Annotated in this window: 102 protein-coding genes (2 of these 102 running past the window's edge); 49 read left to right on the top strand and 53 right to left on the bottom strand. The window is 66.9% G+C overall.

Annotated features, from left to right (window positions below; genetic code table 11):
* Positions 1-2,103, bottom strand: partial view of a heavy metal translocating P-type ATPase gene (locus OOZ63_RS06795; protein WP_266004666.1) — the 5' portion only. 258 nt of this gene lie to the left of the window's left edge; the window shows 2,103 of its 2,361 coding nt (coding positions 1-2,103); its start codon is at positions 2,101-2,103; its stop codon lies beyond the left edge, outside the window.
* A 116-nt stretch (positions 2,104-2,219) separates the two neighbouring features.
* Between OOZ63_RS06795 and OOZ63_RS06790 the strand changes: the two genes are divergently transcribed.
* Together OOZ63_RS06790 and OOZ63_RS06785 are read left to right on the top strand one after the other, a co-directional pair.
* Positions 2,220-2,423 (top strand): heavy-metal-associated domain-containing protein, encoded by a 204-nt coding sequence (locus OOZ63_RS06790; RefSeq protein ID WP_266004665.1) that lies wholly within the window; start codon positions 2,220-2,222, stop codon positions 2,421-2,423.
* A gap of 61 nt (positions 2,424-2,484) precedes the next feature.
* Positions 2,485-3,783: an HD-GYP domain-containing protein gene (locus OOZ63_RS06785; protein WP_266004664.1), complete on the top strand. Its 1,299-nt coding sequence runs from the start codon at positions 2,485-2,487 to the stop codon at positions 3,781-3,783.
* A 355-nt stretch (positions 3,784-4,138) separates the two neighbouring features.
* Here OOZ63_RS06785 and OOZ63_RS06780 read toward each other — a convergent pair whose 3' ends face one another.
* The 6 genes from OOZ63_RS06780 to OOZ63_RS06755 all read right to left on the bottom strand — a co-directional run bounded on the left by OOZ63_RS06780 (position 4,139) and on the right by OOZ63_RS06755 (position 12,387).
* Entirely contained in the window at positions 4,139-6,262 is a 2,124-nt protein-coding gene (locus OOZ63_RS06780; RefSeq protein WP_266004663.1) for a xanthine dehydrogenase family protein molybdopterin-binding subunit, read from the bottom strand.
* Positions 6,263-6,264: 2 nt separating this feature from the next.
* On the bottom strand, positions 6,265-6,732 hold the full coding sequence (locus OOZ63_RS06775; RefSeq protein WP_266004662.1) for a (2Fe-2S)-binding protein: 468 nt from the start codon (positions 6,730-6,732) through the stop codon (positions 6,265-6,267).
* A gap of 82 nt (positions 6,733-6,814) precedes the next feature.
* Positions 6,815-9,538 (bottom strand): CHASE2 domain-containing protein, encoded by a 2,724-nt coding sequence (locus tag OOZ63_RS06770; RefSeq protein WP_266004661.1) that lies wholly within the window; start codon positions 9,536-9,538, stop codon positions 6,815-6,817.
* 28 nt (positions 9,539-9,566) lie between these two features.
* A complete protein-coding gene (locus OOZ63_RS06765; protein ID WP_266004660.1) occupies positions 9,567-11,189 on the bottom strand; it encodes a FecR family protein in 1,623 nt (540 codons plus the stop codon).
* Between the two features lie 65 nt (positions 11,190-11,254).
* Positions 11,255-11,629 (bottom strand): hypothetical protein, encoded by a 375-nt coding sequence (locus OOZ63_RS06760; RefSeq protein ID WP_266004659.1) that lies wholly within the window; start codon positions 11,627-11,629, stop codon positions 11,255-11,257.
* A gap of 56 nt (positions 11,630-11,685) precedes the next feature.
* Positions 11,686-12,387: a TetR/AcrR family transcriptional regulator gene (locus tag OOZ63_RS06755; RefSeq protein ID WP_266004658.1), complete on the bottom strand. Its 702-nt coding sequence runs from the start codon at positions 12,385-12,387 to the stop codon at positions 11,686-11,688.
* Between the two features lie 161 nt (positions 12,388-12,548).
* On the opposite strand from OOZ63_RS06755, the gene OOZ63_RS06750 reads away from it, so the two are divergent.
* From OOZ63_RS06750 to OOZ63_RS06685, 14 genes are all read left to right on the top strand, one after another.
* Positions 12,549-14,156 (top strand): carboxyl transferase domain-containing protein, encoded by a 1,608-nt coding sequence (locus OOZ63_RS06750; RefSeq protein WP_266004657.1) that lies wholly within the window; start codon positions 12,549-12,551, stop codon positions 14,154-14,156.
* Between the two features lie 39 nt (positions 14,157-14,195).
* Positions 14,196-14,462 carry a type II toxin-antitoxin system VapB family antitoxin gene (locus OOZ63_RS06745; RefSeq protein ID WP_266004656.1) on the top strand — a complete coding sequence of 89 codons (267 nt, stop codon included), beginning with the start codon at positions 14,196-14,198 and terminating at the stop codon, positions 14,460-14,462.
* Complete coding sequence (locus OOZ63_RS06740; protein ID WP_266004655.1) at positions 14,449-14,850, top strand: PIN domain-containing protein; 402 nt, start codon at positions 14,449-14,451, stop codon at positions 14,848-14,850. Before OOZ63_RS06745 ends, OOZ63_RS06740 begins: the two co-directional genes overlap by 14 nt.
* Positions 14,838-15,383: a GNAT family N-acetyltransferase gene (locus OOZ63_RS06735; protein WP_266004654.1), complete on the top strand. Its 546-nt coding sequence runs from the start codon at positions 14,838-14,840 to the stop codon at positions 15,381-15,383. Before OOZ63_RS06740 ends, OOZ63_RS06735 begins: the two co-directional genes overlap by 13 nt.
* The gene (locus OOZ63_RS06730) at positions 15,380-16,165 is read left to right on the top strand and encodes an enoyl-CoA hydratase/isomerase family protein (protein ID WP_266004653.1); all 786 of its coding nucleotides are present in this window, start codon (positions 15,380-15,382) and stop codon (positions 16,163-16,165) included. The genes OOZ63_RS06735 and OOZ63_RS06730 overlap by 4 nt, the downstream gene beginning before the upstream one ends.
* A gap of 5 nt (positions 16,166-16,170) precedes the next feature.
* Complete coding sequence (gene bioA, locus OOZ63_RS06725; RefSeq protein ID WP_266004652.1) at positions 16,171-17,481, top strand: adenosylmethionine--8-amino-7-oxononanoate transaminase; 1,311 nt, start codon at positions 16,171-16,173, stop codon at positions 17,479-17,481.
* Positions 17,471-18,679 carry an 8-amino-7-oxononanoate synthase gene (gene bioF / locus OOZ63_RS06720; protein ID WP_266004651.1) on the top strand — a complete coding sequence of 403 codons (1,209 nt, stop codon included), beginning with the start codon at positions 17,471-17,473 and terminating at the stop codon, positions 18,677-18,679. Before bioA ends, bioF begins: the two co-directional genes overlap by 11 nt.
* Positions 18,676-19,350: a dethiobiotin synthase gene (bioD, locus tag OOZ63_RS06715; protein WP_266004650.1), complete on the top strand. Its 675-nt coding sequence runs from the start codon at positions 18,676-18,678 to the stop codon at positions 19,348-19,350. Before bioF ends, bioD begins: the two co-directional genes overlap by 4 nt.
* Positions 19,347-20,387: a biotin synthase BioB gene (bioB, locus tag OOZ63_RS06710; protein ID WP_266004649.1), complete on the top strand. Its 1,041-nt coding sequence runs from the start codon at positions 19,347-19,349 to the stop codon at positions 20,385-20,387. The genes bioD and bioB overlap by 4 nt, the downstream gene beginning before the upstream one ends.
* A gap of 34 nt (positions 20,388-20,421) precedes the next feature.
* The gene (locus tag OOZ63_RS06705) at positions 20,422-22,413 is read left to right on the top strand and encodes an acetyl/propionyl/methylcrotonyl-CoA carboxylase subunit alpha (RefSeq protein WP_266004648.1); all 1,992 of its coding nucleotides are present in this window, start codon (positions 20,422-20,424) and stop codon (positions 22,411-22,413) included.
* Between the two features lie 5 nt (positions 22,414-22,418).
* Positions 22,419-23,327 carry a hydroxymethylglutaryl-CoA lyase gene (locus OOZ63_RS06700; RefSeq protein ID WP_266004647.1) on the top strand — a complete coding sequence of 303 codons (909 nt, stop codon included), beginning with the start codon at positions 22,419-22,421 and terminating at the stop codon, positions 23,325-23,327.
* Positions 23,328-23,398: 71 nt separating this feature from the next.
* Positions 23,399-24,421: an alcohol dehydrogenase AdhP gene (adhP, locus tag OOZ63_RS06695; RefSeq protein WP_266004646.1), complete on the top strand. Its 1,023-nt coding sequence runs from the start codon at positions 23,399-23,401 to the stop codon at positions 24,419-24,421.
* A gap of 187 nt (positions 24,422-24,608) precedes the next feature.
* On the top strand, positions 24,609-26,132 hold the full coding sequence (locus tag OOZ63_RS06690; RefSeq protein ID WP_266004645.1) for a hypothetical protein: 1,524 nt from the start codon (positions 24,609-24,611) through the stop codon (positions 26,130-26,132).
* Between the two features lie 210 nt (positions 26,133-26,342).
* Complete coding sequence (locus OOZ63_RS06685; protein WP_266004644.1) at positions 26,343-27,461, top strand: hypothetical protein; 1,119 nt, start codon at positions 26,343-26,345, stop codon at positions 27,459-27,461.
* Positions 27,462-27,490: 29 nt separating this feature from the next.
* Here OOZ63_RS06685 and OOZ63_RS06680 read toward each other — a convergent pair whose 3' ends face one another.
* Entirely contained in the window at positions 27,491-28,153 is a 663-nt protein-coding gene (locus OOZ63_RS06680; protein WP_266004643.1) for a dienelactone hydrolase family protein, read from the bottom strand.
* A gap of 305 nt (positions 28,154-28,458) precedes the next feature.
* On the opposite strand from OOZ63_RS06680, the gene OOZ63_RS06675 reads away from it, so the two are divergent.
* Positions 28,459-29,937, top strand: a complete 1,479-nt coding sequence (locus OOZ63_RS06675; protein ID WP_266004642.1) for a hypothetical protein — start codon at positions 28,459-28,461, stop codon at positions 29,935-29,937.
* Positions 29,938-29,967: 30 nt separating this feature from the next.
* The gene (locus OOZ63_RS06670; RefSeq protein WP_266004641.1) at positions 29,968-30,936 is read left to right on the top strand and encodes a hypothetical protein; all 969 of its coding nucleotides are present in this window, start codon (positions 29,968-29,970) and stop codon (positions 30,934-30,936) included.
* A gap of 3 nt (positions 30,937-30,939) precedes the next feature.
* Here the strand turns inward: OOZ63_RS06670 and OOZ63_RS06665 are convergent, their stop codons facing one another.
* Both OOZ63_RS06665 and OOZ63_RS06660 read right to left on the bottom strand, forming a co-directional pair.
* A complete protein-coding gene (locus OOZ63_RS06665) occupies positions 30,940-32,310 on the bottom strand; it encodes an ATP-binding protein (RefSeq protein ID WP_266004640.1) in 1,371 nt (456 codons plus the stop codon).
* Complete coding sequence (locus OOZ63_RS06660) at positions 32,307-32,984, bottom strand: response regulator transcription factor (RefSeq protein ID WP_266004639.1); 678 nt, start codon at positions 32,982-32,984, stop codon at positions 32,307-32,309. Before OOZ63_RS06660 ends, OOZ63_RS06665 begins: the two co-directional genes overlap by 4 nt.
* Before the next feature lie 194 nt (positions 32,985-33,178).
* On the opposite strand from OOZ63_RS06660, the gene OOZ63_RS06655 reads away from it, so the two are divergent.
* Complete coding sequence (locus OOZ63_RS06655; protein ID WP_266004638.1) at positions 33,179-33,946, top strand: MipA/OmpV family protein; 768 nt, start codon at positions 33,179-33,181, stop codon at positions 33,944-33,946.
* 35 nt (positions 33,947-33,981) lie between these two features.
* Entirely contained in the window at positions 33,982-34,668 is a 687-nt protein-coding gene (locus OOZ63_RS06650) for a haloacid dehalogenase type II (protein WP_266004637.1), read from the top strand.
* On the opposite strand, the gene OOZ63_RS06645 is transcribed toward OOZ63_RS06650, so the two are convergent.
* Positions 34,669-35,886: a 6-phosphofructokinase gene (locus OOZ63_RS06645; RefSeq protein WP_266004636.1), complete on the bottom strand. Its 1,218-nt coding sequence runs from the start codon at positions 35,884-35,886 to the stop codon at positions 34,669-34,671.
* Positions 35,887-36,079: 193 nt separating this feature from the next.
* Here OOZ63_RS06645 and OOZ63_RS06640 point away from each other — a divergent pair, with 193 nt between their 5' ends.
* The 3 genes from OOZ63_RS06640 (at position 36,080) to OOZ63_RS06630 (ending at position 39,210) form a co-directional block, all read left to right on the top strand.
* A complete protein-coding gene (locus OOZ63_RS06640; protein WP_266004635.1) occupies positions 36,080-37,624 on the top strand; it encodes a methyl-accepting chemotaxis protein in 1,545 nt (514 codons plus the stop codon).
* A 102-nt stretch (positions 37,625-37,726) separates the two neighbouring features.
* Positions 37,727-38,848 (top strand): alanine dehydrogenase, encoded by a 1,122-nt coding sequence (ald, locus tag OOZ63_RS06635; RefSeq protein WP_266004634.1) that lies wholly within the window; start codon positions 37,727-37,729, stop codon positions 38,846-38,848.
* A gap of 50 nt (positions 38,849-38,898) precedes the next feature.
* The gene (locus OOZ63_RS06630; RefSeq protein ID WP_137941369.1) at positions 38,899-39,210 is read left to right on the top strand and encodes a DUF883 family protein; all 312 of its coding nucleotides are present in this window, start codon (positions 38,899-38,901) and stop codon (positions 39,208-39,210) included.
* Here the strand turns inward: OOZ63_RS06630 and OOZ63_RS06625 are convergent.
* Positions 39,197-41,470 (bottom strand): EAL domain-containing protein, encoded by a 2,274-nt coding sequence (locus OOZ63_RS06625; protein WP_266004633.1) that lies wholly within the window; start codon positions 41,468-41,470, stop codon positions 39,197-39,199. The genes OOZ63_RS06630 and OOZ63_RS06625 overlap by 14 nt on opposite strands.
* A 209-nt stretch (positions 41,471-41,679) precedes the next feature.
* Here OOZ63_RS06625 and OOZ63_RS06620 point away from each other — a divergent pair, with 209 nt between their 5' ends.
* Positions 41,680-42,078, top strand: coding sequence for a phage holin family protein (locus OOZ63_RS06620; protein ID WP_266004632.1), 399 nt, complete (start codon positions 41,680-41,682; stop codon positions 42,076-42,078).
* Positions 42,078-42,395 (top strand): YqjK family protein, encoded by a 318-nt coding sequence (locus tag OOZ63_RS06615; RefSeq protein WP_266004631.1) that lies wholly within the window; start codon positions 42,078-42,080, stop codon positions 42,393-42,395. Before OOZ63_RS06620 ends, OOZ63_RS06615 begins: the two co-directional genes overlap by 1 nt.
* Positions 42,396-42,397: 2 nt before the next feature.
* On the opposite strand, the gene OOZ63_RS06610 is transcribed toward OOZ63_RS06615, so the two are convergent.
* Both OOZ63_RS06610 and OOZ63_RS06605 read right to left on the bottom strand, forming a co-directional pair.
* The gene (locus OOZ63_RS06610) at positions 42,398-44,731 is read right to left on the bottom strand and encodes a YgiQ family radical SAM protein (RefSeq protein ID WP_266004630.1); all 2,334 of its coding nucleotides are present in this window, start codon (positions 44,729-44,731) and stop codon (positions 42,398-42,400) included.
* Between the two features lie 91 nt (positions 44,732-44,822).
* The gene (locus OOZ63_RS06605; RefSeq protein ID WP_266004629.1) at positions 44,823-45,533 is read right to left on the bottom strand and encodes a TetR family transcriptional regulator; all 711 of its coding nucleotides are present in this window, start codon (positions 45,531-45,533) and stop codon (positions 44,823-44,825) included.
* Positions 45,534-45,686: 153 nt separating this feature from the next.
* Here OOZ63_RS06605 and OOZ63_RS06600 point away from each other — a divergent pair, with 153 nt between their 5' ends.
* From OOZ63_RS06600 to OOZ63_RS06590, 3 genes are read left to right on the top strand one after another with little or no spacing between them, the layout of a single operon-like run.
* Positions 45,687-46,916 (top strand): efflux RND transporter periplasmic adaptor subunit, encoded by a 1,230-nt coding sequence (locus OOZ63_RS06600; RefSeq protein ID WP_416234702.1) that lies wholly within the window; start codon positions 45,687-45,689, stop codon positions 46,914-46,916.
* A gap of 18 nt (positions 46,917-46,934) precedes the next feature.
* Entirely contained in the window at positions 46,935-50,099 is a 3,165-nt protein-coding gene (locus tag OOZ63_RS06595) for an efflux RND transporter permease subunit (protein WP_266004628.1), read from the top strand.
* A gap of 1 nt (position 50,100) precedes the next feature.
* Entirely contained in the window at positions 50,101-51,486 is a 1,386-nt protein-coding gene (locus OOZ63_RS06590) for an efflux transporter outer membrane subunit (RefSeq protein WP_266004627.1), read from the top strand.
* A gap of 70 nt (positions 51,487-51,556) precedes the next feature.
* On the opposite strand, the gene OOZ63_RS06585 is transcribed toward OOZ63_RS06590, so the two are convergent.
* The 7 genes from OOZ63_RS06585 to OOZ63_RS06555 form a co-directional block, all read right to left on the bottom strand.
* Positions 51,557-51,784: a hypothetical protein gene (locus OOZ63_RS06585; RefSeq protein WP_266004626.1), complete on the bottom strand. Its 228-nt coding sequence runs from the start codon at positions 51,782-51,784 to the stop codon at positions 51,557-51,559.
* 293 nt (positions 51,785-52,077) lie between these two features.
* On the bottom strand, positions 52,078-52,284 hold the full coding sequence (locus tag OOZ63_RS06580; protein ID WP_137941637.1) for a cold-shock protein: 207 nt from the start codon (positions 52,282-52,284) through the stop codon (positions 52,078-52,080).
* Positions 52,285-52,500: 216 nt separating this feature from the next.
* Positions 52,501-54,729 (bottom strand): molybdopterin-dependent oxidoreductase, encoded by a 2,229-nt coding sequence (locus tag OOZ63_RS06575; protein WP_266004625.1) that lies wholly within the window; start codon positions 54,727-54,729, stop codon positions 52,501-52,503.
* A 187-nt stretch (positions 54,730-54,916) separates the two neighbouring features.
* Positions 54,917-55,462 (bottom strand): protein tyrosine phosphatase family protein, encoded by a 546-nt coding sequence (locus OOZ63_RS06570; protein ID WP_266004624.1) that lies wholly within the window; start codon positions 55,460-55,462, stop codon positions 54,917-54,919.
* A 103-nt stretch (positions 55,463-55,565) separates the two neighbouring features.
* Entirely contained in the window at positions 55,566-56,330 is a 765-nt protein-coding gene (locus tag OOZ63_RS06565) for a LytR/AlgR family response regulator transcription factor (protein ID WP_266004623.1), read from the bottom strand.
* Complete coding sequence (locus OOZ63_RS06560; RefSeq protein WP_266004622.1) at positions 56,327-57,448, bottom strand: histidine kinase; 1,122 nt, start codon at positions 57,446-57,448, stop codon at positions 56,327-56,329. The genes OOZ63_RS06565 and OOZ63_RS06560 overlap by 4 nt, the downstream gene beginning before the upstream one ends.
* Positions 57,445-58,566: a sensor histidine kinase gene (locus OOZ63_RS06555; RefSeq protein WP_266004621.1), complete on the bottom strand. Its 1,122-nt coding sequence runs from the start codon at positions 58,564-58,566 to the stop codon at positions 57,445-57,447. The genes OOZ63_RS06560 and OOZ63_RS06555 overlap by 4 nt, the downstream gene beginning before the upstream one ends.
* A 146-nt stretch (positions 58,567-58,712) precedes the next feature.
* On the opposite strand from OOZ63_RS06555, the gene OOZ63_RS06550 reads away from it, so the two are divergent.
* Positions 58,713-59,561, top strand: a complete 849-nt coding sequence (locus OOZ63_RS06550) for an alpha/beta fold hydrolase (RefSeq protein WP_266004620.1) — start codon at positions 58,713-58,715, stop codon at positions 59,559-59,561.
* 3 nt (positions 59,562-59,564) lie between these two features.
* Here the strand turns inward: OOZ63_RS06550 and OOZ63_RS06545 are convergent, their stop codons facing one another.
* The 4 genes from OOZ63_RS06545 to OOZ63_RS06530 form a co-directional block, all read right to left on the bottom strand.
* The gene (locus OOZ63_RS06545) at positions 59,565-60,797 is read right to left on the bottom strand and encodes a glycerophosphodiester phosphodiesterase (RefSeq protein WP_266004619.1); all 1,233 of its coding nucleotides are present in this window, start codon (positions 60,795-60,797) and stop codon (positions 59,565-59,567) included.
* Positions 60,798-60,917: 120 nt separating this feature from the next.
* Positions 60,918-61,280: a PilZ domain-containing protein gene (locus OOZ63_RS06540; protein ID WP_266004725.1), complete on the bottom strand. Its 363-nt coding sequence runs from the start codon at positions 61,278-61,280 to the stop codon at positions 60,918-60,920.
* 45 nt (positions 61,281-61,325) lie between these two features.
* Complete coding sequence (locus OOZ63_RS06535; RefSeq protein WP_266004618.1) at positions 61,326-61,769, bottom strand: hypothetical protein; 444 nt, start codon at positions 61,767-61,769, stop codon at positions 61,326-61,328.
* A gap of 151 nt (positions 61,770-61,920) precedes the next feature.
* A complete protein-coding gene (locus OOZ63_RS06530; protein ID WP_266004617.1) occupies positions 61,921-62,952 on the bottom strand; it encodes an MBL fold metallo-hydrolase in 1,032 nt (343 codons plus the stop codon).
* A 144-nt stretch (positions 62,953-63,096) separates the two neighbouring features.
* Between OOZ63_RS06530 and OOZ63_RS06525 the strand changes: the two genes are divergently transcribed.
* The 4 genes from OOZ63_RS06525 to OOZ63_RS06510 all read left to right on the top strand — a co-directional run bounded on the left by OOZ63_RS06525 (position 63,097) and on the right by OOZ63_RS06510 (position 66,571).
* The gene (locus OOZ63_RS06525; RefSeq protein WP_416234698.1) at positions 63,097-63,738 is read left to right on the top strand and encodes a TetR/AcrR family transcriptional regulator; all 642 of its coding nucleotides are present in this window, start codon (positions 63,097-63,099) and stop codon (positions 63,736-63,738) included.
* Complete coding sequence (locus OOZ63_RS06520; RefSeq protein WP_266004615.1) at positions 63,738-64,319, top strand: DUF1134 domain-containing protein; 582 nt, start codon at positions 63,738-63,740, stop codon at positions 64,317-64,319. Before OOZ63_RS06525 ends, OOZ63_RS06520 begins: the two co-directional genes overlap by 1 nt.
* Before the next feature lie 149 nt (positions 64,320-64,468).
* Entirely contained in the window at positions 64,469-65,965 is a 1,497-nt protein-coding gene (locus OOZ63_RS06515) for a PhoX family protein (RefSeq protein WP_266004614.1), read from the top strand.
* Between the two features lie 30 nt (positions 65,966-65,995).
* Entirely contained in the window at positions 65,996-66,571 is a 576-nt protein-coding gene (locus OOZ63_RS06510; RefSeq protein ID WP_266004613.1) for a PEP-CTERM sorting domain-containing protein, read from the top strand.
* A 7-nt stretch (positions 66,572-66,578) separates the two neighbouring features.
* Here the strand turns inward: OOZ63_RS06510 and OOZ63_RS06505 are convergent, their stop codons facing one another.
* Entirely contained in the window at positions 66,579-67,352 is a 774-nt protein-coding gene (locus tag OOZ63_RS06505) for a GGDEF domain-containing protein (RefSeq protein WP_266004612.1), read from the bottom strand.
* Positions 67,353-67,560: 208 nt separating this feature from the next.
* On the opposite strand from OOZ63_RS06505, the gene OOZ63_RS06500 reads away from it, so the two are divergent.
* Complete coding sequence (locus tag OOZ63_RS06500) at positions 67,561-67,995, top strand: globin family protein (RefSeq protein WP_266004611.1); 435 nt, start codon at positions 67,561-67,563, stop codon at positions 67,993-67,995.
* Here the strand turns inward: OOZ63_RS06500 and OOZ63_RS06495 are convergent.
* Entirely contained in the window at positions 67,985-73,315 is a 5,331-nt protein-coding gene (locus OOZ63_RS06495) for a diguanylate cyclase (RefSeq protein WP_266004610.1), read from the bottom strand. The genes OOZ63_RS06500 and OOZ63_RS06495 overlap by 11 nt on opposite strands.
* 159 nt (positions 73,316-73,474) lie before the next feature.
* Between OOZ63_RS06495 and OOZ63_RS06490 the strand changes: the two genes are divergently transcribed.
* Entirely contained in the window at positions 73,475-74,638 is a 1,164-nt protein-coding gene (locus OOZ63_RS06490; protein WP_266004608.1) for an esterase/lipase family protein, read from the top strand.
* 6 nt (positions 74,639-74,644) lie between these two features.
* On the opposite strand, the gene OOZ63_RS06485 is transcribed toward OOZ63_RS06490, so the two are convergent.
* From OOZ63_RS06485 to OOZ63_RS06450, 8 genes are all read right to left on the bottom strand, one after another.
* A complete protein-coding gene (locus OOZ63_RS06485) occupies positions 74,645-75,646 on the bottom strand; it encodes an aldo/keto reductase (RefSeq protein WP_266004607.1) in 1,002 nt (333 codons plus the stop codon).
* Positions 75,647-75,662: 16 nt separating this feature from the next.
* Positions 75,663-76,043, bottom strand: coding sequence for a hypothetical protein (locus OOZ63_RS06480; protein WP_266004606.1), 381 nt, complete (start codon positions 76,041-76,043; stop codon positions 75,663-75,665).
* Between the two features lie 7 nt (positions 76,044-76,050).
* On the bottom strand, positions 76,051-77,106 hold the full coding sequence (locus tag OOZ63_RS06475; protein ID WP_266004605.1) for a DMT family transporter: 1,056 nt from the start codon (positions 77,104-77,106) through the stop codon (positions 76,051-76,053).
* Positions 77,107-77,165: 59 nt separating this feature from the next.
* Positions 77,166-78,521 carry a chromate efflux transporter gene (gene chrA, locus OOZ63_RS06470; RefSeq protein WP_266004604.1) on the bottom strand — a complete coding sequence of 452 codons (1,356 nt, stop codon included), beginning with the start codon at positions 78,519-78,521 and terminating at the stop codon, positions 77,166-77,168.
* Positions 78,522-78,587: 66 nt separating this feature from the next.
* The gene (locus tag OOZ63_RS06465; RefSeq protein ID WP_416234697.1) at positions 78,588-80,597 is read right to left on the bottom strand and encodes an amidohydrolase; all 2,010 of its coding nucleotides are present in this window, start codon (positions 80,595-80,597) and stop codon (positions 78,588-78,590) included.
* A gap of 136 nt (positions 80,598-80,733) precedes the next feature.
* Positions 80,734-81,360 (bottom strand): flavin reductase family protein, encoded by a 627-nt coding sequence (locus OOZ63_RS06460; RefSeq protein ID WP_266004603.1) that lies wholly within the window; start codon positions 81,358-81,360, stop codon positions 80,734-80,736.
* 11 nt (positions 81,361-81,371) lie between these two features.
* Complete coding sequence (locus tag OOZ63_RS06455) at positions 81,372-82,076, bottom strand: GntR family transcriptional regulator (protein ID WP_266004602.1); 705 nt, start codon at positions 82,074-82,076, stop codon at positions 81,372-81,374.
* Between the two features lie 37 nt (positions 82,077-82,113).
* Positions 82,114-83,013 carry a polysaccharide deacetylase family protein gene (locus tag OOZ63_RS06450; protein WP_266004601.1) on the bottom strand — a complete coding sequence of 300 codons (900 nt, stop codon included), beginning with the start codon at positions 83,011-83,013 and terminating at the stop codon, positions 82,114-82,116.
* Between the two features lie 176 nt (positions 83,014-83,189).
* Here OOZ63_RS06450 and OOZ63_RS06445 point away from each other — a divergent pair, with 176 nt between their 5' ends.
* From OOZ63_RS06445 to OOZ63_RS06420, 6 genes are all read left to right on the top strand, one after another.
* Positions 83,190-84,368, top strand: a complete 1,179-nt coding sequence (locus OOZ63_RS06445) for an ABC transporter substrate-binding protein (protein WP_266004600.1) — start codon at positions 83,190-83,192, stop codon at positions 84,366-84,368.
* Position 84,369: 1 nt separating this feature from the next.
* A complete protein-coding gene (locus OOZ63_RS06440) occupies positions 84,370-85,248 on the top strand; it encodes a branched-chain amino acid ABC transporter permease (RefSeq protein ID WP_266004599.1) in 879 nt (292 codons plus the stop codon).
* On the top strand, positions 85,245-87,719 hold the full coding sequence (locus OOZ63_RS06435) for an ATP-binding cassette domain-containing protein (RefSeq protein WP_266004598.1): 2,475 nt from the start codon (positions 85,245-85,247) through the stop codon (positions 87,717-87,719). The genes OOZ63_RS06440 and OOZ63_RS06435 overlap by 4 nt, the downstream gene beginning before the upstream one ends.
* A gap of 72 nt (positions 87,720-87,791) precedes the next feature.
* Complete coding sequence (locus OOZ63_RS06430; protein ID WP_266004597.1) at positions 87,792-88,604, top strand: class I SAM-dependent methyltransferase; 813 nt, start codon at positions 87,792-87,794, stop codon at positions 88,602-88,604.
* 144 nt (positions 88,605-88,748) lie between these two features.
* Positions 88,749-89,567, top strand: a complete 819-nt coding sequence (locus tag OOZ63_RS06425; RefSeq protein ID WP_266004596.1) for a UbiA family prenyltransferase — start codon at positions 88,749-88,751, stop codon at positions 89,565-89,567.
* 32 nt (positions 89,568-89,599) lie between these two features.
* A complete protein-coding gene (locus tag OOZ63_RS06420) occupies positions 89,600-90,442 on the top strand; it encodes a Rossmann-like and DUF2520 domain-containing protein (RefSeq protein ID WP_266004595.1) in 843 nt (280 codons plus the stop codon).
* 12 nt (positions 90,443-90,454) lie between these two features.
* Here the strand turns inward: OOZ63_RS06420 and OOZ63_RS06415 are convergent, their stop codons facing one another.
* The 3 genes from OOZ63_RS06415 to OOZ63_RS06405 all read right to left on the bottom strand — a co-directional run bounded on the left by OOZ63_RS06415 (position 90,455) and on the right by OOZ63_RS06405 (position 93,763).
* Positions 90,455-92,416, bottom strand: coding sequence for a C1 family peptidase (locus tag OOZ63_RS06415; RefSeq protein ID WP_266004594.1), 1,962 nt, complete (start codon positions 92,414-92,416; stop codon positions 90,455-90,457).
* A 65-nt stretch (positions 92,417-92,481) separates the two neighbouring features.
* Complete coding sequence (locus OOZ63_RS06410) at positions 92,482-93,516, bottom strand: patatin-like phospholipase family protein (RefSeq protein ID WP_266004593.1); 1,035 nt, start codon at positions 93,514-93,516, stop codon at positions 92,482-92,484.
* Positions 93,517-93,535: 19 nt separating this feature from the next.
* Positions 93,536-93,763 carry a hypothetical protein gene (locus OOZ63_RS06405; protein ID WP_266004592.1) on the bottom strand — a complete coding sequence of 76 codons (228 nt, stop codon included), beginning with the start codon at positions 93,761-93,763 and terminating at the stop codon, positions 93,536-93,538.
* A gap of 65 nt (positions 93,764-93,828) precedes the next feature.
* On the opposite strand from OOZ63_RS06405, the gene OOZ63_RS06400 reads away from it, so the two are divergent.
* Complete coding sequence (locus OOZ63_RS06400) at positions 93,829-94,512, top strand: HPP family protein (protein WP_266004591.1); 684 nt, start codon at positions 93,829-93,831, stop codon at positions 94,510-94,512.
* A 174-nt stretch (positions 94,513-94,686) separates the two neighbouring features.
* Positions 94,687-94,947, top strand: coding sequence for a translation initiation factor IF-1 (gene infA, locus OOZ63_RS06395; RefSeq protein ID WP_137941425.1), 261 nt, complete (start codon positions 94,687-94,689; stop codon positions 94,945-94,947).
* Positions 94,948-94,981: 34 nt separating this feature from the next.
* Here infA and OOZ63_RS06390 read toward each other — a convergent pair whose 3' ends face one another.
* Both OOZ63_RS06390 and OOZ63_RS06385 read right to left on the bottom strand, forming a co-directional pair.
* Positions 94,982-95,539: a protein phosphatase CheZ gene (locus OOZ63_RS06390; RefSeq protein ID WP_266004590.1), complete on the bottom strand. Its 558-nt coding sequence runs from the start codon at positions 95,537-95,539 to the stop codon at positions 94,982-94,984.
* 100 nt (positions 95,540-95,639) lie between these two features.
* On the bottom strand, positions 95,640-96,491 hold the full coding sequence (locus tag OOZ63_RS06385; RefSeq protein ID WP_266004589.1) for a zinc-dependent peptidase: 852 nt from the start codon (positions 96,489-96,491) through the stop codon (positions 95,640-95,642).
* Between the two features lie 113 nt (positions 96,492-96,604).
* On the opposite strand from OOZ63_RS06385, the gene OOZ63_RS06380 reads away from it, so the two are divergent.
* The gene (locus OOZ63_RS06380; RefSeq protein WP_266004588.1) at positions 96,605-97,771 is read left to right on the top strand and encodes a YbfB/YjiJ family MFS transporter; all 1,167 of its coding nucleotides are present in this window, start codon (positions 96,605-96,607) and stop codon (positions 97,769-97,771) included.
* A gap of 9 nt (positions 97,772-97,780) precedes the next feature.
* Here the strand turns inward: OOZ63_RS06380 and OOZ63_RS06375 are convergent, their stop codons facing one another.
* A complete protein-coding gene (locus OOZ63_RS06375) occupies positions 97,781-98,200 on the bottom strand; it encodes a hypothetical protein (protein ID WP_266004587.1) in 420 nt (139 codons plus the stop codon).
* A 189-nt stretch (positions 98,201-98,389) separates the two neighbouring features.
* On the opposite strand from OOZ63_RS06375, the gene OOZ63_RS06370 reads away from it, so the two are divergent.
* Together OOZ63_RS06370 and OOZ63_RS06365 are read left to right on the top strand one after the other, a co-directional pair.
* Positions 98,390-99,187, top strand: a complete 798-nt coding sequence (locus tag OOZ63_RS06370) for a lectin (RefSeq protein WP_266004585.1) — start codon at positions 98,390-98,392, stop codon at positions 99,185-99,187.
* Between the two features lie 14 nt (positions 99,188-99,201).
* A complete protein-coding gene (locus OOZ63_RS06365) occupies positions 99,202-99,573 on the top strand; it encodes an EF-hand domain-containing protein (protein ID WP_266004584.1) in 372 nt (123 codons plus the stop codon).
* On the opposite strand, the gene OOZ63_RS06360 is transcribed toward OOZ63_RS06365, so the two are convergent.
* The 3 genes from OOZ63_RS06360 to ylqF all read right to left on the bottom strand — a co-directional run bounded on the left by OOZ63_RS06360 (position 99,570) and on the right by ylqF (position 101,387).
* Positions 99,570-99,788, bottom strand: coding sequence for a hypothetical protein (locus OOZ63_RS06360; RefSeq protein WP_266004583.1), 219 nt, complete (start codon positions 99,786-99,788; stop codon positions 99,570-99,572). The two genes, OOZ63_RS06365 and OOZ63_RS06360, sit on opposite strands and share 4 nt — an antisense overlap.
* 91 nt (positions 99,789-99,879) lie before the next feature.
* Entirely contained in the window at positions 99,880-100,350 is a 471-nt protein-coding gene (locus OOZ63_RS06355) for a MerR family transcriptional regulator (RefSeq protein WP_266004582.1), read from the bottom strand.
* A gap of 89 nt (positions 100,351-100,439) precedes the next feature.
* A complete protein-coding gene (gene ylqF, locus OOZ63_RS06350; RefSeq protein ID WP_266004581.1) occupies positions 100,440-101,387 on the bottom strand; it encodes a ribosome biogenesis GTPase YlqF in 948 nt (315 codons plus the stop codon).
* Between the two features lie 191 nt (positions 101,388-101,578).
* Here ylqF and OOZ63_RS06345 point away from each other — a divergent pair, with 191 nt between their 5' ends.
* The gene (locus OOZ63_RS06345; protein ID WP_266004579.1) at positions 101,579-101,881 is read left to right on the top strand and encodes a flagellar basal body rod protein; all 303 of its coding nucleotides are present in this window, start codon (positions 101,579-101,581) and stop codon (positions 101,879-101,881) included.
* Positions 101,882-101,960: 79 nt separating this feature from the next.
* Positions 101,961-102,734 carry a ferredoxin--NADP reductase gene (locus OOZ63_RS06340; protein ID WP_266004578.1) on the top strand — a complete coding sequence of 258 codons (774 nt, stop codon included), beginning with the start codon at positions 101,961-101,963 and terminating at the stop codon, positions 102,732-102,734.
* Positions 102,735-102,761: 27 nt separating this feature from the next.
* Here the strand turns inward: OOZ63_RS06340 and OOZ63_RS06335 are convergent, their stop codons facing one another.
* The 9 genes from OOZ63_RS06335 to OOZ63_RS06295 all read right to left on the bottom strand — a co-directional run bounded on the left by OOZ63_RS06335 (position 102,762) and on the right by OOZ63_RS06295 (position 110,630).
* Positions 102,762-104,000 carry an HD-GYP domain-containing protein gene (locus tag OOZ63_RS06335; RefSeq protein ID WP_323055725.1) on the bottom strand — a complete coding sequence of 413 codons (1,239 nt, stop codon included), beginning with the start codon at positions 103,998-104,000 and terminating at the stop codon, positions 102,762-102,764.
* A gap of 93 nt (positions 104,001-104,093) precedes the next feature.
* Positions 104,094-104,432: a copper-binding protein gene (locus tag OOZ63_RS06330; RefSeq protein ID WP_266004577.1), complete on the bottom strand. Its 339-nt coding sequence runs from the start codon at positions 104,430-104,432 to the stop codon at positions 104,094-104,096.
* Positions 104,433-104,452: 20 nt separating this feature from the next.
* A complete protein-coding gene (locus tag OOZ63_RS06325; protein ID WP_266004576.1) occupies positions 104,453-104,920 on the bottom strand; it encodes a DUF411 domain-containing protein in 468 nt (155 codons plus the stop codon).
* Positions 104,917-105,426, bottom strand: a complete 510-nt coding sequence (locus tag OOZ63_RS06320; RefSeq protein ID WP_266004574.1) for a cupredoxin domain-containing protein — start codon at positions 105,424-105,426, stop codon at positions 104,917-104,919. Before OOZ63_RS06320 ends, OOZ63_RS06325 begins: the two co-directional genes overlap by 4 nt.
* Before the next feature lie 12 nt (positions 105,427-105,438).
* Entirely contained in the window at positions 105,439-106,818 is a 1,380-nt protein-coding gene (locus OOZ63_RS06315; RefSeq protein ID WP_266004572.1) for a multicopper oxidase family protein, read from the bottom strand.
* 13 nt (positions 106,819-106,831) lie between these two features.
* Entirely contained in the window at positions 106,832-108,241 is a 1,410-nt protein-coding gene (locus OOZ63_RS06310) for a TolC family protein (protein ID WP_266004571.1), read from the bottom strand.
* Between the two features lie 10 nt (positions 108,242-108,251).
* Positions 108,252-108,515 carry a hypothetical protein gene (locus OOZ63_RS06305; protein ID WP_266004570.1) on the bottom strand — a complete coding sequence of 88 codons (264 nt, stop codon included), beginning with the start codon at positions 108,513-108,515 and terminating at the stop codon, positions 108,252-108,254.
* Positions 108,516-108,586: 71 nt separating this feature from the next.
* A complete protein-coding gene (locus tag OOZ63_RS06300; RefSeq protein WP_266004569.1) occupies positions 108,587-108,973 on the bottom strand; it encodes a hypothetical protein in 387 nt (128 codons plus the stop codon).
* Between the two features lie 37 nt (positions 108,974-109,010).
* Positions 109,011-110,630: a PAS domain-containing methyl-accepting chemotaxis protein gene (locus tag OOZ63_RS06295; protein ID WP_266004568.1), complete on the bottom strand. Its 1,620-nt coding sequence runs from the start codon at positions 110,628-110,630 to the stop codon at positions 109,011-109,013.
* A 195-nt stretch (positions 110,631-110,825) separates the two neighbouring features.
* On the opposite strand from OOZ63_RS06295, the gene OOZ63_RS06290 reads away from it, so the two are divergent.
* Positions 110,826-111,475, top strand: partial view of a BCCT family transporter gene (locus tag OOZ63_RS06290; protein ID WP_266004567.1) — the 5' portion only. 871 nt of this gene lie beyond the right edge of the window; only the first 650 of its 1,521 coding nucleotides appear in the window; the start codon lies at positions 110,826-110,828; its stop codon lies beyond the right edge, outside the window.

Genomic DNA, 111,475 nt, shown 5'->3' with positions numbered 1-111,475 from the left:
AACCTCGGTACCAGTGGCCATCGCCATGCCGACATCGGCTGCCGCCAGCGCCGGCGCATCGTTGATGCCGTCACCGACCATTGCGACATGCCGGCCATCGACCTTCAGTTGCGCGATGATGCGGGCCTTGTCCTCGGGCAGCAGCTCGGCGCGCACCTCGTCAATGCCCAGGGTCTTGGCCACCGCCTTGGCGCTGCCGGCGTTGTCGCCACTGAGCAGCAGGGTTCGTATGCCCAGCGCCTGCAGGCGCTGCACGGCGATGGCTGCCTGGGGCTTCAATGCATCGCCGAAGGCTAGCAGGCCGATCAGTCGCGGTTGCTCGCCGATCATCGCCAGCCAGGACACGGTGCGGCCCTCGGCCTGCAAGGCGGCGGCACGGGCCTGCTGCGGGCGCAGGTCTACGCCCAGCTCCTGCATCCAGCGCCCGCTGCCTAAGGCCAGGTCTTGCTGCTCGACGCGCGCCTGGACACCGCGCCCGGCGACCGCGCGCAGGTTTTCACTGGCGGGCAGAGCAAGGTCTTGCGCCGCAACCCTCACCGCGTGCGCCAGCGGGTGCTCGCTGCCCGCCTGCAGCGCAGCGGCCAGGCGCAGCAGCTCCGGCGCTCCCTCGGCCGCGATCAGCTGCGGCCGGCCCTCGGTCAGGGTGCCGGTCTTGTCCAGCGCCACCAGCTGCAGCCGGTGCGCCTGTTCCAGCGCCTGCGCGTCCTTGATCAGGATGCCGTGGGTGGCGGCGACACCGGTGCCTGCCATGATGGCGGCCGGTGTGGCCAATCCCAGCGCGCAGGGGCAGGCGATCACCAGCACCGCGACCGCATTGAGCCAGGCCTGTTCCCAGTCGCCGATAACGAGTCCCCAGCCCAGCAGTGTGATCAGCGCGATCACCAGCACCACAGGTACAAAGATCGCGCTGACCTGGTCGACCAGGCGCTGGATAGGCGCCTTGTGGCCTTGCGCGTCTTCGACCATGCGTGCAATGCGGGCCAACGTCGATTCGGCGCCCAGTGCGGTGCAGCGCAGGCGTAGCAGGCCCTCGCCGTTGACGCTGCCGCCGGTCAGCCGCGCGCCGGGCTGCTTGGAGACCGGCAGGCTTTCGCCGGTGATCAGCGATTCGTCGACCTGGCTGCGGCCCTCCAGCAGCTCGCCGTCGACTGGGATGCGCTCACCCGGCCGCACGATCAGCTCGTCGCCCAGGCTCAGTGCGGCCAGCGGCAACTCTTGCTCGCGGTCATCTCGAATGACGCGGGCAGTCTGTGGCTGCAGCGCCTGCAGTGCGCGGATTGCCGCCGTGGTCTGGCGCTTGGCGCGCGCTTCCAGCCACTTCCCCAGGAGCACCAAGGTGATCACCACGGAGGAGGACTCAAAATACAGCGCATGGGCCGAGGCGCCGTCCAGCAGCTGATACAGGCTCAGGCCGAATGCCGCGCTTGTGCCCAGCGCCACCAGCAGGTCCATATTGCCGCTGCCGGCCCGTGCGGCGGCCCAACCGGCCTTGTAGAAGCGCGCACCCAGCCAGAACTGCACCGGTGCGCTCAGCAGCAGTTGCAGCCAGCCATCCAGCATCCAGTGCCGGCCCACCAGCATGCCCAGCATCGGCACGACCAGCGGGGCGGAGAGCAGCGCCGCGATCAGCACTGGCCAGCCGCTTTGCGCCCAGGCCGGCCGTACCTCGCCCGCGGCATCCTCTTTCAACGCCGCGCTGTAGCCGGCCTTGGCGACGGCCTGCAGCAGCGCATCGGTCGACTGGCCGGTCAGCAGGCGCACGCTGGCGGTCTCGGTGGCTAGGTTGACCTCGGCGCTCAGTACGCCTGGCTGCTTGCGCAAGGCCTTCTCGACCCGCCCGACGCAGGAGGCGCAGGTCATGCCGCTGATCGCCAAGGTCAAATCTTGTGCCCGCAGACCGTAGCCGGCCTTCTCGATGGCCGTGCGCAGCGCGTCCAACCTGGCTGGGCCGGCGACGGTCGCGGCCTCGCTGGCCAGGTTGACGTCAGCCTTGCTGACGCCTGCAACCGCGCGCAGGGCTTTCTCGACACGGCCGACGCAGGATGCGCAGGTCATGCCGCTGATGGGCAGAGTGGTGATGGGAGGGGTGGTGATGGTGTTCATGAGGGCAGTCTGGAGCTTGCCATTATGGGAAGGTCAAGCTCCCAATCGGTGTTGACCTTGCCACGATGGCAGACTTTATGCTGCCAACATCCCTCATCCACAGGAGCACAAGCACCATGTACCAATTCCATCTGCCCGATATGACTTGCGGCCATTGCGTCGCCACAGTCACCGAAACCGTCAAGGCGCTGGATGCCGCAGCGACGCTGGACTTTGAACGCGAGGCCCGGCGTGTGCGCATCAGTAGCGAGCTGGGCCGCGAGGTGCTGGTCCGGGCGCTCAGCGAAGCGGGCTACACGCCGGCCACCGAAGCCGGCTAAGGCCCTGGACTTTGGCGGCCGGTCGCCGCCACAATCGGCCAGGACCATCAGGGAGCGGCTCATGGACAGCGCGACCGTCAACCCGCACTACCTCGACCATGTGATGGTTAGCGCTGGCCGCGGTGCTGTTGAGGCCAGCGAGGATATCGTCAGCGGCAGCGGCCAGAAGCTGCTGGCTAAGGGCGCGAAGCTGGACGAGGCGACGCGTGAGCGTCTACTTCAGCACAAGCTGGCGAAGCCGCTGGAGGACTGCCTGCTGGTTGAGGGAGGCTTGGCGTCGGATCGCTTTGGCCCTGTCGCTGCGGCCCTGCTGGACGACTACCCGCTGCTGCTCGCCTTGTGCGGTGGTGAGCCGGCGGTGCCGCTGGCGCTGACCCGGTTGCGCCTGAGTGCCCCGCTGCAATCGCTTCTGAGCGTTTATGCCGACTGCGGCGCAGATCGGCTGCGCCATGCGGTGGGCGTGGCCCTGATGGCGCGGGCGCTGGCGCGGCGTCTACTCGGTGGCGATATCGAGGCTCAGCGCCGGCTCGCGCTGGCCGGCCTGGTGCACGATGTGGGCGATCTCTATATCGACCCCATCTACCTGCGCAGCGACACGCCGCTGCAGGCTGAGCAGTGGAAGCACATCGTCACCCATCCGCTGGTCGGCCAGCGGGTGTTGCACCGCATGGACGGCGCGGGGCCGGCGCTGGCGGAGCTCGTGCTTAGCCACCACGAGCGGCTCGATGGTTTTGGTTACCCGCGCGGGTTGGCCGGCGAACAGTTCGGCATCGAGGCCCAGGTCTTGGCGGCGGCCGAGTGGCTGATGGGCTTGCTGGAGAGCGGGTCCAGCATAGTGGCCCATGCCAGCGTGGCGACGCGCCTGATCCCGGGCGAGTTCGGCCCGGCACTGCTGGAGACCTTGCGCGCCGCCGGCCGAGCCAGCGATGCCAGCGGTCATCTGGCCGATGAGCATCGCAGCCTTGAGGCGGCCTTGCCGCAGGCGCTGCGTGTGTCGGAGCTGCTGCAGCGCTTTCGCGAGATCCGGCCGCAGCTGCGCGAGCGGCTGAGCGAGGGCTCGTCCGAGCTACGCAGCATGCTGGCCCTGTGCGGGCAACGCATCGACCAGCTGCAGCAGTCCTTCAGCAGTGCGGGCCTGGACCTGCACGGGCCCGAGCATGTGCTGCGCCTGCTGGCGCGCAGCGATCCCGAGGTGCAGCAGGAGGTGCTGGCCCTGGTGCGCGAATTCGCCTGGCGCTTGCGCGAGCTGGAGCGTGCCTCGCTGATGCGGGCCGGTCTGATGGGCCCCGAGGATCTGACCTTGGTGCAGGCCTTGATCGAGGCGGTGCGCGGCGCGGCGCTGCAGCCCGCCGAAACCTGAAGCCCTGGCTCAAGACCTGCGCGAGCGCGCGCCGCCGGAGCCAAGCTGGCGCAGCTGCAGCGCGGGTTCGCCGGCATAGGCCACACCGCCCGAGGCATAAGGCCGCAGTAGCAGCTCTCTGCGCCACTGCTGCTGACCCGCCCATCCGGCGCCATGCCTCGCCCCGAACCCTGCAGGCAGGCCTGCCAATGCTGCGCGCGCAGGCGCTCGATATGCAGATCGCTGGGTCCCGCTACCTTGGTCTCGGCGCGTCCGCCGACCTCGAATGGAGCTTCATCGACGTTCCTCGCTTCATGATGGCGGCTACTGTGGTGCCATTGCGATGGAGCATCGATGAAGAGAGCGGCCCGCTCGATCAGGCCTTCTTTAGCAGCGCGGTGTCGATCGGCAGGCTGCGGATGCGCTTGCCGGTGGCCGCGAAGATCGCATTGGCCAGGGCCGGCGCGATCGGCGGCGTGCCGGGTTCGCCGATGCCGCCTGGCGCTTCCTGGCTGGGCAGAATATGCACTTCCACCTTCGGCATTTCGCTCAGGCGCAGCACCGGGTAGTCGTGGAAATTGCCCTGCTCGACCCGGCCGTCCTTGTGCGTGATCTTGCCGTACAGCGCGGCCGACAGGCCATAGACAATGCCGCCCTCGATCTGGCGCGCGATGGTCAGCGGATTGACGGTCTGGCCGCAATCGACGGCCGCGACCACGCGGTGCACCTTGGGCGTGCCATCTTCGGCCACCGAGATCTCGGCCACCTCGGCGACATAGCTGCCGAAGCTCTCGGCCACCGCGATGCCGCGAAAGCGCCCTTTGGCCAACGGCTTGCCCCAGCCGGCCTTGGCGGCCGCCGCTTCAAGCACGGCCTTGTGGCGTGGCTTCTTGGCCAGCAGGGCCAGGCGGAATTGCAGCGGGTCGGTCTTGGCCGCGGCGGCCATCTCGTCGACAAAGCTCTCGATGAAGAAGGCGTTTTGCGAATGGCCCACCGAGCGCCAGAACCAGACCTGCGGGCCGGGTTCGGCGCGGCCGTAGGCGATGCGCTGGTTCGGGATGTCATAGGGCTGGTCGGCCAGACCCTCGACCGCCATTGCGTCGACGCCGCTCTCCGGAATCTTCATGAAGCCCGAGGCCGCCATGATGGACGGGCTGCCGATGTCGGCGCGCAGTGCGGTGGCCTGGCCCTTATCGTCCAGCGCAGCCTCAAAACGCACCAGCGAGGCCGGGCGGTAGTAGCCAGCCGCCATATCGTCCTCGCGGGTGTAGATCAGCTTAACCGGCCGGCCGCTGGTCTTGGACAGTAGCACCGCGTCGATGGCGAAGTCGGGTGCGAAGCGGCGGCCGAAGCCCCCGCCCAGCAGCAGGGTGTTGACCTTGACCTTGGCCGGTGTGGCCTGGGCCACCTGGCCGAGGATGCCCTGCGCCGGGCCCTGGCTCTGCGTTCCGGCCCAGATCGTGACCTCGTCCCCCTTGACCCAGGCCAGGCAGTTCAGCGGCTCCATACAGGCATGGGCCAGATAAGGCACCTCGTAGCTCGCGCGCAGCGTTTTGTCGGAGGTGGCGATCGCATCCTTGAGATTGCCTTGGTCGACCGCCACCGCCTCGGCATTGTCGGCCGCGCTGGCCAGCATCGCGCTGACCTTGGCGCTGGACAGGTCGGCATGCGTGCCCAGTTCCCACTGAACCTCCAGTGCATCGCGCCCCTGCTTGGCAGCCCAGTAGCCATCGGCCAACACCGCGACGCCGCTGGGTATCGTGATGACTTGCTGCACACCCTTGATCCCGCGGGCCTTCGCCTCGCTGAAGCTCTTCGGATTGGCGCCAGCGATCGGCGCGCGCGCCATCACTGCGACCAGCATGCCCTCGACCTGGGCATCGATGCCGAACTTGGCGCTGCCGTTGACCTTGGCCGGCGTGTCCAGGCGGCGCGTCGGCTTGCCCAAGATCTTGAAATCCTTGCTGGCTTTCAGGGTCGGCTTGGCTGGCACCGACTGCTGTGCGGCGGCTTCCACCAACGCTCCGTAGGCCAGCCTCTTGCCGCCGGCGCCGATCACATGGCCGCCCTCGGTGCGCAGGCTGGCTGGCTCGACCTTCCACTGCGCAGCGGCGGCGGCCACCAGCATCTCGCGCGCGGCCGCACCGGCCTGACGCACCGGCAGCCAGTGGGCGCGCACTGTGGTGCTGCCGCCGGTGGCCTGCATGCCGAACATCGGGTTGTTGTAGGCCTGGTCGACCGGGGCCTGCTCGACGCCGACTTGCTTCCAGTCGGCGTCCAGTTCCTCGGCCACCATCATGGGTATCGCGGTCAACACGCCCTGGCCCATCTCGGCCGAGCCACAGATCACGGTGATCTTATTGTCGGGGGTGATGCGCAGCCAGGCATTGGGCGCAAAGGTATTGGAGGCCTGGGCGCGGGCGCCCTGCAGCGGCAACGCAAAACCCAGGCTCAGAACGGCACTTGACTGGAGGAATTGGCGGCGGTTGGTGCTCGTCATGATCAGCCTCCCTTAGCCAGCGAGCCGGCGGCGTCATGTATGGCCGCGCGGATCTGGTTGTAGGTGCCGCAGCGGCAGAGGTTGCCGCTCATCGCGCTGTCGATGTCGGCATCGCTGGGCTTTTTCTTGGCGGCCAGCAGCGCGCAGGCGCTCATGATCTGGCCGCTCTGGCAGTAGCCGCATTGCGGCACATCGATTTTGACCCAGGCGGCCTGCACGGCTTTGCCGGTCTTGCTGGCTGAGATGCCTTCGATGGTGGTGACCTTCTTGCCGGCGGCGGCCGAGACCGGGGTCGAGCAGGAGCGGATCGGCTGGCCGTCCAGGTGCACGGTGCAGGCGCCGCACAGCGCCATGCCGCAGCCGAACTTGGTGCCGGTCAGCTGCAGGTCTTCGCGCAGCGCCCACAGCAGGGGCTCATTGGGGTCGGCGTCGAGCGAAACGGGCTTGCCGTTGACGGTGAACTTGATCATCGGGTGTTCCTCTTGCGGGGAATGAAGGGCTGGAGGTGGCGGCGAGCCTACACCGTTTGCGCCGCGCTTGCACGCTCGCGCCTCAGCCCGGACCCAGCGCTGTCAGCACCGGCGTCAGCGCTGCTTCAACGCGTGCCTGGGCGGCATCCATCAGGGCTGCCTCGTCGCCAGGCAAGACCTGACCCAAGGCCCGGGCGGCGCGGGCCAGTTCGTCGGCATCCAGCGCCTGGGCCAGCTCGGCCAGATCGGCCACCAGATGCTGGCACTGCTGCAGATTACTGCCGGCCCGGGCCAGAGCCCAGCTGCTGCGCCACGCGCCGAGGAAGACCCGCGCATGGCTCAGGCGCCGCTCGTCCAGTGACCCGAGCCACTGTGCTTCGACCATCCCCGCCAGGCGCGCCCCGGGAGGCGGCTGCTCGGCCGGCCGGCCATGGCGCGCCAGGGCTTGCAGCAGCTCTGCCTGGCTGATCGGCTTGGTCAGATGGTCGTCGCAGCCGGCTTCTAGACTGCGCAGCGCGTCGCTGCCGAATGCATGAGCCGTCAGCGCGATCACCGGCGTGCGCGGCCAGCCATGCTCGGCCTCCAGTCGGCGCAGCTCGCGGGTCGCGCTGTGGCCGTCCATGCCGGGCATCTGCACATCCATCAGTACCAGATCGAAGGCCTGCTCGCGCAGGCGCTGCAGGCCCAGCGCACCGTTCTCGGCCAGCGTGATGTGGTGGCCATGGGGCTGCAACATGGCCTCGATCACCATCACATTGACCTCGTTGTCCTCGCACAGCAGGATGTGCTGGGGCGGGACCTCCGTCAGTGGCGAGGTGGTGGTTGACGCCGCGCTGGGCTCGGGCGGCTCGACGGCCGGCAGCGGCAGCGCGATGAAGAAGGCCGAGCCCTGGCCAGGCTCGCTGTCGAGCCAGATGCGCCCGCCCATCATCTGCACCAGGCTGCGGCTGATCGACAGCCCCAGGCCGGTGCCACCGAAAAAGCGCGTGACGCTGCCATCGGCCTGCGAGAAGGGCTGGAAGATCAGCTCGTGCTTGCTCGGCGCGATGCCGATGCCGGTGTCGCGCACCTCGATCACCAGCAGCCCGTCAGGCTCGCGACGCGCGCTGACTGTGATGCCGCCCTCGCGGGTGAACTTGATCGCATTGCCGATCAGGTTCAGCAGAATCTGGGCAAGCCGTTTGGAATCGCCCTGAACCCAGCCCTCGGCGCTGGCATCGAAGTCCAGCGCCAGCGTCAGGCCCTGAGCAGCCGCACGGTGCTGCACCATGGCCAGCGTCTGCCCGACCAGCTCGCGAAGGCTGAAGCGACCGGACTCCAGGCTAAGGCGGCCGGCCTCGATCTTGGAGATGTCCAGCAGGTCGTTGATCAGCTCGAACAATGCTTGTCCTGAGGAGCGGAACACATCGACATAGCGGCGCTGCTCGGGGTTGAGTTCGGTCTTGGCCAGCAGCTCGGCCATTCCCAGCACCGCATTCATCGGTGTGCGGATCTCGTGGCTGACATTGGCCAAGAACTGGCTCTTGGCCTGGTTGGCCGCCTCGGCGACCTGGCGCTCGTACTGCAGCCTGCGGTTCTGCTCCTGCTCCCAGCGCAGCTGGGCCAGGCCAGTCAGCACGATGCCCAGACCGAGTACGGTCAGCGGTCCCAGCAAGGGGGTCAGGACTTGCCGCTCTAGCGACAAGGCCGCCGCACCTGCCAGCAACAGCAGCGCGCCGGCCGCAGCCAGCGCATGGCGGCTCAGCAGCGGCCGGCCGCTGCCGGCGGTCCACAGCGCCGGCAGCGTAGCCATCAGCCACAGCAGGCCTTGCCAAGGCACCGGCGCGGGACGCAGCCAGGTTTCTGGACGCGCCATCGCGGCATAGCTGGCGGCCTGCAGCTGGGTGCCCGAGAGCTGGCCCTGCGGCGTGAGCACCGCGTCAGCGAAGAAGGCGCTGCTACCGATGAAGACGCTGCGCCCCTGTAGGCGCTGGCGCAGCACGGCGTCGTCGCGAGCGCCCAGCGCCGCCTCCATTAGCTCGTTCCAACCGAGCCGGGGCAGGGTGTCGGGCTGCGCCGGCAGGCGCAGGCGCAGTCGGCCCTGCTCGTCCAGTGTCCAGCTCAGCGCCCCGACGCTCAGGCGCCGCTGCGCCGCGTCCAGCTCCCAGCGCTCGCTGCCCTGCTGGCGCAGATGGGCGGCCAGCGGCAGCGAGGGCAGCAACCGGCCCTCGGCCGTGTGCAGCAGCGGCAGGCGGCGCAAGCGACCGTCGGCGTCCAGCGGCGCCGTTATCACGCCGACATGTCGCGGCTGCAGGCTGTCGCTCGGCAAGGTCAGGGCCGGCCAGGCGATGGCCGGCGTGGACGGCTCTAGTGGCACCGACAGGCGCGCCAGCAGCGAGCTCTCCGATCGGTCGATCTCTACAGCCTGCTGCAGCCCGGCGGCCGCCAGCACGGTGTCGGATCGCTCGCTCAGCGCGCGCGCAAACTCGGGATCGCCTGGCCGGCTGCCGCCGAAGACGATGTCGAACACGATGATCTTGGCGCCGGCCTCGCGCAGCCAGTCCAGCGCCAGAGCATAGACCTCGCGCGAGTAGGGCCAGCCACCCAGGCGCGGCTGCAGCGCCCGCAGCGAGGCGTCGTCGATATCGACCAGCAGCACCTGCTCGTCAATCGGTTCGGGCGCGCTCAGGCGCAGTTGCAGATCGTCTAGCGGATCGGCCAGCTGGCGATAGCCGGTGCCCAGGCAAAGCAGGGCCGCCAGCGGCAGGCCCAGCAGCGGCCAGGCGGCCAGGCCCGGTCGGAGCAGGCGTGTGCGCTGGCCGGTCATGGTCAGGCTGCCCTCGATGCCCGGTGGCTCAAAGCGCCAGCATCAGCAGACCCAGCGGCAGCAGCCAGAACCAGTGCGAGCGCGGAACCTCGAACTGCTGGGCGCTGCCGTAGGGGCCGGCGGTTCCATCGGCCGTTAGCGCGCGCACCCGCAGGTAATAGGTTCCCGGCCCGGGGCGCGGCAGCGCGGCCTGGGCCGCGTCGACCACGAGCTCCTGCACCTCCTGCTTGAATTCGGGGTCGCGTGCCCATTGCAACTGGTAGCGCTGCCCGGGCTCGCCGGCCTGCCAGCGGAAGAGTAACTGCTGCTCCGCGAGCTCTGGCGGCGCGACTGCCGGGCTGGGCGGCAGCGGGCGCAGCATGAAGCTCTGCACCGGCCCGAAGGGCCCGGCATCGTCCGGCGCGGCGATGCTGGCCAGCCGCCAGTGATACCGGCCTGGCGGCAGGGTCAGGTCTTGCTCGGTGCCGGCGACATCGCTGCGGTCATGTAAGGGCTTGGCGAAGTCGGCGCTTTCCGCGACCTGCAGACGATAGCGCTGAGCGGCCAGCGCGCGCGTCCAGCTCAACGTTAGCTTGTCGCCGTAGACCACTGCCTCGGCAGCAGGGGCGCGGCTGAACGGCGGCTCGGGACGGGCCTTCAGGGTGAACAAGGCATCGGCGGCCTTGCCCTCAAGGCCTAGCGCGTCGATCGCACGCACGCGCAGCGTGTACCGCCCGTCTGGCAGATCGGCCCAACGGGCTCGCGGCGTCGGGAAGACGCCGTCGAGCAGCAGCCGGTCGAAGTCGCCCTCGGCATAGATTTGGGCGCGGTAAGCGCTGGCGCCGTCCAGCGGCTGCCAGGCCAGTGTGGGCGGCAGGCTGCTCAGCGTGATCGGCGCTCCCTGCAGCACCGGCGCGGCCAGTAGGGCTCGAACGGTTGTCGGCTGGCCGGGCTGGGCGAGCGCACCCTGGCCGGCCTTCAGGGTCTGCCGGTCGGCGGCTACCGCGCCGCTGAGCACCTGAACGCGGGTCTGGCCGGCAGTGCCTAGCTGCACGCGGAACTCAGTGCCGCGCACGCCCAGGTTAACGCTTGGCGTGCGTATCTCGTAGCGGGGCGGCTTTGCGGCGTCGGGCTGGACGCGGCTGTCTGCGCCGCCCTGATCGAGGCGCAACTGCATGGCCGGCAGCGCGCTGCGCCCATAGACCAACAACTGCTCCAGCGTCAGGCGGCTGTCCGGTGCAATCAGCAGGCGCGAACCATCGACAAAGCGCAGACTGATCGAAGATTGGGCGCCGGTGCGCAGCTGGTCTCCGGCACGCAGCTCGGTGCCTACGCTCAGTGCGGCGGCCGGGTCGGGCGGGCGCAGCAGGCTGGCGTCGCCCTGGGTGAACAGCACACGGGCAACGCTGGCCTCGCGCTGCAGCCAGGCGATCGGCAGGCGCAGCGTGCCGCCGGGCGGCAGCTTTAGCGGATCGTTTACCTGGTTGAGGCGCTGGAGATCGCGCCAGCTGTGCTTGCCGTCGAGATAGGCCTCGGTCAGGCCGATCAAGGTGTCGCCCGGCTGGATGCGGTAGTTCCAGTGGGCCTGGGCCGTCTGTGCCTGCAGCGGCAAGGCCGCTGCGGCCAGCACGGCCGCCGCCGGCCATAGCCATGTGTCGCTTCGCGATGTCATCTGGCGCCCCCCGAGCGCGCGGACGGCGCTCTTGTCGGCTCATATTATCGGAAGGCGTGAGGGGACTACTCGCTGATCGGCCAGACGCGTTCGCACTGACGGCAGCGCACCTGCAGCCCGTGGCTGTCGGCGCCCACCAGTACGAAGCGCGCATAGCTGCCGCAGCCGGGGCACTCGGCCTGATGGGCGATGTGCTCGGCATGAGCCAGCAGGTAAAGGTAGCGGCGCAGCGCCCAGACACCGGCCAAGCCGCACAGCGCGATGCTGGCCACGTCCATCAGCTTGTCGGCCAGGCTGTGAAAAGTGAAGAAACCCTCGAAGGCCGCCATCAAGCCGATCGCGCTCAAAAAAGCGAGCACCAGATGGGCATGGCCGCTCAGCAGTTCGCGCTCGTACCAGCGCTTGAACCCGTGCTTGCGTATGCCTTCGGACAGCTTCATCTGCTACCTCGTCCGCGCCGCATCGGCGCCGGCGCCGATCTTGGCATAAGCCGGACTCAGCCGCGTGCCAGGGCGTCTTGCAAATCCTGCCGCAGCCGTCGCAGTTGCTGTAGCTCCTGCTCCGGTGCCTGCAGCGCCGGCCACAGCAGGGCCACCAGATCGCGGGCACTGGCCTCAATGTCGATGGGTCGCTGCACTGTGATGGCTTCCCAGAGGATGTGCTCCATCGGTCCGAAGACCAGCGAGCGCAGCATGCGCAAGGGGACGTCGCGACGCACTTCGCCGCTGGCCTGGCCGCGGGCCAGTAGGTCCATCAGCGGCGCGGTGTAGCGGCGCTGCAGCGCGGTGAAGGCCTCGCCCAGTTCCTGGCCGGCGACGCTCTTGGTGCGGCCTTCCGACAGCACCAGTGCGCACAACCCTGTGCCCTGGATCAGAAACAGGCGCAGATGGGTATGTACGACGAACTCCAGCTGCTGGCGCACTGGCTGGTCACGCGGCAGACCAGTCTCAATCGCGCCGATGATCTCGTCGTACCAGTCGCCGATGACCCGCATGCACAGATCGCGCTTGCTGCGGAAGTAGGTGAAGACGGTGGCTTCGGATATGCCCAGGCGCTGGGCGATCTCGGTGGTGGTCGTGCGCTCATAGCCCGCTTCGGCGAACACCGCGCGGCCGACTCTCAGGATGTCGCGCACGCGCTGCTCGGCCTTGGCGCTTGCGGGCGCGCGGCGTTGGGTGGGCAGGGTGACGGTGTTCATCGTGGCGCAATTGTGCTCAATTCTTGAGTAAAGCTCAAGCCTGCTTGCATGCTTGCCCGCTCTGAACTATTCTCACGTCCTCGCAGCTTCGGAGAGGTTGCAAAAACATGAATTGAGCCTGACTCAGAATTTGTGCTGAGGCGGGCCGCTCTGGAGACAAGATGGCCGTCCTCACCACCAAGCTCAACGCCCGTTCGGCGGATTTCAAGGCCAATGCCGAGGCGATGCGCGGCCTCATCGCCGATCTCAGTTCGCGACTGGAGCAGATCGCCCAGGGCGGCGGTGAGGCGGCCCGCGCCAAGCACACCGCTCGAGGCAAATTGTTGCCGCGCCAGCGGGTCGAGATGCTGCTGGATCCGGGCACGCCCTTTCTGGAGATCGCGCCGCTGGCAGGTCTGAATATGTACGATAACGCCGCGCCAGGCGGCGGCATGATCGCCGGCATCGGCCGCGTCTCGGGCGTCGAATGCTTGATCGTCTGCAATGACGCCACCGTCAAGGGTGGGACCTACTACCCGATCACAGTCAAGAAACATCTGCGTGCGCAGGAGATCGCGCAGCAGAACCGCCTGCCCTGCATCTATCTGGTGGACAGCGGCGGTGCCAATCTGCCGAATCAGGACGAGGTGTTTCCGGACCGCGATCATTTCGGGCGAATCTTTTTCAATCAAGCCAATTTGAGCGCCCAGGGCGTGCCGCAGATCGCTGTTGTGATGGGATCTTGCACGGCCGGCGGCGCCTATGTGCCGGCGATGAGCGACGAGACCATCATCGTCAAGAACCAGGGCACGATTTTCCTGGGCGGCCCGCCGCTGGTGAAGGCTGCCACCGGCGAGGTCGTCTCCGCCGAAGACCTGGGCGGCGGCGATGTCCACACGCGGCTGTCCGGCGTGGCCGACCATCTGGCCAATGATGACACCCATGCGCTGGCGCTGGCGCGCCAGTCGGTGGCGGCGCTGAACTGGCGCAAGGAGGGCCAGCTCTTGACTCAGGCGCCGCGCGCGCCGCTGTTCGACGCGGCGGAGCTGCATGGCGTGATCCCGACCGATACGCGCAAGCCCTTCGATGTGCGCGAGGTGATCGCCCGCGTGGTCGACGGCTCGGAGTTCGATGAGTTCAAGGCCCGTTATGGCGCCACCCTGGTCTGCGGCTTCGCCCATATAGAGGGCATGCCAGTGGGCATCGTCGCCAACAACGGCATCTTGTTTGCCGAGAGCGCCAACAAGGGCGCGCACTTCATCGAGCTGTGCTGTCAGCGCAAGATCCCGCTGGTCTTCCTGCAGAACATCACCGGCTTTATGGTGGGCCGCAAGTACGAGAACGAGGGCATTGCCCGTGCCGGCGCAAAGATGGTGACGGCGGTGGCCTGCGCCGCGGTGCCCAAGTTCACCATCATCATCGGCGGCTCGTTCGGCGCCGGAAATTACGGCATGTGTGGCCGCGCCTACAGCCCGCGCTTCCTGTGGATGTGGCCCAACGCCCGCATCTCGGTGATGGGTGGCGACCAGGCCGCCAGCGTGCTGGCCACGGTCAAGCGCGACGGCATCGAGGGCAAGGGGGGAACTTGGTCTTCCGAGGAGGAAGAGGCCTTCAAGGCGCCGATCCGCCAGCAGTACGAGGACCAGGGGCATCCCTATTACGCCTCGGCGCGGCTGTGGGACGACGGCGTGATCGACCCTGCCGACACGCGTCGGGTGCTGGCCCTGGGTCTGTCGGCGGCGCTGAATGCGCCGATGGCCGAGACGAAGTTTGGCGTGTTCCGGATGTAAAGCGTATGACGTGTGTGAAATCTACTCAGGGTACATATCATGCGCACCAATATCGAACTTGATGACGACTTGATGGCCAAGGCTTTACACGCCGGCCCCTTCAAGACCAAGAAGCAGGCGGTCGAGGCGGGCTTGCGTTTGTTGGCGCGCCAGTCGGCCTACCGTGAGACTCTCAAGTGGCGCGGCAAGCTCCAGTGGGAAGGTGACGATAGCGTGGACTGGACGAGCGCGCCCACTGCCGAGTCCACTCGGGCGCTGATAGCGCGCGAGCCGCAGCCGGGGAAAGAGAACCGTGCTGGTCGTTGATTCCAGCGTTTGGATAGATTTTTTCGCCGGAGCCGAGCATCCGGCCGTCAATCAGCTGGCCCAGCTGCGCGACCATCGTGAGGTGCGCATCGTCGTGCCCGATCTGGTGCTGTTCGAGGTCTTGCGCGGTTTACGGCATGAGCGCGATCTGCGCCAGACCAGCCTGCTGATGCGGGGGCTCAGCATCGAGATCTGCGGCGGCGAGGACACGGCGCTGGCCGCCGCTCAGCACTACCGCGATCGTCGCGCCGCCGGCTACACCGTGCGCAGCGGCATCGATGTGCTGGTGGCGGCCATCAGCATCGAGAACTACTACGCGCTGCCGCACAAGGCCCGCGACTTCGACGCGTTGGAAGCCCGGTGCGGGCTCAAGGTATGGACCCATTGAACACGACGACGGATATCACGATCCGGCCGCTGGCCGCCGGCGACTCGATCGAGCGCCTGACCGCCTTGCTGCACAAGGCCTATGCCGCGCTGGGCGCGCAGGGCTGGAACTTCACCGCGGTGGACCAGAGCGTCGAGCTGACCGCCAAGCGGGTGGCCGGCGGCGGCTGCCTGGTGGCCGAGGCTGGCGGGCAGTTGGTGGGCACGGTCAATATGCGCGGACCCTATCGCCCCGAGCGGGATGCCTGGAGTCTGGCTACACCTTGGTATCTGCGCGAGGACACGGCCATCTTGTCGCAGTTCGCGGTCGACCCGGACTTGCAAGGCCGAGGTCTGGGCGAGCGCCTGATGGATGCCGCCGAGGCCTGGGCCGTCGAACGCGGCTTTGCCCATGTCGCGCTGGACACCGCCAAGCCGGCCCAGCATCTGCAGCGCCGCTATGCCAAGCGGGGCTATGCCCAGGTCGGCGAGGTGCAATGGGATGGCAAGACCTACGCCAGCGTGCTGATGGTTAAGACACTCGGAGAGCCATGATGACGAATACCCTGCATATCCGCCGCGAAGGCCATGTGGCGCGCGTGACCTTGAATCGCCCCGAGGTGCGCAATGCCTTCAACGAGCTCCTGATCGCCGAGCTGACGGCGGCCTTTGCGGCGCTGGGGCAGGACACGACGCTGCGCGCCATCGTGCTGGCCGCCGAGGGCAAGGCCTTCTGTGCTGGCGCCGACCTGAACTGGATGAAGTCCATGGCCGGCTTCAGCTGGGACGAAAACCATGCCGACGCCCGCCTGCTGGCCGAGATGCTGTGGACCATCTACAGCAGCCCGGTGCCGGTCATCGCGCGCGTGCAGGGCGATGTCTATGCCGGCGGCGTCGGTCTGGTGTCGGTGTGCGACATCGTCGTCGCTGCCGACACGGCGGGCTTCTGCCTGTCCGAGGCCAAGCTCGGCCTGCTGCCGGCCACCATTGGCCCCTATGTCGTGCGGGCCTTGGGCGAGCAGGCCTCGCGGCGCTACTTCGTAACGGCAGAACGTTTCTCTGCCACCGAGGCGCAACGCCTGGGCCTGGTCCATGAGCTGGCGACGGCCGACACGCTGGACGAGAAGGTCGATGCATTGTCGGTGGCCTTGATAGCCAACGGCCCGGCCGCCGTGCGCGCCTGCAAGAAGCTGGTGCAGGACCTGGCCCATGAGCCGATCACGCCCGCGCTGCGCGACGACACCGCACGCCGCATCGCCGACATTCGCGCCAGCGCCGAGGGGCGCGAGGGCGTGCAGAGCTTTCTGAACAAGAGCAAGCCTTCGTGGCTGAACTGACTCCGATGTCTTTGGCTGTACAAGAAGACTGGCAGCGCCGCAGCCTGGGCAGTATCTGGCATCCCTGCACGCAGATGGCGCGGGCCGCCAAGTTGCCGCCGCTGCCGATCGCGCGCGGGGAGGGTGCCTGGCTGTTTGATCATCAGGGCCAGCGCTATTTCGATGCCTGCTCCTCCTGGTGGGTCAATCTCTTCGGCCACTCCGATGCAGGGCTGAACGCGGCGATCAAGGCGCAGCTCGACACCTTGCCCCATGTGATGCTGGCCGGCTGCACCCATGAGCCGGCTGTGCGTCTGGCCGAGCGACTGAGCGCGCGCACCGGCGGGGCGCTGGGCCATGTGTGCTTCGGCAGCGACGGAGCGTCAGCTGTCGAGATCGCGCTGAAGCAGAGTTTTCACAGCTGGCGCAACCGGGGGCGTGGCGATAAGCGCGAGTTCGTCTGCCTGAAGAACGGCTATCACGGCGAAACGATTGGCGCGCTGGCTGTCACCGATGTGGCGATCTTTCGCGATGCCTATGACCCGCTCTTGATGCGCGCCCACATCGTCGAGTCGCCCGACAGTCGCCTGAACAACGAGGCTCCGGCGCTGGCGGCGATGCGAGCCCTGCTCGAAGCGCGCCACGCCCACATCGCCGCTGTCATCGTCGAGCCGCTGATCCAGGGCGCCGCCGGCATGGTGATGCACGAGCCTGGCTACTTGCGCTGCCTGCGCGCGCTGTGCAGCGAATTCGAGGTCCACCTGATTGCCGACGAGATCGCGGTCGGTTGCGGCCGCACGGGCACCTTCTTCGCCTGGGAGCAAGTCCAAGCGTCCTGGCCCGACTTCCTGCTGATGTCCAAAGGCATCACCGGCGGCACGCTGGCGCTGTCCCTGGTGCTGACAACGGACGAGGTCTACCAGGCTTTCTGGAGCGAGGACGTCTCGCGCGGCTTTCTGCACTCGCATTCCTACACCGGCAATGCGCTAGCCTGCGCGGCGGCCAATGCGGTGTTGGACCGCTTCGATGCCGGCCAGCTGGCGCGCAACCGCGAGCAGGCGGCCCTGCTGGCCGAGGCTTTTGAGCCGCTGGCCGACGATGCCCGAATCGCAGGCCTGCGCCAGCGCGGCATGGTGCTGGCCTTCGATGTGATCGATGCCGGCGCCGGATTCGCCGAGCGCTTCCATCTGGCAGCGCGAACCCATGAGCTATTGATACGTCCGATAGGCCACACCGTCTACCTGATGCCGCCCTATCTGATCGATGCTCCCACCGCACAGTTTCTCTTCGAGGCGGTGCGGGCTACGCTGAATGAGGTGCTCAGCCATGCTAATTGATCACCTGCAGGCCAAGCTCGACACGATCGCCGCGCAAGACCTGACCCGCTTCCTGCGCGTCGCGCAAAGCCCCACTGCGGCCAAACAGCTGGTGCGCGGCGCCGATGGCGTCACGCGCGAGCTGCTGATGTTCTGCAGCAACGACTATCTGGGCCTGGCGGCCGAGCCCCGGCTAGGAGCGGCGCTGGCCGAGGGCGCGCAGGTCTATGGCGGCGGCTCCGGCGCCTCGCACTTGATCAGTGGCCACTCGATCGCGCACGAGCAGCTGGAGCAGCGCCTGGCCGCGTGGTTCGCGCCGCATATCCCACAGGCCCGGGTGCTGGGTTTCAGCACGGGCTATATGGCCAATCTGGCGGTGATCACCGCGCTGGGTGATAGCGAGGCCGAGATCTTCTCGGATGCGCTGAACCACGCCTCCTTGATCGATGGCTGCCGCCTCGCCAAGGCTCAGGCCCGGCGCTATGCCCACGCCGATCTGGCCGAGCTGCGCGCGCAGCTGCAGGCCAGCACGGCCCGGCTCAAGCTGATCGTCAGCGACGCGGTGTTCAGCATGGACGGCGACATCGCGCCGCTGCCCGATCTACTGGGCCTTGCAGAGGAGTTCGACGCCTGGCTGATCGTCGATGATGCCCATGGCTTCGGCGTGCTGGGCGAGCGGGGGCGCGGCGCGCTGGAGCATTTCCAGCTGCGCAGCGAACGGCTGATCGTGGTTGGCACCTTAGGTAAGGCGGCCGGGCTGGCCGGCGCCTTTGTCGCGGCGCACGACACCGTGATCCAGTACCTGTTGCAGGCCGCACGAACCTATATCTTCACGACCGCCTCTCCGCCGGCTGTTGCCCATGCGTTGCAGACCAGCCTGGATCTAATCGAGGGCGAGGCCGGCGCGCAGCGCCGCGCGTCGCTGATCGATCTGCAGGCGCGGCTGCGCAACGGCGTGGCCCGACTACTGTCGAGCCATCCGCAGCTAGGTTGGCGTCTGGCCGCCTCCGAAACCCCGGTGCAGCCGCTGATCGTCGGCGGCAATGCCGAGGTGATGCGCCTCGCCGCCTTGCTGGAGGATCAAGGCCTGCGCGTACCGGGCATCCGCCCGCCGACCGTGCCCAAAGGCGAGGCGCGGCTGCGCATTACGCTGTGCGCCACGCACACGGTGGCCGATGTCGACCGGCTGCTGGCCACGCTGGAGACTGCGATCCAATGAAGGGCTTCTTCATCACCGGCACGGACACCGAGATCGGCAAGACCGCGATCACGGCCGGGCTGACCCATGCCTGGCAGCAGGCTGGCCAGCGCGTGGCGCCGATCAAGTCGCTCGCCGCCGGCCAGAGCCAGAACAGCGAGGGGTGCTGGGTCAACGAGGATGTCAGTCAGCTGCATGCTGCCCAGGCCCTGGGCCTGGGTCTTGATGAGGTGGGCCCGTTGCAGCTGCGCACCGCCTGTGCCCCGCATATCGCCGCGCGGCTGGAGGGTCACAGCATCGAGCGGGGCGCCTTGCTGGCTGCGATCCGCAGCACCGCCACCAAGGCCGATCTGGTTCTGGTGGAGGGCGTCGGCGGCTTTCGCGTGCCGCTCACCGACTCCTGGGACACCGCCGACCTCGCGGTGGATCTGGCCCTACCCGTGGTCCTGGTCGTCGGCCTGCGGCTGGGCTGCATCAATCATGCCTTGCTAACGGCCGAAGCCATACGCGCTCGCGGTCTCGCTTTGGCCGCTTGGGTGGCCAACACGGTGGACCCGGCCATGCCCCATGTGGCCGACAATCTCGCGGCGCTGGCGGCCGGCCTGCAAGTGCCTTGTTGGGGTCATGTTCCCCGGCTTCCCGATCCGACTCCCGCGGCCGTGGCCGCGCACCTCAAAGACGTCCCCCTATGAACCAGATCCAAACCCTGACGCCGACCACCGACGCCGACCGCCGTAACGCCAAGCCCTGGACCGTCAACGAGGTCGCCGCACTGTTCGAGCTGCCCTTCAACGATCTGCTGTTCCGCGCTCAGACCGTGCACCGCGAGCACTTCGATGCCAATGCGGTGCAGCTGTCCACGCTTTTGTCGATCAAAACCGGCGGTTGCGAGGAGGACTGCAAGTACTGCCCGCAGTCGGCTCATTTCGACACTGGGCTCAAGGCCGAGAAGCTGCTGCCGCTAGACGAGGTGCTGGAGGCGGCCCGCGCCGCCAAGGCCAATGGCGCGACGCGCTTTTGCATGGGCGCGGCCTGGCGCGCGCCCAAGGAGCGCCATCTGGAGCAGATCGGTGACATGGTGCGCGAGGTCAAGGCCATGGGCCTGGAGACCTGCCTGACCGCCGGCATGTTGGCCGACGGCCAGGCCGAGCAACTACGCGAGGCTGGCCTGGACTACTACAACCACAACCTCGACACCGCTCCCGAGTTCTACGGCCAGATCATCACGACCCGGACCTACCAGGACCGGCTCGACACGCTGGACCGCGTGCGCGGTGTGGGCCTGAAGGTCTGCAGCGGCGGCATCGTCGGCATGGGTGAGACCCGCCGCCAGCGCGCCGGCCTGATCGTGCAACTGGCAAATCTGGCCCCGTACCCGGAGTCGGTGCCGATCAACAACCTGGTGCAGGTGGAGGGCACGCCGCTGGCCGGCACCGCCGCGCTAGACCCCTTTGAGTTCGTCCGCACGATCGCGGTGGCGCGCATCACGATGCCGCGCGCGATGGTGCGCCTGTCGGCCGGCCGCGAGGAGATGCCGGAGTCGCTGCAGGCGATGTGCTTCCTGGCTGGCGCCAACTCGATGTTCTATGGCGACAAGCTGCTGACAACGAGCAATCCCCAGGCGGAGAGGGATCGCGCGCTGCTGGACCGCCTGGGCATGCGCTGCGCGACTGAGGCCGGCCTGGCGGCCGAGGCCGCAGAACCTGCGGCCTGCGGCCATTGCCACTGAACCCCATCAAACCAAGACTTCCCGGAGACCTGCCATGTTCAAGAAAATCCTGATCGCGAATCGCGGCGAAATCGCCTGCCGTGTCGCGGCCACCGCCCGTCGCCTGGGCGTCAAGACCGTGGCGGTGTACTCCGAAGCCGATGCCCGTGCCAAGCATGTGCAGGCCTGTGACGAGGCCGTCTTGATTGGCGGCCCGGCGCCGCGCGACTCCTATCTGCAATGGCAGCGCATCCTCGATGCCGCCAAGGCTACCGGGGCCGAGGCAGTCCATCCGGGCTATGGCTTTCTGAGCGAGAACGAGGAGTTCGCCACCGCCTGCAAGAGCGCCGGCCTGGTCTTCATCGGCCCGCCGGCCTCGGCCATCCAGGCCATGGGCCTGAAGGCGGAGTCCAAGCGTCTGATGGAAGCGGCCGGCGTGCCCCTCGTGCCCGGCTATCACGGCGCTGATCAGGACCCGGCGCTGCTCAAGCGCGAGGCCGAGCGCATCGGTTTTCCGGTGCTGATCAAGGCCAGCGCCGGCGGTGGCGGCAAAGGTATGAGAGCGGTGCTGAAGGCCGAAGAGTTCGATGCGGCGCTGGCTTCGTGCAAGCGTGAGGCGATCAGCAGCTTCGGCGACGATGCGGTATTGATCGAGCGCTATGTGCAAAAGCCTCGCCATATCGAGATCCAGGTTTTCGGCGACACGCAGGGAGACTGTGTCTATCTGTTTGAGCGCGACTGCTCGGTGCAGCGCCGCCACCAGAAGGTGCTGGAAGAGGCGCCCGCGCCCGGCATGACCGCCGAGCGCCGCGCCGAGATGGGCAATGCCGCCGTGGCGGCGGCCAAGGCGGTCGGCTATGTCGGCGCCGGCACGGTGGAGTTCATCTGCGAACAGGACGGCCGCTTCTACTTCATGGAGATGAACACGCGGCTGCAAGTCGAACATCCGGTGACAGAGGCCATCACTGGCCAGGACCTGGTGGAGTGGCAGCTGCGCGTGGCCTCGGGCGAGCCGCTGCCGTTGAAGCAGGATCAGCTGCGCATGTACGGCCACGCAATCGAGGCCCGAATCTGCGCCGAGAACCCCGAGGCCGGCTTCTTGCCGGCCACCGGCCGCTTGAGCGTGGCGCGTTGGCCGGCCCACGTGAGCTTCGAGCGCGGCGCCGTGCGGATTGATTCGGGTGTCGGCGAAGGCGATGCCATCAGCCCTTTCTACGACTCGATGGTGGCCAAGCTGATCGTTTGGGGCGAAGATCGTGCCCAGGCCTTGGCGCGCCTCGATGCGGCGCTGCGCGACACGCACATCGTCGGACTGCAGACCAATGTGGCATTTCTGCGGCGCTGCGCCGCCACGGACTCGTTCACCAACGCGGACTTGGATACCGGCCTGATCGAGCGAGAGCGCGTCGCGCTGTTCGAGCAAGCGGGCCTGCCGCTGACCATCGCTGCGGCGGCCGTCGTCGCACACACCTTGGCCCATGAGGCTAGCCTGCAGACCAGCGACCCCTGGAGTCGGCGCGACGGCTGGCGCATGTATGGCGCTTCGGCGCGTCGCTTCGATCTGGAGACGGGCGGTGCGCATCACGAAGTGCTGCTGTCGCGCCATCACCATGGCGGCATGCAGCTGACCGTCGAGGGCCAGGCGCAGGCTTTTGCCGTCAACTCCTCCAGCCTGGAAAGCCACGAACTGCTGCTCGGTGAAGGTTTGGCCCAGCAGCGCGTGATGGTCAAGACCTATGCCTTGGGCGAGCAGGTGGCGGTGTTCGCGCCGCTAGGCTCTGCCCTGCTGACCGAGATCGACCCGATTGCCCATGCCGGCGAAGGGGCCGCTGAGGCTGGCCGGCTGACGGCGCCGATGCCCGGCAAGATGGTGTCCTTCCTGGCCCAGCCCGGCGACACCGTCACCAAAGGCCAGGCGCTGGCGGTGATGGAGGCGATGAAGATGGAACACACAATCAATGCGCCGCGTGACGGCGTGGTGGCCGAGCTGCTATTCGCGGTCGGCGATCAGGTTGGCGATGGTGCCGAACTTCTCAGAATGGAGTAATCACCATGAGCTTGCCCAATCGAGTCACCCTCGTCGATGTCGGCCCGCGGGACGGCCTGCAGAACGAAAAGCAGCCTGTGTCCACCGAGCACAAGGCGACTCTGGTCGCGATGCTGCAGGACGCGGGGCTCAAGGAGATTGAGGTCACCAGCTTTGTGTCCCCGAAATGGGTGCCGCAGATGGCCGACAACGCTGAGGTGATGGCGGCGATCACGCGAAAGCCCGGCGTGCGCTATTCGGTGCTGACGCCGAATATGAAGGGTCTAGAGACAGCGCTGCCGACAAAACCAGACGAGATTGTCGTGTTCGCCGCGGCCAGCGAGGCTTTCTCGCAGAAGAACATCAACTGCAGCATCGCCGAGAGTATCGAGCGTTTCGCCCCCGTGGTGGCCGCCGCGCACGAGGCCGGTATCAAGGTACGCGGCGCGCTGTCCTGTGCGCTGGGCTGCCCTTACGAGGGGGAGATCAGCGCCGACCAGGTGGAACGTGTGGTGCTCTTGATGAAGAGCATCGGCGTCGACCATATGGGCGTGGCCGACACCATCGGCGTCGGTACGCCGGGCAAGGTGCAGGCTGCGATGGAGCGGGCGCTCAAACACTATCCGCTGGTCGAGGTCAGCGGCCATTTTCACGACACCTATGGCCAGGCGCTGAGCAATATCTACGCTTGCCTGGAGCTGGGCGTGCACACCTTCGACGCTAGCGTCGCCGGCCTGGGCGGCTGTCCCTATGCCAAGGGCGCGACCGGCAATGTTGCGACCGAGGATATTCTCTTCATGCTCAATGGGCTGGGCATCGAGACCGGCATCGACATCGACAAACTGGTCGATGCCAGCGCGTACATCTCCAGCGCGTTGGGCCGCCTGCCGGTGGCTCGCGTCGCGCGGGCCCTGCTGGCCAAGCGCGCGGGCTGATCCAGATCAAGGCGACCGGCGCCACAGCGGTGACACTCAGGAGCAGGATCCTCTTGCTCAGGAGTGTTGCCATGACGGAGAAGATGAAGGCTGCGGTGGTGCGCGAGTTCGGCCGTCCGCTGGAAGTCGACGAGGTGGATGTGCCCGAGGTGCCGCCGGGCCAGGTGCTCGTCAAGGTGATGGCCAGCGGGGTCTGCCACACCGATCTGCATGCGGCCGAAGGCGACTGGCCGGTCCGACCCAGCTTGCCCTTCATTCCTGGCCATGAGGGCGCGGGCTATGTGGCTCGGGTCGGGGCCGGCGTCAACTTTCTAAAGGAGGGTGACCGGGTCGGTGTGCCTTGGCTGCACACGAGCTGCGGCCATTGCGAGCATTGCCTGGGTGGCTGGGAGACGCTGTGTGACGGCCAGCAGATGACCGGCTACACGGTCAACGGCGGCTTCGCAGAGTACGTGCTGGCCGACCCCGGCTATGTGGGTCATTTGCCGGCGGCGCTGGATTTCGCACCGGCCGCGCCGGTGCTGTGTGCCGGCGTGACGGTCTACAAAGGCCTGAAGATGCTGGACTGCAAGCCCGGCGACTGGGTCGCGATCTCGGGCATAGGCGGGCTGGGTCATATGGCGGTGCAGTACGCGAAAGCCATGGGCTTTCATGTGATCGCCGTCGATGTGGCCGAAGACAAGCTGCAGCTGGCCCGTGAGCTCGGTGCCGAGTTGTGCCTCAATGCGGCCACGGGCGACCCGGTGGCCGAGGTGCAGAAGCATCTGCGCGGCGCTCATGGCGTGCTGGTCACCGCGGTGTCGCGCAGCGCGTTCGCCCAGGGACTCGCGATGCTGCACAAGCGCGGCACCATGTCCCTGGTAGGCCTGCCGCCGGGCAGCTTTGAGCTGCCGATCTTCGATATGGTGCTCAACGCCAAGACCGTGCGCGGCTCCATCGTCGGCACCCGGCTGGACCTGCAGGAGGCCCTGCAGTTCGCCGGCGAGGGCAAGGTCAGTGCGCACTATTCGACCGACAAGATCGAGAACATCAACCACATCTTCGCCGCGATGAAGCAGGGCCGCATCGACGGCCGGGTGGTGCTGCAGATCTGAGCCACCGCCTGCGGCCGGCCAGGGCTGTGCGTTGCGCGCACGCCGGCAACACTTCTTCAGCTTGGCCTCATCATTCGCCCCCCAGAATCGCCCCGAGGCCAGCCGGTCCATCCGGCTGCGGCTCAGTCTTGGCACAGACCGGACGACGCCGATAGGACGCCCGACAGATATTCAGGGAGATGAATCGATGAGCTACGACAAGTGTCGCCGCGCACGCGGTGGGGCAGGGCTGAGCGCGCTCGCTGCGGCGCTCCTGCTGGCCGCTTGCGGGGGTGGTGGTGGCGGTGAGCCGCCATCACCCCCACCGCCACCACCGCCGCCGCCACCGGTCACCGATCCGGTGGGCATCGACAAGGCCTTGCTGCGACAGCAGGTCGAGGTCTTCGTGGCCGAGCAGAGGGCCAAGATTGAGCCAATCAACTGCAGCCAGAGCCAGACCGGACCCTGCGAGCAGCTCAAGGACATCCGCTTTTCCCAGGGTCAGGCCTTGCCCGTCAAGTTGCGGGCCGACCAGACTATCCTGCTGATCGACGACGGTATTGGCCATGCCGCCACGCTGCGCTACCGCTCGCGCATGCTGGGCTACTACCGGGTCAGCGAGAGCTCCGGCCTGGTGGAGCCCCATGATCCGGTGATCCCGAGCACGCCGCGCTGGGGCGCCGAGTTGCTGCGTGCCATCGACGGATTTCAATACCGCGACGCTTCCGGCCAGCAGCGGCCGAGCTTTGTGCCGGCCGACTGGCTGAGGGCGCTTCGGCCCCTGCTGAGCGGACACCGGGACTTCGCGATGGTGGACCGTGTCCCGCACGGCAATATGGTGCTGGCCCAGCTGGTGGAAGCCAATCCGCAGGCCGGCTTCGTGGTGCTGGACCCGATCCCGATCAACACCGTGATGCAGGCCCACCGGGCCAGCGCCTGCGCCAAAGACTGGGCCGCCTTGGAGCTGGGCGTGCGTCAGATGGCGCAGAGCCTCAACACCGTGCTGCAGCGCCACGGAGTGGACTATGTGAACCTGTCCGGCGGTTTGGATACCTCGAATCTGCCTGACAGCTGGGCCGCGCTGGCCTGTGGCAGCGCGCTCAGCGCCGGCGACGCGCAGGGGCTGATCATGGCCTTCCGGCCCCTGTATTCGGCGCTGTTCGAGAGCCCGGGCGTGCTGGGGGTGCAGGCGGCGGGGGTGATGCTCTCGCCGACCAGCCACCCCTTGGAGGTCCTGCCGCTGGCCAACCGGGTGCGCGTGAGCCTCTTCCACCCTGCAACTGCCCAGTTGCCCGCCGACGGCGTGACCGGTGCCCAGCGCCCCGCCGTGCTGGAGCCCAATGCGGACGACCGCCGCTGGATCGATGTGTTCATCAGCACCGGCATGATGGATGGCAATTTCCCGCCCAGGGTCAATGCCGCGCCGCCGCTGATCACCGACTCGGTCTACGGCTTGGATCTCGGCCCCCTATTCCACGCCACCACCTCCTGGTTGGCGCCCCAGGCCCTGAACCGCTTGATCCACCTGAAGCAGCAGCTCGCCCCGACGATGGCGCCCGAGGCGCCGCTGGACGCGGCCCTGATCCAGCGCATGAAGGACGCGCTGACGCCGATGGGCTGCAGCTGGGCGCCCGAGGACGGCGGCCGCTGCAAGTTACAGGACCCCGCCTGGCACCGCCAGCAGGAGCTGTTCCGCCAGGGCTGGCTGTCAGCGGACTGGCGCTGGGAGTAGGGGCGGGCAGGGCGTTGCCAAGCCCTGCTGGGGTCAGGTCTTGCTAGCCGATGCGCAAAGGCGTCGGCAGGAGGCAAGCTTGCTTGTAAGCGTCGGTAATCGCGGTATGCCCTCTTGTGGCCGGCAGCGTTGCCTTTGGCACCAGGCGGTCGGGTTTGCCGCCTGCGTATCAGACGCACAAGCAAGAGAACATCTGGGAGAACTTGATCGATGAAGAACAGGAAAGTCCATACCCACGGTCATGGGCGCGCGAGTGCCTGGTCGGCAGCGGCGCTGGCACTCGTGCTCGCTGCCTGCGGCGGTGGCGGTAGTGATTCGCCGACACCAACACCAACACCAACACCAACACCCACACCCACACCCACACCCACACCCACACCAACGCCAACGCCAACGCCAACGCCAACACCAACGCCAACGCCGACGCCCACGCCCACGCCCACGCCCACGCCCACGCCAACCCTGGCCGCCCACTCACCCTATATCGCCAAGCCCAATGGCTACGACATCGAGTGGCGTTTGCAGGAGGCGGAGGCGGGCAAGGCCCGATCCGTGGACGACAAGGCCTACGCGGTGGCGGCGGCCGGCAATGCGCATGGCTGGACCCATCAGGCTAGGCTGCTGGGCTCTGGGCTGTACCGGATCGAGATCAGCCAAGGCCACTTCTACCGATTCTCCAGCAGCAACGAATGGGCCGGCAATCTGACGGTCTATGACGCGGCGGGCTACCAGCTCTATGCCGGCCTGGGCGAGCTCGATCGCGTGCATCCGCTTGATGATCCGCTGGCCTACGAGCTGCTGGCCTTGCGCGACGGCGCCGTGTTCGTGAAGGTGGAGGCCAGCGGCGGTGCGGCGTCAACCCTGGTGGACCTGCTGGTCGAAACCACTGGTGCCACCGTCGGCGGCGATGCCCCGCGGCAGATCGATCTGTCTACCATGGGCCAAGGGGCCGGCGCAGCGCAAGCCCATGCGGCCTTCTACGGTGGGGCCGGCGCAGACCGAATCGTCGGCAAGCCTGGCGCAGCCAACACCATCGTCGGCGGCACCGGCAACGATGTGGTCGAGCTCAAGTCGGCGGCCAAGACCCTTTCTCGCGTCGATGGCGGGCTTGCCCGCGACACCTTGATCGTCGGCTTCCCAAGCACCTCTGCCCAGCTCAGTCGCCTCAATGCCTACGGGCCCTACCGCCATCTGGCGCCGAACGGCAGCCAGCCAGATTCCCATGCGCTCAGCGGCAGCCCTGACGGCGCCGTCATCATCGTGCGCAGCATCGAGCAGGTGCAGTTCAGCGACAAGACGGTGGAGTTCAAGGACCTGCCGGGTTTTTGATCGCCCCCCGGGCCGGGCTGCGCCCGGCCTTACTGGAGGCTCAGCGTCCGGCCCAGGAAGTCCAGCGTGCGCCGCCAGGCCAGCTGCGCGCTGGCCGCATCAAACACCTCTGGCCGCTGGTCGTTGAAGAAGGCATGGTCGGCCGGGTAGCGGTGGATCTCGGCCGGGGCCTTCAGCGCGGCGACCAGGCCGTCCACCGTGGCCGGCGTGCACCAGTCGTCGCGCTCGGCGAAATGGCCTTGCAGCGGTATGGCGATCTTGGCCGGGTCGGCGAATTCGGCCGGCGGGATGCCGTAGAAGCAGCATGCGGCGGCCAGGCCCGGCAGATGCACTGCGGCCGCGATGGTCAGCGCGCCGCCCATGCAGAAGCCCAGCACGCCGATCCTGGGGCAGCGCGCTTGCAAAAAGCCGAGCGCGCCGGCCAGGTCCTGGTGGGTGGCGTCGGCGAAGTCCAGGCCGCTCATCAGATGGTTGGCCTCGTCGGCATCGGCCGCGATACGGCCCCGATAGAGATCCGGCGCCAGGGTGGTGTAGCCGGCGGCCGCAAACCGCTCAGCCAGCTCGCGGATATGCGGGTTCAGCCCCCACCATTCCTGGATAAGGATCAGCCCGGGCCGGCCCGTGCCGGCCTCGGCCAACCAGGCGCTGCTCGTGCCGCCGTCGGGGCGCTGGAAATCGATCATTTGTCCCATGCTTGCAACTCCTTGTCCGTCTAGTACGACTGTGGTTCGCCATGGTGGCCGCAGCCCACCAGACACGTCAAGACCAGGCACTTGTGGCGTCGGCGAGGCCCTCAGCCCCTTCCGGGCACTGTCCGCTGCTGTACGCAGACGCCGGGAGGGGATGGCGGCCTTGCTTCGAGTCCCTGATCAACAACTTTATTCTTCGGCGCCTTCGCCGGCACAGGGTTTGCATTCTTGCCGCGATCGAAAGTAGAAATTCACACCGGCTTCACGCCGCTGCGGCGATGCTGATGGACAAGGGAGTTGAAGAAGCAATGAATAGGAATGAGCGCGCGGCCTCGAAGGCTTTGCTGTGTCTGGCCTTCGGCGCGCTGGTGGGCTGCGGAGGTGGCGGTGGCTCGACCCCAGCATCGCCCCCACCGGTGCCTGCCGTCAAGCCGCTGGTCGGCCGGGTGATTGACGGTTATGTGCGCGGCGCCACCGTCTGGCTGGACCTCAACGGCAACCGCGTCCGCGATACCGGCGAGCCCAGCGCCGTCTCGCAGCAGGCCGGTGCCTACCAGCTGGAGCTCAGTGCTGGCGACCGTGCCTGCCTGCCCTATGCGACGCTCTATGTCGATGTGCCGGTGGACGCCGTTGATGAGGACAGCGGCCCGGTCAGCGCCGCCTACCAGATGGCGGTGGCACCCCGCCTGCAGGCGCTTAGCGTGGATCAGCTGATGAATATCTCGCCGCTGACGACGGCGATCTGGGCCCAGGTCGAGGGCCGGCTCTCGACTACGCAGCCCGGGCTCGGCAGCTGCCAGACCCTGCGGCAGAACCAGAGCCTGCGCGAGGGCCTGAGCCTGGAGATCCGCAGCGTGATGCAGGAGCTGGTTCAGCGCCACAACCTGTCCGAGCAGCGCATCCACGCGGACTTCATCCAGACCCAGGACCGTGCCGCCTACCTGATCGCCCAGGACATTGTGAAGGGGCTCAAGGCTGGTTTTGCTCACCGCCAGCTGCTGAAGGCCCGCCACCCGGACGCCAGCTTCCTGCGCGCCGAAGTCTGGTACGGCCAAGCCGGGCACCACAACACCGAAGGCTGGCTGCGCAGCAGCCAGGTCTGGCTGCCGGGAGATCGCTACCTGCAGGAGCTGGTGGGCCTGAGCGAGGACCTGAGCCAGATCCGCAACGTCTACCACCTGCGTGAAGAGAGCATCAGCCCCTGGGGCCAGGGGCGCTACACGCTGCGCAAGTGGGGCACCCAGCACTGGGACACCACCAGGGCCGCCGCCTACTGCAGCTTCGAGGAGATCGTGACGGTCAAGACAAGCCAGGGCGTCGAGTACAGCCTGGCGAACACCGCCGCCGCCGTCGATGCGGCGGAGCCCTCCGAATGCCTCGGCCGCGCGCCCAACGGGCTGGAGGCGCCGCTGGCGCGTAGCTACCGGGTCGCTTTCCTTGACGGCCACATCAGCCGCGTCAGTCACGATGCCCGGTTCTCGCTGAGCCCCGAGGCCACCAGCAGCGGGCCGCTGGCCGGCTGGCTTAACCTCAAGGACAAGGCCGCCACGCTGGATCTGGCGCATCTGGTCGAGCACCTGGCACCGCTGGACTACCGCGTTGAGGCGCCCGTAGTGGGCGAGGAACGCTTCATCTACTGGCACAAGCGCAAGACCGATGACAGCGCCGCGCTGCGCGTGCAGACCGACCGCTATGTCGGCGAGTGGACGCGCGAAAGCACCCGCGCCGACCAGACAAGGCTGAAGGAGTGCAGTCGGGACGGCGTGAACTGGGTGGCTTGCAGCTGATGTAAAAACGCGGACTGCCCTGGGGATCTGATGCTCGGCTTTCTCGCGCTACCGCTATCGCTCTTGCTGATGCCCTTGCTGGGCCTGGCCTGGCTGCTCTGGAAGCGGCGATATTGCGGCCTGGCCGAGGGCTTGGGTCTGGCGCTGGCCGTGGGGGCTTGCGGGGTCTGGGCGGTGTTCCAGTCGCAGTCTTCTACCGGCGCGCTAGGCCTGCTGCCCCTGCCTTTTTATGCGCTTGCCGCGGGTGTGCTGGGCTGGGCGGGCGCGAACGCTCGCCACAGCCCGCGCCGCTGGCGTGCGGGCCTGGGCTGTCTGGCTCTGCTGGCTGCCTTGGCCGGGCCGGTGCTGCTGCTGGCCCAGGGGTTCCAGACGCGGGCACACAACCAGCAGCGCGCGGCCCAGAACGCCGCGCATCGCGCCGAGATCGAGCGCAACAAGGCCGCCCTTCAGGCCATGCTGGCACAGCATCCAGGCGGGGAGGGGGCGCAGATCGAGGCCTTGGTCCAGCGCCATGCGCAGGACCGGGCCTGGCTGCTGCCGCTGCTGGAGCAGCCCCAGGTCCCGCCCGCGACTCTGGACCGCCTGGCCGATTCGGCGGACTTCGGCATTGTGCTGAGCGTGGCACGCCATCCCCAAACGCGACCCGACACCCTGGCCCGCATCTACCGCCGGCCTGCCAATCCAGACTACTTCTTTAGCGATCTGGCCCGCCATCCGAACACGCCGCCCGAGTTGCTGCGCGAGCTCTACCATCGGCCGCGCAGCATCACGCATCTGGATCGCCAGTTCGCCGCCAACCCGGCCCTGCCGGCCGAGCTGCGGCGCGAGCTGCTGGCGCAGACCCGCGATGTCTACGTGATCCAGGGCCTGTTGGGCCTGCCCGATCTCGACTGCACACTGCTGCCGGCGCTGCGTCAGGCCCTGGCACGCAGCGACCGGCCCGAAGACAGCTACAGCCTCGTGCGGCTGGGCGAGTTGCAGGACGGGCGCTGCGCTTGAGTCTCACGTGGCCGGATAGCCTATCCTGAGCCCCAGTCCGCGGCCGTCCAGCCCGTCGACAAAGGCCAGCGATGCGCCCTCGCGCTCGGCGATGCGCTTGACGATGGCCAGGCCCAGGCCGGTGCCTTGCTCGGTGCTGCCCGGCACGCGATAAAAGCGCTCGAACACCCGCTCGCGCTGGGTCGGGTGAAGGCCGGGTCCGTTATCGCGTACCGTCACCGCGATGCGAGCGGCCAGGTTTGCAAGGTGCACTTCCACCCGTGCTCCGCCCGGGCTGTAGCGGATCGCGTTGTCCACCAGGTTGTCGACCACGGAGCAAAAGCCGCTGCGCTCCAGCAGCGCGTCGTGATGATCGGGTGCCAGCAGCTCCAGCTGGATGCCGCGCTGGCGCGCCAGCGGGGCTAGCTGAGCGATTCGCTCACGCAGCAGCGCGGCGGCGTCCAGGCGCTCGGGCTTGAGCGTTTGCACCGTGGTCTCCGCGCGCGCCAGGGTCAGCAGCTGGGCCAGCAGATGCGAGACCCGCGCGATGCCGGCGCGCAGCGCGCCGGCCGCTTCGGCGCGGGCCTGCGGCTCGTGTTCGCTGAGCAGCAGGTGGGCTTGCGCGCTGGCGGCGGCCAGCGGCGTGCGCAGCTCGTGCGCCGCATCGGCCAGAAAGCGCCGCTCGGCCTCCAGGCGCTGGCCCTCGCGCGCCAGCAGGCCGTTGAGCGCGCTGACCAGCGGAGCGGTCTCGGTGTAGAGCTTGTCCACCTGCACCGGCGCCAGATCTCCGGCGCCGCGCCGCGCGATGCGCTGGGCCAGTAGGGCCAGGGGGCGCAGGCCGGCGCGCACGCTGAACCAGATCACCAGGCCGTGCCAGAGGAAGACTCCCAGCTGGGATTGCAGGACCAGCCATAGCACCGGCAGCACCGCGCCGAGGGCGACCTCGCGGGGCTCGGCGATCAGCAGCACTCGCCCCTCACCCGGGTCCGCGCGCTGCACCAGCCAGCGCGCGGCTTCACCCGCCGCAGGCTCGGCGTCAAGGCGGGTGGCCGGGGCGTTGGCGCTGCGATAGAGCAGGCGGCCCTGAGCGTCCCAGACCTGGTAGGCCGGATGCAAGCCCGAGCCAACGTCCCCGTCCAGACCCAGCAGGGCCAGCACCGCATCGTCGGTGGCCTTCAGGCGCTGCGGCAGTTCGGCCTCGGGGCTGGCCGCTGCGGACGCGAGCACCGTGGCCATCTGCTGCAGTCGAGCCTCCACATCGGTTTCGCCCCAGGCGATGCCGCGCCAGGTCAGCAGCCCGGCCAGCACCAGCCAGGCCACAAAAAGGGCAAACGCCTGCCAGGCGATCAGGCGACTGCTCAGCGAGGCCGGCGCCCAGCGTGCCGCCGGCTTCACGAGGAGGCGGCGCAGACCGGCGCCTCCAGCACGTAGCCCACGCCACGCACCGTGGCGATCCAATCATTGCCCAGCTTCTTGCGCAGCTTGTAGACATGGACATCGATGGCATTGCTGTCCAGCAGCTCGCCGCCGCCGAGGCCGCGCTCGATCTGCTCGCGCGTCAGTACCCGGCCTGGCTCGGCCGCCAGGGTCAGCAGGATGTCGTACTCGCGCGCCGACAGGGCGACCTCGGCCTCGGCCAGCAGCACGCGCCGGCGCGCGGTGTCTATCACCAGCTCGCCAAGCTGCCAGGTGTTACTGGACTGGCCGCTGTGGCGACGCAGCAGCGCACGCACCCGCGACAGCAGCTCCTCCATCGCGAAGGGCTTGCCCAGATAGTCGTCGGCGCCGGCGTCCAGGCCCTCGACCCGCTCCTCGACGCTGTCGCGCGCGGTGATCAGCATCACCGGCGTGGCCCGGCCCAGCGCGCGCCACCAGGCCAGCAGCGCCAGTCCGCTCTCGTCGGGTAGGCCGATGTCCAGTAGCAGTAGATCGAAGGGCAGCTCGCAGAGAAAGCGCCTCGCGTCGCTTGCGCTGCGCAGCCACACGACCCGGTGCCCGGCCATGCTCAGCACACGCTGCAGTGAGTGCCCCAGAGGCAGGTCGTCTTCGATCAGAAGAATGCTGGACATGGTGGGTTTGCCCCTCCTTGGTGGGCGGCGCCGGCGACGGCAGCGGATTCTAGAAGCGCCGCCAGCGCATCGCCGTGGCGTCACCACCGCAGGCCTTCATCAAGGCTTCATGCGAGGCGCGCCCCCCTTCATCGCTGCTTCATTACCGGCTTTGCACACTGACTGGCGTCATCAACTGCGAGACCGAAACCGTCATGAGAGTTAGCCTTGTTTTGCCCCTGCTCCTGCTGGCCGCCTGCGCTCCGGCCGCCGCTGCCGACAGCGACTGGCGACTGCGCGGCGGCGTGGCCGCGCTGGCCCAGCCTAAGTATGTCGGCGCCGACAAGCAGCGCGTGCTGGCCGCGCCACTGATAGAGGCGCGCTGGCGTAAGCATGTCTTCCTCGGCAGTCTGCGCGGCGTCGGCTACGAGTCCGAGCTGGGTGAGGGCGCCAGCGTCAGCGCCGCGCTATTCGTCGACATGCATCAGCGCCGCCGCAAGGATGGCCCTCGCGTGCAGGCGCTCGACGAGGTCAAGGTGGCGCCGGCCCTGCGCCTGGGTGCCGAGCTGGCGCTGGGGCCGGTGTTCGTCAATGCGGTCAGCAGCACGCGGCTGGGTCAGGGCAGCAGGCCCGGCGCGCGCGGCAGCAGCGTAGAGCTCGAAGCCGGTTATGGCTTGCTGCCCACTCCCGGCCTGGCACTGGCTTTCGGAGCCTCGGCCAAGCTTCTGGATGCCAGGCTGGGCCAGGCACTGCTTGGCATCAACAGCGCTCAGGCCCGGGCCTCGGGACTTCGGCCGCACCAGGTCGGCGCCGGCCTGCACAGCCTGGGCCTGTTCGCTCAGGCCAGCTACCAGCTTGGCGCCGACTGGCAGCTTTTCGCCAAGCTGGGTGTCGCCAGCCTGCGCGGCGATGCCGCCGGCAGCCCGCTGGTGCAACAGAAGAACCAGCCGACTTTGGCCTTGGCGGCCAGCCGCAACTTCTGAGAGACGACGAGAGACCGGGCCATGCACAATGGCCCATGCCTAAAGTCCTGCTCTTCGATGTCTTCGGCACCCTGGTCGACTGGCGCGGCTCGATCGGGGCCGAGCTGCTGCCGCTGCTGGGGCGAACGCGCGCCGAAGCCTTCGCCGAGGCTTGGCGGGCTCAGTACCAGCCGGCGATGGAGGAGGTAAGGGCCGGTCGTTTGCCCTTTTGCAAGCTCGATGTGCTGCACCGGCGCAATCTGGACCTGGTGCTCAAGGACTTCGGGCTAGACCACCTGGACGAGACGGCGCGACGCGAGCTGAACTTGGCGTGGCACCGGTTGGCGGCCTGGCCCGATGTCGGTGCAGCGCTGCAACGGCTGCGCCAGCGCTTTCGTCTTGCGCCCTGCTCGAACGGCAATATCTCGCTGATGGCCGATCTCGCTCGACAGAACGGCTGGCACTGGGACGCCATCACTGGCGCCGAGCTGGCGCGCGACTACAAGCCCAAGGCCATCGTCTACCTGACGGCCGTGCTGGCCTTCGACGCCGCGCCCGAGGATGCCCTGATGGTGGCCGCCCACAGCGCGGACCTGGCAGCCGCCCGGGCAGCCGGCCTGGCCACGGCTTTCATCGCCCGACCCGATGAGCAAGGCCCAGGGCGTGGCGAAAGCCGGGCCTTCGGACCGGTCGACTACGAGGCGCAGAGCCTGACCGAACTCGCCGATATGTTGGGCTGCTGATCAGCTCTTATTGAGCACCTTGGCGACCGGGTTGGGCCGCAGCCGGAACGCATCGGGCATGCCCGAGCCCAGCAGCGGACGCAGATAGAGGCGGAAGGCATCGGTGACATCGGTGCCCTCCGCGCTGATGAACTCGTCCTCCATCACCCGGGTCTTGCCGGCCACGGCGGCCAGCGGCAGAAGCTCATAGTCCACCGAGTAGAAGCCGGTGCGCTTTATCGCGACCGAGCCGTCGCGGTCGCCGTGGAAGGCGAACTGCACCGCCTTCTCGCCGACCTCGCGGGCCTCGCGCTGGTCGACATCCGACACACAGCCGATGAAGCTGCGCTGCAGATAGCCGAAGGTGTCGCCGCGCACGCGCTTGATACCCAGCTTGCTCTTGACCTCCTCGCACAGCAGATCGGCCAGCGCGCCGGTGCCGGAGAGCTGCACATTGCCATGGTCGTCGCGCTCCAGGTCGCGGGCCAGTTGGGCCAGCATCGGGGCGCCAGAGGCGTCATGGATGCCTTCCGAGACCGCCACCACGCAGCGGCCATGACGCTGGTACATGGTCTTCACATCTGTCAGGAAGCGCTCGGTCTCGAACACCCGCTCGGGCAGGTAGATCAGGTGCGGGCCGTCATCGGCGAACTTCTTGCCCAGCGCCGAAGCGGCGGTCAGGAAGCCGGCGTGGCGGCCCATCACGACGCCCAAATAGACGCCAGGCAGCGCCGCATTGTCCAGATTGGCGCCTGCGAAAGCCTGGGCCACGAAGCGCGCTGCCGAGGGGAAGCCTGGTGTGTGGTCGTTGCCGACCAGGTCATTGTCTATTGTCTTGGGGATGTGGATGCAGCGCAGAGGATAGCCGGCAGCGGCGGCTTCCTCGGCGACGATGCGCACCGTGTCCGAGGAGTCGTTGCCGCCGATATAGAAAAAGTGGCTAATGCCGTGGGCCTGCAGCACCTTGAAGATCTTGTGGCAGTAGGCAGCGTCGGGCTTGTCGCGAGTCGAGCCCAACGCGGACGAGGGCGTGTTCGCGACCAGCTCCAGGTTGTGGCTGGTCTCCTGGGTCAGGTCGACGAAGTCCTCGCTCACGATGCCGCGTACGCCGTGCCGAGCGCCGTAGACCAGGTCCACCGCGCGGCTGCGCCGCGCCTCCAGCACCACACCCACCATCGACTGGTTGATCACCGCCGTCGGTCCGCCGCCCTGGGCGACAAGGATTTTGCAGGCTGACATCCATCACTCCCTGACTGGTTTGCGGTGGCGCCGATTGTGGCCCAAAGCCCGGCCGAAGTGCGCTCAGCGAGCGCTTTGGGCGCTCTGCGTAGCGGGGCGCCGTATGAAGGGTAACAAGGGGTTTTTTCATGCGAGCCGGGAGCCCGCAAGCGTCGCCTACTGGCTGCAGGAACCCCAACTCAGAGAGACACTGATGAACTTAGACCAGATGAAGATATCGACCCGACTGGGTCTCGGATTTGGCGCGATGGCCGTGCTGATTCTGCTCCTGGGCCTGCTGGCCTGGGCCAAGCTGGACGCGATGGACAGCCACTTCAAGCTGGCGATGGAAGACCGCTATCCCAAGGTTAAGGCCTTCAACTCGATCAAGGCCACCAACAGCCAGGTGGCGCTGTCGCTGCGCAATCTGGCCATCATGACCGAGCCGACCGATATCGAGGCCGAGTTCGCCATCATCGACGCGGCCTCCAAGTCGACCGGCGCCACCATCGACGCGATGACCAAGATCATGACGACGCCGGGTGGCAAGGCCGGCATCGCCAAGCTCAACGAGGCCCGTGCCGCCTATAGGATCGAGCGTGAGAAGGTCACCAAGGCCTTGCGCGCCGGTGATGTCGAGACCGCCAAGGCCGTGTTGCTGAAAGACATGAAGCCCAAGCAGCAGGCCTACATGGCGGCCGCCGACGAGCTGATCACGCTGGGCAACAAGCTGATGGACCTGTCCAGCCAGCAGGCCGAGCAGGAGGCACGCAGTGCCAAGCTGCAGATGGGACTGCTGATCGGCGCAGCGCTGGGTCTGGCGCTGGGCCTGAGCTGGTGGCTGATCCGTTCGATCACCGCGCCGCTCAACGAGGCCGTGCGGGTGGCCAGCGGCGTGGCCGCCGGCGATCTGTCGCTGCCGATCTCGGCCGGTGGCAGCAACGAGACCGGTCGCCTTCTGAATGCGCTGCGCGAGATGCAGGCTCGATTGGCAGCCATCGTGCGTGAGGTGCGCGATGGCGCCGAGAGCGTCGCTACGGCCTCGGCCCAGATCTCCTCGGGCAACCACGATCTGTCGTCTCGGACCGAGCAGCAGGCCTCGGCACTGGAGCAAACTGCCGCGTCGATGGAACAGCTGGGCAGCACCGTCAAAGGCAATGCCGACAATGCCCAGCAGGCCAATCAGCTGGCGTTGGCCGCTTCCCAGGTGGCGGGCCAGGGCGGCGAGGCGGTCAGCCAGGTGGTTGGCACGATGCGCGAGATCAGCGAGAGCTCGAAAAAGATCGCCGACATCATCGGCGTGATCGATGGCATCGCTTTTCAGACGAATATCTTGGCATTGAATGCGGCCGTCGAGGCGGCCCGCGCCGGCGAGCAGGGTCGTGGCTTCGCAGTCGTCGCCAGCGAGGTGCGCTCGCTGGCCGGGCGCTCGGCAGAAGCGGCCAAGGAGATCAAGTCGCTGATCGGCGCCAGTGTCGAGCGGGTCGAGCTGGGTAGCAGCCAGGTAGACCGCGCCGGCAGCACTATCGAGGAGGTGGTGGCCTCGATCCGCCGCGTCACCGACATCATGGGCGAGATCAGCGCCGCCAGCAGCGAGCAGAGCTCGGGTGTGGCGCAGGTTGGCGAGGCCGTTTCGCAGATGGACCGGGCCACCCAGGAGAACGCTGCCCTGGTCGAGGAATCGGCCGCTGCGGCCGAGAGCTTGAAGCAGCAGGCTCAGCAACTGGTGCAGGCGGTCGCGGTGTTCCAGCTGCGTTGAGATAAGCCGGTCTAATGCCACTGAAGCGACTCGAATGCTGCTTCACAGCTGGGCCAGGCGGTCGTACAAGACGGTCTCCAAACACAAGCTTCGGAGACCCTCATGCGCATTGGCTGCCCCAGCGAGATCAAGAATCATGAGTACCGCGTCGGCCTGACGCCGGCCAGCGTGCGCGAGCTCAGCATGCGCGGCCACCAGGTGCTGGTGCAGGCAGGCGCCGGCGCGGCGATCGGGCTGAGCGACGCGCAGTACCTGGCCGCTGGCGCGCGGCTCGCGCAGGATGCGGCCGAGGTGTTCGCATGGGCCGAGATGATTGTTAAGGTCAAGGAGCCGCAGCCCGAGGAGTGCGTGCTGCTGCGCGAGGGCCAGATCCTCTACACCTATCTGCATCTGGCGCCCGATCCCGAGCAGGCAGCGGCGCTGCAGCGATCTGGCGCGGTCTGCATCGCCTACGAGACCATCACCGGCCCCGGCGGCGGCCTGCCGCTGCTGGCGCCGATGAGCGAAGTGGCAGGGCGCATGGCCATCCAGGCCGGCGCCGCGCATCTGGAAAAGAGCAAGGGCGGCATGGGCGTGCTACTCGGTGGGGTACCGGGTGTTGCCCCCGGCCATGTGGTCATCATTGGTGCCGGCGTCGTCGGCAGCCATGCCCTGCAGATGGCGGTGGGCCTTGGCGCACGTGTCACCGTGTTGGACCGCAATGTCGACGCATTGCGTCGGCTTGACCTGGTCTATGGCAATCGCATCACCACCCTGTTCTCCAGCGCGCAAGCCTTGGAGGACGCGGTGCTGGCGGCCGATCTTGTCATCGGTGGGGTGCTGATCCCGGGCGCGGCCGCGCCCAAGCTGGTGACACGGGCGATGGTGGCGCAGATGCGCCAGGGCGCGGTGCTGGTGGACGTGGCGATCGACCAAGGCGGCTGCTTCGAGACCTCGCATGCCACCACCCATGCACAGCCGACTTTTGTCGTCGACGGCGTCGTGCATTACTGCGTCGCGAACATGCCCGGCGCGGTGGCCCGCACCTCGACGCTGGCGCTCAACAACGCCACCATCGCCCACGCGCTTGCGTTGGCCGACAAGGGCTGGCGCCGTGCGATGGCGGATAACCCGCATCTGCTGGCCGGCCTAAATGTGGCAGCCGGCCACATCACCCACGCGGCAGTAGCCGAAGCACTGGGCCGTGAGCATGTAGCGGCCGTGAGCCTGCTGGTCGCCCAGTGAGGGAAAACGCGGTAAGGTATGGCTAGTTTTCAACCCACCAGGAGAGGTTCATGATCGAAACCCAGCAAAGCCAGAAAGATCGTCTGATGAGCGATCTGCATGCCGTCGTGGCCGAGGCCGAGAGCCTGCTGCGGGCCACGGCCGGTCAAGCCGGCGAGGGCGCGAGCGAAATGCGTGCAAAAGTACAGGCCAGCCTCGATCGCGCCAAGCGCAATCTGCATGACCTGCAGGACGCTGCGGTCGAGAAGGCGCGTGCCGCCGGCCGCGCCACCGATGCCTATGTGCACGACAACCCCTGGCAGGCGATGGGCGTGGCCGCTGGCGTGGGCCTCTTGCTGGGCCTGCTCATCAGCCGGCGTTGATTTGCAATGGCAGGCCCGGCGCCCGGGTCTGCTGCATCCAGGACTCCAACTGTTCAGCCGGCATCGGCCGGGCGAACAGCCAGCCCTGGCCCTCATGGCAGCCCAACGCCAGCAGTTGCTGGCGTTGCTGCTCGGTCTCCACGCCCTCGGCGATCACGGTCAGCCCCAGGCCGCGTCCGAGGTTGATGACCATCTGCGCGATCGTCAGGCCGGCGCTGGAGTTTTGGGCTTCGCGCACGAAGGCGCGGTCGATCTTGAGCCGCTCGACGTCGAGCTGGCGCAGATGGCTGAGGCTGGAGAAGCCGGTGCCGAAGTCGTCGATCGCCACGGTGGCGCCGGTGCGCTTGATATCGGCCAGCAGATGCAGCACCAACTCGGTGTCCTCCATGGCCATCGACTCGGTGATTTCCAGCTCCAGATTCCTGGCGTTGACGGCGGTGTCCTGTAGCGCGCTCTTGAGACTGGCGACAAAGCCGGGGTGGCGGAACTGGGCCAGTGAGATGTTCACGCACATGCGGAAATCGCTGTAGCCTTGGTCTTCCATGCGCTTGAGCTGATGGCAGGCGGTGCGCAATACAAACTCACCGATGCTGATGATCAGCCCGCTTTGCTCAGCCAAGGGGATGAACTGGTCGGGCGGCACGAACTTGCCGTCCTCTGTGCGCCAGCGCAGCAAGGCCTCGGCACCGAGCGGCAGCGCGCTGGCCAGATCGACCTGGGGCTGATAGACGACGAACAGCCGGTTTTCCTCGAAGCCGGCGCGCAGTCCCTTGAGCAGCTTGAAGCGCTCGCGCGCATCGGTGCCCATGGCTGGCGAGAAGTACTGCGAGGCGCCGCGGTGCTGTTGCTTGGCACGTTTGAGCGCGATCTGCGCGTCCAAGAGCAGTTCGGAGCCCACCGAGGAGGACTCGGCCAGCCGCACCAGGCCGGTTGTGGCCGAGATCTGCAGGCGCTCTCCAGCCACATCGAAGGGCTCGGCAAAGACCGCGCGGATGCTGTCGCTGTTGACCAGCGCCTCAGGCCCCATCAGGCCGAATACATCGGCAGCGACCCGGGCCATCGAGGTGTTTAGGCCCAGGGTCTCGCCTAGGCGCAGCGCCACCGACTGCAGTACCTGATCGCCAAAGCCGTGGCCGAAAGCATCGTTGACGTCGGAAAAATCGTCCAGATCGATCAACGCCAGCGTGATGCCGGCGGGATCCTTGAGGTTTTGGTCCAGCAGCTCGATGAAGCGCACCCGGTTGGGTAAACGCAGCAGCTGGTCGCTGTAGGCGTGGTCCAGCAGCTGGCTGTAGAGCATCACGTTCTCGAAGCCGACCACGATGTTGGAGCAAAAGGCGCGCAGCAGCTGCAGCTCCATCGGATCCAGCTCGCGGCCCACATCGACCAGGGCCGCCATCGAGCGCCCGCTGGCCAGCCCGAAATACAGGCAGGTGCCGTCCTCGAACAGATGGCGGCGCTGCTGCAGGCAGCGCTGCAGGCGTTCGCGCACCGTGACCACTTGGACCGAGGCCAGCGGCGCGTTGATCAGGCCGCTGTATTGACCTGCCGCCGCGACGATGCGCACATCGCCGAGCTTGCCGCCGGCATCAGTGCCGGCCTGAGCGCAGACCAGGCCTTCGGGCAAGATGCCCAGCAAGGCGCAGAGCTGGGTCACCACGCCTTCGGCGAAGCGGTGTAGGCCACGCAGCCGGCTCAGCTCGGTGCTGGCCTCGACGATCATTTCCAGACCCTGGCGGTTCGCCTCCAGAGCGCAGATCTGCTTGTACGAGCGGATCGCGGCGGTCAGCACCGTATAGAGCCGGGTACGGGTCAGCTCGGACTTGGTCTTGTAGTCGTTGATGTCATAAGCCTGTACCGTCTCGATCTCGGGTGCGTAGCCGGGCTGGCCGGTGCGCAGCACGATCCGCACCGCATGCTGGTTCAGTTCCTCGCGGATCTGGCGTACGAGCTGAAGGCCGGCGTTCTCGGACTCCATCACCACATCGAGCAGCACCACCGCCAGATCATGCTCTTGACTCATCAACGCGCGCGCTTGCGAGGCCGAGCTGGCGTGCAGGAAGGCCAATGGCCGGCCTTCGATCTTCAGCCCCTGCATGGCCAGCTCGGTGGCCTTGTGAACGTCGGCATCGTCGTCGACGATCAGCACCAGCCACGGACTCAGCGGCTCGTGTTCGGCCTGGTCTGCACCTTCCGGATGGTCCAGGAACTCCAGCAGATCGTCCTCTGGAGCGCTGGCTTGATGCATGTTGTCGGGCATGGGTTGGATCCTGTGCTGCCGCTCTGTGGCGGCAATCTCCTAGATTAGGGGAAGAAGGGCAGGCCGCACATCGGCGCTATCGCTCTTGACCGTTTGCGCTCGTTATAGACGATTTGCCGCCGCATCCTGCGACGAGCTAACAACAACCGCAGCGCAGCTCCGTGATATTGCCGCTAAGCTGGCCGGTAAGTCGAGACCAAGGAGATGGCATGGACAACAAGAACGAGGCGGATGCGGCGCCGTCCGGTGGATTGATTGGGGCCCTGCAGCGCCTGGGCGAGCACGGCCTGGAGCTGCTGCAGGTGCGGCTGTCACTGCTGGGTACCGAGCTGGAGGCAGAGAAGCTGCGCCTGCTGACCGCCTTGCTGCGGGCCTTGCTGGCCCTGGTATTGGTGGCCTTGGCCTTGGGCTTGCTGAGTGTCGCGCTGGTGCTGCTGTGTCCCGATCCCTGGCGCTGGCTGGCGGCCTTGCTGCTGGGCCTGGTCTATGTCGGCGGAGCCTACGGCCTGTGGCAAAAGGCACGGGAGCAGATGAGCACGCCCGGCGGCATGTTCGCGGCCAGCGTGGCCGAGCTGGCGCGCGATCGCGACGCGCTGAGGGGCTCCTGATGTTCAGCCTGGCCGAGGCGAGGGTCCGCCAGCGCCAGTTGGAGCTGCGGCTGCGCAGCGCCGAGCTGCGCGCAGCCCTGCAACAAGACGGGCGGGCGCTGCAGACGCCGCTACTGTGGGCCGACCGCGGCCTGCAGGCCTGGGCCTGGCTGCGCGGCGTGCCTTGGACGGGCCGGCTGCTTGCCAGCGGGGCGGCCCTGCTGCTGTTGCGCCGGCCGAGCCGGCTGCTGGGACTTGCGGCCCGGGGCTTTGGCTGGTGGCGGCTGGGGCAGCGGCTGTTGGCGCTGTGGCGCCGGACGCCGCCACCGAGCCGCTGAACTCAGCGTCCCGGTTTGGCCTTCCTTACTGCGGGCCGCGGCGGACGGCTACCGGTGTCCCGCGGCGGCAGGCCGGTGTGCTGAGTCAAGATCTGACCCTTGAGCAGCGCGGTGCTCGATGCCTGCTTAGCCAGTGGCTTGGCGACCGAGGTCTTGACGCCGGTGGGTGTCGAGTTTTTGCGCCGCGCGCTCTCGTAGCTGCCATCGGTGACCGGCTGGAAGGTCGGAATCAAGTGGTGCTTGCCATTGCCGATCAGGTCTGGCCGACCCATGGTCTTCAGCGCCTCGCGCAGCAGCGGCCAGTTGTTGGCATCGTGGTAGCGCAAAAAGGCCTTGTGCAGTCGCCTGCGGCGGTCGCCGCGCACGATGTCCACCGTCTCGCTGTCGTGGGTGACCTTCTTGAGAGGGTTCTTGTTCGAGTGGTACATGGCCGTCGCCGTGGCCATCGGGCTCGGGTAGAAGGTCTGCACCTGGTCGGCACGGAAGCCATTCTTCTTCAACCAGACCGCCAGATTCATCATGTCCTCGTCGGAGGTGCCTGGGTGGGCGGCAATGAAGTAGGGGATCAGGTACTGCTTCTTGCCGGCCTCCTCGCTGGCCTGCTCGAACATCTTCTTGAACTTGTCGTACGTGCCGATGCCCGGCTTCATCATCTTGGACAGTGGCCCACCCTCGGTGTGCTCGGGCGCGATCTTCAGATAGCCGCCGACATGGTGGGTCACCAGCTCCTTGACGTACTCGGGCGACTGGATTGCCAGGTCGTAGCGCAGGCCCGAACCGATCAGGATCTTCTTGACGCCTCGCAAGGCCCGCGCGCGGCGGTACATTTTGATCAGCGGATCGTGGTTGGTGTTCAGGTTGGAGCAGATGCCAGGGTATACGCAGCTGGGCTTGCGGCAGGCGGCCTCGATCTCTGGCGACTTGCAGCCGATGCGGTACATATTGGCGGTTGGGCCGCCGAGGTCGGAGACCACACCGGTGAAGCCCTTGACCTTGTCGCGCATTTCCTCGATCTCGCGGATCACCGAGTCTTCCGAGCGGCTCTGGATGATGCGGCCTTCATGCTCGGTGATCGAGCAGAAGGTACAGCCGCCGAAGCAGCCGCGCATGATGTTGACAGAGAAGCGGATCATCTCCCAGGCCGGGATCTTGGTCTCGCCCTCGTGGCTGCCATTGGCGTCGGCATAGCTGGGATGCGGCGCGCGAGCATATGGCAGGTCGAAGACATGGTCCATCTCGGCCGTGCTCAGCGGGATCGGCGGTGGATTGATCCACAGATCGCGCTCGCCGTGGCGCTGCACCAGCGCGCGGGCATTGCCTGGATTGGTCTCCAGATGCAGCACGCGGTTGGCATGGGCATAGAGCACCGGATCGCTCTTGACCTGCTCATAGGCCGGCAGGCGGATTACGGTCTTGTCGCGCGGCGGCAGCATGATCTTGGCCGGGCGGTGGATGGTGATGGGCTTGGGCGCGTCGGCCGCAGGCTTTTCGCCGCTCGGTGCGCCATTGGTACAGGAGGCGCCCTGGTCGGCGGCCGTCTCTTCAATGGTCTGGTAGGGGCTGATTAACTCATCGATGCGACCCGGCGTGTCGACCGAGGTCGAGTCAAGCTGGAACCATTCGTGCGAAGTCGGATCATCGGTGCGGCGCATGAAGGCGGTGCCGCGCACATCGGTCAGGCTCTCGATCGGCTCGCGCCGTGCCAGCCGATGTGCTATCTCGACGATGGCGCGCTCGGCATTGCCATAGACCAGCAGATCGGCCTTGGCATCCACCAGGATGGAGCGGCGCACCTTGTCGCTCCAGTAGTCGTAATGTGCGATGCGTCGCAGCGAAGCCTCGATGCCACCGATCACGATGGGCACTTCGTTCCATGCTTCCTTGCAGCGCTGGGTGTAGACCAGCGTGGCGCGGTCGGGCCGCTTGCCGCCCTGGCCGCCGGGTGTGTAGGCGTCGTCGGAGCGGATCTTGCGATCGGCCGTGTAGCGGTTGATCATCGAATCCATATTGCCAGCAGCCACGCCAAAGAACAGATTCGGCTTGCCCAGGGCCTTGAAGGGGTCGACGCTCTGCCAGTCGGGCTGGGCGATGATGCCGACCCGAAATCCCTGCGCCTCCAGCGTGCGCCCGATCACCGCCATGCCGAAGCTGGCGTGGTCCACATAGGCATCGCCGGTGACGATGATGATGTCGCAGCTGTCCCAGCCCAGTTGGTCCATCTCGGCCCGGCTCATCGGCAGGAATGGTGCCGGCCCGAAGCGCTTGGCCCAGAACGGACGGTAGGCCGTCAGGGCCTTGTTGGGCTTGGGCGGGGCGATGGTGGTGTGGGCGGACATGGCGGTGGGGCTGGCGGGCAACCCGCTATTGTCCTTGACCTCGGGCAAACCCGGTCATTGCCAGTGCAAATCAAGGGGATTGGCGGTGTATTTATTCCGCCTGCCGGACGTTGCTGCATGCGCCAGCGAGGCCCAGTCGGGCGTGCTCGGCCTCGCTCAGCGGCGGCAGCAGCCCCGCATCGTTGCCGCGGGCCAGGCTGCCGAGAAAGCCCTCGACGGCGGTTTGGCCGACCTCGATCAGGTTGAAGCCGTCCTGGTCGATCACCCACTGGTGCAGCAGCCCGTCGACCAGGGCGACCAGGGCCACGGCGGCCAGGGACACATTCAGGCCGACCGGCAGCAGGCCTTCGGCGATGGCGCGTTCGAAGGCCGCGCGGTTCTGGGCGCGCCAGCTCTGCATCGCTAGGAGCTTGCGTTCTTGCAAAGCGAGCAGTTCGCCGGTGTACTCGACCTTCTTCATCGCGATCTCGAAGACCCGACGGGTGCGCTCGTTATGGACCGCGCAATGGAAGATGTTGACCAGGCCCCAGCGCAGTTCGTTGAGGGTCAGCGGAGGCGCCTCGCCCTCGGACTGTAGGCTCATGCCCTCTTCCAGCGGCATCGTGGCGCGGTCCATCATGGCCTGGAACAGCTCGGCCTTGTCCTTGAAATGCCAGTAGACCGCGCCGCGGGTCAGGCCGGCCGCCTCGGCGATCTGCTGCAAGGAGGTGCGTGACACCCCTTGCCGCAGGAACAGGTGTTCCGCTGCATCGAGCAGGTGGTGGCGCGTCTCCTGCGCCTCTTGTTTGGTTTTGCGTGCCATGACCCCAGGATTTTATACGGGTTTACATACATCCATGAATGTATGTGTATATACTCCGGGTCAACCCCGAGTTCAAGCTGCTGGCGTCATCCGTCGTACCCATATCGGCCGCGAGGCGCACAAGCGGAAATTTCAAGAGAGGCCCCACCCGTGATCTGTTCAGCATCATCCCAACAGCAGCCCGCCCCACTCACCCTGGGCAGCCGTGTGCTCTATCTGGCCCCGCTGACGGTGGCCATCGCCGCCGTGCTGCTGGGCTGTTCTAAGGAAGGCGCAGCCCCGGCCCAGGGTGGCGGCATGCCACCACCGGCGGTGGGTGTGGTCACGACGGCCTTGCAGCCGGTGGCTGTGCAGACCGAACTGCCGGGCCGGGTCGAGGCCCAGCGTGTTGCCCAGGTGCGAGCCCGTGTCAACGGCGTCGTGCTCAAGCGCTTGTTCACCGAAGGCGCCGAGGTCAAGGCGGGTCAGGCCCTGTTCCAGATCGATCCCGCGCCGTATCAGGCTGCTTATGACAGTGCCCAGGCCCAACTGGCCAAGGCGCAGGCCAATCTGAGCCAGGCGGCGGCCCAGGCGGAGCGCAACAAGCCCCTGGTCGAGGCCCGGGCGATCAGCCAGCAGGAGTACCTGGTGGCCGTGGCTGCCGCCAAGCAGGCTGAGGCCGATGTCGCCGCCGCCAAGGCCGCGATCACGACGGCCAAGCTCAATCTGGACTATGCCGCCGTTAGCGCACCGATCGCCGGTCGCATCGGCCGTGCACTGGTGACCGAGGGCGCGCTGGTCAGCGCCGCCGAGGCCACCCAGCTGGCGTTGATCCAACAGACCTCGTCGGTCTATGTCAATTTCACGCAAAGCGCCAATGAGGTGCAGCAGTTGCGGCGTGCGCTTGCGGCCGGCCAGCTGCGCTCGGCTGGCTCGAATGCCGCTCAGGTGCAGGTGCTGCTCGACGACGGCAGCAGCAAGAGCGGCAAGCTCTTGTTCACCGATCTGACGGTGGACGCGACATCGGGCCAGGTCTCGCTGCGCGCAGAAGTGCCCAATGCCGACAACGCGCTGCTGCCCGGCCAGTATGTGCGGGTGCGCCTGGCACAGGCCGAGCGGCCGGCGGCTATGCTGCTGCCGCAGCAGGCGGTGACGCGCAGCAATACCGGCGACACGGTGCTGGTGGTCGGCGCCGACAACAAGCCCCAGCAGCGCCCGGTCAAGATCGGCGGCGCCCAGGGGAACCAATGGGTGGTGCTGGATGGCCTGAAGCCCGGCGAGAAGGTGATTGCCGACGGCTTCCAGAAGATGTTCGTGCCCGGCGCACCGGTCAACCCCGTGCCCTGGTCGCCGGCGAGCTCGGCGCCCGCAGCCGCCGCCCCGGCCTCGGCCGCCAGCCGCTAAGACAGGCAGGACTCAGCTATGGCACGTTTTTTCATCGACCGCCCGATTTTCGCCTGGGTGATTGCGCTCTTCATCCTGGTCTTCGGCGGGGTCGCGATCACGCAATTGCCGGTGGCGCAGTACCCAACCGTCGCGCCGCCTTCGCTGGCCATCAATGTGGCCTATCCCGGGGCATCGGCCAAGACGCTGGATGAGAGCGTGGTCTCGGTCATCGAGCAGGAGCTCAATGGCGCGCCCGGCCTGGCCTATATGGAATCGGTCAGCCAGGCCAACGGCACAGGTGCGATCACCGTGACCTTCGAGCCCGGCACCAATATCGACCTGGCCCAGGTCGAGATTCAGAACCGCTTGTCGCGCGCCAACCCGCGCCTGCCGGCGGCGGTGACGCAGCAAGGCGTGCGCGTCGACAAGGCACGCAGCAACTTTTTGCTATTCGTCACGCTGTCCAGCAAGGATGGCTCGATGGATCCGGTGGCCCTGGGTGACTACGCGGCGCGCAACATCGTGCCCGAGATCCAGCGCATTCCCGGCATCGGCCAGGCCCAGCTTTTCGGCACCGAGCGCGCGATGCGCATCTGGCTGGAGCCGGCCAAGATGTTGTCCTTCAACATCAGCCCGGCCGAGGTCAATGCCGCAATCCGTGCGCAGAACGCGCTGGTGCCGGCCGGCACGATGGGCGATCTGCCCAATCTGTCCAGCCAGACCATGTCTGCCACCGTGGTGGTCAAGGGTCAGCTGGAGAACGTCGAGCAGTTCGGCAATATCGTGCTTCGCGCCAATGCCGATGGCTCCAGCGTGCGGCTCAAGGACGTCGCCCGCATTGAGCTGGGCGGGCAGGGGTACAGCACTTATGCGCGCCTGAACGGCAAGCCGTCCACCGGCATCGGTGTGCAGCTCTCGCCCAGCGGCAATGCGCTGGCGGCGGCCACCGCCGTCAAGCAGCGCATGGCCGAGCTGGAGCGCTTCTTCCCGGCGGGCGTGATCTATGAGACGCCCTACGATTCGTCGAAGTTCGTCGACATCTCTATCACCCAAGTGGTGCACACCCTGGTCGAGGCCATCGTGCTGGTCTTCCTGGTGATGTATCTGTTCCTGCAGAACTGGCGCTACACGCTGATTCCCACCCTGGTCGTTCCGGTGGCCCTGCTGGGCACCTTCGCGGTGATGCTGGGCATGGGCTACTCCATCAATGTGCTGACCCTGTTCGGCATGGTGCTGGCGATCGGCATTCTGGTCGACGACGCCATCGTCGTGGTCGAGAACGTCGAGCGCATCATGAGCGAGGAGGGGCTGTCTCCCCGCGAGGCCACGAAGAAGGCGATGGGCCAGATCTCGGGCGCCATCATCGGCATCACCGTGGTGCTGGTGGCGGTGTTCGTGCCGATGGCCTTCTTCAGCGGCTCGGTCGGCAATATCTACCGCCAGTTCTCGCTGGCCATGGTGGCCTCGATCTCGCTGTCGGCGCTGATGGCGCTGACCCTGACGCCGGCGCTGTGTGCGACCCTGCTGAAGCCGGTCGAGGCCGGCCACAACCATGGCAAGCGCGGCTTCTTCGGCTGGTTTAACCGTGGCTTCTCCCGGACCGCCAAAGGCTATGAGGGCTGGGTCGCCAAGCTGCTCAAGCGCGCCCCCAGCATGATGGTGGCTTTTCTGGCCATCGTCACCGTGGTGGGCTGGCTCTATCTGCGCCTGCCGACCTCCTTCCTGCCCAATGAGGACCAGGGCTATTTGATCGTCAATGTGCAACTGCCCCCGGGCGCGACGGCGGCCCGTACCGAGGCAGCGGTCAAGTCGGTCGAGGACTTCATGCTCAAGCAGCCCGAGGTGCAGTCCACCATCGGTGTCATCGGTTTCTCGTTCTCCGGCCAAGGCCAGAATGCCGCTCTGGTGTTCGTGCCGCTGAAGCCCTGGGAAGAACGCACCAAGCCCGAGAACAGCGCAAGCGCGCTGGCCGGCCGTGCCTTCGGCGCGATGATGATGGGGGTGCGCGACGCCTTCATCTACCCGCTTTCGCCACCACCCATCCCCGAGCTGGGCACGGCCACCGGCTTCGCGCTGCGCCTGCAAGACCGCGCTGGCCTGGGCCACGAGGCTTTGCTGGCGGCGCGCAACCAGCTTATGGGCATGGCGGCTCAGAGCAAGATCATCACCGGCATGCGCCCCGATGGTCTTGAAGATGCGCCCCAGCTGCAGATCGATATCGACCGAGACAAGGCAAATGCACTGGGCATCGGCTATGACGCCATCGCCGCCGTGCTGGGCACCCAGCTGGGCTCGTCGTATGTGAACGACTTCCCGAACCAGGGTCGTCTGCAGCGCGTCGTCGTGCAAGCCGACGCTCAAGCCCGCATGCAACCAGAGGACCTGCTGCGCCTGAACGTCAACAACGCCCAGGGCAAGTCGGTGCCGCTGTCGGCCTTCGCCTCGACCCGCTGGATCAGCGGCCAGATGCAGGCCACCCGTTACAACGGCTATCCGGCGATGCGCCTGGCCGGCGACGCCGCGCCCGGTGCCTCGACCGGCGATGCGATGAAGGAGCTGGAGGCGATGGTCGCCAAGCTGCCGGCCGGCATCGGCTATGAGTGGACCGGTCTGTCGCGCGAGGAAAAGCTCTCGGGCGCCCAGGCCACTGTGCTGCTGGCGTTCTCGCTGCTGGCGGTGTTCCTGTGCCTGGCCGCGTTGTATGAGAGCTGGTCAATCCCGTTCTCGGTGCTGCTGGTCGTTCCGCTGGGCATTCTCGGCGCGGTGCTGGGAGCGAGCCTGCGCGGCATGCCCAATGATGTGTACTTCAAGGTTGGCCTGATCACCATCATCGGTCTGTCGGCGAAGAACGCGATCCTGATCATCGAGTTTGCCAAGGACCTGCAGGCCCAAGGCAAGGGCCTGGTCGAGGCCATTCTCGAAGCCGCCCATCTGCGCTTCCGTCCCATCATCATGACCTCGATGGCTTTCATCCTGGGTGTGACCCCGCTGTTCTTCGCCAGCGGTGCCGGCTCGGCCAGCCAGCGCGCGATCGGCACTGGCGTGCTCTCGGGCATGCTGACCGCGACCTTCCTGGCCGTGCTCTTCGTGCCGGTGTTCTTCCTGGTGGTGCGGCGCGTGTTCAAGGGCAGTGAGCGGCAGCGCAAGATGTACGCCCACGAGCTGGAAGCCAATCCGGTGCGCGACGCCGAAGGAATCTGAGATGCATAAGAACAATCCTGTGACCCTCGTCAGCGCCGCCGTGGCCGCGCTGCTGCTGGCCGGCTGCGCCAATCTGGCACCCGCGCATCAGCGTCCGGCCGCCCCGGTGGCGCAGAGCTGGCCGGCACCGGCGGCCGCCACCGGTCAGGCTGCGGCCGAGCTGGCCTGGCCGCAGTTCTATGCCGGCGATGCACGGCTGGCCGCGCTGATCAAGCTGGCGCTGCAGAATAATCGCGATCTGCGCGTGGCGCTGCTCAACGTCGAGCAGGCGCGGGCGCTGGCCCGTGTGGCTGACGCCAATCGTCTGCCGACCGTCGGTGTCGGCCTTTCCGGCAGCCGCCAGCCGACCGCCGATGGCGGCAGCACGCGCAACTACCAGGCCGGTCTGCAGATCACCGCCTTCGAGCTGGACTTGTTCGGCAAGATCAAGAACCAAAGCGACGCGGCGATGGCTCGTTATTTGGCCACGGTCGAAGGCGGCCGCGCCGCTCAGATCGCTTTGGTCTCCGGTGTGGCCTCCAGCTATCTGGCCCTGCAGGCCGATGAGGAGCTGCTGGCGCTAGCCCGCCAGACCTTGGCCACACGAGAGGACAGCCTGCGCCTGACCCGGCTGCGCTACGACGTCGGCGCGGCCTCGGCGCTGGACCTTAGCAGCGCCGAGTCAGCCGCTGCCGCTGCCCGCGCCACCGTCGCCCAAACTCAGCGCCAGCGCGATCAGGACGAGAATGCGCTGGTGCTGCTGTTGGGTCAGCCGCTGCCGGTGGCGCTGCCGCAGGGGCAGGCACTGGCCGCGCTGCAGCTGGCCGATGTGCCGGCCGGTCTGCCGTCCGAGGTCTTGGTGACGCGCCCCGATGTCTTGCAGGCAGAGCAGCAGCTGATCGCGGCCAGCGCCAATATCGGCGCCGCGCGCGCGGCCTTCTTCCCCAGCATCACACTGACCACCAGCCTCGGCACGGCCAGCAGCCAGCTGTCCGAGCTGTTCAGCAACACCGCCTGGACCTTCACCTCACAGGCGCTGATGCCGCTGTTCGATGCCGGCCGAAACCGCGCCAATCTGGAGGCTGCCAAAGCAGCCCAGGGCATTGCCGTGGCGCAGTACGAGAAGGCGGTGCAGACCGCCTTCCGCGAGGTTGCCGATGCGCTGGCCGGACGCGCCACGCTGGATGAGCAGTTGCTGGCGCAGCAGGCCCAGGCGCAGGCCGAGGGCCAGCGTCTGAAGCTGGTCGAGCTGCGCTATGCCAACGGCGCCTCCAACAATCTGGAGCTGCTTGACGCGCAGCGCGCCAGCTTCGCCGCCCAGCAGGCGGTTGTGCAGGTGCGCCTGGCCAAACTGCTCAACGGCGTGCAGCTCTACAAAGTGCTGGGGGGCGGGGTGAGCCAGTCCTGACCAGGCTCAGCCCTGAAACGACAACGCCTCCGCAAAGGAGGCGTTGTTCATTGTGTCGGACCGAGTCGCGTCAATTCGTTTGGCGAATCCAGGCCAGGCCCTCGTCGGTGGCGTATCGCAGTGCAGCGCGTTGGCTCAGGAAGCGCGGCGTGAAGCGCATCACGCGGTCATGGCTGGCCATACCGCGGCCGGAGCGTATCGAGACCGAGGCGGCAAAGCTGCCATCGGCTTGGGTTTTGATCATTGGTGAGACAAGGTATTTGCCCACCTCTATGCTGTTCTTGTGCATATTGTTCATGGAGGTGTGCGCCAGGACGCTGTGTCTCGGCGCGATAGAGGATTGAACGCTCGAATGAAGATCTACCGCATCAGCAGGGCTGGCGCGTGTATCGTTCATCGACGGTGTTCGTTGGTTTGTGACCTCGATAGGTCAGGGCATTGGCTTGGGAGGCCGCCCATTGAATACTTGCCGGTTTCTTTTTATGGTCTTGGCAGGTATTTGAAGCACGGTGGGCCGGGTTGAACCGACCCACCGTTTTGCTTTGATTGCATCAAAGCGGGTGACGCTCACGCGTCACCATCGACAGCCAATTACAGGCCGCGGATGTTCGAAGCTTGCAGACCCTTGGGGCCTTGCTTGACTTCGAATTCCACCTTCTGGTTTTCAGCCAGAGTGCGGAAGCCGCCGTTGTTCTTGATTTCGCTGTGGTGGGCGAACAGGTCCTTGGAGCCGTCTTCCGGCGTGATGAAGCCGAAGCCCTTGCCGTCGTCAAACCATTTCACGGTGCCAGTTTGCATAGTCGTCATGATGTGTTCCTTTGGAAACAAATTAAAAAACCACCTCGCGGCCACATAGCCGGCGAGGACAGAAACACTCAAGAACAGTCAAACGGGAGTTGAAACTGAAGCGAGCCGCTCGCGAACGATCATGCGGGGCTGCAGATTGAAGACCTTGAAGAAACGGTCTTGTGCGTATCTATGCGCCGAGTATACCACAGTAGTGCTCCATCAACCTCAACTGATTGAGACCGGTGCCAAACGTACCGCCACGCCGCTGAGCACCGCATTGCCAGAGAGCGGGTCGCGCAGCCCGTCGTCCAGCAGCACATTGATATTGGCGCCCGGCCGCTGCGCCGCCAGCGAGAGCCGGCTGCCGGGCAGGTCATGGCCCCAGCCGTGCGGTAGGCTGACGACGCCGGGCCGCATGTCCGTGCTCAGCGCTACGCGCACCCGCAACTCGCCCGCCGCGCTGCTGAGCCGGGCCATGTCCGCCTCGTCGAGGCCGTAGCGCTTCGCATCGTCAGGGTGGACCAGCAGCGTGCAGCGTTCCGGTCCTTTGGCAAGGGTCGGCAGGTTGTGCATCCAGCTATTGCCCGAGCGCACGTCGCGTCGCCCGATCAGCAGCAGCTCCGGCACGGGCGCATCGAGTGCCGCATCGACAGCGCCAAGATCGTCCAGCAGCGAAGGCGGCGCGAGCTCGATGCAACCCGAGGGTGTGCGCAGAAGCTCGGGGATGCGCGGCTGCAACTCGCCCAAGTCGATGCCTCCCGGCGCGGCGCGTACCTTGGCCAGTGTCAGGCCTTGCGGGTTCTTTCCGAATCCGTCGCCATAAGGTCCGCTCCGCAGCGCCAGATCGACCAGGCGCTCAGGGCCGCGCCAGGGCTTTAGCGCAGCGAGTACGGCAGCCGCATGGTCGCCGGCTAGGCGCTGCACATCGGCCGCAATCGCTGCATCGTCGAGCGCCAGCAAATCCCCGCGCCAGTCGCGGCCTTCGGTCATGGCCGCCAAGCGCAGCAAAGTCTCCCATTCCTCGGGCTGGCCGACCGGCTTGACGAACACCGGGCCGGAGAAGCGCGCATGGTTGCGGTAGGAGAACTGCGGAAAGGCCAGGTCGTAATGCAGGTCCTCCAGAGGCGACAGCCCGGGCAGGATCACATCGGCATGGCGGCTGGTCTCGTTCAGGTAGATGTCCAGGCTGAGCATGAAATCCAGCCCGTCGAGTGCAGCGCCTAGGCGCGGGCCGTTCGGCGTGGACAACACCGGATTGGCCGCGATCGCAATGACGGCGCGCACCTGACCCTCACCAGCGGTTTCGATCTCTTCGGCCAGCAAGGTGATCGGCAGCTCGCCGAACACCTCGGGCGCGCCCGAGACCCGGCTGCGGCGCCGACCGGTGCTGATGCCTCTGCCGCTGCCGGCCTGGCCCAGGGTGTTGGCGGCGAAGGCGGCCGCCTTCGGGAACATCGCGCCGCCTGGCGCGTCGAGCTGGCCGGTCAGCACATTGAGTACATCGACCAGCCAGCTGTTGAGCGTGCCGAAGCGCTGCGTGCAGGTGCCGATCCGGCCGTAAACGGCGGCGCGCGGCGCCAGCGCCAGCTCGCGGGCCAGGCGGCGCTGGGTGGCGGCATCAATGCCGCAGCTGGCGGCCATGCGCTCGGGCGGATAGTCCAGTAAGACCTGCCGCAGCGCGGCCAAACCCTGGACGTAGGGCGAGAGCCGGCCGAGCCGCAGCAGGCCCTCGTCGAACATCGTGTGGGCCAAGCCCAGCAGCAGGAACACATCACCGCCGGGAAGGATCGCCAGGTGCTCATCGGCCTTGGCCGCAGTCTCGCTGCGGCGCGGATCGACCACGACGATGCGACCGCCCCGTGCGCGCATGGCCTTGGCCTTGCCGCGGTAGTCGGGCACGGTCCAAAGACTGCCGTTGCTGACTATTGGATTGGCGCCCAGCATAAGCAGGTAGTCGCAGCGCTCGATATCGGGCACAGGAACCGATAACCAGTGCCCGAACATCAGTCCGCTGGACAGCTGCTTGGGCATCTGGTCCAGGGTCGAGGCCGAGAACACATTGCGCGAGCCCAAGGCCTTGACCAGGCGCGGGAAGTAGCTCAGCAGGCTGATCTTGTGAGCGCTGGGGTTGCCGATCACGGCGGCCACCGCGTCGCGGCCGTGCGTATGGAGTATCGGCAGCAGACGGCGCTCGATCTCGACAAACGCCTCGTCCCAGCTGGCCTCGACGAACTCACCGGCGCTGTTTTTGATCAACGGTGTGCGCAGCCGGTCGGGGTCTTCGTGCAGGTCCTTCAGCGAGACGCCCTTGGGGCAGATATAGCCGTGGCTGAAGACATCCTGCGCGGCGCCGCGAATGCTGATGACCTTGGCTCCCTGTGTGACGATCTCCAGCCCGCAGCAGGCCTCACACAAAGGACAGATGCGGTAGTGGCTTTGCTGCGGCTCGCTCATGATTTGTCTCCTTCCGGTTAGCGGGTTGATTGTGTGCGGCAGGCATCGACGGGGGAGGTCATCTTGGTGACAGTCCATGGCCAGGGTAAATGCCGCCCCGGCCGGTCTTGTGCGCAAGCCAAGGCGACGCGGAGAAAACAAGATGGTGGAGCATTGAGGCCGGGCCTGGATGGACGCATCGGCCTTTTCAGAATGGGTTGAAGACGATCTCCTGCTCCGCCAGCAGTTCCTGCACCAAGCGCTTCCATGGCCCGTAGGGTGTCCAGAGCCGGATGACCGCGGACCAGGCGTCTTCGGGCACCGCGCCCTCGTTGATCACCAAGTACAGAAAGCTGAAGACGGACGCCCGCATATTGACCTGGCAATGCACCAACACCGACAGCCGCTGAGTCCGCCAGCTGCGAATCTGGCGTTCGAAGATTCGATAGTCGGCTACGCTGGGGCGGTCCCAGACCACAGGCACATTGACGAACATCAGGCCTTGGTCGCGCACAATGTCCGGCTCAGTCGCCAAGGCGTCGCCGACCGTGGGCGGGGCCAGATAGAGCACGGCGTCTATGCCCTGCTGCTTCAAGGTGCCAAGCCATTGGGCCGAGGGCTGGCCGGCGGTCAGCCAGCGGTCATCGAGGCGGATCAGATTGGGGGGTGGTTTGAGAGCGGCATCAGCGCGGCTCGGGTGGGGCAGGCAGGCGGCCAGCAAGCTGGCAATCAGCAGAGGGCGGCGTTCGGGCATGGCGGGGCGTTCGACGGCATTGGCCACTGTATGAGCAGCGGCGGTCCGCACGGTGGTAGACCATCCCAGCGAAACTGCATTTCGTCGCAGACAGCCGAGCTGTCTACATCTGCTTGAACAGATGGGCATAGCTCTCCGCCACCAGCAAGGTGTCGGCGCTTTCTTTGAGCTTTACTTGCAGGCGGCCGCGGAAGTCGCGGGTGACGCCGGCCACGGCAGCGGCGTTGACCAGGGTGGAGCGGTGGATCTGCCAGAACTGCTGGGGGTCGAGTTCGTCGACCAGCTCCTTGAGCGGCTTGCGGATCAGGGCCTCGCTGTCGCGCGTCGCGACCCGGGTGTATTTGCTGTCGGACTGGAAGTACAGCACCTCGTCGACCGTGATCAGTTTCAGCGTCTGGCCGACCGAGGCATTGATCCAGCGCAGCGGCGTACGCTGCCCGGGGTCGGGTCTGGCCGCCAGCTGGCTCAGCACGCCGCCGAGATCGGCTGGCGGGCCGGCCAGTCTCTGCTTAACCCGGCCGATCGCGGTGAACAGCCGGGCGGCGACCAGCGGCTTGAGCACATAGTCGACCGCGCCTTGGTCGAAGGCCGCCACCGCGTATTGGTCATAGGCGGTGACGAAGACCACATGGCTGCGCCCGGCCACCTGCCGGGCCACGTCCAAGCCCGTGGCACCGGGCATCTGAATGTCGAGGAAGAGCACATCCGGCTTGTGCCGGTCCAGCAGTCGCAGCGCCTCGACGCCATCGCTCGCCTCGCCGACGATGACCAGCTCGGGCCAGAGCTGGCCCAGGCGCTCGATCAGCTCGAGGCGCAGTGTTTCCTCATCCTCGGCCACCACAGCCGTAGGTGCGCTCAAAGACCTCATGGATTCAACTCCAGCGTGAACAGGGTGGCGTCTTCGCTGCTGCGGCAGATCAATCGGGCCGGGCCGCCGCTGAGTGCGCGCACGCGTTCAGCCAGCGCACGTAACTCCTCGTCGTCGCCGCACAGGCCGGGCTTGTCAAAGGCCAGCAGCAGGCGCAAGCCGCCACGAGGTAGTGCCTCGGCGGCCAGGGTGCAGCGGCCGGGCAGGCCGTCGGCCAGTCGCAGCGCGCGCTGCAGTAGCGGAAGCAGCAGCATCGGTGGCAGCGCGCAGCCATTCAGGGACGCTGGCCACTGCGCGCTGAAATGCACCACCGCCTTGCTGCGCCCGGCCACCACGGCCAGATAGCTGTCCAGTAACTCGGCCTCCGATTCCAGGCTGCCACCGGCCTCACGCAGCCGCGGCAGCGCCACGCGCAGATGACGGATCAGCCGTTCCATCTGAGTCGCCGCCTCGGGGTCGGCGCGGTCATAAGCCTGTTCGACATCGACCAGGGTTTCGAACAAGAACTGCGGCTCGACCTGAGCCTGCATCGCGGCCAGGCGGGTCGCCATGGCGTGGCGCGCCATCACGCTTTGCTCATGCAACATGCGCTGCAGCCGGGCCTGGGCACGCCCGCGGCGCTCCTGCATCTCGAACAGGGCGACGGTCAGTCCGCAAGGGATGAAGGCCGAGAGCCCGTCGCCGAGAAAACGGCTCCAGAGCATGGGGGCATGCTTGATTTCGCCCTTGCGCTGCCGCATCAACTCGTTGACCGAAGGCCAATCCAGCACCCGAACCAAGCCCCACAGCACCAGCAGGGCCAGCATTGAGCCGACCAAGGTGGCCAGGCCCAGGCGCCAAGCGCGTTGAGGATGATCGGGATCGCTGCGCGCGGCCGGTAGCCAGAACAGCATCAGCAGCAGGGTCACGATGGCCGGCGAGAACAGCTGCCGCGTCAGGGCCAGCCACCATTGCTTGTCGTCTTCGATATACGCCAGGCTGCTCAGGTCGATCAGTCCGTAGAGCAGGCCCATCAGGCTGAACCAGCCCAGCTCGGCCAAAGTCATCGAGCGCCAGGAGGCCAGCACGTGGGCCAGCCCCGAGCCGGGCGACGGAGCGGCCGTCAGGACCGCGCTCATGCGGCCGCTCCGGCAGGCAACCCTGGCAGTAGCCGAACTGGCAACCGCACCCGAGCGACGACGCCACGCGGCACCAGCGCTTCCAGCTCCAGCGCGGCACGGCCGCCGAACAAGGCGGCCAGCCGCGCGCGGGTATTGGCCAGGCCAACACCGGAGCCGCCGCTGGCGGCAAAGCCCTGACCGTCGTCACGGACCTCGACGGCCAGCTCGCCGGCCTGGGCATGAGCGCTGATCAGGATGTGGCCACCCTCGGGCAGCGGCGATAAGCCATGCTTGATCGCGTTCTCGACCAGCGTTGGCAGAACCATCGGCGGCAGGCTGGCGGCCAGCAGGCTGGGCTCGGCCTCGATCTCGAAGCTCAGGCGCTCTCCCATGCGCATCTGCAGAATCGTCAGATAGCTGCGCACCAGCTCCAGCTCCTGGCCCAGTGTCGACTCGCTTTGCCGCATGCTGGGCAGGGCGGCGCGCAGGTAGGCGATGAGGCTGACCAACATGTCGCGGCCACGGTCCGGCGCGGTCTCGTACAGGCGTTTGACATTGGCCAGGGTGTTGAACAGGAAGTGCGGCTCGATTTGCGCATTCAGCGCAGAGAGTTGGGCCTCGAGCTGCTGGGCATGCAGGGCCTCGTGCTGGCGGGCGGTGGCCAGCAACTGCTGCCGGGTCTGGCGTTCGCCGCGCGCCGCAACCAGCAGGGCATAGGCGACGCCGCCCAGCAGTATCCACAGCAAGGTGGTCGAGATGGCCCAGCTCCATTTGAACTGCGCGCCGGCGTCACCCAGATTGGCCACCCAATGGCGCACCAGCGCGCTGGTGAACGCAGCGCCGGCCACTGCGAGACCGCGCCACAGCATCGGCAACCGGCGCGGCCGCGCTAGCCAGGCCTCCGCCAGCGCGATCGCCAGCAGCAGCATCAGACCGGTGATCAGGTTCTGGCGCGTGAAGCGCACCAGCGAGTAGAGCCATTCGGCCAGCATGTCATTGCTGGTGTACCAGGACAGGGCCCGAGAGGTTGCGATCAGCAGACAAAAATAGAACACCACGGCAATCACGCGCAGATTGAAGATCTGCACGAAGGCCTGCCGAGCGGTCTGCGTGGCTTGGGTGGGCGGGGTGGGCATGGTTGGATTCTCGCGCCGGCTTTGGGGCCTCGCCAGACGATGCGACGAAATCGGCTGGGCGGGGATGAAATCCGGCCCAGCCCGTGTCAAAGGTGCCGCCCCGCCGCTTGCCCTGCATACTGCGGGCCTTCAACGAGGAGTCGGGAATGAAGATTGATATCGGCGCCGGCGTGCGTTTGTTCGTGGATGTGGAGGGTCCGGGCCTGGTCCCCGATGGCCCGGCGATGCGGGAGAAGCCCACGCTGATCTGCATGCATGGCGGCCCAGGCTTTGATCACAGTGCCTTCAAGCCCGGCTTCTCGGCCCTGGCCGATCTGGCGCAGATCGTCTATTACGACCATCGCGGCCATGGCCGCAGCGATGCCCGGCCGCGCGAGGAATGGACGCTGGACACCTGGGCCGACGATATCGTGCGTCTCTCGGACGCGCTGGGCATCGTCAAGCCTATTGTGCTGGGCCAGAGCTTTGGCGGTTTTGTCGCGCAGCGCTACATCGCGCGCCACCCGAGCCATGCGTCCAAGGTCATCCTGTCCAGCACCTCTCACCACATGGGGATGGAGCGCAAGCTGGCGATGTTCCAGCGTCTGGGCGGACCGCAGGCGCGGGCCTGTGCCGAGGCCTTCTGGAGCCGACCCGATCAGGCCAGCTGGGAAGCCTACTGGGCCGCCTGCCGCAAGCTCTACAACACCCGCGAGCCCTTGGACCCCCAGGCCGGCGAGCGCGTGCTGGCCAATATCGACATCCTCTTGCACTTCGTTGCCGGCGAGAAGCAGGCGCTGGATCTGCTGCCCGGCCTGGCGGGCGCGCAATGCCCGGTGCTGGTGCTGGCCGGTGACGAGGACCCGGTCTGCCCGGTCGAGGATGCGCGCGAAATCGCCGCGGCGCTGCCGGCGGCGCTGACGAGCTTCGTCAGCGTGCCCGGCGCCGGCCATGGCACATGGCGTGACAAGCCGCAGGAGGCCTATGCCATCCTGCGGCGCTTCATCGAGGCCTGAGCCTTACTTCTTGTTTTTCTGATCGCGGCGGCGCTTGGCCGTCCACAGCAGAGCCAGGCCGGCCGTCATCAAGGCATAGGTTTGCGGCTCAGGCACGGCTGCCAACGCTGCCACGCCGGTGTCGGTGAAGTCGGTGAACACACCGTCGACGCCCAGGCGCAGATAGGCCTCGATCTCGGCCTGGCCGGACTCGAAGCCAAGGATGCCGGCGTCGTCGCGCATGGTCCAGGTGTGGACCAGCAGTCCGCGCTCATGGGCTGCTTCGATCACACCGGTGCTGCCGACTACCAGGCGGTCCAGGCCGTTGACGGTGCCGTCGCCGTTGCGATCCACGCCGTCGGCCACGGTCTGCAGCAGATACGGCTTCCAGGGGCCGATGCCATCGGCATAGGTGGCGACAAAGGATAGGCCGACATTGCTGACCAGATCGGCAAAGGTCAAGAGACCACCGGCGGCCTTGACATCGAAGGGCTGGTCGTAGGGCGCGACAAGGGACATCGAGCCATCGGGCTTGACGTCGTCGGCATCGACCAACTGCACCAGCTTGATGTCGGTACGGGTATTGAGGTACTGCAGATTGCCGACCTCGAAGCTTTGGATAAAGACAGGCGCCGCTGCGTCGTTGCCGTAGGCGGCGTGCAGGGTGCTGACCAGCTTGTCCTCAAAATAGCGCTTGTCCAGCCCCAGGCCCTGCGACACGCCCTGCATATAGGTCGAGTGCTTGAGCTCTGGGTAGATGCCGATGGTGCGGCCGGTCTCCAGGCTCTTTGCCTTGGCGAGTGCGATCACTTCGTCCAGCGTGGGGATTTCGAACTGGCCGTTGAACTCCTGCGGCCGGTTTGCACGCGGCTGCACGGCCCGCAGGGTTTTCAGCTCGGCGAGTGTGAAGTCTTCGACGAACCAGTCGGTGGTCGCGACGCCGTCGACCGTCTTGGTGGTTTTGCGCCCGGCGAAGCCGGCGATGCTGGCGACATTGGTGGTCGCTCCGATGGTGGGCTCGTGGCGCGCTACGAGGATGCCGTCTTTGGTCATCACCAGATCGGGCTCGATGTAGTTCGCGCCTAGCTCGATGGCCTTGGCGTAGGCTTGCAGCGTGTGCTCGGGCAAATAGCCCGAGGCGCCGCGGTGGGCGATGATGATGGGGGCCTGGCCGTCCAGCGTGTTCCAGGCCTGGGCCGGCACGGCGCCCAGCAAGAGTGCGGCCGCGAGAGCGGCCAGGGTCAGTTTGGCTTGCATGGTTTGCTCCTCTGAAGTTGTCGTATCGTCGCGGCGCGATATGACACCTCGACGCGAGGCAGCGTAGGAGCAGTAGTCCGAACGGACTATTGGGCAAGACCTGCCCCTAGTTTGAAGCGTTCAGTTCGCGATGAGGGCCTTGAGCTCGCGCTCCAGCAGCGCGGCGTCACCCAGATTGATCTCCAGCAGGCGGCGCAGATGGGTGATGCTCTCGATGTCGATGCTGCGGCACAGCAAACCGACATGCTCGCCCTCGACATGGGCCACTTCGCCTGCCATCGCGATGCCCACCTCCATCTGGGCCAAGCTGATGTTTAGCAAGCAGGGATCGCCCACCGCGACTGCACCGGCACGCGGCAGTCGCAGCAGGGCGCCTTTGAGCGACAAATCCTGCACCTTGATGTCCAGGCGCTCGGCGGTGGTGGTCAGCTGCGCATCGGTATCGAAGGCGACGCGGGCGAAGTGACGGCGTTCGGTGTTGATGATGGGCTCCCGAAGCTGACGAAGGGTGCAATTGATGCTAGCAGATCAGATGTCGTCCTGACCGTGAATCGTGCTGCGGTCGATGGCCTGTTCCAGGCGCTGCGGCGCCACCGCTTCCAGTCCCATCGATTCCAGCAGATACCAGGCGGCGCGCAGCAGCGCGGCGGTCTCCTGGCGGGCCTCTTCGCCGGCCAGCCCGCCCATCTCGCCAGCACGGGCCAGCGCCTGCTGGTTGCCGCGCGCCTGGGCATGGCCGCGGGCGTCAAAGCGTGGTGCGGCGTAGCGTTCGGCGACTCGCCGAAGCAGTGCCTGCAGCTCCTCGCTCTGCTCCTGCTCGTTGAGCAGGCGGCACAGATCTCCAAGTAGTTGTTCGGCCGCCGCTGCCAGCAGCCGGGCCGCGTGGTCGCTGCCGCCGGCCAGATACAGGGCGGCGGCCAGATCCACATACTCCAGCGCCCGGGCCAGCTTGGGCAGGTCGCTGCCGCTCATGAAGACTGGACTCGAGCTTGGGTTTGATCGGACATGCGGAGCCTCCCGGGCGCTGAATTTATGAGTCGATATGCCAAGGCAGCCAGTTTAGGCGCCAGCTGCAGCGCCGGAGTGAGGCTTTGTTCACGCCGGCCGCCCGCTTGGCCGGGCTTCAGTCGCGCCACCAGGCCTGTGCAGGCGGCGGCGCGCCGATGGCTATGCGCTCACCCATGCGCGGCGTGGTCAGCGCCACGCCCTGCGCGGCCGCGAGTGCGAATATGCGCTCGAAAGGTTCCTGCCAGGGGTGCAATGCCAAATCGAACGTGCCGTTGTGCACCGGCATCAAATGGCGGCCGCGCAGGTCTAGATGGGCTTGCAGGCTTTGCTCGGGCTGCATATGTACATCGGCCCAGTCCTTGTTGTATGCGCCGGTCTCGATCAAGGTCAAGTCGAAGGGGCCGAAGCGTTCGCCGATGGTCTTGAAGCCGGCGAAGTAGCCGCTGTCGCCGCTGAAAAAGACGCGTTGGCGCTCGCCAAGCATGACCCAGGATGCCCACAGATTGCGGTTGCCGTCGCGCAGGCCGCGGCCCGAGAAATGCTGGGCCGGCGTCGCGACGAGTCGCAGCGCGCCGACCCGGACTTCCTGCCACCAGTCGAGCTGGCGCACCTGAGCCGCCGGGATGCCCCAGCTGATCAGCGTGTCGCCGACGCCCAGTGGCGTGAGGAACAGGTCGGTCTTGGCCGCCAGCGCCAGTACCGCCACGCGGTCCAGATGGTCGTAGTGGTCGTGCGACAGGATCACGGCCTTGATCGGCGGTAGATCGTCCAGGCTGATCGGCGGCGCATGAAAGCGCTTCGGGCCGAGGAAACTCAGCGGCGAAGCGCGTTCAGCGAACACCGGATCGGTCAGCCAAAACTCGCCCTCTAACTTCAGCAACATAGTCGAGTGGCCAAGCCGGTACAGGCTGCCTTCGGGCGCAGTGAGCAGCTCGGCTCGGCTCAGGGACAGCACCGGAATCGGCTGCGCCGGGCTGGCATCGGCGGGCTTGTCGAAAAGGAAACGCCACAACACGGCCAGTGTCTTGCCCAGGCCCATGCGCTGCGGACGCACCGGGTTGCGAAACTTACCGCCAAGGAATTGTGGCGAGCCGGCGTAGTGGCTGGTGGCAGGCGTGCAGCAGGTTTTCAGAAGGCTGTAGGTCATGATGAGGACAAGGCTGAAGAGAGTCAGGCAGAGGAAAAGGCGTGGCATCGGGAGGCGACAAAAATACACTACACAGTGTAGTTCCTTGCTGATAAAAGTAAACCATGCGGTGTAAAATTCAGCGATTTCCAAGGATTGATGCCCATGTCTGAGCTGTCGCCGCCGAGCCGACTGACCGACCGCAAGCGCGAAGCTATCGTGCAGGCGGCGCTCGTCGAGTTCCGCCAGCATGGGTTTGGTGGCACCAGCATGGACCGAATTGCGGCTGTTGCCGAGGTCTCCAAACGCACCGTCTACAACCACTTCGCAAGTAAGGACGAGCTGTTCGCGGCCATCCTGCAGCAGTTGTGGGAGCGCAGCCAGGCGCTGGGCGAGCCGATCTACAAGGCCGAACGGCCCCTGCGCGAGCAACTTCTGGAGCTACTGCGCCTGAAGTTGCGCCTGCTCAATGATGCGAGCTTCATCGATCTCGCCCGAGTCGTGATGGCGGAGATGATGCACACACCGGAGCGCGCCCAGGCGATGGTGGCGCGACTTGGCGAGAAAGAGCAGGGGCTGCAGCAATGGATCGCCGCCGCCCAGGCCGACGGCCGGCTCCGCCCGGCCGATCCGCAGTACGCCGCCCAGCAACTGCAGGGCTTGCTGAAGGCCTTCGCCTTCTGGCCCCAACTGGCGATGGGCCAGCCGCCCTTGCCCGAGGCACTGCAGCAACAGGTTTTGCTGGACAGTGTCGAGATGTTCCTGGGTTTTTACGCTAGTGTTGATCCCCTCAAGGAGAACGCCTGATGACATTGCATATCGATCGCCGCAGCGCGCTGGGCCGTCTCGGCGCCGGCTGCCTGGCACTCGCTCCGACCGTACTGCTGGCCGCCGAGGACGAGGCTAAAACCTTTGACGAGGACTCGATACTGAAGGCCGCGACCGAGTTCTTCGGCAGCACCACCGAAGGCCTGGCCAAGGTGATCGAGAAGGCCTTCAAGGAGCAGGGCCGGCCGAATGCGTATATCAAGGGCGAGGAAGCCTCGGCCGCGCTGACCGTGGGCTTGCGCTATGGCGATGGTCAGCTGCAAATGAAAGGCGGCGCTACTGCGCGGGTTTTTTGGGCCGGTCCGTCGATCGGGCTGGACGCCGGCGCTAATGCATCCAAGGTCTTCACCCTGGTCTACAAGCTGCCCAATGCGGCGGCCATCTACCAGCGCTTCCCCGGTGTCGAGGGCAGCCTCTACTACATCGGCGGCGCCGGCATCAACTACCAGCGTAACAAGGGCATCACGCTGGCGCCTATCCGTCTGGGCGTGGGCCTGCGCAGCGGTGCCAGCGTCGGCTATCTGCATTACCGGCGCGAGAAGTCGCTCAACCCCTTCTGACCCTTCGGCGCACGAGCAGGGTATTGGCCTAGTCCGATCGGCTCTTTTGCGTCCGTACTGCTGACATCAGCGCTCCAGAGAATCGCGTCCGCTGCCTGCCCCCTCAAGGCAGCAAGTCTGACAGCCAACGCCATCTCTGGAGATTTCTGATGAGCCAGCAAGACCTGACCCTAGCGTCCAGTTTTTCCCCTTCGCGCCGTGGCCTGCTCAAGAGCGCCTCGGCCTCGGCCGCACTGCCTTTCATCGCCACCCTGGGTGCCTTGCATGCCCGCGAGGCCGCCGCCGCCGGCAACACGGTGCTGATCGACAGCGCCTACGGCCCGATCGCTCCGGTCAACGACCTGACGACCGGCCTGCCGCTGCTGCAACTGCCGCCGGGCTTCAGCTACAAGAGCTATGGCTGGACAGGCGATGCGATGAGCAACGGCAAACCCTGCCCGCGAGCGCACGACGGTATGGGCGTGGTGCAAAGCCGCAAAGTTGGCCGCAGCACCGAGCTGGTGCTGGTGCGCAACCATGAGGTCAGTACCGGCAGCGATGCCAGCTTCTTCGGCGCGCCGGCCGTCTATGACAGCGGCAGCGGCTTCTCCAACGGCGGCACCACCAATCTGGTGTTCCGCGACGGCGCCTTCACCCGCATTGACGCCAACCTCGGCGGCACCCGCACCAACTGCGCCGGCGGTATCACGCCGTGGGGCACGTGGCTGACCTGTGAAGAGGTCGGCTCCGACAGTATCAGCAGCGCCGGCCGCAAGCACGGCTACGTGTTCGAGTGCGCGGCCGATCCGGCCCAGACAAGCGCCGAACCCATCATCGGCATGGGCCGTTTTGCCCACGAGGCCGTCGCGATCGACCCGACCAATGGATATGCCTACCTGACCGAGGACAGCTCGGGTAAGTCGGGCTTTTACCGCTACATCCCCGATGTGCACCCCGGCAAGCTCGGCAGCCTGGCCCAGGGCGGCAAGCTGCAGATGGCCAAGGTCAAGGGCCAGAACAATATCAATATCGCACCGGCCGAACTCGAGCAGGCCTATGAGCTGGAGTGGGTGGACATCGCCAACCCTGACCAGAACCGCGGCACCGCTACCGCCGTCGACGGTACGACGATCAGCAACTGCGCCGGACCCTTCGTACAGGGCTGGGCCCAGGGCGCGCTGCGCATGAATCGCGGCGAAGGCATCTGGTACTACGCCGGCAAGATGTATGTGATGGACACCTCGGGCGGCACCGTCAACCGTGGCGCGATCTGGGAGCTGGACCTGGCCAGCCAACTCATCACCTGCATCTACTCTAGTGCTTCCGAAGTGGTCGGCGACGCCGGCGACAACCTGACGGTGAGCCCGCGCGGCGGCATCGTGATCTGCGAGGACGGCGGCGGCGTTACCGACAGCTTCGGCTTCGGCAGCCGTCTAATGGGTCTGACCCAGGAAGGCGACACCTTCATCTTCTGCAAGAACAATGTCAATGTGAGCGCTGCCGAGTTGAGCGCCGCTGGCAAGCTCGCCAGCCTGGCCGGCGATCGCCGTAGCTCCGAGTTCTGCGGTGCCTGCTTCGACCCGACCGGCCGCTACCTCTTCGTCAACATCCAGACCCCAGGCATCACGCTGGCGATCACCGGCCCCTGGGGCAACGGTTCGCTTTAAGCCCGCTGCAAAACATTCAAGGAATCGCAAATGAAAACCACCCTCATCGCCGCCGCCTTGCTGGCCCTGGCCGCCCAAGTCCAAGCAGCCCAGTACACCGGCGCCCAAGGCACAGCCGCCGTCGACGCCAGCTTCGTGACTGCCAGCGAGCTGTTCTTCGATCTGGAGTTCGCCACCCGCGGTAGCGTCACGCTGAACTTCACCGTCGAGGCCCAGGACCTGGCCAGCCCCCTGCTGAGCTTCAACTCCGTCGTGCGCAATCTGTCCGGCCTGGGCTTTGGCGACGTCAGCGTCCAGCTCGACGGGGCCAGCTTCTCACTGCCGCAGGGCACGGTCACGACCGACGGCTTCCAGGCGGTGCAGAGCTGGGGCGGCAACAGCAGTGCGCTGTGGGCCCAGTTCGGCGGCCCCGGCGTCACCACCGAGTTCTACATCGGCAATCCGCTGCTGCAGGCCGGCGCTGGCGACTGGACCCTGGACCTGAGCGGGCGTCAGGTCGGTGATGTCTTCAGCATCACCGTGGCCGTGCCCGAGCCGCAAACCTATGCGCTGATGCTGGCTGGTCTGGCCGCAGTCGGCTGGGTGGCACGTCGCCGCAAAGTCTGAGCAGCGCTCAGCTCAGCACCCCGGTGCGCACGCAATTGCGTCCGTCGCGCCGGGCGCTGATCAGGCCCGCCTCGGCGCGGGCCATCAGCTGGTTGATGCTGTCACCGCTGCGCAGCGCCGTCATGCCCAGGCTGACGCCGACACGCAGCTCCTCATGCAGCGGCGCCCAGTCATGGGCCTGGACCGCGCGGCGGATGCGCTCGCACACCGTGCGCGCGGTCGACAGCTCCACCTCGCTGAGCACCAGCACCAGCGACTCGGCGCTGTAGCGCAGCGCCAGATCCTTGGCGCGGCAATGGGCGCGCACGATGGCGCCCACGTCGCGCAACACCGCATCGACCAGACCCGGCGTCAGTGCGACGCGCGAAGGCTGCAGCGGATCGAGCTCCATACGCACCAGGCACAGGCCGCGATTGCCGGCCAGGGCTTGCTGCATCATCGGCGGCAGGCGCAGCTCCAGCGCCTCGCGGCGGGCCAGGCCGGTCAGAGCGTCCTGCTGGCTGGCATCGGGCTGGCTGTCGCTGCGCGTCAAGCGCAGTTGCAAACCCTCGACCACGACCTTATGGAAATGCTGGTAGAGCGCCAAGGCCTGCGCATGCTCGCCGGCCTCGGTGTGCTGTTCACTCAAGGCTTCCAGCGCTTGCGTCAGCAGCGCACGGGCGCGCCAGTCCAGTGCATTCTTTGCCAGTAACGGCTCGACCAGGCTACGGCATCGCTGCGCCTCGCCCTCGGCAAGGGCGCGTTCGGCGGCCTGGACTTCCGCATCGGGGGCGCTGTCCATGTCAGTGCTCGCTTCTGAGCGGACGGGCTTGAGCGCGTGCATGTGAAACCTGTGACGTGTCTGTAACAACAGCTTGAGGATAGCGCGAATCGCACTTAATTTCATCTAGTGAAAGCCGCAACAAAGGCAACAAAGCGGCGGCTGCCTCGCAACCGTCCTGATACGGACGCCGCGCAAGCTGGTGGCTGTGCAATCACTGGAGCCTTCCATGTCCCTCCGTACCACCCAGATTTCGCTGGTGCGTCGCAGTTTCGCGCTGATCGAGCCGATCGCCGAGCAGGCTGGCGCGCTGTTCTACGGGAAATTGTTCGAGGCGGATCCCGGGCTGCGTCGCCTGTTTCACGGCGACATGCAGGCCCAGAGCCACAAGCTGATGCAGATGATCGGCGCGGCCGTGGCCCTGCTGGACCAGCCCGAGCGGCTGCTGCCGGTGCTGCGCCAGCTCGGGGCGCGCCATGGCGGCTACGGTGTGCAGGCCGTTCATTACGAGACTGTCGGCGCCGCACTGATCAAGACCCTGGCCCAGGGCTTGGGTCCGGCCTTCAACGCCGAGACCCGCGCCGCCTGGCTGGCCGTCTATGCCCTGGTCAGCGGCACGATGCAAAGCGCTTGCGATCTGCAGCTGGCCGACATCAGCGGCTGACCACGCAGTTGCGCCCCTGGTTCTTGGCGGCGTAGAGCGCTTCGTCGGCGCGCAGCAACAGCTCGTCGACCTGGCAGTCTCCGGCACGCAGCGCGGTGATGCCGAAGCTGGCGGTCAGTGCGCCGCCTTCATGGTCGGGCATCAGGGCGGCGATCTGTCCGCGCAGCCGCTCAACCAGAGGCTGCGCGGCCGCCAGTTCGGTCTGCGGCAGCAGTAGCGCGAACTCCTCGCCGCCGAGCCGACCGATCACGTCGAGCCGGCGCACCAACTGCGCACAGGCCTGCACCACCTGGCGAATCGCAGCATCGCCACCAGCATGGCCCAGGCTGTCGTTGATGCGCTTGAAGTGGTCGATGTCCATCATCACCAGGGCCAGCGGCAGGCCGTGGCGGCGCGCGCGCTCCAGTTCGCGCTCGGCCTGCTCGATGAAGCTGCGCCGGTTCGCGACGCCGGTCAACGCATCGGTTGTGGCCAGACGTTGCAACTCCAGTTCCAGCTGCTTGCGCTCGGTGATGTCGACGATGGTGGCCAGGTCGGCGAGCTCACCGTTGTAGCTGACCGGCACCATGGACACCATCACCCACAGCACGCTGCCGCCCGAGCCCAGCAGGCTGACCTCCTCATCGACCAGTCGACCCTCGCGCAGGAACTTGGCCTGTAGCCGCGCGCGCTCCTGTGGGTCGCGGTAAAAGGACTCGGCCGGCCGGCCGACGATATCGTTCAGGGGCCGGTCGGCCAGGCGTGCGGCCGACTCGTTGGCATAGATCAGCACCGCATCGCTGCGCCGCGTCAAGGTCATCGGCACAGGAGCGTTGTCCAGAATTGTGCGAAGACGCTGTTCGCTCTCGCGCAGCTCCTGCGTGCGCTGTTCGACGCGCTGCTCCAGCCCGGTCGTCAGGTCCTGCAGCTCGGCCACCAGGCGGGCGTTGTCCACTGCATTGACGACATTGGCGCACAGCAGCTCCAGAAACTCGACGCGGCCGGTGGTGAAGACGCCGGCCGCCGACGCGTTCTCTAGGTAGAGGGCGCCGACCGTGTGCCCCTGCTTGAGCAGCGGTGTGGACAGGACCGAGCGGGCTTGGCGCGCCGCGAAGTAGGGCTCGCGCTGCGCATCGAGCGCGCTGCGCGCATCGTCGATCAGCAAGGTCTTGCCCCCTGCCAGCACGCGGCGCAGCAGGCTCAGCGGAAGCCGCCCGCCTGCCTGTTCTAACGCCAGCGGCGTCATCTGGCCTTCGGTGTCGCCGAGGCCGACATCGGCCCTGAGCGTCCAGCGCGGCTCGGCGCCGGCGCCGGCCCGGTTGTGTCCGCTGGCCAGCACGATGGCGGCGCGCTGCGCGCCGGCGTTCTCTCCGACCACCCGCAGCAGCCGCTGCAGCAGGCGCGGTAGCTCGGCCTCGGCATTGATGGCCTGCATGGCCTTCATCAGGCTGCTGACGTCAACCGCATCACTGCGGCGCGGTGCCTCAGGTGTTGGCGTCGGCAGGGTCCGCTGTGCCACCCCCGGCGCGCCCCATTGCAGCCAGTTCAGTCGGGCCTGAGCCAGTGCTGCGTGCGCGGCGGCTGGCTCATGAGGCCGGGTGGCTGCCAGGTAGCGGCCGCGCGCGCCGTGCGCTAGCCCGGCGTCCAGCGGGGTGCCAGTCAGCGGCTGCTCGGCGCTGGCTACGGCGGCATCGAAGGCCGGCAGCGCGTCCTCGCCGCGCGCCCAGGCCAGCTCGGCCGCCAGCAGATGGTATTTGGCGCTGAAGGTGCCGGGGCCGGCCTCGTTCCAGCGGCCGAGCTTGTGCAGCGCCAGCTCGGCTTCGGCCAGCGCTGCCTCGCGCGCCGCCCCGGCGCAGCGCAGCCCGGCCAGCGCCGCAATGAAGACCACGAGCGGCACCGCATGCATGCCTCGCGCGGCGGCGAACAACGCGCTGGCGGAGCGCGCCTCCAGCAAGGCCTCGGCCGGGCGCTCGGCCAAAAAGTGCAGCAACGCGCGCCAGGCGTGCAGAAACATCAGTCCGGTTTGGTCCTTGCGCTGCTGGTAGACCGCCGCCAGTGCACGGCCGGAGCAGGGGCCGCTTTCCAGCGCCAGGGCCGGCAGCGTCGGCAGCAGCAGCTCCTGCACCAGGGCTAGCAGCGCGTCCTGATAGTCGGCGGCCACCGGCTGGCGCATGCGCTGCAGCGTATCGCGATGCACGCTCAGGCTTTGCGCCAGCGCCGGCAGCGGCTGGCCGGCGAGGAAGGCATGGCAGTCATGCACATAAAGACCCAGGCCTGCGTGGCGCAGATTGCCACCTTCCAGGCCGTTGCGATGGGTCTCCATCAGGCCCGGCAGACCCTGGCTCAGCGGCTCGATCCAGTGCTGCAAGAAGGCGTTGAAGGAGAAGCCGGCGTGGGCGTAGACCTGCAGCCACCCGTGCTCGCGCACCAGTTGCATCGACAGGCGGCCAAGCGCATAGGCCTGGCGATAGTCGCCAAGGAACTCGGCCCACATCAAGCCCAGCACCGAGTAGGCCGACAGCGCCCCCGGCACATGGCCGTGGGTCATCATCAGCCGCACCTGGAACACCGTCAGCAGCGGCAGCAGGGCCGGCCGCGCGATATAGGCGGCGGCCGTCATCTTGGCGCTGATCGAGATCAGCTGCAGCATGCGCGCGTCGCTCATCGGCGCGAGCGCGGCGAGCGCCGGCAGGCCCAGCGCGTTGAGCTCGTCGCGAACTGACGCGACCAGGGCCACCACCTGGGCCGGCGAGTCGGCCTGCGGCAGCTCGGCGCCCAGCATGGCCAGCACCTGCAGGCCCAAGTCCAAGGTATCGCTGAGCTGGCCCTGAGCATAGCTGGCCTCGATGCGCACCTCCAGCAGCCGGGCGCGCTGGGCCGGCTCGCTGAGCCTGGCCAGCGCGGCGGCGAGCAGCTCGTCCATGCGGTCATGCCGGCCGCTCAGATACGCCATGCGGGCCGCCTGCAGATGCACGACCAGCAGCGCCTCAGGCCGCCCGGCCCAGGCCGTCTCGTCCTGCAGGCGTAGCGCCATCTCGGCAAAGTCGGCTGCCAGATCAAAGGCGGCCGCATTCATCGCCTGCTGTGAGGCTTGCTCGTTGGCCACGGCCAACGCGGCGCGCTCGCTGGGCTCTGAGATCAGGGTCTCAGCGGCGTTCAGATGGTTCAAAACATGGAAGGGGAGTGCCGCAGGTGATTGGTGGCGCGAACGCAGCAGGCGGCCGATCTGTAGGTGCAGACGGGCCCGGGAGTGCTCGGGCACCAGGCGCCAGGCCGCTTCCTGCACGCGGTCGTGGGCGAAGGCATAGCGCACCGCCTGCTCGCTCGGCGCCAGATGGGCGGCGTAGCGGTAGAGCTTGTTACCGGGCACCAGCAACTGGGCCTGAAGCGCCGGCAGCAGGCCAGTGGCGACCTCGGTGCCAGGGCGGTCGAGTGCGGTGGCCAGCGTGTCCAGGTCGAAACTCCCACCCAGGAAGGCGCCGACTGAGAGCATCCTGCGGCAGGCCTCGGGCAGGGGCTGAAGCTGCGCCAGCATCAGCTCGACGACATTGTCCGCCAGTTGGGCTTGGGCGATCTGCGCCGCCGACCAATCCCATCGCTGGCCCGCGAGGTCGAAATGGATCAGGCGGCGCTGCACCAGTTCTTCGACAAAGCGGCGCAGGAAGAAAGGGTTGCCGGCGGTCTTGGCCAGGCACAGCGTGGCCAGTTCGGCGACCTCGGCGGCCGGCCTATGCAGGCTGTCGGCCAGCAACTGGCCGATCTCACCGGCGCCTAGCGGCGCGATCGACAGCGCCAGAAAACGAGGCCCCAGCGCGCGCAGCTCGACCAGGTCCTGGCTCAGAGGGTGCTCGAGGGGCAGCTCGTTGTCGCGCCAGGCCAGCACGATCAGCGTGTGGCGCAGCTCGGTATCGCCGGCCCACTCGCGCAGCAGGCGACGCGAGCTGCGGTCGGCCCATTGCAGGTCGTCCAGGAACAGGGTCTGCGGCTCGTCCTCGCTGGCCAGTGCTGCCAGGCACAGGCGCAGGCTGCGCATGAAGCGGCTCTCGGCCTCGGAGGGCGCCAGTGCTACCGGCACGGCTGGCTCGCCCAGCAGCGGCTTGAATTCGGCGATGGCCTCGGCCACGACGGCCGCCGCGCTTCCCAGACGCTGGCACAGGCGCTCCCGCCAGAACAGCTGGCGTGCGGGTGCCTGGGCCAGGATCTGCCCGGCGCGCTGGGCCAATAGGCTCAGCAGCGCGCCGTAGGGCTGATGCTGACCGAACTGGTTGAACTTGGCCGCGACAAAGCTGCCGCGCTGGGCCATCAGGCTGCGCTGAGCTGCGTTGACCAGCGCGGTCTTGCCTATGCCCGAGAGGCCGGCGATACCGACCAGCTGGCTCGCGCCGGCGGCAGCGGCTTCGAAGGCCGCGCCGAGCTGGCGCAGCTCGCTCTCGCGCCCATAGAGTCGGCCGCTGAGCTGGAATCGGTCGCTGCGGTCGCCCCGGCCCGGCATGAAATGGGGTGGTTCGCGGCCCTCAGTCAAGGCCGCCAGGCACAGGGCCAGGTCTTGCCTGAGAGCCGGGTGACTTTGGTAGCGTGCCTCGGGTTCCTTCTGCAGGCAGCGCTCCAGCAGGGCTGCCAGCGCCGGCGAGGCGTCGGCTCGCCGAGCGGTGGCCAGCGGCGCCGGCACGGCCAGATGGGCATGGACGGCCTGGGCGGCGTCTTGGCAATCGAACAGCGGCGAGCCGGTCAAGGCCTCGTACAGCGTGGCGCCGAGGCTGTAGAAGTCGGCCCGGTAGTCGACATCGCGGCTCATCCTGCCGGTCTGCTCGGGTGCCAGTGTGGCCAGGCTGCCGTCCAGCGCGTCAGCGCGCAGCAACAGCGCGCGTTCCTGGGCGATTTCGGCGGCAATGCCGAAGTCGCCAAGCAGGATGCGCGCTAGCGGATCGTCGTGCTGTGACAGCAGCACATTGCCCGGATGCAGGTCGCGGTGTACGACGCCTTGCTCATGGATGACTTCCAAGGCATCGACCAGGGCTAGGCCCAGGCGCAGCACGTCCGGCTGGCTCAGCGGGGCGGCGCTGCTGATCAGCCATTGCCTCAGGGTCTGCAGGCCCAGGTCGGGCAGGCGCATATAGGGCCGGCCTGCATGGCTGGCCAGGGCGTCCGGGCGCAAGATATGGGGGTGGTCGAAGCGCCGCGCGATCTCGAACTCGTAGCGAAAGCGCGCCAGCTCGGCGGCGCTGGGCATGGCCGCTCGCAAGTAGACCAGCACGGCCCGTTGACCCTGGGCATCGACCGCCCGAAGCACGCCGTTGCGCCGGCTGCCGGGCAGGGATTCGGTGATCCGCCACCCATTCACACTGTCACCCGGACCCCAACCAAGGTCCCCCTGTGCCTGTCGGAGCATCTGAAACCGCTTTTCTTTGTCTGTCGCCGATGACCTGTAAATGTAACCGCCCGACCGTGACAGCCCGGCGCTGCGGGCATGATGGGGCATGGACGCGACCCGGAGAGCACTATGAAGAAACCATCCCGACGACCGGCCGCCCTGATTCGCGATCTGCGCGGCGGCCTGCGCCTGATCACCGACGGGGTCGGTGGCGTAACCGGCCTGGTCGAGAGCCTGCACGGCCGCATCGCACGCGTGTCACCGCCGCTGGGCCAGGTGGCGGACGCGCCGACGCGCGGCATCACGGGCTTGGTCTATCGCAGCATCCGCGGCACGACCGGCCTGGTGGGGGCTGGCCTGGACGCGGCGCTGGCCCGCCTGCAAGAGCAGCTACAGGACGCGCCCGACGCCCAATCCGGTCGACGCCGCGAGGCCGTGGTAGCTGCGCTCAACGGCGTGCTGGGCGACCATCTGCTGCGCAGCGGCAACCCGCTGGCGCAGCAGATGACGCTGCGCTTTCAGGGCAGCGGTCCGAAGCCGCTGCTGCTCATCCATGGCCTGTGTATGAATGACCAGCAGTGGCTGCGCGATGGCCATGATCATGGCCAGGCGCTGGCCGACGAGCAGGGCTTCACACCCATCTATGCGCGCTACAACAGCGGCCTACATATCTCGGCCAACGGGCTGGCCCTGGCCGAGGAGCTCGAGCGCCTGCTGCAGCGCTGGCCTGAGCCGGTCGAACAACTGGCCATCATTGGCCACAGCATGGGCGGCCTGCTCGCACGCAGCGCGGTCCAGCAGGCCTTGCAGCGCGATATGGCCTGGCCCCTGCTGCTGCGTCGCCTGGTCTTTCTAGGCAGCCCGCATCATGGCGCGCCGCTGGAACGGGCCGGCAACTGGCTGCACCAGGGCCTGGGGCTGAGCCCCTATCTGGCGCCGTTCACGCGCCTGTCGGGTCTGCGCAGCGCCGGTATCACCGACCTGCGCCATGGCAATCTGCTGGAGGCCGACTGGGTCGGCGAAAGCCGCTTCGTAGGCCGCGACCGGCGCGTCGTCGTGCCGCTGCCGCAAGGCGTGGGCTGCTATGCGGTGGCCGGTACGCTGGGGCGCAGCGACGGAGGCTGGCTCGGGGACGGGCTGGTGCCACTGGACAGCGCGCTGGGCCGGCATACCCATCCGCAGCGCCGGCTACGCCTGCCTGCCTCGAACCACTGGGTCGCACGCGGCACCCACCACCTGGACCTGCTGAGCAGCCCGGCGGTCTATGCCCGGCTCAAGCGCTGGCTGAGCTGATCCGGCTCAGCGCCGGGCCAGGAAGGGATAGGCCGGATCGTTGTAACCCGGCGTCGACGCATGACCTGGCGTCACCAGTGAGTCGACCAGGGCCTCATCTTTGGGGTCGATGCTGCAGTCCAGCGAACCCAGATAGTCCTGCCACTGGGCCAGGGTGCGCGGTCCGGCGATCACCGCGCTGACAGCGCGATGAGCCAGCACCCAGGCGGTCGCGAAATGACTCAAGGAGCGCCCTGTGCCTGCGCAGTGAGCCATCAGCTTCTGCGCGATCTGCAGCGACTCTTCGCGGAACTCGGTCTCCAGCATGCGCTTGTCGCCGCGGCCGGCGCGCGTACCGGCGTCCGGTGTGGCACCCGGTGCGTACTTGCCTGACAGCACGCCGCGAGCGATTGGGCTGTAGGGCACAACACCGATGCCATGGTGGGCGCAAACCGGTAAAACCTCGACCTCGGGTTGGCGGTTCAGGAGGTTGTAGTAGGGCTGGCAGACCACAGGGCCAGGCATGTTCAGGGCCCGCGCCTGATGGACGATTTCGGCGATGCGCCAGCCGCGGAAATTCGACAGCCCCCAGTAGCGGATCTTGCCGGCGCGCAGCAGCGCATCGATCGCGCGCAGCGGTTCCTCCAAGTCCATGCCTAGATAGTCGCGGTGCAGGTAGTAGATGTCGAGATGATCGGTGCCCAGGCGCTGCAGGCTGGCCTCGCATTCGCGCAACATCCATGCGCGCGAGTACTGCGACTCGTTGGGCCGGCCCGACATCTTGTTGCCCAGCTTGGTGGCCAGCACCCAATCGTGGCGGGCGCCGTCCTTGAGCAGCGCACCGACTATGGTCTCGGATGCTCCTGTGCTGTAGACATCAGCGGTGTCGATGAAATTGACGCCGTGCTCGCGGGCATGGGCGACGATGCTGCGCGCCTCAGCGAGATCGGTCTGATCGCCGAACATCATCGTGCCCAGGCACAGCGTGGAGACCTGGAGTTGGGATTTGCCGAGGGAGCGGTAGTGCATCGTGCAGCCTTCTTTTCTATCGTTGCAAAATGAGTTCTAGCGTTAGCGCGCGGTCGGACTTGTTGGACCACATCCAGCAGTAATCCTGCTCGGTGGCGGCCAGCAGCTGTCCCTCCGCCGCGCCAGCGCCATCGATCTTGGCCGGGTAGGTGACTTTCTGGCCTTCGTGGTAATGGATGTTGAAGTTCGTCGGCGCCTCGGCCCGGAAGCTCCAGGCGATGGTTTGGCCCTTGGATAGCTTGCCGCAGACTTCGGCGAACTGGGCCGGCGCGATGCTGGCCTTGTGCTCGAAGCGGCCGGATTCGTTCCAGCGGATCTCGACCAGCTCGGCCCGGGCAGCGAACGATGCCAGACTCAGCAGGGCGGACAGCGCGATCAAAGACAGTTGCGTTCTCATCTGGGTCTCAATGCTTGTGGGCGTGGTGCATGTCAGGTACGTGGGCATGGCTGTGGCTCAGCGGGCGATGGTAATGCCGATGGCTGTGGGCGCCGCTGGGCATGGGGTCGTGCGCATGGTCGTGGTGTCCGTCGTCATGCCGATGGGCATGCTCGTGCGCCAACGCTTCGTGCTGGTGCTCGTGCCCATGGGTCTCGGACAGATGCACGACCACGCCCAGCAGCATCAGCCCGCCGCCCAACGCCATGCCCAGGCCTGCCGAGCGGTCGCCCAGAGCATAGGCGGCAAAGGCACCGATGAATGGTGCGAAGGCAAACACCGAGCCGGTGCGGGCGGCGCCAAATGCGCGCTGGGCCAGCAGGTAAAAGCGCAGGCTCAGGCCATAGCCGGTGGCTCCGATGGCCAGCAGACCCAGTGCGGCGAGCAGGCCGGGCATTGGCTCGCCAGACAGCCAGGCCAAGGACGCGGTGGCCGACGCGCCCAGCGCCGCCTTGATCAGAACCACCTGGCCCGGATCGCGCTCTGCCAGCGCGCGCGACAAGGAGTTGTCCATGCCCCACGACGCCGTGGCCAGCAGCACGGCCAGCAGGCCTAGCAGCTGACTTCCACCGCTGACACCCTGTTCGACCACCAGCACGAGGCCGCCGGCAAGCAATAGCAACATCGCCGCCCAGACCCTGCGGTCCATGGTCTCGCCGTAGAGCCGCCAGGCCAGCATGGCGGTGAACAGCGCCTCCAGGGTCAGCATCAGCGAGGCACCGGTGCTGCTGCTGCGCTGCAGGCCCCATGCCATCGCGACCGGTCCGATGACGGCACCAAAACAGGCGACGGCCAGCAGCCGAGGCAGGTCCGTACGCAGCAGGCGCGCTTCCTTCTTCACCGATTGGCGCAGCAGGCCGCCGACCAGGGCAGCACCGGCATACAACAGGGCGGCTGTGGTGAACGGCCCCAAGCCCAGGCCCAGTTCCTGGACAAAGGGCGTGCTGACACCGAACAGGGCCGCAGCGAGGAAGGCCAGCAGCCCTCCTTTGAGGGCAGGGAGATGAGATGTGGTGCTCGCCATCAAGAACTCACTTCACCATGCACCCGGCGTCGTTCAAGTTTTGCCTGATGTCGTATGCATCAGGACGCATTCGGCAGGCCGCCCAGCATCGTCAACCCCAGCCCGACAAGGGCACAGAGCCCCAGCAGCGGCATCACACCTAGCTTAAAACGGAACAGGGCTAGCGCTGCTCCCAGCGCGATCAGGGCCGAGATCCAGTCGAATTGGCCGGCGATGCCTTGGGGCCACAACACGTGATAGGCGAAGAACATCGCCAGATTCAGTATCACGCCGACGACGGCCGCGGTGATGGCCGTCAGCGGCGCGGTGAACCTTAGATTGCCATGGCTGCTCTCGATCAACGGTCCGCCGGCGAGGATGAAGACGAAGGAGGGCAGGAAGGTGAAGAAGGTCACCACGCAGGCCGCTGCTGCACCGGCCAGGAACTGCGCGTCGGGTCCGAACACCTGCTGGGCCCAGCCGCCAACAAAAGCGACGAAGGCCACCACCATGATCAGCGGCCCCGGCGTGGTCTCGCCCAGCGCCAGGCCGTCGATCATCTGGGCGGCGCTGAGCCACTGGTTCTGCTCGACAGCACCTTGGTAGACATAGGGCAGCACCGCATACGCGCCCCCGAAAGTCAGCAGCGCTGCCTTGGTGAAGAACCAACCCATCTGGGTCAAGGTCCCCTCAAAGCCGTATCCCAAGACCAGCAGCGCCATCGCGACCAACCAGATCCCCAGCCCCAGCGCGAGCACCTGAGCCAGCCGGCTGCGTTTGAAGCGCGCGTGGCTGGGTGTCGGCGTGTCGTCATCGATCAGCGCCGGTCCGAAGCTCTGCTTGGCCGCCGCGTGGCCGCCCCCGATGGCAAAGACCTGCGGCGCATAGCTTCCACCGAAGTGCCCGATGACCGCCGCCAGTAGTACGACCAGCGGGAAGGGCGCATCGAGCGCGGAGATCGCCGCGAAGGCCGCCGCGGCGATGCCCCACAGCCAGCCATTCTTCAAAGCGCGGCTGCCGATGCGGTGAGCGGCATGCAGGACCAGGGCCGTCACCGCCGGTTTGATCCCATAGAACAGACCGGCCACCAAGGGCATCTCGCCGAAGGCGATGTAGATCCAGGACAGCGCGATCAGAATGAATAGCGAGGGTAGTACGAACAAGACGCCCGCGACGAGGCCGCCTCGAGTCCTGTGCATCAGCCAGCCGATATACGTGGCCAGCTGCTGAGCCTCGGGGCCGGGCAGCAGCATGCAGTAGTTCAGCGCATGCAGAAAGCGCTTCTCGCTGATCCAACGGCGCCGTTCGACCAGCTCGGTGTGCATGATGGCGATCTGCCCCGCCGGGCCACCGAAGCTGATGAAGCCCAGCTTGAGCCAGAAGCGCAGGGCCTGCCAGAAGCCGATGGCGGCGGGAGGGGCGGTGGGCGTGGACATCGGCTGGCATTAGACCAAAGCCGGCCGAGCACCTGGTCGCCGTGGCCGGCGACCAGGATCTGCGGTTCAGACGTAGCAGCTGCAGCCCAAGGCGCCCCAGAATGCCCCGGTCTCCGGCCCACTGCTGCGGGCCGCGCTGGCGACGGCCAGGTGGTCGTGGCCATGCAGGCCGCAGGCGCTTGCGCAGGCGCACATGGCCGCGTAGTGGTAGCGCTTCTGCAGCTCGGAGGCACCGACGGCGGCGCTCTTGCGCGCCTGGTAGCCGCCGTAGCGGCGCACCGGCGACCAGTCGGGCGAGGCCGGCGGCAGCGGCGGGGCCAGCGATTCGTAAGTGCCGCTGCCGTGCACCGGCTGGCCGGCCACGACGGTCAGCACCGAGGTGATGTCCTGGATCTGGTCTTCCGGCACGCTGAGGAAGTCGCGGTCCAGCACCGCCAGGTCGGCAAAGGCGCCGGCCTTCAGGACGCCCTTCTTGCTGGTATCGCGCGAGAACCAGGCGCCGTCGGCCGTCATCAGGCGCAGCGCGGCGATACGGTCCAGGCGCCGCTCCTCGGGATAGATCACCGTGCCACCGATGGTGCGGCCCGACACCAGCCAGTACAGCGCCTGCCAGGGGTTGTAGCTGTTGACGCGGGTGGCGTCCGTGCCCAGGGTCACCGGCAGGCCTTGCTCCAGCATGCGCTTGACCGGCGGGGTCTCGGCCGTGGCCTTCAGGCCGTAGCGGCGGATGAAGTACTCGCCCTGCATCGACATGCGGTTTTGGATCGCGACGCCGCCGCCGAGCCTCTTGATGCGTTCCAGGTTTGGTGGGGAGACTGTCTCGCAATGATCGAAGAACCAGCCCAGCTTGTCGATCGGCAAGTCGCGATGCACCTTCTCGAACACATCGAGCGCCCGCGAGATCGTCTGGTCGTAGGTGGCATGCATGCGCCAGGGCCAGCCATTGCCGGCCAGAAAGCGCACCACCCCCTCGAGATCTCCCTCCATCGCCTGCGGCATCTCGGGCCTTGGCATCAGGAAGTCCTCGAAGTCTGCCGCCGAGAAGGCCAGCATCTCGCCGGCACCGTTGAGCTTGTAGAAATCGCTACCGTCGCCGGGCTTGCCCATCTTCGCCCAGCGCTGGAAATCGGCCAGCTCCTGCTTGGCTTTCTGCGGGAACAGGTTGTAGGCGATGCGCAGCGTCAGCCGGCCTTCCTTGGCCAGCTTGTCGATGATGGCGTAGTCGTCTGGATAGTTCTGGAAGCCGCCGCCGGCATCGCCAACGGAGGTCACGCCCAGGCGGTTTTCCTCGCGCATGAAGTGCAGCGTGGAGTTGAGCTGCTGCTCGGGGTCGAGCTTGGGTCCGAAGTTCAGCGTGTTGTAGAGCACGAAAGCGTTCGGTTCGGCCAGCAGCAGCCCGGTGGGCTCGCCGGTCTTGGAATCGCGCTCGATGATGGCGCCGGGCGGCTGCGGCGTGTCCTTGGTGTAGCCGACCGCGCGCAGCGCCGCACGGTTCAGGAAGGCCATGTTGTAGAGGTTCAGCACGAAGACCGGCGTGTCTGGTGCGGCCGCGTTGAGCTCGGCCAGCGAGGGCATGCGCTTCTCGTCGAACTGGAACTCGTTCCAGCCACCGACCACCCGCAGCCATTGCGGCGAGGGCGTGCGCGCGGCTTGCTCGCGCAGCATCTCCAGCGCCGCGCCCAGGTTGCGCACGCCGTCCCAGCGCAGCTCCAGGTTGTAGTTGAGGCCCCCGCGGATGATGTGCATATGCGAGTCGATCAGGCCCGGGATCACGCGGCGCTTGGCCAGGTCGACAATGCGGGTCCGGCTGTCCGCCAGCTTGCTGATCTCGGCATCACTGCCGACGGCCATCACCAGGCCGGCCTTCAGCGCGATGGCTGTGGTCTCGGGCTTGGCCGGATCGAGCGTGGTGATGCGGCCGTTACGCAGGACCATATCTGGCGCGGCGCGACCGTCGCCACCATGGGCCAGCGTCGGCCCGGCTAACACACCCAGACCCAGGGCCGCAGCGGCTTCAAGGAAGTCGCGGCGTGCCGTGAGTGGCTCGTTGCCCTGATTTACCAGCTGTTTGAACATGGGAGTCGACCTCGTCGGCAAGTGGGGCGAATGGATACAGCTGCATCTTCGTGTTGAGCTGCGCCCTTGTCCTGCCGTGATCGGTCGGGATCGGGCTCCCCCGAAAGAGGCATCAGGCGCCCGTCAGAGCCCAGGCTCAGATTTCGTCGATCGCGGTCTGCGTGGTCTGGCCGCCCTCCAGCGAAAAGCGGTCGCGCGTGCGCACATAGAAGCTGGCGCCGAAGCGGCCTACCGGGTGGTAGTCCTGAAGACGCACGCGCCAGGTCTGCGTATCGATCAGACCCTCGCGCGCATGCAACCAACGCACCTGGCCGATGAAGATCTGGCGGCTGGCGGTCTCCAGCGTCTCCCATAAGGTGCATTCAAACGCAACCGGCGCCTCGACGATGCGGGCCGGCTTAACGAGCCGACAGGGGGCCGCATTCAGTCCCACGTGGGCCAGCTCGCTGACATCCGGGGGCAGGCGCTCGCCGCAGCGGTGCATGGCCTCGGCCATCGCCTCATCCGGCAGGTGCACGACGAACTCGCCGCTGCGCTGGATGTTCGAGGCGGTGTCCTTTAGCGCGCCGTCCTTGAGCCGATTGACGCTGATCATCACGATGGGCGGCTCTTCGCCCAACATATTGAACATGCTGAAGGGCGCGGCATTCACGACGCCCGCCTCGTTGACCGTCGTGACCAGAGCGATCGGCCGCGGCACGATCAGACTGGCCATCAGCTTGTAGCGCTGGTATTCGGTAAGGGCGGCGAAATCTACGTTCATGCGATACCCATCTAGGTTTTTAGTCCAAGTTTTTGAGCCAAGCTCGGTTCGGGTTGCTCGCTGTGCAGCACGATGCGCTGCTCGAGCTCGCGCAAATGCGTTTGCATCAGCTTCAGCGCGCCCTTGGCATTGCCGCTGGCGATACAGTCGACGATGCGCTCATGTTCCTCATGCTCGCAGGCTGCATTGCCGGGCGGCTCGTAGAGCGCAACGATCAGCGAGCAGCGCGAGATCAGCTCGGTCAGATAGCGCAGAAGCACCGGGTTGCGTCCCAACGCCGCGACCTGCAGATGAAAACTGCTGGCCAGGCGTGCCCAGGCTGGCTGATCGAAGCGGTGCATGGCCTCGTGTTCTTGGGCCAGCTGCTTGCGCAGCGCGGCGATGTCGGCCTTGGTGGCGTGCTCGACGGCCAGTTCCAGCAGCGCCCCCTCCAACGCGCGGCGCGCCTCAAAGATCTGGCGCGTTTCCTCCGGTGTCGGCGCCGCGACGACGGCGCCGCGGTTCAGGCGCAGCTCGACGATGTGGTCATGGGCCAGGCGTTGCAGGACTTTGCGCACCGTCGCGCGCTTGACGTCAAACAGCTCGCACAGCGCCGCCTCTGGTAGCTTGGTGCCGGGGGTCAGGCGTTGTTCCATCACACCCTCGAACACCGAGCGGTAGATGCGCTCCTCGATGTCGAGCGGGGCTTCGGGCTTGGCTGCGCGGCTTGTGATCATGTTGTTGGCTGTCGATATGGTGGCTGGATTGTCGCCACTAGATGTCAACAATCTGTAGTGTCTCCATGTGCGAGGCGATTTGCCCCGGCGTGCACAGCCAGATCTCACTGCGCCGTTCTGCGATATGGGTCAGCGCCCGTCGCAGATGGCGCAGCCGGTAGGGCTGGCCGACCAAATAGGGGTGTAGTGCGACACCCATCACCAGGGCTTGGTCATGGCGCTCGGTCTGCGCCAGCATCTCGTCGACGTTATCGACAATCATCCGCGCGAAGTCCTTGGCATCCATCTGCCGCGCCACCAGCATCGGGATGTCGTTGAGTTCCTGCGGGTAGGGAATAGACCAGAGCGGGCGGCCGCTGCGGGTGCGCATCCGGGTCGGCTGGTCGTCGTGGCTCCAGTCCAGCGTATAGCGATAGCCGGCCTCGGCCAGTAGATCGGGCGTAAGCCGGCTCTCCGAGATCCAGGGTGAAAGCCAGCCGGTGGCTTGGCGGCCTGAGCGGGCCTGGATCTCATCTCGGCAGGCCGCGAGCAGCGCGGCCTCGCGAGTCTCGTCCCAGCCGCCCTGGCGCTCGGCATTGGTGTGGCCGTGGCCGATCAGTTCGTCGCCGCGCGCCAGCAGAGCCGCCACCAGCTCGGGGCAGTGTTGATAAAGCGAGGTATTGATCAGCGCGCCTGTTGGCAGGCCCAAGTCGTCGAACAACTCCAGGCAGCGCCAGGCGCCGACCCGGTTGCCGTACTCGCGCCAACTGTAGTTCAGCACATCGGGCTCGGGACTGACAGGGCCGAGCGCTGCGCCCAGTCCCTCGCCAAAGGCGAAGTGCTCGACATTGAAACCGAGGTAGATAGCCAAGCGCTTTTCATTAGGCCAGGTCCAACGTGGGCGACGTGTGATGGGCCGGTAGTGAAAACGGCCGTGCGTGGGCAGCGGGTTCAGCATGGTGCAGCGATGCACCGGCGTGGCGCATGGGGGTTGACGGTCTCGGGCATGTGGGTGAACTTTCTGATTGTCGACAATATGTATATCTACATGTTTGCAATAAACAGACCATGTGTCGACATGGCATGGAGTTTGCGAGCTACAGCGAGTCATCCTTCAAACCCCTGGAGCCTCCGATGTCCTTCAAGCTTTCCCGCCGCCCCTTGTTGATCTGCGCCGCCGCGCTCGCAGCCCTGGGTCTGAGCCCGGTGCAGGCCCAGGAGCCCATCAAGATCGGCCTGGTGACCGCCTTGTCCGGCCAGTCGGCGCGTGCCGGTGAGGCCATCACGCGCGGCCTGGCGGTGGCCATCGACGAGATCAATGCCAGGGGCGGGCTGCTGGGCGGTCGCAAACTGGAACTGGTGCGGCGCGATGACGAGGGCGCGCCGGCCAAGGGTGTGGTGGCGGCGCGCGAGTTGATCTTCAAGGAGAAGGTTGCGGTGCTGTTCGGCGGCTTGGACACGCCGGTGTCGATGGCGCTGGTGCCGCTGGCCAATCAGGAGAAGGTGCCCTTCATGGGCCCGTGGGCGGCCGGCACGCCGATCACCAAGAATGGTGCCAACCCGAACTTTGCCTTTCGCGTATCGGCCGTCGACGAGATCGTCAACAAGGCCATGCTGCAATACGCCCAGAGCACTTTCAAGGCCAGCAAGCCCGGCATGATTCTGGTTAACAACCCCTGGGGCGAGAGCAATGAGAAGGGGCTTGTCGCGGCACTGGCCGCCAAGGGCATGAAGGCAGTGGGCATCGAAAAGTTCGAGGCCAATGATGTCGACGTGGTGCCGCAGTTGAGCCGTCTGAAGGCCGCCGGAGCGGACAGCCTCTTCATGGTCGGCAATGTCGGACCATCGGCCCAGGTCGTCAAATCGCTTGACCGCATGGGCTGGAAGGTGCCCATCGTCTCTCACTGGGGCCCCGCAGGCGGCCGCTTCACCGAGTTGGCCGGCCCGAATGCGAAGAGCGTTCACTTCGTGCAGACCTACAGCTTCTTCGGCAAGCAAAACGCCGTGGGCGAGAAGGTCATGAAGGCGTTGATGGCAAAGTACGCGGACATCAAGGGCCCTGACGATGTGACGCCGGCGGTTGGCGTAGCCAATGCCTATGACGCGATGCAACTGGCAGCACTGGCGATCACGGCGGCCGGCTCGACCCAAGGCGACGCGGTGCGCCAGGGCTTCTACAAGATCGGCCGCTATGAAGGCCTGATCAAGACCTATGACAAGCCCTTCACGGCCCAGGTGCATGACGCGGTGACCGAGAACGACTACGTCTGGGCCCAGTTCATCGACAACCGCATCCTGCCGGTCGCGAACTGAGATGCTGTATCTGTCGGCGCTGATCAGCGGCCTGGGCCTGGGCAGCATGTATGGCTTGATGGCTCTGGGCTTTCACGTCACCCATGCGGTCTCGGGCACGGTCAACTTCGCCCAAGGCAGCTCGATGATGCTGGGGGCCGTGCTCTGCTATGCGCTGGCGCAGGGCGCCGGCTGGCCTTTGCCGCTGGCGGCGCTGCTCGCGCTGGCGGGCTGCGCGGCCTACGGCCTGCTTGTCGAGCGACTGGCGGTACGACCCTTCGCGACCCGCGGCTCGAACGCCTGGCTGATGTCCACCGTCGCGCTGGGCATCGTGCTGGACAACCTCGTGATGTTCGTCTTCGGCAAGGAGCCGCGCAGTCTGCCCTCGCCGATGGCGACGACGCCCATCGAACTCGGCGCAGTAGGCCTGGGCGTCTATCCGCTGCAACTGCTGATCCCGCTGGTGGGCCTGGCGTTGGCCGGCGCGCTGCATTGGGTGGCAAGGCACACGCGCTGGGGTGTTGCGATGCTGGCCGTGGTGCAGAACCCGGCCGCGGCGCGACTCATGGGCATCCCGATCCAGCGCGTGATCGCGGTGGCCTTCGCACTATCGACGCTGTTCGCTGGCGTGGCCGGCGTGCTGATCGCGCCGCTGTTCAATGTGCATGCTGACATGGGAACGCTGTTCGGGCTCAAGGCATTTGCGGTGGCGATGCTTGGCGGCATTGGCAGCGCCTGGGGCGTGATGGCGGCCGGTCTGCTGTTCGGCGTCAGCGAAGCGCTGATCACCAGCACGCTGGGCTCCAGCTACACGCAGATCATCAGCTTTTCCCTCGTCATCGCAGTGCTGGCTTGCAAACCCAATGGTCTCTTTGGCCGCATGGAAGTGAAGAAGGTATGACGGGAGGCAAGACCTGGCCCTGGATTGCAGGCCTTTCGGTGCTGGGCGCTGGATTGGTACTGGCGACGACCTTGAACGGCTATTACGTCTTCGTGCTGGCCCAGGTGGCCCTCTTGGCCCTGGTGGGCATAGGCCTGAATGTGCTGATCGGCCTGTCCGGCCAGGTGTCGTTCGGCCATGTCGGCTTCTACGCGATTGGCGCCTATGCGGTGGCCATCCTGACCGGCGCGGCCGGCTGGAGCTTCTGGGCCGCGTGGCCTCTGGCCCTGCTGGCCTCGGCGGCCGCCGGCGCACTGCTGGCGCTACCGGCGTTGCGCGTCAAGGGGCCGTATCTGGCGATGATCACGATCGCCTTCGGTTTCATCGTCGAGCATGGTGCTGCCGAATGGCGCGGCCTGACAGGCGGGCAGAACGGACTGATGGGCTACGGCGGGCCCGGCCTCGGTAGCTTCGCCTCGGGCGAGCGTGCGGTAGCGATGCTGGCGCTGATCGCCGCGGCCGCTTCTTTCGTCGGCTACTGCCTGCTGGCTCGCGGCCGCTGGGGTGCGGGTCTGCGCGCGGTGCGTGACAGCGAGACCGCGGCCGAGTCCATCGGCCTGAAGCCGCTGCCGATCAAGGTCGTGGCTTTCGCGGTGTCTGCCGGTCTAGCCGGCCTGGCCGGCGGCCTGTTCGCGCCGCTGGCCGGCATGGTCACGCCCGGCAGCTTTGCCTTCGTGCAGTCCATCCTCTTTGTGCTGGTGGTCGTTCTGGGCGGTGCTGGATCGGCCATCGGCCCGCTGATCGGCGCACTGATCGTGGGCCTGCTGCCAGAGGTCTTGAGCGGCATGGAGGAGTACCGTCTGCTGTTCTTCGGCGCCTTGCTGTTGGTCGTGCTGTGGGTGGCGCCGGATGGCGTGGCCGGTTTGCTGCAGCGCCTGTGGCAACGCCGGGGTATGCCGCTGATCGCCAGTGGCGTGAACTTACCGCTTTCGGCGCGTGTTCGTCAAGGCATGAGCGCCGAAGGCCTGGGCCGGATGTTCGGCGGTGTGCGCGCGGTGCATGATCTGAGCTTTGAGGCCCGGCCCGGCGCGGTGACTGCCCTGATCGGCCCGAATGGCGCCGGCAAGACCACGGCGCTGAACTTGTTGAGCGGTTTCTACACGCCCAGCAGCGGCGGGTTTGCGCTGGGTGACAAGTCGCTGGCGGGCCGGCCGGCCCATGCGGTGGCGCGTGCCGGCCTGGCCCGCAGCTACCAGAGCTCGCAGTTGTTCGGCTCGCTGAGCGTGCTGGACAATGTTGCGTTGGCCTGCCTGCGCGGCCGCCTCGGTGGGCTGTTCGGCGCAGCCGGCCTGCGCACACCGGCGGTGCGTGAGCGCAGCCTGGCCTTGCTGGGCGCTTGCGGCTACGGCGGCGACGTGAACCTGCCGGCCGCCGATTTGCCGCATGTCGATCGCCGTGTCGTCGAGATCGCGCGCGCACTGGCCACCGATCCCGACATGCTGCTGCTTGACGAGCCGGCCGCGGGCCTATCGGCCGAGGACAAGCTGCGCCTGGCCCTGCTGTTGCGCCGCATCGCCGACGAGGCCGGTGTCGGCGTCCTGCTGGTTGAGCACGACATGGGCCTGGTGATGGGCGTGTCCGACCATGTAGTGGTGCTGGACGCAGGCCAGCGCTTGGCCATGGGTACACCGGCCGAGATCCAGGCCGACCCGCTGGTACGCCGGGCCTATCTCGGGGAGGGCAGCCTGCTGGAAGCACAGGCGTTCACGCATCAACGCCAGCTCGGCGCCGAGCTGCTGCACGTCGGCGCCTTGCACACCGGCTATGGCGCGGCACCCGTGCTCAAGGGTATCGAACTGCAGCTGCGCGAGGGCGAGCTGCTGGCCGTGCTGGGTGCCAATGGCGCCGGCAAGTCGACGCTCATGCGCGCGCTGTCCGGGCTGCAGCGGCCGGTGCAGGGCGGCATCCATCTGGCCGGTGAGGACCTGACCGATCTGGGTGCCGAGGCCATCGCCCGGCGCGGTCTGGTGCTGGTGCCCGAGGGCCGCCAGGTCTTTGCGGAGCTGAGCGTGCGGGACAATCTGCGCTTGGGCGGCTTCCTGCATCCGAAAGGGCTGGAGGCGCGCGCCGAAGCGATGCTGGAGCGCTTTCCCCGTTTAAGAGAGCGACTGCACCAGCGAGCCGGCCTGCTGTCGGGTGGCGAGCAGCAGATGCTGGCGGTGGCACGCGGCCTGATGGCCAAGCCACGCGTGTTGCTGCTGGACGAGCCTTCGCTGGGTCTGGCGCCGAAGGTGATCGCCGACCTGTTTGCGGTGCTGGCGCGCTTGCGCGAGGAAGGACTGACCATTGTCCTGGTGGACCAAATGGCAGCGCTGGCACTGTCGCTGGCCGACCGGGCCTGCGTGATCGAGGACGGGCATGTGGTGCTGGCCGGCACGGCGGCCGAGGTGGCGGCCGATCCAGCGCTGCAAAAAGCCTATCTGGGCGCCTGAGGTGTCTTCCGGCAGCTGGGTCGGGGCCGGTCATACTGGCCGTCCGCTTGACTGTTGCACAGGACGATACCGATGAAGACTTGGACCTCGATGGGGCTGGCCGCCGCCGCGCTGATCAGCACCGTGCCGGCGCAGGCAGATGCCGCGCTGAAGACCGCTATTGCCGGCGCCCAGCGCACGCCGGCCTTCGTGTCGCGCGATGTCTGGCGCCACCCTTATGAAACGCTGAGCTTCTTCGGCCTGCGAGCGACCGATACCGTTGTCGAGCTGAGCCCCGGTGGCGGCTGGTACACCGAGATCCTGGCTCCCTATCTGCGCGAGCGCGGGCGTTTGATCTTGGCAGGCGACGATCCCGCGTCGCCACAGGCCTATTTCCAGCGCAGTGCTGCGCGGCTGAAACAGAAGCTGGAGGCGCAGCCGGCCGTCTATGACAAGGTGCAGCTGACCGTGTTCGACGCCGGTGCCGGCAAGCTCGCCTATGCGCCGGCGGGCGGGGCCGATCTGGTGTTGACCTTTCGCAATGTCCACAACTGGATGAGCCATGGCGAGGCCAAGACACAGGCAGTGTTCCGCAGCGCGTTCGACAGCCTCAAGCCCGGCGGCGTGTTCGGTGTGGTCGAACATCGCTTGCCGGCCGAACGGGTGCAGGACGAGAAGGCCGACAGCGGCTATGTGCAGCAGGCCTATGTCGTGCGCATGGCCGAGCGCGTCGGCTTCAAGCTGGCGGCCAGCAGCGAAATCAACGCCAACCCCAGGGACACGGCCGACCATGAGGGCGGGGTTTGGTCGCTGCCGCCGACTTATGGGCTCAAGGACAAGGACCGGGCGCGCTACGAGGCGATCGGCGAGAGTGACCGCATGACGCTCAAGTTCGTCAAACCCTGAGTCTTGCGCCGCCGACGGCCCCCGGGGCCGGCTGTTGCCTGCGGGCGGGTTTGTGCCCGCTTGCGAGGCCGCACGCACAGGCATATTGACGGAACCGACCCGGCATGGCGCCTACCCAGCAAGCCCCGCAGTGATGCGGCTGTGATGTCGGTGCCTTCACAAGAAATCGCGCTGCTGGCGGCCAGGCCCAGCAGTCGGCCCTTGTGGCGCGAGTACCTAGTGCTGACCAAGCCGCGCGTGGTTGCACTGATGCTGTTCACCGTGCTGGTGGGCATGTTGCTGGCCGCGCGCACGCCGCTGCCCTGGACCTTGTGGCTGGGCGCACCGCTGGGAATCGCCCTGGTGGCCGGCGCAGCGGCCGCGATCAAACATCTGGTGGACCGCCGCATCGACGCGCTGACGGCCCGTACCCGGGCCCGCCCGCTGCCGCGCGGCAAGCTCAGCGGGGGCCAGGTGCTGCTGTTCGCGCTGGTCCTGGGCACGGCCGGTATGGCCTTGCTGCTGCTGACGACGACCAATCTGCTGTGCGCGCTGCTGACCCTGGCCTCGCTGCTGGGCTGGGTCGCCGTCAGCGGGGCGCTTGATCCCGGCGCGCTGACCCTGTTTCTGATCATCTTCATCTGGACCCCGCCGCATTTTTGGGCCCTGGCCATCCATCGCCGCGAGGACTATGCGCGCGCGGCCGTGTCTATGCTGCCGGTGCTGCATGGCGTGGCCTACACGACCCGGCGGATCTGGGCCTACACCCTGGCCCTTCTGACGATCAGCCTGCTGCCGGTGGCAATAGGCATGAGCGGTGCGCTCTACCTGCTCGGCGCGCTGCTGCTGGGCGCGCGTTATGCCGATCTGTCCTGGCGGCTGCGGCGCAACGAGGGCCTGGCCAGGACGAGCTTCCGCTACTCCATCGTCTATCTGTTCGGCCTGTTCGGCTCGCTGCTGGTCGATCACTTCTTGCTGCGCTGAATCCAGCGCCGGGCTCGGGCCATACTGGGCCGATGCAAGAAGACAATACCGTTACCCCCACCATCGCCTTCATCGGCGCCGGCCGTCTCGGTCGCTGCCTGGCCCAGGCCCTGAGCACTGCCGGTGAGACCGTGCTGGCGCCGCTGGGTCGCAGTGATGACACGGCCGCCGCGCTGGCCGCCGATCTGGTGTTCCTGACCGTGCCCGACGACGCGATCGCGCCGCTGGCGCGCAGCCTGCCGTGGCGACGCGGCCAGGCGGTCGTGCACTGCAGCGGCGCCACCGAGCTCGGCGCACTGGAGGCCGCAGCGGCGGCCGGCGCTGTGGTCGGCGGTTTCCATCCGTTGCAGATCTTCACGGCCGACACGCAGCAGTCCGCCGCGCTGCTGGCCGGCTCCTGCGTCGCGATCGAAGCCCAGCTGCCCTTGCTGGGCGAGTTGCAGCGCCTGGCCGGTTTGCTGCAGATGCGGCCGCTGACGCTGCCGGCCGGCAGCCGTGCCGCCTATCACGGCGCCGCCAGCTTTGCGGCCAGCTTCTTGTTGTCGATGCTGGACGAGGCGGCCCAGGTCTGGGCCGCCGCCGGCCTGCCGCAAGACCTGACCCTGCCGGCCCTGCTGCCGCTGGCGCGCGGCACCCTGGCGGCGGCCGAGGCGCGCGGTCTGGCCGGCGCGCTGGCAGGACCGATTTCGCGTGCTGACACCGGGGTGCTGGCCGCTCATCTGCGCGCATTCGACGCACTGGGCGGCGAGCATGGCAATTTCTACCGCCAGCTGTCGCGCCGCCAGCTCGGGCTGGCGCGCACGGCCGGGCGGCTCGACGAGCAGCAGCTACAGCGTCTCGCCCAACTGATCGCGGCGCCGCCGAGCCAGCCCTGACGATGGACGCGCTCAGCGCGCCTTGTCTTCCAGCCGCAGCCGCAGATCGCGCAGGGTCGAGGCCGAGCGGCCGAACTCGATAGCCGCCAGCTTGTCCGTGCTCTTGCCGCCGGAGCGCAATATGCGGCCGAAGGTCGACTGCACGGTGGCCGGGTCGTCGTCGAAATCGCCATGGTGCTGGGCGCGGCTGCGCGGGTTCGCACCGGCCTTGTCGGGTGATAGCACCAGCTCGGCCTTGGCCGAGGCGAACAGCCGGCTCAGCTCGGCGTCGGCCTCTATGCAGCGCTGCAGGCCCAGGATCGGCGTGCCGTCCTGCACCATCGGTACCCGCTGGCGCGCCTCGAAGGCGTTGGAGACCAGATAGAGCAGGGACTTGTTGTAGAGCTTGGCGCAGTTGTCGTCCTTCTCGGTCTTGTCGTCCAGCGCATAGAGCGCGAAGTCCTGGATGCGGCCGCTCTTGATGGCGGGCAGATAGTCGCTCTTGAACAGCGCGGTCGTGCAGGCCGGGGCCCACAGCGTGCAGCTGACGATCTTGGTCTTGGCCGATAGCAGGCCCACCAGCGGCGCCAGCAGGATAGCCCCGGCGCTGTGGGCGACCAGATGGATCTCCAGCCCCGGCTCGTCCTTCAGCAGGGCCAGCAGATGCTCGGCGACTTTCTGGGCCGCGCCGCCCTTGCGGCTGGCGGCCAGCGCGTTCTCCTTCATCTCGTCCCAGGCCGCCTTGCCGGTCAGATTGCGCGCCACCGGTTCCAGCAGATCGTCCAGACGGTCAAGCAAAAAGTCCTTGGCCGCATCGAAGGCGCCCTCGGGACGGCGCCGGCGAACGGCGTCCTGAAGGATGTTGCTGATGGTGCTCCAGTAGTCGCTGCGCCAGATGAAGGCAAGCGGATAGACCCCGGCCTCCAGCAGTGCCGGCCGGTACTCGGCCAGGCGCTGCAGCGCGGCCTGCTCGCTGACCAGTCCCCCATGGGCGTACAGCAGCAGGCGCTTTTTGGGCCAGGGCGCCAAGGTCTGCCGCACATCGTTGGCAAAGAGCTGGGCCAGTTCGTCCTCGTTCATGCCGTACTCGCCGCCGGGCCGCAGCCGGCCTTCGTTGCCGACGCTGACCACATGCGGACGCAAGGCCATGTGACTGACCTTGGTCGCACCCGAGGGACCGCTGAGCTGAGCGGCCGGCTCGCCGGCCGGCGTCGCCAACCGAATCGGCGCGCCCAGGCGAGCAACCCAGACGTCGGTCGCGTTGCGCAGCCAGTCGTCGTAGAAGATTCGCGCAAAGCCCTGGCGGCCCCAGTCCGGTCCCCAGGAGTTCTGCAACCAGAAGCCTTGTTCGTCATAGGCGACGATGGCGAAGGCATGGCCGCCGAGCTCCTGGTCTGAGGGTTTGATGATGCCGTCGGCGCCGACCGCGTCCCAGCCCGCATGCACCGAGGCGGTGGCGAACAGGACGCCGACCTCCGCGAGCGCCGCATGCATCGCGACCAGGTCTTTGTGGTTGACACGGAAGTAGGCGCCAAGTGGCCGGCCTTGTGCGTTTTCGACCCGACTCTGCGACAGGCCCTTCTCGCCGCCGCGCTTGGGCTTGTAGGGCCAGACGCTCTCGGCGCAGACGCCGTGTTTGTGCCAGCCCTTCATCGCACCGCGTGCGCTCGAACCCGAGTAGCTCTCGCCGGGCCATTCGTCGTAACGCCGCGCCATGTCGTAGAGCATGCGCGGGCTGACCGGTGTCGGATCGGGCACGACCTTGCGGCGGCGCAGCAGGAAGTTCGCGACGGTGGCCAGGCCAAAGCCGGTACAGGCGCCTTCCTGGCCCTGGTCGAGGATGGGTACCTCCAGGGCCTGGTAGTCCTCCAGCGCGATCCGTGAGGGCACTTCGACAAGGGTTGAGACGTACATGCGATCGCGAAAATCCAGCGTGTCGCGGCGTGCGTCCAGCGTGCGCTTGGTGGCGGCAGGCGCCTTCTTCTTGGTGGCCATCAAGGTCTCCTCAGGATATTGAGCCCGGCAGGCTGCCACGCGGCGCGGCGCCTGCCTATCCCCAGCTAATAGAACACGGTGCCGAGGTCCAGCGTGGAGCGTCGGCCGAGCTGCTCGCGGTGCTGGTCCAGCCATTGCCGGGCGCGTTCACGCCCCAACTTCTTGAGCATGTCGAAGAACTTCAGATTGGCCGCCAGCTTGCTGTCGGCGTGCAGCTCGCCAAGCACATCGGCAGCCTCGATCAAATGAAAGCGCAGCTGCTGGGTTCGCCGCTCGAGGCTGCCGATCTGCAGGTTCAGCCAGCGTCTGGGCAGGTGCTCGCGTAGATGGGCGAACATGCGCATCTCCCGCAGGAAGGTGGCGTTGAAGGCGATCTCCAACGCGCGGCTGTGGATGTCGGCGGCGCTGACCGGCGTCGACTTGTGCTTGAGCGGCGTCAACAACACCAGCAGCACATCGCTGGATCGGCATTCGAAGAACAGCGGGAAAACCGCTGGATTGGCCGCATAGCCGCCGTCCCAGTAGGGCTCGCCTTCGATCTCGATGGCCCGGTGAACGGTGGGCAGGCACGCCGAGGCCAGCAGCACCTCGGCGCTCAGCTCGGGATTTCGGAACAGACGCAGCTTGCCGCTATTGGCCTGGGTGGTGGCAATGAAGAGCTTGACTGGACTGCACCTGCGCAGGCGCTCGAAATCGATCTGCCTGGAGATGATGTCGCGCAGCGGATTGAGATCGAAGGGGTTGAGCTGCTCGGGCGCCATGTAGTAGCTCCACTTCAGCATCAGCTTGAACATCGGCGCCAGGCTGATGTTCTGGCCATCGGCCGAGCTTTGCGTGAAATGCTCGGGCACGGTGGCGGCCACCGCGGTCCAGAAGGACTGCAGCGCCGCCCGCGCGCCATCGGCACCACCGCTCATCAGGCCCTGGGCCATCACGGCTGCGTTCATCGCGCCGGCACTGGTGCCGCTGATGCCTTCGAAGCGCAGCCGGCCATCCTCCAGCAAGGCGTCCAACACACCCCAGGTGAACGCGCCATGGGCACCTCCGCCCTGCAGGGCAAGATTGAGTGTCGGGATACGGGGTTTGCCGAGAAGTTGCATCGCGGCTCCCCCGGGGTGGCTACTCGGTGGTGACCGCGTCGGTCTTGTCGTCCGGACCCACGGCGTCCAAGGTCTTCTCGATCACCTTACCGCCGACCTTGACCCCGGTGCTGACCACCGCGCCGGCCACCGAGATGGTGGCGCCGGCCACTGCCCCGGCCACGCTAACGACTGCACATCCGCTCAGCAGCAGCAGCGTCGTGGCGAACAGCAGGCGCAATGGGATGGATGGCTTGGGAATTGTCATTGTCACGGGCGCTAGGGACTGGGCCGCATTGTGCCTAAAGCGCCGACTGTGCCATGCTTGCGGGCATGTTTGCCGTCTATGGATTGCAGGGGCGTATGTTCAGCGGGCCGCTGGACCGTGTGCGCGAGCTGGGCCCGGTGCAGGCGGTGGCGCGTCTGCGGGCACTGGCTGGGGTCGAGCGCGAGGAACAGGCGCCGCCCGCTGCGGTGATCGCCGGCCGCCTGGCTGAGGAGGGCGGTTTTGGCGGGCTTGCTGCCGAAACCCTGCCGCGCCAGGCGCTCAATGCCTATGCGCAGACCGCCGCACCGCCACGCCAGCCGCTGAGCTTGGTGCAGCAACTGATGAGCCGCCGGATGATCACCGTGCCGTTGGCTTCCACAGTGCGCGAGGCCTGGGGACTGCTGGCCCGTGCCGGCGTCGGTCAGGCGCCGGTGCTCAATGCCAAGGGGCAGCTGGTCGGTCTGATCATGCGCGCCGACTTGCTGCGTCCTGACACATTGCCGCTGGATCCGGCCGATGGCCTGGCTTGGACCGAGCGTCTGGCTCAGCCGGTGGGCAGCGCAATGTGGACCCCGGTGCCGACCGCCCAGCCCGACACCCCGGTGCGCGAGGTGGCTCAGTTGCTGCTGGACCTGCACCTGCCGGGCCTGCCGGTGCTGGACGAGCAGGGCGCGCTGCAGGGCTTTCTGTCGCGCAGCGATCTTTTGCGTGCGCTGACCCGGGAGCCGCCCCTGGACTTGTGGAGTTAGCTAAGGCCTCTAAACCACGGCTTGCCAAAGCCATCTGTCTCGTTTATGCTACGGCTTCGCCGCTGCAGTGCTTGCGCTGTGGCGGTTTTGTTTTGCCCCGCGACAATGCAGATCTTCTGCACATCGCCTCGGGTCGGCGTATGCTGGCCCTCACTGAATTGGAGAAACGCCCACATGGCCAAGGAAGAACTGATCGAAATGCAAGGCCAGGTGGACGAAGTCTTGCCGGATACCCGTTTTCGCGTGACGCTTGAGAACGGCCACCAGCTGGTCGCCTACACCTCGGGCAAGATGCGTAAGAACCATATCCGCATCCTGGCCGGCGACAAGGTTTCGCTGGAACTGTCGCCCTACGATCTGTCCAAGGGCCGCATCACCTTCCGTCACATCGAGCGCCGCGGCCCGATGCCGACGACGCCGCAGCGTCGTTACTGATTGGTTGTTTGATTCGGGGAGCCGGGACGGCTCCTCAAAACCCCAGCGAGGCCATCAGGTCGTCCACATCGTCCTGTTTGAGCGCTTTGTCGGGTGTTTGAACGCCCTCCAGCGCCGCCTGCTCGGGCGCTGCTGCCGCCACCACCGCATTGCCGGACAGCAGCTGATCCAGCGGTCGCTCGGCGCGCTCCAGCATGCGCATCACCTTGTTGATGACCTGACCCGACAGGTCCTGGAAGTCCTGCGCCATCATGATTTCAGTGTGCAGCGCCTTCTCCCGCCCGGCAAAGCTGGCGGCCGTGGCCGCATAGGCGGCGCACAGCTTCATCATTGCGCGGGCACGCTCCACTGTCAGCTCAGGCGCGGTGGCCATGCGCACCAGGGTTTCGGACAGGTCACTGCCCTGGCGGCGCACCTGCTCGGCATCGTCCTGGGCTGCATCCACCAGATTCAGCACCTTGTTGGCTGCCTGCTCGGTCATTTGTCGCACATAGGCCAGACGCTCGCAGGCGTCGGGCAGCTCATGGGCGAACTGTGTCAGGGCCTGGGCCGCCTGAGGGTCAAGGCTTAGATCGTCGGTGGTGGCTTGCATGGCGTGGGTTCCCCTGTCTGGTGTCTCGTTGCGCGCAGGCTCGGACACGTCGGGGAATCTTAGCGGCGCCCCCCGCAGATGCAGGGGCGGGCGGCCCGCGCTAAGCGGCGCTCGACGAGGAATAGTTCTCGTTCGGGGCTCCGGCGGGATGGAAGCGGTAGTAGTCGGCCAGTTCGCGGTATAGCGTCGGATGGGCCTGGGCCAGCAGCAATGGCTGCTCGAAGAACACCTCGCTGGCGACCGCGAAGAACTCGGCCGGATCGGTGGCGCCATAGTCGCTCATCAGGCTGGGCTCCCCGCGTGCGGCGCGCGCGCAGAGCGCGTCGTACTCGGCTTGCATCACGACCGACCAGCGTGCATAGGCGGCGCGGTCGCGCAGCGGCGGCGCACCATTGGCATGGCCCTTGACCTGGTCCAACTGGTGGGCGAACTCATGGATCACGACATTGCGGCCGTCGCCGGGGTTGGCTGCACCTTCGACCACGTCCTGCCAGGACAGAATCACCTGGCCCTGGCTCCAGGACTCGCCGGCCAACGCGCGGCGCTGCTCCATCTGCACGCCGGCCGGCCCGCCTGCGACACGGTCGACGACGAAGGCGCTCGGGTAGACAAGGATCTGGCGCAGCTGCGGGTAGAAGCCACGAGCCGCGCCCAGCAAGGGCAGGCAGGCCTGGGCAGCAATGGTGATACGGATCTCGTCGCTAATGCGTAGGCCGGCACAGCCGATGAAGCTCTTCTCGGCAACGAAGACCTGGATGAGTTTCTTCAGACGCAGTTGCTGGTCGGCGGGCAGCTGTGCGATCTGCGGCACGCGCCGACGCAAGATACGGCGCCAGGCCTGCGGGAAGGGCTGGCGCTGCAGGCGCTCACGCCGCCAGGCCTGTAGCAGGGGATGGGCGGCCAGCCAGACGATCAGCGCCAGGGCCAGACCACAGAAGATGAGCAGGGCCATGGCGCGCGTCTCGGAGTTTGCTTGGTTCGAAGATGGGCGGCGCGGGCGCGATTTCAAGTCTGGCGCGCCAAAGCGACAGCACGGCGGCGGCTCTGCGGCTAGGCTTGCCGGCCATGAACAGTCATCGCGGCCTGCAGGCTTGGCAAGTGATCGTCGGCGGTATTGCCGGCCTGGTGCTGACCATAGGCATCGCCCGCTTCGCCTACACGCCGCTGCTGCCCTTGATGCAGGCCCAGGCCGGGCTCAGCGACGCGGCCGCTGGCTGGTTGGCCGCAATCAATTATCTGGGTTATATGAGTGGCGCGCTGCTGGCCGCTACCTTGGAGGACGCGCGCTGGCGCCAGCGGCTCTACAGCTGGGGCTTGCCGCTGTCCCTGCTCAGCGCTGTGCTGATGGGCATGGCCGGCAACGTCTGGCTGTGGGCGCTGTCGCGGTATCTGGGCGGATTGTGCGGCGCGGCCGGCATGCTGCTTGGTTCGGGCCTGGTGCTGAACTGGCTGATGCGGGCCGGCCGGCGCCCCGAGCTGGGCCTGCACTTCACCGGACTCGGCCTGGGCATCGTCGTGTCAGCGTTGGGTGCAATGGCGATGTCGGCGCTGGCGCTGGACTGGGCCGCGCAGTGGCAGGGTTTCGCGCTCATCGGCTTGATCTTTTTGCTGCCCGCCTGGGCTTGGCGACCACCGGTGCCGCCCGTTTCCGCCACGGCCCAGGTGGCCGGCAGCGGCCCTGGGCGACGCTGGATGGGCTGGATGGTGGCAGCCTATTTCTGTGCTGGCTGGGGCTTTGTGATCAGCGCGACCTTTACCGTCGCCATCGTCGAGCGACAACCGCTGCTCGCCGGGCAAGGGCCCTGGGCATGGCTGCTGGTGGGCATGGCCTCGACGCCCGCGGTGTTTCTGTGGGACCGGGTGGCGCGGCGCCTGGGCGAGCTGCTGGCCCTGCTGATGGCCTTTGGCTTGCAGGTTGTCTCGGTGTTGCTGCCGGCCTTGTCGGATGGCCTGGCGGCGGCGCTGGCTGGTGCCCTGCTGTATGGCGCGACCTTCATCGGCATTGTCAGCCTGACTCTGGCCCTGGTGGGGCGGCGCTCGCCGGGCAATCCGGGCAAGGCGATGGCTCGGCTGACGCTCAGCTATGGCGTGGCCCAGGTCAGCGCGCCAGCGCTGGCCGGCGCCATGGCTCAGGCCAGCGGCAGCTACCGGGGTGCGCTGTGGCTGACGGCGACGGTGCTGCTGCTGGGCATGGTGATACTCGCGCAGTTGCGGCGCGAGGGCGTCGAGTAGCGGCCCGGTCTACTTGCTCTTCTCTTCGAGCTCGATGCTCTGCAAGGTGCGCCAGTCGGTGCAGCTGAAGTAGGCGTCGGCCAGGATCATGTCGCGCAGCGAGCCGTCGCCACGCACCATACGGCCGTCCTGGCAGACCAGCACGCCGCGCTGGGCTTTGGCCTCGGCCAGGTGTTTGCCGACTGTGACACTGTCGCTCATCATCTGAACGCCCATCAACAGCAGGGCCAGCCCGCCCAGCAGCAGCGCGGCGGCGCCGACGATCTGTAGAAACTCCCCAAAGGCCGAGGTCGGTGCAACAGCAACTGGCCGTGGCAGCACGGCCGGCGCGACGGCCTCAGCCACAGGTTTGCGCGCGGCGCGCGGTGGCGCGTTTCTGAGATTCGCTCGGTTGATGCCGGATCGGGGGCTGTTGTTGCTGGCAGGCATGGTGATGGGGAGGGGCGACCGCGCAGGAAAAAACTTAAGCGTCATGCTTTCATCGCGTGAATAATTCACGCGTCTGGCTGTGCGGCAGGTTCAGGTATTGCATGGCGCGTCCTGGCGATTGGGGGCACGGCGCTATGGGCGAGACCTCGAATCGCGCTAGAGTTGACTCGCAACGAAGGGAGATCGACGATGACGCATGTAAGGACCCATCAACGGCTGATGGCGACGGCGCTGGGCGTGGCATTGCTGGCTACGCCGGTGGCGCCCGCCTGGGCCGCCGAGCAAAGCGTGGAACTGCGCTCCGACGGGGGCTACACCTCCCAGCGCTTGCCGGCTGGCACCCGCGATGTTGACTTGGATCGGCAGTTGTCCGGCAATTGCCGCTTCAACCGATCCTGGGGCTATGACCTCAGTAGCATGGAAGTCTGGGTCAACAACGGCTGCAGCGCTCGCTTCACCCTCAGCGGCGACTTCTCCGACAGCGAGCACCGCTCGTCCAACTCGGGCGCCGCAATCGCCGCCGTTGCGGCGATTGCCGGACTGGCCCTGCTGGCCAGCCACCACAAGGACCGTGACCGCGATGACAACCGGCCGGACGACAACAATGGCGGCGGCTATGGGCGCCAGCTACGCTCGGGTGGCGGCTTGTGCCTGGACATCAGCGGCCGCGCCGTTGAGGGCGCACGGGCCATCGTCTTTGGCTGCCATAGCGGCAGCAACCAGCGCTTTGACTGGGGGCGCGGCGGCGAGTTGCGGGTTTCCGGTCTGTGCCTGGATGTGGCCGCAGGCAACAGCAACAATGGCGCCGAGGTGATCGCGTTTCGCTGCAACGGTGGCGATAACCAGCGCTGGCAAGCGCGCGGCAACCAGGTCCGCAGCCGCATGAACGGCAAGTGCCTGGATGTGCGTGACGGTCGACTGCGCCCCGGCCAAGCGGTCCAACTGTGGGACTGCAACGGTGGCGACAATCAACGTTGGTGGTGGTGAGGGAGGATGAAGCGATGAAGCAAACTCTTATGGCGCTGCTGCTGGTCGCTGCCGGCCTGGCTCAGGCTGCGGACAGCAATGGCGACGGCTACATCGACCTCGACGAGTTTCACAAGGATGTGACGCGCTCCTGGCATGCGCTGGACCTGGACGCCGATGGCCATATCACCGAGGCAGAGCTCAAGAGCATGCCGCGGGGCGCGCGAGGCATGCTCGGCTCGTTGCGCCGTGCCGATGCCGACAAGGACAAGCGTCTGTCCTTCAAAGAGGTGGTCGAGGTCCGCATGGCGGCGTTCGACGCGGCCGACACGGACAAGGACGACCGCCTGTCGAAGCAGGAGATCGAGGCCTACCAGGCCGCGCGCAAGAAGAGGCGTGGCGGCTAGCAGCCGGCCCCGAAGCGCTCGCCGCGCTCGGCCATGCCCAGCAGCAGGGTGGCCGGCGCAAAGCGCGCGCCATGGACCTCTGCCAGCTCGCGGGTGCGCGCGATAAAGGCCTGCAGGCCGCGGGCATTGGTGAACTGCAGCGTGCCGCCCCCAAAGGGCGCGAAACCCCAGGCGAGGATCGAGCCGATACTGGCATCGGCCACCGAGCGCAGCACCAGCGCTGCCTGAACAAACGCGCCACCGAGTCCTGCAGCATGCGGTGCTCATCGGTCATCCAGGTGGAGCGGAACAGGGGCAGGGACATCGTTAGTCCTGCTGGACCGCCAGTTGCTGGCGCACCGCTTCGTTGATGATGCGAAGCTCGGTCAGGGTCAGCTCGATATGGGCGCGCTTTTGTTCCAGCTCGACGATGGCCGCGTCGGTGCGTTCCAGCGTCCATTGCAACTGCCTGGCGCGGCCTTCGCCGTGGTGACCATACAGATCGAGGAACTGCTTGATGTCGACCAGCTTGGTGCCGATCGCCTTGGCGCGCAGGATCAGCTTGAGTCGAGCCCGTTCGCGCTGGCCGTATATCCGTGCGCCATTGACACGGCGCGGTGCCAACAGTCCCTTGTCTTCGTAGAAGCGGATTGCGCGCTGCGAGATTCCGAACTCGGCGCACAGCTCGGTGATGCCGTAAATCTGCTCGCTGGGCGCGCTGGCGCTGTGCGCCAGCAATTCCTGCGCATCGCTGTGCTGCTGTTCCAGCACCGCTGTGCTGCTGGCTTGCGTCGTCATGAGGGCTCCGGGCTGGGGATGGCCTGGATGCTAAGCCCGTCACGGGGCTTGCCGGTGATGGTATCTACCGATACGGCAGATGGCTGACGTTAAGGGCAGGTATCTCGGTCGGGCTCGGCATCGGGCTCGGCCGGGCCTTTGCGCTTTTTCTTGTCCTTGCGCTGGGCTTCGATGGCCGCACCGCTGGCCTGCCAGCGGGCGAATTCCTCGGGGGTCTCAAGCGTGATGCGGCCCAGCAGCGACTGGCGGTACTCGTAGACCACGATTTCCGCCGCCTTCTGCAGGTTGACTCGGCCGCCGCCCAGCATCGCGCCGCGTTTGCGGCCGATGGCCTCCAGCAGGGCCTCGTCGCCGAGCCCGGCCACGTCTTCGAGCTTGTAGCGCGCCTCGACCTGGCCTGCGTAGTGCTGACGCAGATAGTCCAGCAGCTCCAGCGCCACCTCTTCCTCATTGAAGGCGTTACGGCCAATGGCGCCGCTGGCGGCGAGCTTGTAGCCGCTCTCGGGCACTGTGATGCGCGGCCACAGCATGCCGGGTGTGTCGAACAGGTAGAAGTCGTTCTCCAACACCAGCTTCTGTTCGACCTTGGTGATGCCGGGCTCGTCGCCGGTCTTGGTGGCGCGCTTGCCCATCAATGTGTTGATCAGCGTGGATTTGCCGACATTGGGGATACCGCAAATCAGCACCCGCAGCGGCTTGGCCATGCCGCCTCGTAGCGGCGCCAACTCGCGGCAAGCGCTCATCAGCGCGCGCGCCGGGGCCGGCACGCTGGCGTCCAGGCCGATCGCGCGGGTCTCGGGCCGGGCGTTGTAGTGCGCCAGCCATTGCGCGGTGCGCGCCGGATCGGCCAGATCCTGCTTGTTCAACAGTTTCAGATTGGGCTTGCCCTCGGTCAGCTGGGCTAGCAGGGGATTGGCGCTGGAGCCGGGCAGGCGTGCGTCAAGCAGCTCGATGACCACATCGAGTCCCGCCTTCATCCGCTCCCGGATCGCGTTCCGGGTCGAATTCATATGACCCGGGAACCATTGAATCGCCATCTTCACCTCGGTATTGGCGCGCCACCGGAGCGTGGCGCAAGGGCGGGATTGTCCTCGCAGTGGGCTGCACTACCGCACAGCGTGTGAGGAAATGACGGGGAAATCCCCTTTTGTTCTCAAGTTTGGCGGCGTGCTGCCGATGAAGAGGGAAGAATCCCGGCATCACGCCTGTTGTCTTCGGAGTGCTCGCCATGTCGTCCGTCAGCCTGTCCACCGCCTTGTCCGGCATCTCGGCCGCGAATGAGCGCCTGCGCGCGTCGGCCCACAATACTGCCAATCTACAGACCCCGGGCTTTAGGCCCGAGCGGGTGGTGCAGACCAGCCTGCCCGAGGGCGGCGTGGTGGCTGGTGTCGAACGCAGCCAGCAAGTCCAGGTCTCTGCCGAACGCGAGCTGGTCGAACAGCGCAGCGCCACTTACAGTTATGTGGCCAATCTGCGGGTGCTGCAGACCCAGCTGCGAGCCGAAGGGGCTTTGCTAGACATCAAAGCTTAAGGATATAAGCAAGCGGTATTTGCTGCAGCGCATCAGCGCTCGTTAGAATTCCGGGTTATTACCAGAGCCCGCGTCATTCATGAGTGCTTTTAACGAAGAACAGGTGCTGAGCGTCCATCACTGGACCGACCGGCTTTTCAGCTTCACCACCACCCGCGATACCGCGTTTCGCTTCCAGAACGGGCACTTTACGATGCTGGGCCTGCGCGTCGAAGGTAAGCCGCTGCTGCGTGCCTACAGCGTCGCCAGCGCGAATCATGAAGAGCATTTGGAGTTCTTCAGCATCAAGGTGCCGGACGGCCCGCTGACCTCGCGGCTGCAGCATCTGAAACCGGGCGACAAGCTGCTGATTGGCCGCAAGCCCACCGGCACCCTGCTGACCGATTATCTGCACCCCGGCAAGAACCTCTACTTGCTGTCCACCGGCACGGGGCTGGCTCCCTTTCTTAGCGTGATCCGCGACCCGGCGACTTACGAACGCTTCGAGAAGGTCATCCTGGTGCACGGCTGCCGCCATGTGAACGAGCTGGCCTACCAGGACCTGATTACCAAGGAATTGCACCAGCACGAGTTCCTCGGCGAGTTCGCCAGCGAGCAACTGCTCTACTACCCGACCGTAACGCGTGAGCCGTTCCGCAACCAGGGTCGCATCACTGATCTGCTGGCCACCGGCAAGATCGAGGCTGATCTGGGACTGCCCAAGTTGGATGTGACCAACGACCGCGTGATGATCTGCGGCAGCCCCGGTATGCTGAAGGATCTGAAGGCGATGCTGGAAGCGCGCAACTTCGAAGAAGGCTCGACCAGCAAGCTGGGGCACTTCGTGATCGAACGCGCGTTCGCCGAGCAATAGGCCCAGCAACAAGCCGAGCAGCCAGCCCTACTGGTCTAACCAGAGCTGCTCGAGGTCCTGGAAGCGCCAGGATGCGGGCGGCTCGACGCCGACGATCTTGTCGGCTGCACCGGGATCGGCGAGGTCCAGCTCGAAGGCTGGGCTCAGCCGGTGCTGTTCCTGGGCGGTGTAGAAAACCTTGACCCTGGGTTTGAGCAGCGAGTCCTTGCCCTGCGCGACGATGACCGCCAGCCGGTCCGACTGCAGCCGCACCAGCGAGCCTACCGGGTAGATGCCCACCGCCTTGACGAAGTGCTGGAAGATCTGCGCATCGAACTGGCCCTTGGCCTGGGCCATGTGGCGCATTGCCTCACCCGGGTCCCAGGGCGCCCGGTAGGGCCGGCGTGAGGTCACGGCGTCATAGACATCGCAGATCGCCGCCATGCGGGCCAGCGGCGCGATCTTGTCGCCGGCCAGGGCATCGGGATAGCCGCTGCCGTCGATGCGCTCGTGGTGGTGCAAGACCGCATCCATTACCGCAGCGCTGAAGCCGCCTTCCTTGCCCAGCATCTCATGACCCCTGCGCGTATGTGTCTTGAGCAGCGCCAGTTCCTCGTCGCTCAGCCGCCCGGGCTTGCTTAGCAGCTCCGGCGGCATCGCCGCCTTGCCAGTGTCCAGCAGCAGGCCGGCTAGGCCGGCCTCGCGCACCAGATGGTCGGACAGCCCCATCTGCCGCGCCAGCCCCACCATCAGCGCGCATACGGCCACCGCGTGCATATAGGTGTAATCGTCTACCGTCTTCAACCGGCTGATGCTGATCAGCGCGCTGGGGCTGTCGCTGACCGAACTCATCACGTCTTCGACCACTGGTAGGCAGGTCTGAGCATCGAGCGCCTGGCCCATACGGGCCTGGGCGAACAGCTCGACGACGGCGCCCAGCGACTTGCGGCTCAAGTCCAACGCCTCGGTATAGCTGGGGCCGGCGTCGGCCACGGCCGGATGCGCCGGCGGCAGCGGGATGAGTTCAGGCTCAGGCGGGGCTGGCGGCGCTGCGGAGGGGGCTTCGATCGGGGGGGGCAGCTCGGGCGCCACATCGAGGCCCTGATCGGTGTCGATTACGACCTCGGCGATGCCGGCCTCGATCAGCTTGTGGATGTCGCGCGCATCGCGCAGCAAAAAGCGCGAGCGCCAGAACGGATGGCTCATCCACGAGCCGCTCAGCTGGTGGAGAAACATGCCCAGGCGCAGCTGTGATGTCGGAATGGTTTTCAGCACGGGCAGCAGCATGCCAGCAAAAGCGTGTGGTTTTTGGCGGATCGACCCCGAGGCCGGTTCTGCCGTGCATTTTGTTGCATCTGCCGCCGCCCATTCACAGCCGCTTCAGGGCTGCAACGCCACCAGCAGGATCTTGCCGTCCACCATCCGGGCCTGGAAGCGCAGCTTGTCGCCGGGCTTGAGCGCTGTCAGCAGATCGGCCGGCAGCGCGCCGTCCTCCCAGGTGAACACCATGGTCATCGGCGGCATGTCCAGGTTCTTGATCTCGCCATGTTTGAGCGTCATCTTCTTTTTGCCCAGGTCGATGCGGCGCACCTCGCCTTCGGCCCAGGCCAGGTCGGCGGCCAGCGCCGTCGCATGCTGCCGGGTCGGTGTCTGGGCCTGGCAGAGCTGCAGGCTGGCGCCGGCCAGCAAGCCGATGAGGAGTTGATGGCTCAGTTTCATAAAGAGTCCTTGTGGATTTTTCAACCGTGGCGGGAAAAGGTCTGGGTTCGTCCGTCGCGGTGCACTAGCAGCACCTCGTAGGCCTCGCGCCGACCTCCGTACGCGGGGCCGTCCATCCCCGGCGAGCCGATCGGCATGCCGGGCACGGCCAGACCCAGCGCGAGAGGGCGCTGGCGCAAAAGTCGCTGGATGTCTCCAGCCGGTACGTGGCCTTCGATTACATAGCCTGCCACCAGGGCCGTATGGCAACTACCCAAGGCCTGCGGCATGCCCAACCGGGTGCGGGCCTGGCTGTTGCCGATGTCCCGCAGCTCGACGGCGAAGCCATGCGCTTCGAGATGCTTGACCCATGCCTGGCAGCAGCCGCAGGCAGCATCCTTCCAGACCGTGATGGCCTGTGAACGGGCGGGTCCCTGAGCCTGCAAGAGCCCAGTCGCGGCAAGGCCCAGTGCCAGTAGCAGGCGGCGGCGTGTCCGTGCCGTCTTCATCGGTTGCCCTCCTTGGAGCCGGCCGGTCTGACGATGATCTTGCCGCGCATGCCGGCTTGGTAGTGGCCGTTGATCAGACACGCGAAGTCGAATTCGCCGGCACGGTTGAAGCGCCAGACGATCTCGCCGCGCTGGCCCGGATCGACATGGGCCATATGGGCCTCGTCATGTTCCATCCCGGGAAACTTCTGCATCAGCACGGCATGCTCGTCGAGCTGCTTGGGCGTGCCTATCACCAGCTCGTGCAGCAGCTGGCCCTTGTTGTGAATACGCAGGCGCAGCGTCTCGCCCTCTCGCACCTCGATGCGATCGGGGTTGAAACGCATATCGTCGCCCATCGTGATGGCAATCGTGCGACCGACCTTGGCTGCGTCGCCCGCAATGCCGAAGGCTTGCTGCTCCCTCTTGATCGCAGCGCCGTGGTGTGGCTGCGGGCCGTGGGCCTGGACCAGGCCCGTGCTGAGCATCAGGGCACACAGCAGGAGATGGATCTGGATACTTTTCATCTGCAGGGCTTTTCAATGAGAGTGATGATGGCCGGGCTTGCGCACCTTGACCTCGGTGGCGGGCTTGGCTGATGCCGGGGCCGCACGCGGCGGCTCCGTCACGGCAGCGGGCACTTCGCGCGCCACCGTGCCCGGCGCGGCCTGCTTGGCGTACCAGCCGGGATCGCTGTAGTCGCCCGCCTTTTGGTCGCGGCGCACCTTCAACACGCTGAACATGCCGCCCATCTCAAGCCCGCCATAGGGGCCGTGGCCGGCCATCATCGGCGCGGTGTTGTCGGGCAGCGGCATGGTCATCTCGCCCATATCGGCCATGCCGCGCTCGCCCATCACCATGTAGTCGGGGATCAGCTTCGTGATCTTGCCGGCCAGGCCACTGTGATCGACGCCGATCAGCGTGTCGACGTCATGGCCCATTGCATTCATCGTGTGATGGCTCTTGTGGCAATGCAAGGCCCAGTCACCGGGCTCATCGGCCAGGAACTCGAGCTGCCGCATCTGGCCCACTGCGACATCGGTGGTCACCTCGGGCCAGCGCGCGCCTTTGGGCACCGGACCGCCATCGGTGCCGGTGACCTCGAACTCGTGGCCGTGCAGATGGATGGGGTGATTGGTCATCGTCAGATTGCCGACGCGGATGCGCACCCGGTCCCCCAGGCGCACATTCAGCGTGTCGATGCCGGGGAAGATGCGGCTGTTCCAGCTCCACAGGTTGAAGTCCGTCATCGTCATGATCTTGGGCGTGTAGCTGCCGGGATCGATGTCGTAGCTCGATAGCAGAAAGCAGAAGTCGCGCTGCACCTCGGCGATCTGCGGGTGCTTGGTCTTGGGGTGCGTGACCCAAAAGCCCATCATGCCCATCGCCATCTGGGTCATTTCGTCGGCATGGGGGTGGTACATAAAGGTGCCGGGCCGGCGCGCGACGAACTCGTAGACAAAGGTCTGGCCCGGCTTGATCGAGGGCTGCGTTAGGCCCGAGACCCCATCCATGCCATTGGGCAGGCGCTGGCCGTGCCAGTGCACGCTGGTGTGCTCGGGCAGGCGATTGGTCACGTAGATGCGCACCCTGTCCCCCTCGACGACTTCAATGGTGGGGCCGGGCGACTGGCCGTTGTAGCCCCACAGATGCGCTTTGAAGCCCTCGCACATTTCGCGGACCACCGGCTCGGCTACCAGATGGAACTCTTTGACACCGTCGCGCATGCGCCATGGGCAAGTCCAGCCGTTCAAGGTCACGACGGGGTTGTACGGCCTGCCCGTGGCCGGCATCAGCGGCGCAGCAGTGGCGGCGCTGGTCTGCTGCACCGCCTCGGGAATGGCGGCCAGAGCCACGCGCGAAACAGCGGTCGCGGCGACCGCACCGGCGCCGAGAAATAGAATGCGTCGGGAAACCATGATGGTCGTGCTTTCAATGGCCGCCGGCGCTGGCTTCAGCGGGGGCGGTGGATGATGAAGAGGGCAGGGCGCTGGCAGCTGCCGGCCCAATCAAGGCCTGGTCAAGCTCGGCCTGTGCCAGGAAGAAGTCGCGCTGGGCTCCGATCGCCGCCGCAACCGCGCCGATCTGCGCGCGCGCATCGGCCAGCAGCTCGAACACGCCGATCAGCATGCCGTTGTAGCGCAGCAGGTTTTCGTCGGCGATGCGCTGCCGGGTCGGCAGGATCTCGGTGGCATAGTGGCGCGCGATATCGAAGGCCGAGCGGTAACGGCCATAGGCCTCGCGGGCTTCTGAGCGGGCCTGGATCGCGGTGTGAGCGGTGCGCTCGAGCGCCTGCATATAGAGACTCTCGGCGCGCGCGACCCTCGCCTGGCCCCAGTCAAACAAGGGCAGCTCCAGACTCAGTTCGAAGCCGCGCTGGGTCGGTTCTTCATTGCTGCTATTGCGGACAACGCCCAGCTCCAGCACGTTGATCCAACGGGTGCGCTGGCTCAGGCCCAGCTCGCTGGCGCGCAGCTCCGCTGCGCGCTTGGCGGCCTGAACATCGAGGCGCTGGGCGATCGCCTGGCGTTCGATCTCAGGCAGATCGCGCGCTGCGCCTGGCAGCTCGGGCAGACGTTCGGGCAGGCGGAATTGAGTTTGCTCGCCCCACAGGCCCAGCGCCCGTATGAGCGCCTCGCGCTGGCTGCGTGCCTGGGCCTCGGCACGTGCTACGGACAAGGCAGCCTCGGCATAGAAGCCATGCTCGCGGGCCTGGCGCAGTTTGTTGAGGTTGCCAGCCGCGGCCATGCGCCGCGCCAGTTCGGCACCGGCCTCGGCAGCCTCCATCACCTGCAGACTGTACTGCCGCAGCTGCTCGGCGGCCAGGGCCTGGTAGTAGGATTTGCGGGCCTGGGCGGCAATCGCCAGAACCTTCAGGGCTAGGTCTTGCTGGGTCTGCCGCAGGCGCAGCGCGCCAACTCGCCGGCTCCGGTTCAGGCTCAACCAACTGCCAAGATTTAGATGCAGGCCGCGTTCGATCTCGGTCTCGCTGCCCTGGCGCATGCGGCCCAGACTCAGCCCGGGGTTCAGTGGCCGGCTCAGCTGCACCAGGTCCGCATCTGCCACACCCAGCTGGTGCAGCTCTGCGCGAAGGCCGTGGTGGTTCAGGAGTGCGATCTGCACTGCGCTATCGGCCGTCAGCGGCACGGCCAGCAGCTCGGCGACGCGGGCGTCCAGGGCCGCAGCCTGCTCGGCATCTCGCGGCCACTGCAGATCCTGTTTCAGCAGCGCCTGGGTTTGTGCCTGCAGCGGTGCGAAACCTTGCTGTGGCTGCAGGCTGGCGCAGCCGGCCAGCGCCAGGCTGGCACACGCGAGCGCTGATCTCGTCAGGAGAGGGTTCATGTGGCGGCCCTCAGTGCTTGTGGGCAGGTGCCGAGGCAGCGGCTTCCCGCGCGTAGGCGCGCCAGCCGCCGGCTTGCTGCACCCGGCGATTCGCATCGCGCCAGTCGGCCGGTTCGGTCTCGCTGAGGGGTTTGTAGTGTTGAAGAGCGGACTGGTGGCGTGCCGCAGGCACCTCGGCCCTGGGGTCAGTCGGGTCGGGTCTGGCTTGCGCCACTGCGCTCAGGGTGGCGCCTGCGAGCAGGCAGGTCGCCATATAGGACAGTACAGATGTCATTGCATCCTCGCGTGAGGAAAGAGTCGGAAGAGAAAGGGCGAGCCGGCATCAAGCCGAGCGCGCCGGACTGCTTACGCGAGGACGGGTCTGGGCGGGCGTTCGAGCCCGGCCATGATGATGCTCAGTCGGGCTGCTTCGGCCCGGGCGATGTGCACGCCATGACCAGCAGGATTGGCCACAACAGGCATGGCGGTGGGCAGTGCGGCCCCCAAGCAGCAGGCTGCACAGGCGCTGCACTGGTGGCCGGTCGGCATGTCTTCGGTGTGATGGACATGCTCGATGTCGGCACCGTGCTCATGCTGCTGGGTTGGATGATGTGTGGAGGATTCTGTGGCGTGACGACCACCGTGATCGCCGCAACCCAGCATCAGAGTCGCCGCCATGGCCTGCAGGGGCAGAGCCAGGGCCAGGCCCCAGATCAGGGCCCTGAGCCAGTGGAGGGGCAGCAGGCGGCGCATGGGGCCAGTGTAGTGCAGCTCGCGACGCCGCCCCAGCTCAGGACCTTGCGGCCTTGGCCACCTTGCGCAGCGCCACCGCATCCGGCAAGGCCAGTCCCGCCTGGCCTTGCAGGCGGAACACGCTGACGGAGTTTGCAACCTCCTGGGCCTTATCGTTCAGACCCAGGGCCGAAGCCGAGACCTGCTCGACCAGCGCGGCGTTCTGCTGGGTCAGGCTGTCGAGCTGGGCTACGGCCGCATTGATCTGGTCCATGCCCTGACGTTGCTCGTTCATGCCCTGGCTGATGCGGGTGATGAGACCGTGCACTTCCTCGACCGACTGCTGCACCTCGCCCATCGCGCGACCGGCGTTCAGTACCTGTGTACCGCCCTCGGCGACCCGCTCGCTGGAGGCCTGGATCAGGCCGCGCACTTCCTTGGCGGCCTCGGTGGTGCGCTGCGACAAGGTGCGCACTTCGGCGGCGACGACTGCGAAGCCGCGCCCCTGCTCGCCGGCGCGAGCGGCTTCGACGGCGGCATTGAGCGCCAGGATATTGGTCTGGAAGGCGATGCTGTCGACTACCTGGATGATGTCGGCGATGCGGGCCGACGACTGGGCGATGCTGTCCATCGTCGTCGAGACTGCCTGTACCGCCGCCGCGCTGCGCTGGCTGATCTGACGTGCCGCGTCGGCGCGGGACGCGGCGGTGGCCGCCATCTCGGTGCTGGCGTGAACGGTTGCGGTGATCTCTTCCATCGACGAAGCGGTCTGCTGCAGATTGCTGGCCTGTGACTCGGTGCGGCCCGACAGGTCCTGGTTTCCGGCCGAGATGGCCTGCGTGCTCTGGCGCATCTGCATCACGCCGACGCGGGCGTCGCGTACGATGGACATCAGGTTGACATTGAGCTGAGCCAATGCGGCGGTAACGCGGCCGATCTCGTCGCGCCGGCCGCTCTTGATTTGCTGGGTCAGGTCGCCCGCGGCGATGCGGTTGGCGAAGTCGACCAGGGCCTCAATAGGTGCCAACGCCACAGCGCGCAGATACCAGCTACCCAGAAGGGCCAGTACCGCGATGGCCAGCGCGCCGGCCCACGCCATGGCTGAGCCGCTGAGCCACAGGCCCAAGCCCAGACCCGCCAGCCCGACCAGCAGCACCGTCAGGCTCATGCGGGTGCCTAAGCTCAGGCGCAGCGCCTCGCGCAACCGGCCGCCGAGCGAGAGATTGACCAACTGGCCCTGGCGCAGGCGCAAAGGCCCGTCCTCGCCCTGTTCGCGCATTCGGGCATACAGCGCTTCGGCGGCCTCGATGGCCTGGCGGTCCGGCTCGGTGCGCACCGACATAAAGCCGTTAGGCTGGCCGCGTGCATCCATGATGGGGGTGACGTTGGCCTGCACCCAGTAGTGGTCGCCGTCCTTGCGCCGGTTCTTGACCATTGCCGACCAGGGCTGACCGCTCTGGATGGTCTCCCACATATCGCGGAAGGCCTCGGGCGGCATGTCCGGGTGGCGGATCATATTGTGCGGCTGGCCCAGGATCTCCTGGTGTTCATAGCCGCTGACCGTCACAAAGGCGGCATTGCAGTAGACGATGCGCCCCTGCAAGTCTGTCGTGGAAACCAGCGTTTCACCGCTTGGGAACGAATACTCGCGCTGCGTTACAGGCCCGTTGTTTCGCATGACACCCCCTTGTGGCTCGCGCCACTCAGAAGTGGCGATGGCTTGATGGCGGCCCGCCGAGGCTGTGGAGTCCGCTAGGTCGGGCGATTCGAGCATAGCGGCAGCGAGCGCGAGTTGGCAAACTCATTTCGCGACACGTCGGCTTGGCCCGGCCTGCTAAGGTGCTACGCCTGCGCCAATGAATGGGAGGGCAAGATGCAGTTGATTGTCTCGGCCGGGGTCATCCTGGTCATTGTGGTCTGGGGCCTGCTAGCGCCGGGACAGCTGGGCGCGGTGTTCGAGCAAGTCCTGACCCTGATCACCCGCAACTTCGGCTGGCTGTACCTTTGGGTAGTGCTGGGCCTGGTGCTGTTGGCGGGGCTGCTGGCTTTCAGCCGCTATGGCGGCCTCAAGCTGGGCGCCGAAGATGACGAGCCTGAGTTCTCGCTGGGGGCCTGGTTTGCGATGCTCTTCGCGGCGGGCATGGGCATAGGCCTGGTGTTCTGGGGTGTGGCGGAGCCAATCTCGCATTTCGGTGCGCCGCCGCCGGGTATCGCCGCGGGCACTCCGGAGGCCGCCAATGCGGCGATGCGCTACAGCTTCTTCCATTGGGGTCTGCACCCCTGGGCCGTCTACAGCATCGTGGCGCTTGCGATCGCTTTCTTTCAGTTCCGCCGGGGCGGCGCGGCCTTGATCAGCACCTCGCTGCAGGCCTTGCCGTGGCGGCCGGTGCGGCGCCTGGCCGGCGTCTTCAACGTGCTGGCAGTGATCGCCACCGCCTTCGGTGTCGCGGCCTCGCTGGGCATAGGCGCGCTGCAGATCAACAGCGGGCTGCAGGCGGTGTTTGGTTTGCCGATCGGCCAAGC

The organism is Paucibacter sp. PLA-PC-4 (assembly GCF_026241155.1).
Taxonomy (GTDB): Bacteria; Pseudomonadota; Gammaproteobacteria; order Burkholderiales; family Burkholderiaceae_C; genus Roseateles_E.
This window is presented reverse-complemented; position numbering and strand designations above follow the sequence as displayed.

Coding starts and splice junctions, on each gene's coding strand:
- OOZ63_RS06450 (WP_266004601.1), bottom strand. CDS start 83,013: ATGCTGAACCCGCTGCCCACGCACGGCCGTTTTCACTACCGGCCCATC.
- OOZ63_RS06370 (WP_266004585.1), top strand. CDS start 98,390: ATGACGCATGTAAGGACCCATCAACGGCTGATGGCGACGGCGCTGGGC.
- OOZ63_RS06415 (WP_266004594.1), bottom strand. CDS start 92,416: ATGGCCACCAAGAAGAAGGCGCCTGCCGCCACCAAGCGCACGCTGGAC.
- OOZ63_RS06455 (WP_266004602.1), bottom strand. CDS start 82,076: ATGATCACAAGCCGCGCAGCCAAGCCCGAAGCCCCGCTCGACATCGAG.
- OOZ63_RS06365 (WP_266004584.1), top strand. CDS start 99,202: ATGAAGCAAACTCTTATGGCGCTGCTGCTGGTCGCTGCCGGCCTGGCT.
- OOZ63_RS06420 (WP_266004595.1), top strand. CDS start 89,600: ATGCAAGAAGACAATACCGTTACCCCCACCATCGCCTTCATCGGCGCC.
- ylqF (WP_266004581.1), bottom strand. CDS start 101,387: ATGGCGATTCAATGGTTCCCGGGTCATATGAATTCGACCCGGAACGCG.
- OOZ63_RS06705 (WP_266004648.1), top strand. CDS start 20,422: ATGTTCAAGAAAATCCTGATCGCGAATCGCGGCGAAATCGCCTGCCGT.
- OOZ63_RS06400 (WP_266004591.1), top strand. CDS start 93,829: ATGTTTGCCGTCTATGGATTGCAGGGGCGTATGTTCAGCGGGCCGCTG.
- OOZ63_RS06570 (WP_266004624.1), bottom strand. CDS start 55,462: ATGCCCGAACGCCGCCCTCTGCTGATTGCCAGCTTGCTGGCCGCCTGC.
- OOZ63_RS06565 (WP_266004623.1), bottom strand. CDS start 56,330: ATGAGGTCTTTGAGCGCACCTACGGCTGTGGTGGCCGAGGATGAGGAA.
- OOZ63_RS06560 (WP_266004622.1), bottom strand. CDS start 57,448: ATGAGCGCGGTCCTGACGGCCGCTCCGTCGCCCGGCTCGGGGCTGGCC.
- OOZ63_RS06410 (WP_266004593.1), bottom strand. CDS start 93,516: ATGCAACTTCTCGGCAAACCCCGTATCCCGACACTCAATCTTGCCCTG.
- OOZ63_RS06745 (WP_266004656.1), top strand. CDS start 14,196: ATGCGCACCAATATCGAACTTGATGACGACTTGATGGCCAAGGCTTTA.
- OOZ63_RS06345 (WP_266004579.1), top strand. CDS start 101,579: ATGTCGTCCGTCAGCCTGTCCACCGCCTTGTCCGGCATCTCGGCCGCG.
- OOZ63_RS06650 (WP_266004637.1), top strand. CDS start 33,982: ATGCCTAAAGTCCTGCTCTTCGATGTCTTCGGCACCCTGGTCGACTGG.
- OOZ63_RS06675 (WP_266004642.1), top strand. CDS start 28,459: ATGAATAGGAATGAGCGCGCGGCCTCGAAGGCTTTGCTGTGTCTGGCC.
- OOZ63_RS06380 (WP_266004588.1), top strand. CDS start 96,605: ATGAACAGTCATCGCGGCCTGCAGGCTTGGCAAGTGATCGTCGGCGGT.
- OOZ63_RS06305 (WP_266004570.1), bottom strand. CDS start 108,515: ATGACATCTGTACTGTCCTATATGGCGACCTGCCTGCTCGCAGGCGCC.
- OOZ63_RS06425 (WP_266004596.1), top strand. CDS start 88,749: ATGTCGGTGCCTTCACAAGAAATCGCGCTGCTGGCGGCCAGGCCCAGC.
- OOZ63_RS06430 (WP_266004597.1), top strand. CDS start 87,792: ATGAAGACTTGGACCTCGATGGGGCTGGCCGCCGCCGCGCTGATCAGC.
- chrA (WP_266004604.1), bottom strand. CDS start 78,521: ATGTCCACGCCCACCGCCCCTCCCGCCGCCATCGGCTTCTGGCAGGCC.
- OOZ63_RS06475 (WP_266004605.1), bottom strand. CDS start 77,106: ATGGCGAGCACCACATCTCATCTCCCTGCCCTCAAAGGAGGGCTGCTG.
- OOZ63_RS06605 (WP_266004629.1), bottom strand. CDS start 45,533: ATGGCACGCAAAACCAAACAAGAGGCGCAGGAGACGCGCCACCACCTG.
- bioD (WP_266004650.1), top strand. CDS start 18,676: ATGAAGGGCTTCTTCATCACCGGCACGGACACCGAGATCGGCAAGACC.
- OOZ63_RS06610 (WP_266004630.1), bottom strand. CDS start 44,731: ATGTCCGCCCACACCACCATCGCCCCGCCCAAGCCCAACAAGGCCCTG.
- OOZ63_RS06645 (WP_266004636.1), bottom strand. CDS start 35,886: ATGTCAGCCTGCAAAATCCTTGTCGCCCAGGGCGGCGGACCGACGGCG.
- OOZ63_RS06685 (WP_266004644.1), top strand. CDS start 26,343: ATGAAGAACAGGAAAGTCCATACCCACGGTCATGGGCGCGCGAGTGCC.
- OOZ63_RS06515 (WP_266004614.1), top strand. CDS start 64,469: ATGAGCCAGCAAGACCTGACCCTAGCGTCCAGTTTTTCCCCTTCGCGC.
- OOZ63_RS06335 (WP_323055725.1), bottom strand. CDS start 104,000: ATGCTGCTGCCCGTGCTGAAAACCATTCCGACATCACAGCTGCGCCTG.
- OOZ63_RS06525 (WP_416234698.1), top strand. CDS start 63,097: ATGTCTGAGCTGTCGCCGCCGAGCCGACTGACCGACCGCAAGCGCGAA.
- OOZ63_RS06530 (WP_266004617.1), bottom strand. CDS start 62,952: ATGACCTACAGCCTTCTGAAAACCTGCTGCACGCCTGCCACCAGCCAC.
- OOZ63_RS06375 (WP_266004587.1), bottom strand. CDS start 98,200: ATGCCTGCCAGCAACAACAGCCCCCGATCCGGCATCAACCGAGCGAAT.
- OOZ63_RS06520 (WP_266004615.1), top strand. CDS start 63,738: ATGACATTGCATATCGATCGCCGCAGCGCGCTGGGCCGTCTCGGCGCC.
- OOZ63_RS06355 (WP_266004582.1), bottom strand. CDS start 100,350: ATGACGACGCAAGCCAGCAGCACAGCGGTGCTGGAACAGCAGCACAGC.
- bioA (WP_266004652.1), top strand. CDS start 16,171: ATGTCTTTGGCTGTACAAGAAGACTGGCAGCGCCGCAGCCTGGGCAGT.
- OOZ63_RS06755 (WP_266004658.1), bottom strand. CDS start 12,387: ATGAACACCGTCACCCTGCCCACCCAACGCCGCGCGCCCGCAAGCGCC.
- OOZ63_RS06735 (WP_266004654.1), top strand. CDS start 14,838: ATGGACCCATTGAACACGACGACGGATATCACGATCCGGCCGCTGGCC.
- OOZ63_RS06765 (WP_266004660.1), bottom strand. CDS start 11,189: ATGACATCGCGAAGCGACACATGGCTATGGCCGGCGGCGGCCGTGCTG.
- OOZ63_RS06330 (WP_266004577.1), bottom strand. CDS start 104,432: ATGAAACTGAGCCATCAACTCCTCATCGGCTTGCTGGCCGGCGCCAGC.
- OOZ63_RS06340 (WP_266004578.1), top strand. CDS start 101,961: ATGAGTGCTTTTAACGAAGAACAGGTGCTGAGCGTCCATCACTGGACC.
- OOZ63_RS06555 (WP_266004621.1), bottom strand. CDS start 58,566: ATGCCCACCCCGCCCACCCAAGCCACGCAGACCGCTCGGCAGGCCTTC.
- OOZ63_RS06730 (WP_266004653.1), top strand. CDS start 15,380: ATGATGACGAATACCCTGCATATCCGCCGCGAAGGCCATGTGGCGCGC.
- OOZ63_RS06485 (WP_266004607.1), bottom strand. CDS start 75,646: ATGCACTACCGCTCCCTCGGCAAATCCCAACTCCAGGTCTCCACGCTG.
- OOZ63_RS06310 (WP_266004571.1), bottom strand. CDS start 108,241: ATGAACCCTCTCCTGACGAGATCAGCGCTCGCGTGTGCCAGCCTGGCG.
- adhP (WP_266004646.1), top strand. CDS start 23,399: ATGACGGAGAAGATGAAGGCTGCGGTGGTGCGCGAGTTCGGCCGTCCG.
- OOZ63_RS06700 (WP_266004647.1), top strand. CDS start 22,419: ATGAGCTTGCCCAATCGAGTCACCCTCGTCGATGTCGGCCCGCGGGAC.
- OOZ63_RS06320 (WP_266004574.1), bottom strand. CDS start 105,426: ATGAAAAGTATCCAGATCCATCTCCTGCTGTGTGCCCTGATGCTCAGC.
- bioF (WP_266004651.1), top strand. CDS start 17,471: ATGCTAATTGATCACCTGCAGGCCAAGCTCGACACGATCGCCGCGCAA.
- OOZ63_RS06780 (WP_266004663.1), bottom strand. CDS start 6,262: ATGACGAGCACCAACCGCCGCCAATTCCTCCAGTCAAGTGCCGTTCTG.
- infA (WP_137941425.1), top strand. CDS start 94,687: ATGGCCAAGGAAGAACTGATCGAAATGCAAGGCCAGGTGGACGAAGTC.
- OOZ63_RS06575 (WP_266004625.1), bottom strand. CDS start 54,729: ATGAGCGAGCCGCAGCAAAGCCACTACCGCATCTGTCCTTTGTGTGAG.
- OOZ63_RS06505 (WP_266004612.1), bottom strand. CDS start 67,352: ATGGACAGCGCCCCCGATGCGGAAGTCCAGGCCGCCGAACGCGCCCTT.
- OOZ63_RS06440 (WP_266004599.1), top strand. CDS start 84,370: ATGCTGTATCTGTCGGCGCTGATCAGCGGCCTGGGCCTGGGCAGCATG.
- OOZ63_RS06690 (WP_266004645.1), top strand. CDS start 24,609: ATGAGCTACGACAAGTGTCGCCGCGCACGCGGTGGGGCAGGGCTGAGC.
- OOZ63_RS06300 (WP_266004569.1), bottom strand. CDS start 108,973: ATGCGCCGCCTGCTGCCCCTCCACTGGCTCAGGGCCCTGATCTGGGGC.
- OOZ63_RS06670 (WP_266004641.1), top strand. CDS start 29,968: ATGCTCGGCTTTCTCGCGCTACCGCTATCGCTCTTGCTGATGCCCTTG.
- OOZ63_RS06580 (WP_137941637.1), bottom strand. CDS start 52,284: ATGCAAACTGGCACCGTGAAATGGTTTGACGACGGCAAGGGCTTCGGC.
- OOZ63_RS06535 (WP_266004618.1), bottom strand. CDS start 61,769: ATGAGCGGCAGCGACCTGCCCAAGCTGGCCCGGGCGCTGGAGTATGTG.
- OOZ63_RS06590 (WP_266004627.1), top strand. CDS start 50,101: ATGCATAAGAACAATCCTGTGACCCTCGTCAGCGCCGCCGTGGCCGCG.
- OOZ63_RS06760 (WP_266004659.1), bottom strand. CDS start 11,629: ATGAAGCTGTCCGAAGGCATACGCAAGCACGGGTTCAAGCGCTGGTAC.
- OOZ63_RS06655 (WP_266004638.1), top strand. CDS start 33,179: ATGAGAGTTAGCCTTGTTTTGCCCCTGCTCCTGCTGGCCGCCTGCGCT.
- OOZ63_RS06405 (WP_266004592.1), bottom strand. CDS start 93,763: ATGACAATTCCCAAGCCATCCATCCCATTGCGCCTGCTGTTCGCCACG.
- OOZ63_RS06510 (WP_266004613.1), top strand. CDS start 65,996: ATGAAAACCACCCTCATCGCCGCCGCCTTGCTGGCCCTGGCCGCCCAA.
- OOZ63_RS06770 (WP_266004661.1), bottom strand. CDS start 9,538: ATGACCGGCCAGCGCACACGCCTGCTCCGACCGGGCCTGGCCGCCTGG.
- OOZ63_RS06585 (WP_266004626.1), bottom strand. CDS start 51,784: ATGAACAATATGCACAAGAACAGCATAGAGGTGGGCAAATACCTTGTC.
- OOZ63_RS06785 (WP_266004664.1), top strand. CDS start 2,485: ATGGACAGCGCGACCGTCAACCCGCACTACCTCGACCATGTGATGGTT.
- OOZ63_RS06465 (WP_416234697.1), bottom strand. CDS start 80,597: ATGTTCAAACAGCTGGTAAATCAGGGCAACGAGCCACTCACGGCACGC.
- ald (WP_266004634.1), top strand. CDS start 37,727: ATGCGCATTGGCTGCCCCAGCGAGATCAAGAATCATGAGTACCGCGTC.
- OOZ63_RS06775 (WP_266004662.1), bottom strand. CDS start 6,732: ATGATCAAGTTCACCGTCAACGGCAAGCCCGTTTCGCTCGACGCCGAC.
- OOZ63_RS06595 (WP_266004628.1), top strand. CDS start 46,935: ATGGCACGTTTTTTCATCGACCGCCCGATTTTCGCCTGGGTGATTGCG.
- OOZ63_RS06325 (WP_266004576.1), bottom strand. CDS start 104,920: ATGAAGACGGCACGGACACGCCGCCGCCTGCTACTGGCACTGGGCCTT.
- OOZ63_RS06630 (WP_137941369.1), top strand. CDS start 38,899: ATGATCGAAACCCAGCAAAGCCAGAAAGATCGTCTGATGAGCGATCTG.
- OOZ63_RS06750 (WP_266004657.1), top strand. CDS start 12,549: ATGGCCGTCCTCACCACCAAGCTCAACGCCCGTTCGGCGGATTTCAAG.
- OOZ63_RS06620 (WP_266004632.1), top strand. CDS start 41,680: ATGGACAACAAGAACGAGGCGGATGCGGCGCCGTCCGGTGGATTGATT.
- OOZ63_RS06625 (WP_266004633.1), bottom strand. CDS start 41,470: ATGCCCGACAACATGCATCAAGCCAGCGCTCCAGAGGACGATCTGCTG.
- OOZ63_RS06385 (WP_266004589.1), bottom strand. CDS start 96,491: ATGGCCCTGCTCATCTTCTGTGGTCTGGCCCTGGCGCTGATCGTCTGG.
- OOZ63_RS06500 (WP_266004611.1), top strand. CDS start 67,561: ATGTCCCTCCGTACCACCCAGATTTCGCTGGTGCGTCGCAGTTTCGCG.
- OOZ63_RS06295 (WP_266004568.1), bottom strand. CDS start 110,630: ATGCGAAACAACGGGCCTGTAACGCAGCGCGAGTATTCGTTCCCAAGC.
- OOZ63_RS06790 (WP_266004665.1), top strand. CDS start 2,220: ATGTACCAATTCCATCTGCCCGATATGACTTGCGGCCATTGCGTCGCC.
- OOZ63_RS06480 (WP_266004606.1), bottom strand. CDS start 76,043: ATGAGAACGCAACTGTCTTTGATCGCGCTGTCCGCCCTGCTGAGTCTG.
- OOZ63_RS06445 (WP_266004600.1), top strand. CDS start 83,190: ATGTCCTTCAAGCTTTCCCGCCGCCCCTTGTTGATCTGCGCCGCCGCG.
- OOZ63_RS06490 (WP_266004608.1), top strand. CDS start 73,475: ATGAAGAAACCATCCCGACGACCGGCCGCCCTGATTCGCGATCTGCGC.
- OOZ63_RS06615 (WP_266004631.1), top strand. CDS start 42,078: ATGTTCAGCCTGGCCGAGGCGAGGGTCCGCCAGCGCCAGTTGGAGCTG.
- OOZ63_RS06315 (WP_266004572.1), bottom strand. CDS start 106,818: ATGGTTTCCCGACGCATTCTATTTCTCGGCGCCGGTGCGGTCGCCGCG.
- OOZ63_RS06545 (WP_266004619.1), bottom strand. CDS start 60,797: ATGCAAGCCAAACTGACCCTGGCCGCTCTCGCGGCCGCACTCTTGCTG.
- OOZ63_RS06640 (WP_266004635.1), top strand. CDS start 36,080: ATGAACTTAGACCAGATGAAGATATCGACCCGACTGGGTCTCGGATTT.
- OOZ63_RS06390 (WP_266004590.1), bottom strand. CDS start 95,539: ATGCAAGCCACCACCGACGATCTAAGCCTTGACCCTCAGGCGGCCCAG.
- bioB (WP_266004649.1), top strand. CDS start 19,347: ATGAACCAGATCCAAACCCTGACGCCGACCACCGACGCCGACCGCCGT.
- OOZ63_RS06550 (WP_266004620.1), top strand. CDS start 58,713: ATGAAGATTGATATCGGCGCCGGCGTGCGTTTGTTCGTGGATGTGGAG.
- OOZ63_RS06660 (WP_266004639.1), bottom strand. CDS start 32,984: ATGTCCAGCATTCTTCTGATCGAAGACGACCTGCCTCTGGGGCACTCA.
- OOZ63_RS06435 (WP_266004598.1), top strand. CDS start 85,245: ATGACGGGAGGCAAGACCTGGCCCTGGATTGCAGGCCTTTCGGTGCTG.
- OOZ63_RS06680 (WP_266004643.1), bottom strand. CDS start 28,153: ATGGGACAAATGATCGATTTCCAGCGCCCCGACGGCGGCACGAGCAGC.
- OOZ63_RS06460 (WP_266004603.1), bottom strand. CDS start 81,360: ATGAACGTAGATTTCGCCGCCCTTACCGAATACCAGCGCTACAAGCTG.